The organism is Streptomyces sp. XY431, assembly GCF_001279805.1.
Classification (GTDB): domain Bacteria; phylum Actinomycetota; class Actinomycetes; order Streptomycetales; family Streptomycetaceae; genus Kitasatospora; species Kitasatospora purpeofusca.
This window is the reverse complement of the sequence record NZ_LGDO01000267.1, coordinates 1-102,735: the sequence shown is the minus strand read 5'-3', so window position 1 is coordinate 102,735 and position 102,735 is coordinate 1. Positions and strand designations below refer to the sequence as shown.

The 102,735-nt window shown below is 72.6% G+C and carries 92 protein-coding genes, 4 tRNA genes and 3 pseudogenes; 46 read left to right on the top strand and 53 right to left on the bottom strand.

Annotation, left to right across the window (positions count from 1 at the left end; translation table 11 throughout):
* Positions 1 to 111 precede the first annotated feature (111 nt).
* Positions 112 to 1,170 (bottom strand): aldo/keto reductase, encoded by a 1,059-nt coding sequence (locus ADK60_RS23420; RefSeq protein WP_053648681.1) that lies wholly within the window; start codon positions 1,168 to 1,170, stop codon positions 112 to 114.
* A 208-nt stretch (positions 1,171 to 1,378) separates the two neighbouring features.
* Here ADK60_RS23420 and ADK60_RS23415 point away from each other — a divergent pair, with 208 nt between their 5' ends.
* A complete protein-coding gene (locus ADK60_RS23415) occupies positions 1,379 to 2,389 on the top strand; it encodes an NAD(P)/FAD-dependent oxidoreductase (RefSeq protein ID WP_053648710.1) in 1,011 nt (336 codons plus the stop codon).
* A 29-nt stretch (positions 2,390 to 2,418) separates the two neighbouring features.
* Positions 2,419 to 3,348: a class I SAM-dependent methyltransferase gene (locus ADK60_RS23410; protein ID WP_053648679.1), complete on the top strand. Its 930-nt coding sequence runs from the start codon at positions 2,419 to 2,421 to the stop codon at positions 3,346 to 3,348.
* A gap of 36 nt (positions 3,349 to 3,384) precedes the next feature.
* Here ADK60_RS23410 and ADK60_RS23405 read toward each other — a convergent pair whose 3' ends face one another.
* The 3 genes from ADK60_RS23405 to ADK60_RS23395 form a co-directional block, all read right to left on the bottom strand.
* The gene (locus ADK60_RS23405; protein WP_053648677.1) at positions 3,385 to 3,777 is read right to left on the bottom strand and encodes a DUF6087 family protein; all 393 of its coding nucleotides are present in this window, start codon (positions 3,775 to 3,777) and stop codon (positions 3,385 to 3,387) included.
* A gap of 105 nt (positions 3,778 to 3,882) precedes the next feature.
* Positions 3,883 to 4,203, bottom strand: a complete 321-nt coding sequence (locus tag ADK60_RS23400) for a DMT family transporter (RefSeq protein WP_053648675.1) — start codon at positions 4,201 to 4,203, stop codon at positions 3,883 to 3,885.
* A gap of 50 nt (positions 4,204 to 4,253) precedes the next feature.
* The gene (locus ADK60_RS23395; protein WP_053648673.1) at positions 4,254 to 4,631 is read right to left on the bottom strand and encodes a DMT family transporter; all 378 of its coding nucleotides are present in this window, start codon (positions 4,629 to 4,631) and stop codon (positions 4,254 to 4,256) included.
* 115 nt (positions 4,632 to 4,746) lie between these two features.
* On the opposite strand from ADK60_RS23395, the gene ADK60_RS23390 reads away from it, so the two are divergent.
* Positions 4,747 to 5,241: a MarR family winged helix-turn-helix transcriptional regulator gene (locus ADK60_RS23390; RefSeq protein WP_502687448.1), complete on the top strand. Its 495-nt coding sequence runs from the start codon at positions 4,747 to 4,749 to the stop codon at positions 5,239 to 5,241.
* 125 nt (positions 5,242 to 5,366) lie between these two features.
* Here the strand turns inward: ADK60_RS23390 and metG are convergent, their stop codons facing one another.
* The 4 genes from metG to ADK60_RS23370 all read right to left on the bottom strand — a co-directional run bounded on the left by metG (position 5,367) and on the right by ADK60_RS23370 (position 8,731).
* Positions 5,367 to 7,097 carry a methionine--tRNA ligase gene (gene metG / locus ADK60_RS23385; protein ID WP_053648671.1) on the bottom strand — a complete coding sequence of 577 codons (1,731 nt, stop codon included), beginning with the start codon at positions 7,095 to 7,097 and terminating at the stop codon, positions 5,367 to 5,369.
* Positions 7,098 to 7,453: 356 nt separating this feature from the next.
* A complete protein-coding gene (locus ADK60_RS23380) occupies positions 7,454 to 7,645 on the bottom strand; it encodes a DUF397 domain-containing protein (RefSeq protein ID WP_030392270.1) in 192 nt (63 codons plus the stop codon).
* Positions 7,646 to 7,679: 34 nt separating this feature from the next.
* Positions 7,680 to 7,871: a DUF397 domain-containing protein gene (locus tag ADK60_RS23375; protein ID WP_053648669.1), complete on the bottom strand. Its 192-nt coding sequence runs from the start codon at positions 7,869 to 7,871 to the stop codon at positions 7,680 to 7,682.
* Between the two features lie 8 nt (positions 7,872 to 7,879).
* Positions 7,880 to 8,731, bottom strand: a complete 852-nt coding sequence (locus tag ADK60_RS23370) for a helix-turn-helix domain-containing protein (RefSeq protein WP_053648668.1) — start codon at positions 8,729 to 8,731, stop codon at positions 7,880 to 7,882.
* Between the two features lie 233 nt (positions 8,732 to 8,964).
* On the opposite strand from ADK60_RS23370, the gene ADK60_RS23365 reads away from it, so the two are divergent.
* A complete protein-coding gene (locus ADK60_RS23365; RefSeq protein ID WP_053648666.1) occupies positions 8,965 to 9,381 on the top strand; it encodes an ATP-binding protein in 417 nt (138 codons plus the stop codon).
* A 5-nt stretch (positions 9,382 to 9,386) separates the two neighbouring features.
* Positions 9,387 to 9,515, top strand: a complete 129-nt coding sequence (locus ADK60_RS47785; RefSeq protein ID WP_286163322.1) for a hypothetical protein — start codon at positions 9,387 to 9,389, stop codon at positions 9,513 to 9,515.
* Positions 9,516 to 9,518: 3 nt separating this feature from the next.
* Here ADK60_RS47785 and ADK60_RS23360 read toward each other — a convergent pair whose 3' ends face one another.
* Together ADK60_RS23360 and ADK60_RS23355 are read right to left on the bottom strand one after the other, a co-directional pair.
* Positions 9,519 to 10,121: a GNAT family N-acetyltransferase gene (locus tag ADK60_RS23360; protein WP_053648664.1), complete on the bottom strand. Its 603-nt coding sequence runs from the start codon at positions 10,119 to 10,121 to the stop codon at positions 9,519 to 9,521.
* A 137-nt stretch (positions 10,122 to 10,258) separates the two neighbouring features.
* Positions 10,259 to 11,542 carry an adenylosuccinate synthase gene (locus ADK60_RS23355; RefSeq protein WP_053648662.1) on the bottom strand — a complete coding sequence of 428 codons (1,284 nt, stop codon included), beginning with the start codon at positions 11,540 to 11,542 and terminating at the stop codon, positions 10,259 to 10,261.
* Between the two features lie 126 nt (positions 11,543 to 11,668).
* Between ADK60_RS23355 and ADK60_RS23350 the strand changes: the two genes are divergently transcribed.
* From ADK60_RS23350 to purM, 3 genes are all read left to right on the top strand, one after another.
* Entirely contained in the window at positions 11,669 to 12,631 is a 963-nt protein-coding gene (locus ADK60_RS23350) for a hypothetical protein (RefSeq protein ID WP_063783237.1), read from the top strand.
* 304 nt (positions 12,632 to 12,935) lie between these two features.
* Positions 12,936 to 14,519, top strand: coding sequence for an amidophosphoribosyltransferase (gene purF, locus ADK60_RS23345; protein WP_053648660.1), 1,584 nt, complete (start codon positions 12,936 to 12,938; stop codon positions 14,517 to 14,519).
* Positions 14,520 to 14,599: 80 nt separating this feature from the next.
* Positions 14,600 to 15,685 (top strand): phosphoribosylformylglycinamidine cyclo-ligase, encoded by a 1,086-nt coding sequence (gene purM / locus ADK60_RS23340; RefSeq protein ID WP_045941017.1) that lies wholly within the window; start codon positions 14,600 to 14,602, stop codon positions 15,683 to 15,685.
* Between the two features lie 230 nt (positions 15,686 to 15,915).
* On the opposite strand, the gene ADK60_RS23335 is transcribed toward purM, so the two are convergent.
* Positions 15,916 to 16,176: a DUF3073 domain-containing protein gene (locus tag ADK60_RS23335; protein ID WP_030392262.1), complete on the bottom strand. Its 261-nt coding sequence runs from the start codon at positions 16,174 to 16,176 to the stop codon at positions 15,916 to 15,918.
* Positions 16,177 to 16,549: 373 nt separating this feature from the next.
* The gene (locus ADK60_RS23330; RefSeq protein ID WP_233290105.1) at positions 16,550 to 17,665 is read right to left on the bottom strand and encodes a Glu/Leu/Phe/Val dehydrogenase dimerization domain-containing protein; all 1,116 of its coding nucleotides are present in this window, start codon (positions 17,663 to 17,665) and stop codon (positions 16,550 to 16,552) included.
* 287 nt (positions 17,666 to 17,952) lie between these two features.
* Here ADK60_RS23330 and ADK60_RS23325 point away from each other — a divergent pair, with 287 nt between their 5' ends.
* A complete protein-coding gene (locus tag ADK60_RS23325) occupies positions 17,953 to 18,855 on the top strand; it encodes a DUF8083 family protein (protein WP_234371223.1) in 903 nt (300 codons plus the stop codon).
* A 542-nt stretch (positions 18,856 to 19,397) separates the two neighbouring features.
* Positions 19,398 to 19,604: a developmental transcriptional regulator BldC gene (bldC, locus tag ADK60_RS23320; RefSeq protein ID WP_014137253.1), complete on the top strand. Its 207-nt coding sequence runs from the start codon at positions 19,398 to 19,400 to the stop codon at positions 19,602 to 19,604.
* 406 nt (positions 19,605 to 20,010) lie between these two features.
* Here bldC and ADK60_RS23315 read toward each other — a convergent pair.
* The 7 genes from ADK60_RS23315 to ADK60_RS23285 all read right to left on the bottom strand — a co-directional run bounded on the left by ADK60_RS23315 (position 20,011) and on the right by ADK60_RS23285 (position 29,184).
* Positions 20,011 to 20,084 (bottom strand) — tRNA-Asp (locus ADK60_RS23315).
* Positions 20,085 to 20,231: 147 nt separating this feature from the next.
* Positions 20,232 to 24,230, bottom strand: coding sequence for an ATP-dependent RNA helicase HrpA (hrpA, locus tag ADK60_RS23310; RefSeq protein WP_053648657.1), 3,999 nt, complete (start codon positions 24,228 to 24,230; stop codon positions 20,232 to 20,234).
* 208 nt (positions 24,231 to 24,438) lie between these two features.
* The gene (locus ADK60_RS23305; RefSeq protein ID WP_159400541.1) at positions 24,439 to 25,002 is read right to left on the bottom strand and encodes a hypothetical protein; all 564 of its coding nucleotides are present in this window, start codon (positions 25,000 to 25,002) and stop codon (positions 24,439 to 24,441) included.
* 112 nt (positions 25,003 to 25,114) lie between these two features.
* Positions 25,115 to 25,684 (bottom strand): hypothetical protein, encoded by a 570-nt coding sequence (locus ADK60_RS23300; protein ID WP_053648654.1) that lies wholly within the window; start codon positions 25,682 to 25,684, stop codon positions 25,115 to 25,117.
* Positions 25,685 to 25,827: 143 nt separating this feature from the next.
* Positions 25,828 to 26,613, bottom strand: a complete 786-nt coding sequence (locus ADK60_RS23295; RefSeq protein WP_045941012.1) for an alpha/beta fold hydrolase — start codon at positions 26,611 to 26,613, stop codon at positions 25,828 to 25,830.
* 58 nt (positions 26,614 to 26,671) lie between these two features.
* On the bottom strand, positions 26,672 to 28,132 hold the full coding sequence (locus ADK60_RS23290; RefSeq protein ID WP_053648652.1) for an MFS transporter: 1,461 nt from the start codon (positions 28,130 to 28,132) through the stop codon (positions 26,672 to 26,674).
* A 68-nt stretch (positions 28,133 to 28,200) separates the two neighbouring features.
* Positions 28,201 to 29,184, bottom strand: coding sequence for an NADPH:quinone reductase (locus tag ADK60_RS23285; RefSeq protein ID WP_053648650.1), 984 nt, complete (start codon positions 29,182 to 29,184; stop codon positions 28,201 to 28,203).
* A gap of 232 nt (positions 29,185 to 29,416) precedes the next feature.
* Here ADK60_RS23285 and ADK60_RS23280 point away from each other — a divergent pair, with 232 nt between their 5' ends.
* From ADK60_RS23280 to ADK60_RS23270, 3 genes are all read left to right on the top strand, one after another.
* Entirely contained in the window at positions 29,417 to 30,607 is a 1,191-nt protein-coding gene (locus ADK60_RS23280) for an acyltransferase family protein (protein WP_053648649.1), read from the top strand.
* A gap of 65 nt (positions 30,608 to 30,672) precedes the next feature.
* Positions 30,673 to 31,521 carry an NAD(P)H-binding protein gene (locus ADK60_RS23275; RefSeq protein ID WP_053648647.1) on the top strand — a complete coding sequence of 283 codons (849 nt, stop codon included), beginning with the start codon at positions 30,673 to 30,675 and terminating at the stop codon, positions 31,519 to 31,521.
* A 172-nt stretch (positions 31,522 to 31,693) separates the two neighbouring features.
* Positions 31,694 to 32,911: an IS701 family transposase gene (locus ADK60_RS23270; RefSeq protein WP_079008637.1), complete on the top strand. Its 1,218-nt coding sequence runs from the start codon at positions 31,694 to 31,696 to the stop codon at positions 32,909 to 32,911.
* A 10-nt stretch (positions 32,912 to 32,921) separates the two neighbouring features.
* Here ADK60_RS23270 and ADK60_RS23265 read toward each other — a convergent pair whose 3' ends face one another.
* Together ADK60_RS23265 and ADK60_RS23260 are read right to left on the bottom strand one after the other, a co-directional pair.
* Positions 32,922 to 34,979 (bottom strand): helix-turn-helix domain-containing protein, encoded by a 2,058-nt coding sequence (locus ADK60_RS23265; protein WP_063783236.1) that lies wholly within the window; start codon positions 34,977 to 34,979, stop codon positions 32,922 to 32,924.
* A 374-nt stretch (positions 34,980 to 35,353) separates the two neighbouring features.
* Positions 35,354 to 36,517, bottom strand: coding sequence for a transaldolase family protein (locus ADK60_RS23260; protein WP_052709205.1), 1,164 nt, complete (start codon positions 36,515 to 36,517; stop codon positions 35,354 to 35,356).
* Positions 36,518 to 36,821: 304 nt separating this feature from the next.
* Between ADK60_RS23260 and ADK60_RS23255 the strand changes: the two genes are divergently transcribed.
* The 8 genes from ADK60_RS23255 (at position 36,822) to ADK60_RS23220 (ending at position 45,491) form a co-directional block, all read left to right on the top strand.
* Positions 36,822 to 37,439, top strand: coding sequence for a flavodoxin family protein (locus ADK60_RS23255; protein WP_053648701.1), 618 nt, complete (start codon positions 36,822 to 36,824; stop codon positions 37,437 to 37,439).
* A gap of 30 nt (positions 37,440 to 37,469) precedes the next feature.
* Entirely contained in the window at positions 37,470 to 38,645 is a 1,176-nt protein-coding gene (locus ADK60_RS23250; protein WP_053648645.1) for a 3-deoxy-7-phosphoheptulonate synthase, read from the top strand.
* A gap of 191 nt (positions 38,646 to 38,836) precedes the next feature.
* A complete protein-coding gene (locus tag ADK60_RS23245) occupies positions 38,837 to 39,610 on the top strand; it encodes a 2,3-dihydro-2,3-dihydroxybenzoate dehydrogenase (protein WP_053648643.1) in 774 nt (257 codons plus the stop codon).
* The gene (locus tag ADK60_RS23240) at positions 39,603 to 41,585 is read left to right on the top strand and encodes an anthranilate synthase family protein (protein WP_199839729.1); all 1,983 of its coding nucleotides are present in this window, start codon (positions 39,603 to 39,605) and stop codon (positions 41,583 to 41,585) included. Before ADK60_RS23245 ends, ADK60_RS23240 begins: the two co-directional genes overlap by 8 nt.
* Positions 41,586 to 41,699: 114 nt before the next feature.
* Entirely contained in the window at positions 41,700 to 42,503 is an 804-nt protein-coding gene (locus ADK60_RS23235; protein WP_052709204.1) for an arylamine N-acetyltransferase family protein, read from the top strand.
* An 8-nt stretch (positions 42,504 to 42,511) separates the two neighbouring features.
* The gene (locus tag ADK60_RS23230; RefSeq protein ID WP_053648641.1) at positions 42,512 to 42,916 is read left to right on the top strand and encodes a YybH family protein; all 405 of its coding nucleotides are present in this window, start codon (positions 42,512 to 42,514) and stop codon (positions 42,914 to 42,916) included.
* Between the two features lie 17 nt (positions 42,917 to 42,933).
* Positions 42,934 to 44,046, top strand: a complete 1,113-nt coding sequence (locus ADK60_RS23225; RefSeq protein ID WP_045941001.1) for a phenylacetate--CoA ligase family protein — start codon at positions 42,934 to 42,936, stop codon at positions 44,044 to 44,046.
* 83 nt (positions 44,047 to 44,129) lie between these two features.
* Positions 44,130 to 45,491: an aldehyde dehydrogenase family protein gene (locus ADK60_RS23220; RefSeq protein WP_053648697.1), complete on the top strand. Its 1,362-nt coding sequence runs from the start codon at positions 44,130 to 44,132 to the stop codon at positions 45,489 to 45,491.
* A gap of 85 nt (positions 45,492 to 45,576) precedes the next feature.
* Here the strand turns inward: ADK60_RS23220 and ADK60_RS23215 are convergent, their stop codons facing one another.
* The 7 genes from ADK60_RS23215 to ADK60_RS23185 all read right to left on the bottom strand — a co-directional run bounded on the left by ADK60_RS23215 (position 45,577) and on the right by ADK60_RS23185 (position 53,935).
* Positions 45,577 to 46,992 (bottom strand): nitrosuccinate lyase, encoded by a 1,416-nt coding sequence (locus ADK60_RS23215; protein ID WP_045940999.1) that lies wholly within the window; start codon positions 46,990 to 46,992, stop codon positions 45,577 to 45,579.
* Positions 46,989 to 49,169, bottom strand: a complete 2,181-nt coding sequence (locus tag ADK60_RS23210; protein WP_199839731.1) for an FAD/NAD(P)-binding protein — start codon at positions 49,167 to 49,169, stop codon at positions 46,989 to 46,991. The genes ADK60_RS23215 and ADK60_RS23210 overlap by 4 nt, the downstream gene beginning before the upstream one ends.
* Positions 49,166 to 50,401, bottom strand: coding sequence for an FAD-dependent monooxygenase (locus ADK60_RS23205; protein WP_045940998.1), 1,236 nt, complete (start codon positions 50,399 to 50,401; stop codon positions 49,166 to 49,168). The genes ADK60_RS23210 and ADK60_RS23205 overlap by 4 nt, the downstream gene beginning before the upstream one ends.
* A complete protein-coding gene (locus tag ADK60_RS23200) occupies positions 50,398 to 51,978 on the bottom strand; it encodes a class I adenylate-forming enzyme family protein (RefSeq protein ID WP_053648638.1) in 1,581 nt (526 codons plus the stop codon). The genes ADK60_RS23205 and ADK60_RS23200 overlap by 4 nt, the downstream gene beginning before the upstream one ends.
* Before the next feature lie 120 nt (positions 51,979 to 52,098).
* Positions 52,099 to 52,656: an SRPBCC family protein gene (locus ADK60_RS23195; protein ID WP_053648636.1), complete on the bottom strand. Its 558-nt coding sequence runs from the start codon at positions 52,654 to 52,656 to the stop codon at positions 52,099 to 52,101.
* A 133-nt stretch (positions 52,657 to 52,789) separates the two neighbouring features.
* On the bottom strand, positions 52,790 to 53,221 hold the full coding sequence (locus ADK60_RS23190) for a GNAT family N-acetyltransferase (protein WP_045940994.1): 432 nt from the start codon (positions 53,219 to 53,221) through the stop codon (positions 52,790 to 52,792).
* Between the two features lie 15 nt (positions 53,222 to 53,236).
* A complete protein-coding gene (locus ADK60_RS23185) occupies positions 53,237 to 53,935 on the bottom strand; it encodes a TetR/AcrR family transcriptional regulator (protein WP_234371222.1) in 699 nt (232 codons plus the stop codon).
* Between the two features lie 117 nt (positions 53,936 to 54,052).
* Here ADK60_RS23185 and ADK60_RS23180 point away from each other — a divergent pair, with 117 nt between their 5' ends.
* The 4 genes from ADK60_RS23180 to ADK60_RS23165 all read left to right on the top strand — a co-directional run bounded on the left by ADK60_RS23180 (position 54,053) and on the right by ADK60_RS23165 (position 57,540).
* Positions 54,053 to 54,436, top strand: a complete 384-nt coding sequence (locus tag ADK60_RS23180; protein ID WP_045940992.1) for a VOC family protein — start codon at positions 54,053 to 54,055, stop codon at positions 54,434 to 54,436.
* 151 nt (positions 54,437 to 54,587) lie between these two features.
* Complete coding sequence (locus ADK60_RS23175; RefSeq protein ID WP_053648634.1) at positions 54,588 to 55,934, top strand: FAD-binding oxidoreductase; 1,347 nt, start codon at positions 54,588 to 54,590, stop codon at positions 55,932 to 55,934.
* A 152-nt stretch (positions 55,935 to 56,086) separates the two neighbouring features.
* A complete protein-coding gene (locus tag ADK60_RS23170; protein ID WP_053648632.1) occupies positions 56,087 to 56,608 on the top strand; it encodes a SigE family RNA polymerase sigma factor in 522 nt (173 codons plus the stop codon).
* Positions 56,605 to 57,540 carry a hypothetical protein gene (locus ADK60_RS23165; RefSeq protein WP_053648630.1) on the top strand — a complete coding sequence of 312 codons (936 nt, stop codon included), beginning with the start codon at positions 56,605 to 56,607 and terminating at the stop codon, positions 57,538 to 57,540. The genes ADK60_RS23170 and ADK60_RS23165 overlap by 4 nt, the downstream gene beginning before the upstream one ends.
* Before the next feature lie 88 nt (positions 57,541 to 57,628).
* On the opposite strand, the gene ADK60_RS23160 is transcribed toward ADK60_RS23165, so the two are convergent.
* The 3 genes from ADK60_RS23160 to ADK60_RS23150 all read right to left on the bottom strand — a co-directional run bounded on the left by ADK60_RS23160 (position 57,629) and on the right by ADK60_RS23150 (position 59,349).
* Entirely contained in the window at positions 57,629 to 58,315 is a 687-nt protein-coding gene (locus ADK60_RS23160) for a 2-phosphosulfolactate phosphatase (protein WP_053648628.1), read from the bottom strand.
* Positions 58,316 to 58,363: 48 nt separating this feature from the next.
* Positions 58,364 to 58,909: a Uma2 family endonuclease gene (locus ADK60_RS23155; RefSeq protein ID WP_045940987.1), complete on the bottom strand. Its 546-nt coding sequence runs from the start codon at positions 58,907 to 58,909 to the stop codon at positions 58,364 to 58,366.
* Positions 58,910 to 59,124: 215 nt separating this feature from the next.
* On the bottom strand, positions 59,125 to 59,349 hold the full coding sequence (locus tag ADK60_RS23150; RefSeq protein ID WP_045940986.1) for a hypothetical protein: 225 nt from the start codon (positions 59,347 to 59,349) through the stop codon (positions 59,125 to 59,127).
* A 377-nt stretch (positions 59,350 to 59,726) separates the two neighbouring features.
* On the opposite strand from ADK60_RS23150, the pseudogene ADK60_RS42295 reads away from it, so the two are divergent.
* Positions 59,727 to 59,947, top strand: a pseudogene (locus tag ADK60_RS42295) (cold-shock protein).
* 430 nt (positions 59,948 to 60,377) lie between these two features.
* On the opposite strand, the gene ADK60_RS23145 reads toward ADK60_RS42295, so the two are convergent.
* Together ADK60_RS23145 and ADK60_RS23140 are read right to left on the bottom strand one after the other, a co-directional pair.
* Positions 60,378 to 61,145: a hypothetical protein gene (locus tag ADK60_RS23145; protein ID WP_053648627.1), complete on the bottom strand. Its 768-nt coding sequence runs from the start codon at positions 61,143 to 61,145 to the stop codon at positions 60,378 to 60,380.
* A gap of 56 nt (positions 61,146 to 61,201) precedes the next feature.
* Positions 61,202 to 62,428 (bottom strand): DNA sulfur modification protein DndB, encoded by a 1,227-nt coding sequence (locus ADK60_RS23140; protein ID WP_079008636.1) that lies wholly within the window; start codon positions 62,426 to 62,428, stop codon positions 61,202 to 61,204.
* 247 nt (positions 62,429 to 62,675) lie between these two features.
* On the opposite strand from ADK60_RS23140, the gene ADK60_RS23135 reads away from it, so the two are divergent.
* Genes ADK60_RS23135 through ADK60_RS23125 form a run of 4 tightly spaced genes read left to right on the top strand, consistent with a single transcriptional unit; the run spans position 62,676 to position 71,005 of the window.
* Entirely contained in the window at positions 62,676 to 64,847 is a 2,172-nt protein-coding gene (locus ADK60_RS23135; RefSeq protein WP_053648624.1) for an N-6 DNA methylase, read from the top strand.
* A 32-nt stretch (positions 64,848 to 64,879) separates the two neighbouring features.
* Positions 64,880 to 66,514 carry a class I SAM-dependent DNA methyltransferase gene (locus ADK60_RS23130; RefSeq protein ID WP_053648622.1) on the top strand — a complete coding sequence of 545 codons (1,635 nt, stop codon included), beginning with the start codon at positions 64,880 to 64,882 and terminating at the stop codon, positions 66,512 to 66,514.
* Entirely contained in the window at positions 66,456 to 67,787 is a 1,332-nt protein-coding gene (locus ADK60_RS42290; RefSeq protein ID WP_079008635.1) for a restriction endonuclease subunit S, read from the top strand. The genes ADK60_RS23130 and ADK60_RS42290 overlap by 59 nt, the downstream gene beginning before the upstream one ends.
* Entirely contained in the window at positions 67,784 to 71,005 is a 3,222-nt protein-coding gene (locus tag ADK60_RS23125; protein WP_053648621.1) for a type I restriction endonuclease subunit R, read from the top strand. The genes ADK60_RS42290 and ADK60_RS23125 overlap by 4 nt, the downstream gene beginning before the upstream one ends.
* Before the next feature lie 38 nt (positions 71,006 to 71,043).
* Here ADK60_RS23125 and ADK60_RS48500 read toward each other — a convergent pair whose 3' ends face one another.
* The 9 genes and pseudogenes from ADK60_RS48500 to ADK60_RS23085 form a co-directional block, all read right to left on the bottom strand.
* Entirely contained in the window at positions 71,044 to 71,535 is a 492-nt protein-coding gene (locus ADK60_RS48500) for an NUDIX domain-containing protein (RefSeq protein ID WP_053648691.1), read from the bottom strand.
* Between the two features lie 237 nt (positions 71,536 to 71,772).
* Positions 71,773 to 72,363 (bottom strand): annotated as a pseudogene (locus tag ADK60_RS48495) (recombination directionality factor); the annotation flags it as partial.
* A 134-nt stretch (positions 72,364 to 72,497) separates the two neighbouring features.
* Positions 72,498 to 72,767, bottom strand: a complete 270-nt coding sequence (locus ADK60_RS23115) for a hypothetical protein (protein WP_053648619.1) — start codon at positions 72,765 to 72,767, stop codon at positions 72,498 to 72,500.
* The gene (locus tag ADK60_RS23110) at positions 72,751 to 73,806 is read right to left on the bottom strand and encodes a hypothetical protein (RefSeq protein ID WP_063783235.1); all 1,056 of its coding nucleotides are present in this window, start codon (positions 73,804 to 73,806) and stop codon (positions 72,751 to 72,753) included. Before ADK60_RS23110 ends, ADK60_RS23115 begins: the two co-directional genes overlap by 17 nt.
* On the bottom strand, positions 73,800 to 74,822 hold the full coding sequence (locus tag ADK60_RS23105) for a glycosyltransferase (RefSeq protein ID WP_053648617.1): 1,023 nt from the start codon (positions 74,820 to 74,822) through the stop codon (positions 73,800 to 73,802). The genes ADK60_RS23110 and ADK60_RS23105 overlap by 7 nt, the downstream gene beginning before the upstream one ends.
* Positions 74,823 to 76,115, bottom strand: coding sequence for a serine--tRNA ligase (gene serS, locus ADK60_RS23100; protein ID WP_053648615.1), 1,293 nt, complete (start codon positions 76,113 to 76,115; stop codon positions 74,823 to 74,825).
* A complete protein-coding gene (locus ADK60_RS23095; RefSeq protein WP_053648613.1) occupies positions 76,108 to 76,818 on the bottom strand; it encodes a histidine phosphatase family protein in 711 nt (236 codons plus the stop codon). The genes serS and ADK60_RS23095 overlap by 8 nt, the downstream gene beginning before the upstream one ends.
* On the bottom strand, positions 76,815 to 77,699 hold the full coding sequence (locus ADK60_RS23090) for an aminoglycoside phosphotransferase family protein (protein WP_053648611.1): 885 nt from the start codon (positions 77,697 to 77,699) through the stop codon (positions 76,815 to 76,817). Before ADK60_RS23090 ends, ADK60_RS23095 begins: the two co-directional genes overlap by 4 nt.
* A 74-nt stretch (positions 77,700 to 77,773) precedes the next feature.
* Complete coding sequence (locus tag ADK60_RS23085) at positions 77,774 to 79,024, bottom strand: methionine adenosyltransferase (RefSeq protein ID WP_053648609.1); 1,251 nt, start codon at positions 79,022 to 79,024, stop codon at positions 77,774 to 77,776.
* On the opposite strand from ADK60_RS23085, the gene ADK60_RS48490 reads away from it, so the two are divergent.
* The 3 genes and pseudogenes from ADK60_RS48490 to ADK60_RS48485 all read left to right on the top strand — a co-directional run.
* Entirely contained in the window at positions 78,920 to 80,626 is a 1,707-nt protein-coding gene (locus ADK60_RS48490; RefSeq protein ID WP_502687447.1) for a helix-turn-helix domain-containing protein, read from the top strand. The two genes, ADK60_RS23085 and ADK60_RS48490, sit on opposite strands and share 105 nt — an antisense overlap.
* The gene (locus ADK60_RS23075) at positions 80,623 to 81,507 is read left to right on the top strand and encodes a phosphotransferase enzyme family protein (protein ID WP_053648607.1); all 885 of its coding nucleotides are present in this window, start codon (positions 80,623 to 80,625) and stop codon (positions 81,505 to 81,507) included. The genes ADK60_RS48490 and ADK60_RS23075 overlap by 4 nt, the downstream gene beginning before the upstream one ends.
* Before the next feature lie 56 nt (positions 81,508 to 81,563).
* A pseudogene (locus ADK60_RS48485) lies at positions 81,564 to 81,746 on the top strand (DUF6928 family protein); the annotation flags it as partial.
* A gap of 95 nt (positions 81,747 to 81,841) precedes the next feature.
* On the opposite strand, the gene ADK60_RS23070 reads toward ADK60_RS48485, so the two are convergent.
* From ADK60_RS23070 to ADK60_RS23055, 4 genes are all read right to left on the bottom strand, one after another.
* Positions 81,842 to 81,915 (bottom strand) — tRNA-Phe (locus tag ADK60_RS23070).
* A gap of 27 nt (positions 81,916 to 81,942) precedes the next feature.
* A tRNA-Asp gene (locus tag ADK60_RS23065) sits at positions 81,943 to 82,016 on the bottom strand.
* 65 nt (positions 82,017 to 82,081) lie between these two features.
* A tRNA-Glu gene (locus ADK60_RS23060) sits at positions 82,082 to 82,154 on the bottom strand.
* Between the two features lie 154 nt (positions 82,155 to 82,308).
* Positions 82,309 to 82,650, bottom strand: coding sequence for a metallopeptidase family protein (locus ADK60_RS23055; protein WP_045940985.1), 342 nt, complete (start codon positions 82,648 to 82,650; stop codon positions 82,309 to 82,311).
* A gap of 80 nt (positions 82,651 to 82,730) precedes the next feature.
* Here ADK60_RS23055 and crcB (ADK60_RS23050) point away from each other — a divergent pair, with 80 nt between their 5' ends.
* The 6 genes from crcB (ADK60_RS23050) to ADK60_RS23025 all read left to right on the top strand — a co-directional run bounded on the left by crcB (ADK60_RS23050) (position 82,731) and on the right by ADK60_RS23025 (position 88,597).
* A complete protein-coding gene (gene crcB / locus ADK60_RS23050) occupies positions 82,731 to 83,210 on the top strand; it encodes a fluoride efflux transporter CrcB (RefSeq protein ID WP_502687446.1) in 480 nt (159 codons plus the stop codon).
* Positions 83,207 to 83,632 (top strand): DUF190 domain-containing protein, encoded by a 426-nt coding sequence (locus tag ADK60_RS23045; RefSeq protein ID WP_053648601.1) that lies wholly within the window; start codon positions 83,207 to 83,209, stop codon positions 83,630 to 83,632. Before crcB (ADK60_RS23050) ends, ADK60_RS23045 begins: the two co-directional genes overlap by 4 nt.
* Positions 83,629 to 84,003, top strand: coding sequence for a fluoride efflux transporter CrcB (gene crcB, locus ADK60_RS23040; RefSeq protein WP_053648599.1), 375 nt, complete (start codon positions 83,629 to 83,631; stop codon positions 84,001 to 84,003). Before ADK60_RS23045 ends, crcB (ADK60_RS23040) begins: the two co-directional genes overlap by 4 nt.
* Before the next feature lie 253 nt (positions 84,004 to 84,256).
* Positions 84,257 to 85,024, top strand: coding sequence for a hypothetical protein (locus ADK60_RS43765; protein WP_053648597.1), 768 nt, complete (start codon positions 84,257 to 84,259; stop codon positions 85,022 to 85,024).
* A gap of 209 nt (positions 85,025 to 85,233) precedes the next feature.
* Complete coding sequence (locus ADK60_RS23030) at positions 85,234 to 87,576, top strand: DEAD/DEAH box helicase (RefSeq protein ID WP_053648596.1); 2,343 nt, start codon at positions 85,234 to 85,236, stop codon at positions 87,574 to 87,576.
* Positions 87,577 to 87,754: 178 nt separating this feature from the next.
* Complete coding sequence (locus tag ADK60_RS23025; protein WP_053648594.1) at positions 87,755 to 88,597, top strand: TIGR02452 family protein; 843 nt, start codon at positions 87,755 to 87,757, stop codon at positions 88,595 to 88,597.
* A gap of 12 nt (positions 88,598 to 88,609) precedes the next feature.
* Here ADK60_RS23025 and ADK60_RS23020 read toward each other — a convergent pair whose 3' ends face one another.
* Positions 88,610 to 88,945 carry a hypothetical protein gene (locus tag ADK60_RS23020; RefSeq protein WP_053648592.1) on the bottom strand — a complete coding sequence of 112 codons (336 nt, stop codon included), beginning with the start codon at positions 88,943 to 88,945 and terminating at the stop codon, positions 88,610 to 88,612.
* A 169-nt stretch (positions 88,946 to 89,114) separates the two neighbouring features.
* The gene (locus tag ADK60_RS23015) at positions 89,115 to 90,305 is read right to left on the bottom strand and encodes a hypothetical protein (RefSeq protein ID WP_234371221.1); all 1,191 of its coding nucleotides are present in this window, start codon (positions 90,303 to 90,305) and stop codon (positions 89,115 to 89,117) included.
* Between the two features lie 193 nt (positions 90,306 to 90,498).
* Here ADK60_RS23015 and ADK60_RS23010 point away from each other — a divergent pair, with 193 nt between their 5' ends.
* Together ADK60_RS23010 and ADK60_RS23005 are read left to right on the top strand one after the other, a co-directional pair.
* A complete protein-coding gene (locus tag ADK60_RS23010; protein WP_053648587.1) occupies positions 90,499 to 91,698 on the top strand; it encodes a low temperature requirement protein A in 1,200 nt (399 codons plus the stop codon).
* A complete protein-coding gene (locus ADK60_RS23005; protein ID WP_053648584.1) occupies positions 91,695 to 92,159 on the top strand; it encodes an RICIN domain-containing protein in 465 nt (154 codons plus the stop codon). Before ADK60_RS23010 ends, ADK60_RS23005 begins: the two co-directional genes overlap by 4 nt.
* A gap of 50 nt (positions 92,160 to 92,209) precedes the next feature.
* Here ADK60_RS23005 and ADK60_RS23000 read toward each other — a convergent pair whose 3' ends face one another.
* From ADK60_RS23000 to ADK60_RS22990, 3 genes are all read right to left on the bottom strand, one after another.
* A complete protein-coding gene (locus ADK60_RS23000) occupies positions 92,210 to 92,938 on the bottom strand; it encodes a tyrosine-protein phosphatase (RefSeq protein WP_045944724.1) in 729 nt (242 codons plus the stop codon).
* Positions 92,939 to 93,067: 129 nt separating this feature from the next.
* A complete protein-coding gene (locus ADK60_RS22995) occupies positions 93,068 to 93,856 on the bottom strand; it encodes an SDR family oxidoreductase (protein ID WP_045944725.1) in 789 nt (262 codons plus the stop codon).
* Between the two features lie 10 nt (positions 93,857 to 93,866).
* A complete protein-coding gene (locus ADK60_RS22990) occupies positions 93,867 to 95,117 on the bottom strand; it encodes a DNA glycosylase AlkZ-like family protein (protein WP_053648582.1) in 1,251 nt (416 codons plus the stop codon).
* Between the two features lie 103 nt (positions 95,118 to 95,220).
* Between ADK60_RS22990 and ADK60_RS22985 the strand changes: the two genes are divergently transcribed.
* The 4 genes from ADK60_RS22985 to ADK60_RS22965 all read left to right on the top strand — a co-directional run bounded on the left by ADK60_RS22985 (position 95,221) and on the right by ADK60_RS22965 (position 99,531).
* Entirely contained in the window at positions 95,221 to 95,970 is a 750-nt protein-coding gene (locus ADK60_RS22985; protein ID WP_079008632.1) for a nucleotidyltransferase domain-containing protein, read from the top strand.
* A 297-nt stretch (positions 95,971 to 96,267) separates the two neighbouring features.
* Positions 96,268 to 97,068, top strand: coding sequence for a hypothetical protein (locus ADK60_RS45005; RefSeq protein WP_159400539.1), 801 nt, complete (start codon positions 96,268 to 96,270; stop codon positions 97,066 to 97,068).
* Positions 97,069 to 97,157: 89 nt separating this feature from the next.
* Positions 97,158 to 98,753, top strand: a complete 1,596-nt coding sequence (locus tag ADK60_RS22970; RefSeq protein ID WP_107094695.1) for an AbeC-like domain-containing protein — start codon at positions 97,158 to 97,160, stop codon at positions 98,751 to 98,753.
* A 76-nt stretch (positions 98,754 to 98,829) separates the two neighbouring features.
* Positions 98,830 to 99,531, top strand: coding sequence for a TIR domain-containing protein (locus ADK60_RS22965; protein WP_053648576.1), 702 nt, complete (start codon positions 98,830 to 98,832; stop codon positions 99,529 to 99,531).
* A 103-nt stretch (positions 99,532 to 99,634) separates the two neighbouring features.
* Here ADK60_RS22965 and ADK60_RS22960 read toward each other — a convergent pair whose 3' ends face one another.
* Positions 99,635 to 100,522 carry a macro domain-containing protein gene (locus ADK60_RS22960; RefSeq protein ID WP_053648574.1) on the bottom strand — a complete coding sequence of 296 codons (888 nt, stop codon included), beginning with the start codon at positions 100,520 to 100,522 and terminating at the stop codon, positions 99,635 to 99,637.
* A 107-nt stretch (positions 100,523 to 100,629) separates the two neighbouring features.
* Between ADK60_RS22960 and ADK60_RS22955 the strand changes: the two genes are divergently transcribed.
* A complete protein-coding gene (locus ADK60_RS22955; protein WP_079008631.1) occupies positions 100,630 to 101,982 on the top strand; it encodes an AfsR/SARP family transcriptional regulator in 1,353 nt (450 codons plus the stop codon).
* A gap of 292 nt (positions 101,983 to 102,274) precedes the next feature.
* On the opposite strand, the gene ADK60_RS43760 is transcribed toward ADK60_RS22955, so the two are convergent.
* A partial coding sequence (locus ADK60_RS43760; protein ID WP_159400538.1) for an LPXTG cell wall anchor domain-containing protein occupies positions 102,275 to 102,735 on the bottom strand: 461 nt, incomplete at its 5' end.

Here is a 102,735-nt window from a genome sequence, read left to right as displayed (position 1 = left end):
GGGGGCGGACACCCCCCCCGGGGGGGTCGCCCTCCCGGGCGGGTCCCCGGGCCCCCCCCCCCCGCTCAGCCCCCCCGCCGCCCACCCCCCGGCCGCCCAGCCGCCCGCCGCTCAGTCGGCCGCCCGGCGGTCGGTCTCCGGCCTCCGGCGGAGGGCCGGTTCGGTGAGCGCGCGCGGCTGCCAGACCCCGTCCGGGTGGTAGACGTTGGTGCCGGGCGGGACGATCGCGTCGATCCGGTCCAGGGTGGCGTCGTCGAGGACGAGGTCGGCGCCCTTGAGGGCCGCGTCCAGCTGGGCCCGGGTGCGCGGGCCGATGATCACCGAGGTCACCGCCGGGTGCGCGAGCGGGAAGGCCAGGGCGAGTTCGGGCAGGGTGCGGCCGAGGCCCTCGGCGACGGCGGTCAGCTCCTCGACGGCGTCCAGCTTGGCCTGGTTCACCGGCAGCGCCGGGTCGAACCTGGCCGGCATCAGGGCGGCGCGACCGGTGGCCATGTCGATCGGCCGGTCCTTGCGGTAGCGGCCGGTGAGGAAGCCGGAGGCGAGCGGCGACCAGGTCAGCGCGCCCATGCCGAGCCGCCGCACGGTCGGCAGGACGTCCCGCTCGATGCCGCGCGCGAGCAGCGAGTACGGCGGCTGCTCGGTCCGGAACCTCGGCAGACCGCGCCGCTCCGCGACGTGGTGGGCCTCGACGAGCTCCTCGGCGGGGAAGGTCGAGCAGCCGAAGGCGAGGATCTTGCCGGCCCGCACCAGGTCGCCGAGCACGGCGAGGGTCTCCTCGATGTCCGTGCCGGGGTCCGGCCGGTGCACCTGGTAGAGGTCGATCCGGTCGGTGCGCAGCCGCCGCAGGCTCTCCTCGACCTCGCGGACGATCCACCGGCGGGAGTTGCCGCTCCGGTTGCGGCCCTCGCCCATCGGGAAGTGCACCTTGGTGGCGAGCACGACGTCGTCGCGGTCGCCGCGGGCCTGCAGCGCCTTGCCGACGATCTCCTCGGACTCGCCCTTCGAGTACATGTCGGCGGTGTCGACGAAGTTGATGCCCGCATCGAGCGCGGCGTGGATGATCCCGGCGCAGTCGTCGTGGTCGGGGTTGCCGATGGCGCCGAACATCATGGTGCCGAGGCAGTAGGTACTGACCTCGATGCCGGTGCCGCCGAGGACGCGGTAGCGCATGGTGGTTCCTCCTGGTTCAGCGGTCGCGGTCGCGGGGGGTCCGCGCCGAGGTCCGGGGTGCCGAGTCGGCCGTGCCGACCTTAGGAGTTGGAGTGCGCTCGAACGCAAGGGGCGCTTCACTCCGCAGGGCAGGCGGTGTTGCTGAAACAGCAACGAAAGTTGCCTCCCCGACGGTGGTCGGCGCAGCCTGGCGGTGGAGGTGATCGCGATGAGCGACACACACAGCGACGTGCGCGTCCGGGCCGCCGAGGGCGGCTACGACGTGGTGGTGGTCGGCGGTGGCGCCGCCGGGCTGAGTACGGCCCTGATCCTGGCCCGGGCCTGCCGCCGGGTGGCCGTGGTCGACGCGGGGCAGCCGCGCAACGCCCCGGCCGCCCACATGCGGGGCTTCCTCTCCCGGGACGGCACGGCCCCGGCGGCGCTGCTGGCGGCGGGCCGGGCCGAGCTGAGGGACTACGGGGTGGATCTGCTCGACGGCCGGGTGGACCGGATCGTGCCGGTGCCGGGTGCCGCTGAGCCCGCCTTCGAGGTCCAACTGGCCGGCGGCCAGGCCCTGCGGGCCCGCCGGGCGGTGGTCGCCACCGGCCTGCGCGACGGGCTCCCCGACCTGCCCGGCCTGGCCGCACGCTGGGGCCGCGACGTCCTGCACTGCCCCTACTGCCACGGCTACGAGGTCCGCGACCGGCCGCTCGGCGTGCTCGGCACCGCCCCGGGCGCGGTCGGGCAGGCACTGCTGCTCCGCCAGTGGTCGGCGGACGTGGTCCTCCTCGCGCACACCCTGGAGCTCTCCGCGGACGACCGGGCCCGGCTCGGCGCCCGGGGCGTCCGGGTCGTCGAGGGCGAGGTCGTGCGGGTGGCCGTCGTGGACGACCGGCTGCGCGGCGTCGAACTTGCGGACGGCTCGGCCGTGCCGCGCGAGGCGCTGTTCCTCTTCCCGCACCTGGCGCCCCGGGACGCCCCACTGTTCGGCCTGGACTGCGACCGGGACGCGCAGGGCTGGGTCGGCACCGACCGGGCGGGCCGCACCAGCGTGCCCGGGGTGTGGGCGGTGGGCAATGTCGCCGACCCGCGCGCCCAGGTGATCACCGCCGCCGGGGCCGGGGCCGCGGCCGCCTTCGCGCTCAACCACGACCTGGTGGACGAGGACACCGAGCGTGCGCTCGCCGCCGTCACCGCTCCGCTCACCACCGCTGTCCCCACCGCCGCACCGGCGCGGTGACCACCCACCTCGAAGGAACGGAGTACCCGATGACCGGGCACACCCACCAGCACGGCCAGCAGCACGGGCACCAGAACGCTCACCAGCACGGCCACGACCACGGCCACCAGCACGGCCACGACGGCGACTTCGACTGGGACGCCCTCGCCGTCCACCTGGAGCGCGAGGCCGAGCTCCAGTCCCCGGCCGTCACCGAGGCCGCGCACTGGCTGCGCGGACTGCTCGACGGCACCCCCGTCCGGCGGGTGCTCGACGTGGGCAGCGGTCCCGGGGTGATCGCCGGACTGCTCGCGGACGCCTTCCCGGCCGCCGAGGTGGTGGCGGTCGACCAGTCGGCCGCCCTGCTGGAGCGGGCCCGGATCCGTTCGGTCGGGCGCCTCGGCACCCGACGGGCCGACCTGCCGGGCGACTTCGGCACCCTGGGCAGCGCCGAGCTGATCTGGTCCGGCAACGCGATCCACCATCTCGGCGACCAGCAGGCCGCGTTGACCGCCCTGGCCGGGACGCTGCGCCCCGGCGGCCTGCTGGCCGTCGCCGAGCGCGGGCTGCCCGCCCGCTACCTCCCGCGCGACCTCGGTCTCGGCCGTCCCGGTCTCCAGGCCCGACTGGACGCGGCGCACGAGGAGGTGTTCGCGCAGATGCGCGAGGCCACGCCCGGCGCGGTCGCGGTGGTGGAGGACTGGCCGGCCATGCTGGCCGGGGCCGGGCTCGTGCCGAGCGGCAGCCGGACCTTCCTGGTCGACCGTCCGGCCCCGCTGGACACCGCGGCCCGCGAGTTCCTGCACGTCCAGCTCTCCCGCCGGCGCGAGCAGTTGGACACCCGGCTGGAGGCGGACGACCGGGCGGTCCTGGACGCGCTGCTGGACCGGGAGGCGCCCACCGGCATCCTGGCCCGGCCGGACGCCTTCTACCTCACCGCGATCACCGTCCACACCGCCCGGGCGGCCGCCGAGCAGTAGGGCGCGTCGGGGCCGCCGGTGGACACCGGCGGGGGCTCACCGGTCGGGCTTGCGGTGCCGTCCGGTGCCCTTCCGCAGCAGCGGCACCGGAGTGTCCGCCTGCGGGAACACCGGCCCAGGCGTGGACTCCGGCCCCGGCGGGAACACCGGCCCCGGCGCGGACTCCGCCCCCGGCGCCTCCTCCGGCCCGGGGCGGACGATCAACGGGTAGGCCTCGGCGTAGTTCTCGGCCACCGCGACCGGCTGCCAGGCATGGCCGTCCCACTCGACCACGAGACGCGGCACGTCCTGGAAGAGGTGCGCCGCACGCCGGGGGCCGGGGGCGAGGGTGAACGCGTCCCTGGTCCCCGGCGCCCGGCGGCGGCGCGCCCGCTCGGCGTACCACTCGGCCAGTGGCTGGTCGGCCGGTGGCCCCTCCTCGGCGTCCATCGTCCGCGCCTCCCTCGGGAATCGGTCGGGGACGGCCAGTCTTGCCGATCCGTCCCCGACCGGGCGATTCCACGATCGGGTGAAAACGCCCCGGGTGACGGTGGCTCAGAGTCCGGAGGAGAGCTTGAGGGTGACCGCGCCGGCGATGATCGCGGCGAAGGAGACCAGCTTGGGCAGGGTGATCCGCTCCTTGAAGATCAGCGCGCCGAACAGCACCGTGCCGATCGAGCCGAGCCCCGTCCAGATCGTGTAGCCGACGCTCACGTCCAGGGTGCGCAGGGCGAGGCTCAGGGTGTAGATGCCGCCCGCGGCGGCGGTCAGGGTGAGTACGGAGGGCCAGAGGCGGGTGAAGCCCTTGGTGGCGTTGGTGCCGAGGGCGAAGACGATCTCGAAGACGACGGCGACTGCCAGGTAGGCCCAGGCCATGACGGTTCAACTCCTTGATGGGGATGCCGGTGCGGAGGGTCGGTCGGGATTCAGGCGGCGGCGGACGCGGACGCGGGCCCGGTGGTCGGCGCGGAGGCGCCGCGGCTGCTCAGCCGGTCCGCGAGCTTGAGGCCGAGCACCCCGCCGATGATGAGGACGAAGGCGAGCGCCTTCCCGGCGTTCATCTCCTCGTCGAAGATCAGCGTGCCGAGGACGACCGTGCCGACCGAGCCGATGCCGGTCCACACGGTGTAGCCGACGCCGACGTCGAGGGTGCGCAGCGCGAGGCTGAGGAAGAAGATCCCGCCGGCGGCCGCGGCGGCCGTCAGCAGGGACGGGCCCAGTTCGGTGAAGCCGTGGGTGGCGTTGGTGGCGAGGGCGAAGACGACCTCGAAGACGGCGGCGACGAGCAGGTGGATCCAGGCCATGGGACGAGCCCCCCGAGTAGTTGTTGCATGTATGTGCAAACACTTTCTGCTGGGCAAGAGCATGCATGTACAAGTAAGCTGTGTCAACCACCCAGCCCGGCAAGGGAGGACCCCCGTGCCCACCACCCCCGACGCCACCCCGTCCGCGGCCAGTCCGCCCGAGGCCCCGTCCGACGCTCCCGACGGCGCGGCCGACGCCCGGATGTGGAACCGGCTCACCGCGCTGCACGCCCAGGTCGAGGGCCGGCTCGCCACCGTCCTGCAACGGCGGCACGGCCTCGGGCTCTCCGAGTACCGCGCCCTCGGTCTGCTCGCCGAGGCGCCCAAGTCCGAGCTGCGGATGCAGGAGCTCGCCACCGGTCTCGGCCTCAACCAGAGCTCCGTGACCCGGCTGGTCGCCCGCCTCGCCGCCGCCGGGTTCACCTACCGGGACCTCTGTCCGGACGACAAGCGCGGCGTCTACACCGTGCTCACCGACGCCGGCCGGACCCGCCACCGGGAGGCCCGCGCCACCTACGAGGAGGCCCTCACCGGCGCCCTCGACGAGGCCGCCGTCGAAGCCCCCGAACTGGCCCCGCTGCTCGGCGCCGCGCGCAGCGCCCTGGGCTGAACCCGCGCCGGCGCCGGCCTCCGCCGCCCTCGCCGCCCTCGCCGCCCCGGAAACGCGGCTCGGCCGCCTCCCCCGCGAACGGGAGGGACGGCCGAGCGGTCGTGCCCTGCGCTACTGCTCCCCGCTCACTCCCCGCCGCCGAAGCGGGCGGACCAGGCGGCCAGGTCCTCGTCCGTGATCTTCGCGAACAGCACCGGCGGCACGGTGAACGGCGTCCCCGCCGGCACCGCGTCCAGCGCCCGGGCCCCGGCCGCGTCCACCCAGTCGAGGGTGCGCGCCGGAGCGTCGGCCGGCAGCGCGAACGCCTCGCGCATCGCCTGCGCCGCCGTCGGGATGAACGGCTCGGAGACCACCGCGTACAGGTGGATCAGGTTCATCGCCGTGCGCAGCGTCAGCGCCGCCGCCTCCGGGTCGGTCTTCACCTGGAGCCAGGGCGCCTTCTCGTCCAGGTAGGCGTTGCCCGCGCTCCACAGCGCGCGCAGACTCTGCGTCGCCTTGCGGAAGTTGAGCGCCTCCAGCTGGGTCTCGTAGTCGGCCAGCAGCTCCGCGATCTGCGCGCCCAGCCGCTCCTCGGCCTCGCCCGCGGCGTGCCCGGCGGGCACCTCGTCGCCGAACCGCTTGCGGCTGAACGACAGCACCCGGTTGACGAAGTTGCCGAGGGTGTCGGCGAGGTCCTTGTTGACCACGGAGGCGAAGAGGTCCCAGGTGAAGCTGGAGTCGTCCGACTCGGGCGCGTGCGCCATCAGGAAGTAGCGCCAGTAGTCGGCCGGCAGCAGCTCCAGCGCGACGTCGGTGAAGATGCCCCGCTTCTGGCTGGTGGAGAACTTCCCGCCGTAGTACGTCAGCCAGTTGAAGGCCTTGACGTAGTCGACCTTCTTCCACGGCCGGCGCGAGCCGAGGATCGTCGCCGGGAACATCACGGTGTGGAAGGGGACGTTGTCCTTGGCCATGAACTCGGTGTAGCGGACGGTCTCGTCGGCCTCGTACCACCAGGACTTCCAGTCCCGCAGCTCGCCGGCCGGAGCCGCGTCCGACCACTCCTTGGTCGCGCCGATGTACTCGATCGGGGCGTCGAACCAGACGTAGAAGACCTTGCCCGAGGCCGCCAGCTCCGGCCACACATCGGCCGGCACCGGCACGCCCCACTCCAGGTCGCGGGTGATCGCCCGGTCCTGGAGGCCCTCGGTCAGCCACTTGCGGGCGATCGAGGAGGCGAGCACCGGCCACTCGTCGGCGTGCGCGGCGACCCAGTCCTCCACCTGCCCGGTCAGCTTCGACTGGAGCAGGAACAGGTGCGTGGTCTCCCGCACCTCCAGGTCGGCGCTGCCGCTGATCGCCGAGCGCGGCTCCAGCAGGTCGGTCGGGTCCAGCACCCGGGTGCAGTTCTCGCACTGGTCGCCGCGCGCCTTGTCGTAGCCGCAGTGCGGGCAGGTGCCGACGATGTAGCGGTCCGGCAGGAAGCGGCCGTCGGTGTTGGAGTACACCTGGCGGATCGCCCGCTCCTCGATGAAGCCGTTGGCGTGCAGCTCGCGCGCGATCTCCTGGGTGATCTCCCGGTTCTGCGGCGAGGAGCTGCGGCCGAAGTAGTCGAACGACAGCCGGAAGCCGTCGTACACGGCCTTCTGCTGCTCGTGCGCCCGCGCGCAGAACTCGGCCACCGGCAGCCCGGCCTCCTGCGCGGCCAGCTCGGCCGGCGTGCCGTGCTCGTCGGTCGCGCAGATGTAGAGAACCTCGTGCCCGCGCCGGCGCAGGTACCGCGAGTAGACGTCCGCAGGCAGCATGGACCCGACCATGTTGCCCAGGTGCTTGATCCCGTTGATGTACGGAAGGGCGCTGGTGATCAGGTGCCGAGCCATCCTCGGATGCTCCGATTTCTCCCGCACGCACCCCTGTCCCGGAGTGCCGTGACAGGCGCAGGCTCTGGGACGGCAACGGGAACCGGGCACAGTCGCCGACTCCCGGTCGGCCGGCCAGAGCGACGTTCCACTGTGGGCTGCGCAATCCTATCCAAGCCACCCCCGTCCCTTCGCTCCCATTTCCCCGGCGCCCCCAAGCTCCCCGCCCGCGCAGGAAGTCGGCCCCTCCGACTTCCTGCGCAGCCGTTGGTCCCTACCGGGGCAGCGGTTCACGGCCAACGTCCGCCGGGTCCGTGATGTCACGCCCCCGTTGCCCCCTCGCGGCTCGCGAGGGGGCAACGGGAGGAGGGGGGTTGCTAGGCGACGAAGTGGTCGAACTCGCCGGCCTTCACGCCGAGGACGAAGGCGGCCCACTTGCGGGGGGTGGTGCGGACGATGATGGCGTCGTTCTTGGGGTCGCGGAGTTCGACCATGCCGTTGACGGTGCGGATTTCGAGGGCGTCCTCGCCCTCGCCGCCGGGGGCGGCCTTCTGCCAGGTGGTGTCCATGGGGGTCGGGCTCCTTAGGGGTCGGCCGGTGGGGTCAGGCGTGGGTGAAGTGGTCGAACTCGCCGCGCTTGACGCCTTCGAGCCAGAGCGCGAACTTCGTGGGGGTGGTGACGACGATCGATTCGGGGGCGTCGGACTCGCGGATCTCGATGTGGCCGCCGGCGGTGCGTACTTCGACGCACTGGTTGCTGTTGCCGCTTATCGAGGACTTCTGCCAGTCGGTCATCGGGATTGCTAGCCTTTCAGGTCCGTCATGATGCGCCGGATGAAGTCGCTGGACTCCTCGGGGCCGAGGGCGAGGGAGTCGGACTCGGCGATCATGGCGCGGTAGGCCGCCAAGTCCGCTTCGGAGTCGATGAACTGCGGCCCCTGGGTCAGGTCGATCTGAACGGTGTCCAGCTCGGGAACCGGTCCCCGGGCGAGGAAGAGGTCTTCGCCCGAGCCGGGATAGGTGTCGACGCTGAAGGGGATCGCGCGGAGGGTGACCCCGGGGCGCTCGGCATCGTCGAGCAGGCTGGCGAGCTGTTCCCGGAGGACCGAGGGGCCACCGAACTGCATCCGTAGGGCGGCCTCGTGTATGAACGCCGTGAACGGCCGCCCGGCAGAAAGGACTTGTTGACGTTCGGTGCGGAAGGCGGTCCGTACGTCGGCGTCGTGGCGCGGCAGCGGCGGCCGCAGGCGGGCGAACATCGCGGCGGCGTAGCGACTGGTCTGGAGCAGGCCCGGGACCGAGGTCGTGTTCAGTACGAGGAGCGATTCGGCGTGGTGTTCGAGCTCGGCGATGTCGAGCATTCCGGCGGGGAGCCGGCCTCGGAAGTGGTGCCACCAGTGCTTTCCGCGGTCCTGTGTCATCAGGGTCAGGGCCTCGATGAGCGGTGGATCGGCGCACTTGCAGGCCGATGCCCAGGAGCGGAGGCGGTCGGCGCTGATACCCGACTTCCCGTTCTCCATCTGGGAGATCTTGGGGACGTCGGTGCCCAGCTCCGCCGCCATGGCCTTGGGGGTCAGGCCCGCGTGTTCGCGCAGCCTGCGCAGTTCCGAGCCGAGGCGCTGCTGGCGCACGCTGGGGGACAGGCGTGGTGGCATGCGTGCCTCTCCTCGGTGGGTGCTTTCGGTGCAGTTTGCCGCGCCGTGGACAGCGGGTCCACAGAGTAGCTCGATTGGGTGAAGTGCTCCATAAGTAGTAGCAACAATTGCCCCGTGAACCCTAGTGTCGTCGGCGCAGGGCAGCCTGACGTCCCGCCAGGAACTCCGGAGCCACGGGTGGCGGGCCTGCGCGGGTAGCCGATCTCATCCCTCAACTGGACTGGAGACAGTCGATGTTGCTTCCACTCCTGCGCCCCCTCGACGCCGACCCCGACCGCGAGTTTCGGGTCGACCTCTTCCCGCCCGCGAGCCTCCAAACGGTGGGCGCGGTGCGGCGGCTGCTGCGCGACCTGCTGGTCACAGCCGGTGCCGACCCCGACGCGGCGTGCCTGATCCTCTCCGAACTCCTCGCGAACGCCCTGCTCCACGGCGCCGGAGCACCCACCGTCTCCCTCGAACTCCGGTGCGGGCGCCTCTACATCGCCGTCGCCGACGGATCGACCGCCGCGCCCGTCAGACCCGAGCCGGATGTGGCTCGAACGTGCGGGCGGGGGCTTGACCTCGTCGCCGCTTTGGCCGATGACTGGGGTGTGGAACTCATCGGGGTGTGCGGCAAGGCGGTCTGGGCCGTGGCGGCGGTCGATCGCTGATGGCCGTGGTGTTGCTGACGGGCCTGTTGGTGTCGGTGGTCTTCGTCGGGGTGGTGGCGCAGATCATCGCGACCCGTCAGCCGAGGGAACGACGCTCCGGCGGAGCGGACTTGGCGCCGCAGAAGGACAAGTAGCGCTCAGCCGGCGGCGAGCCGCTGCTCCAGCCGACCCCGCGCGGCCGGCCACTCCTCGCGCAGCATCGAGAAGTACGCGGTGTCCCGCCACACGCCGGTAGCGCGCCGCTTCTCGCGCCGGTGGACACCCTCGAACTGCGCGCCCAGCCGCTGGATCGCGTTGCGCGAGCGGTCGTTGAGCGCGTCGGTCTTCCAGAACACCCGGCCCATGCCCAGGTCGTCGAAGGCGTGGGTGAGCAGCAGCAGCTTCGACTCGGTGTTGACGGCGGTGCGCCACACGGACCGCGCGTACCAGGTGCCGCCGATCTCGACGAGCTCGTCCTCCGCGTGGAACGCGTAGTAGCCGGTGATGCCGACGGCCCGCCCGCTCGCGAGCTCGATCACGGCGAACTTCACGGCGTTCCCGGCCGCCACCTCGCCGAGGCGGATGTCCAGCATCGCGCCCAACTCCTCCTCCGACGTGGGCGCGCTGAACGGGACCCAGCGCCACACCTCGGGGTCCGGGCCGACGGCGGCCCACAGGTCGGACAGGTGGCGCCGCTCCAGCGGCTCCAGTCGGACGTGGCGGCCGGTGAGGGTGGTGGGGGCGGGAAGCTTCGCGGTCATGATCGAAAAGGTAGCCCGTGACTGCACTAGATGCAATGGATATCTGCCTTAGTGCAAAACCGGAAGGGCAAGAGCAGGGCCCCGCGGGAGAACCCGCGGGGCCCTGCACAGGAAGCCGTGAGGCCCAGCCGTGAGGCCTAGATGAACGAGTTGATCTGGATCGTCTCGTACCGGCCCGGGCCGACGCCGATGGCGGAGATCGGGGCGCCCGACATCTCCTCCAGCGCCTTCACGTACGCCTGGGCGTTCTTCGGCAGCTCGGCGAAGGTCTTCGCCCCGCTGATGTCCTCGGTCCAGCCCGGCAGCGTCTCGTAGATCGGCTTCGCGTGGTGGAAGTCCGACTGGTTGTACGGCAGCTCCTCGACCCGGCGGCCGTCGATCTCGTACGCGACGCAGACCGGGATCTGCTCCCAGCCGGTCAGCACGTCCAGCTTGGTGAGGAAGAAGTCGGTGAGGCCGTTGACCCGGGTCGCGTAGCGGGCGATCACCGCGTCGAACCAGCCGCAGCGGCGGTCACGGCCGGTGGTGACACCGCGCTCGCCACCGATCCGGCGCAGCGCCTCGCCGTCCGCGTCGAGCAGCTCGGTCGGGAACGGGCCGGAGCCGACGCGGGTGGTGTAGGCCTTGAGGATGCCGATGACCCGGTCGATCTTGGTGGGACCGATGCCGGAACCGGTGCAGGCGCCGCCCGAGGTCGGGTTGCTGGAGGTGACGAACGGGTACGTGCCGTGGTCGACGTCCAGCAGGGTGCCCTGGCCGCCCTCCAGCAGGACGACCTTGCCGGCCTTCAGCGCCTCGTCCAGGACCAGGGTGGTGTCGGCCAGGAACGGCTTGATCTTGTCCGCGTAGCCCAGGTACTCCTCCAGCACCAGGTCGGCGGGGATCGCGCGGCGGTTGTAGAGCTTGACCAGGAGCTGGTTCTTGTCGTGCAGCGCCGCTTCGATCTTCTGCTGGAGGATCGACTCGTCGAAGAGGTCCTGCACCCGGATGCCGACGCGGTTGATCTTGTCCGCGTAGGTCGGGCCGATGCCGCGGCCGGTGGTGCCGATCCGGCGCTTGCCGAGGAAGCGCTCGGTGACCTTGTCCAGGGTGCGGTGGTACGGCGTGATCAGGTGGGCGTTGCCCGAGATCAGCAGCTTGGAGGTGTCGATGCCGCGCTCGTTGAGCCCGCTGAGCTCGGAGAGCAGCACGCCCGGGTCGATCACGACGCCGTTGCCGATGACCGGCGTCACGTTCGGGCTGAGGATGCCGGAAGGCAGGAGGTGCAGCGCGTACTTCTGGTCGCCGATGACCACCGTGTGACCGGCGTTGTTGCCGCCCTGGTAGCGAACGACGTAGTCGACGGAGCCGCCGAGGAGGTCGGTCGCCTTCCCCTTGCCCTCGTCTCCCCACTGAGCGCCAACGAGCACGAGTGCCGGCACAGGCGTACACCCCTTCCGGTTGGGGCATCCTGCGTAGGCCGCAGTCTGCCCCGAGATAGACGAAGCCCCTGGCGCAATAGCGCAAGGGGCTCTTGCACCGAGAGATTACCTGAGGAAGGACCGGTTGTGTCGTCCCTGTCCACGCCCGCAACCGGCGGCCCGGAGCCGCTTCTCCTGCTCCTCGACCCGGCGGCCCGGCAGTCCGACGGGGAGTCGGTGCGGATCGCGAAGGACGTTCTCTCCGGTGGGACGGACGTCAAGGTGGCCTGTCCGGAGACGCCTTCCGAGCTCGATCGGGTGCTTTCGCACCGGGGCCGGAGGCGACCGGTGGTGATCGGTTCCGACCTCGCGCTGCAGCGGGTGCTCCAGGCGCTGTACCGCCAACGTGAGCTGGGCGCCGACCCGGTGGGCCTGGTGCCGGTCGGCCGGCCGGAGGAGCTGGCGGCGGCCCGGGCGCTCGGGGTGCCGGGCGCGCCGGTCGCGGCGGCGCGCGCGGTGCTGACCGGGGCGGCCCGGAAGCTGGACCTGCTGGTGGACGACGGCGGCGGGGTGGCGCTCGGCGGGGTGCGGATCTCGGGCGGCGGGGCGCGGCGTCCGGTGGGGCGTCCGGGCGGATGGCGTTCGCTATGGGCGAAACTGGCTGCGGCCGAGCAGGCGACCGCACTCACCCTGGAACGGACCGGTGCGGGCGCGGGACCGGAGGACACCGGTGGGACCGGCGGGGGCACCCGCCCGGGCCGGACCGGGCCGTCCGGTCGGTCGGAGCGGATCGAGCCGGCCCGGGGCGCGCACAGCGCCCGGCTGCGGGTCGAGGCCGACGGCCGACTGCTCGCCGACGTCCACCGGCCGGTCCGGGTGGTCCAGGTGACGCTGCCCTCCGGCGCGGCCGCGGGCGAGGGCGTGATGGAGATCGTGGTCCGCGCCCCCGGCGCCCTGCTGCGCGCCCGGGCGGCCAGCATCTCGGTGGCGGGCCGGGGCTTCGGCTACGAGGCGGACGGGCACCCGGTCGGCCCGGTGCGGGCCCGCACCTGGACGGTCCACGCCGGGTGCTGGGGCCTGCTGCTGCCGGTCACCCAGGACGCCCCCTAGCTGTCCCTGAGTCACCCCCGGGCGGTCCCCGGGCCGCCCCTGGGCCGTCCGGGCGGCGCGCGGCCCCGGGTGAGCAGGCTCACGTTGGGCGAACGGCGGACCAACGCCGGGCGAAGCCCCCGTCGCCCGCGGAACACGCCAACGGGCGCGAACCGCAAGGGCAACCGCGTCGCCGCCGAATCGGGGACCGCCGAAATCCGGGTCGGGTAAGGGGTTTTGTCTACGCGCGTTACCCGGAGCGGCCCGCGCAACAGCGGCCGCCCGGGGTCGGGAAGGCCGGGCCGACTGTCCTAGACTCGAAGGCGTGCCACGTGGTGACGGAAGACTCAACCACGATCTTCTTCCCGGTGAGAAAGGCCCCCAGGACGCTTGCGGCGTCTTCGGTGTCTGGGCTCCCGGCGAGGAGGTCGCCAAGCTCACGTTCTTCGGCCTTTACGCCCTGCAGCACCGCGGTCAGGAATCCGCGGGAATCGCAGTGAGCAATGGCTCCCAGATTCTCGTCTTCAAGGACATGGGACTTGTCTCCCAGGTCTTCGACGAGGCCTCCCTGGGGTCGTTGCACGGGCATATCGCCGTCGGACACGCCCGCTACTCGACCACCGGTTCCTCGGTCTGGGAGAACGCCCAGCCGACCTTCCGGGCGACCGTGCACGGCTCCCTGGCCCTCGGTCACAACGGAAACCTGGTGAACACCGCCGAACTGGCGGCCATGGTCGCCGAACTCCCCGGCGAGGAGCACGTCTCCCGCTCCGGGCGGTCGGCCGCGACCAATGACACCGACCTGGTGACCGCGCTGCTCGCCGGCCACCCGGAGCTCTCCATCGAGGAGACGGCCAAGGTCGTCCTGCCCAAGGTCAAGGGCGCGTTCTCGCTCGTCTTCATGGACGAGAACACGCTCTACGCCGCCCGCGACCCGCAGGGCATCCGCCCGCTGGTGCTGGGCCGGCTGGAGCGCGGCTGGGTGGTCGCCTCCGAGACGGCGGCGCTGGACATCTGCGGCGCCTCCTTCATCCGCGAGGTCGAGCCCGGCGAGCTCATCGCCATCGACGAGAACGGCATGCGGACCTCCCGGTTCGCCGAGGCCAAGCCCAAGGGCTGCGTCTTCGAGTACGTCTACCTCGCCCGCCCGGACACCTCCATCGCCGGCCGCAACGTGCACCTCTCCCGGGTGGAGATGGGCCGTCGCCTGGCGAAGGAAGCCCCGGTCGAGGCCGACCTGGTGATAGCGACGCCCGAGTCCGGGACCCCGGCCGCGATCGGCTACGCCGAGGCCAGCGGGATCCCGTACGGCTCCGGCCTGGTGAAGAACGCCTACGTGGGCCGCACCTTCATCCAGCCCAGCCAGACCATCCGCCAGCTCGGCATCCGGCTGAAGCTGAACCCGCTGCGCGAGGTCATCCAGGGCAAGCGCCTGGTCGTCGTGGACGACTCGATCGTCCGCGGCAACACCCAGCGCGCGCTGGTGAAGATGCTCCGCGAGGCGGGCGCGGCCGAGGTCCACATCCGGATCTCCTCCCCGCCGGTCAAGTGGCCGTGCTTCTTCGGCATCGACTTCGCGACCCGCGCGGAGCTGATCGCCAACGGCATGACCATCGAGGAGATCGGCCGCACCCTCGGCGCGGACTCGCTCTCCTACATCTCGATCGACGGCATGATCGAGGCCACCAAGCAGCCGAAGGACCGGCTCTGCCGGGCCTGCTTCGACGGCGAGTACCCGATGGAGCTGCCCGACCCGGCGCTGCTCGGCAAGCTCCTGCTGGAGGCCGAGATCAAGGGCGGCCAGCAGGCCCCCGCGGTCCGCGGCAAGCCGACCAGCGGCAGCGACCTGGACGGCGTCCAGTCGCTGCTCGGCGGGGCGGGCGCGGCCGACGCGCTGCGCCGCCCGTAAGAACCCTCGGTGGGGTCCCGCGATCCGGGGCCCCACCGCTGTTCCGTCCCCCACCACAGACCCGAAAGGGCCGCACAGCAGTGACTACCGACCAGAACGGTGCCACCTACGCCGCCGCCGGCGTCGACATCGAGGCGGGCGACCGCGCCGTCGAGCTCATGAAGCAGTGGGTGAAGAAGGCCAACCGCCCCGAGGTGGTCGGCGGTCTCGGCGGCTTCGCCGGCCTCTTCGACGTCTCCGCCTTCAAGAACTACGAGCGGCCGCTGCTGGCCTCGGCCACCGACGGGGTGGGGACCAAGGTGGCCATCGCGGCCGCCATGGACAAGCACGACACCATCGGCCACGACCTGGTCGGCATGGTCGTCGACGACATCGTGGTCTGCGGCGCCGAGCCGCTGTTCATGACCGACTACATCTGCGTCGGCAAGGTCGTCCCGGAGCGGGTCGCCGCGATCGTCAAGGGCATCGCCGAGGGCTGCGCCCTGGCCGGCTGCGCCCTGGTCGGCGGCGAGACCGCCGAGCACCCGGGCCTGCTCGGGCCGGACGAGTACGACGTCGCGGGCGCCGGCACCGGTGTGGTCGAGGCGGACGCGCTGCTGGGCGCCGAGCGCGTCCGGGCCGGTGACGTGGTGATCGCGATGGCCGCCTCCGGTCTGCACTCCAACGGCTACTCGCTGGTCCGCCACGTGCTGCTGAACCAGGCCGGCTGGAAGCTGGACCGCAAGGTCGAGGAGTTCGGCCGCACCCTCGGCGAGGAGCTGCTGGAGCCGACCCGGATCTACTCGCTGGACTGCCTGGCGCTGATCCGGGCCGCCGAGGTGCACGCCTTCTCGCACGTCACCGGTGGCGGCCTGGCGGCCAACCTGGCCCGGGTGATCCCGGCCGGGCTGCACGCCCGCCTGGACCGCGGCACCTGGACCCCGCTGCCGGTCTTCCGGACCGTCGCCGAGGTCGGCAAGGTGGCCACCCTGGAGATCGAGAAGACGCTCAACATGGGCGTCGGCATGGTCGCGGTCGTCCCGGCGCACTCGGTGGACACCGTGCTGTCGGTCCTGGAGGACCGGGGCGTGGAGTCCTGGGTGCTGGGCGACATCGTCGACCGCACCGCCGAGCACGCGGACGGCGCGGCCCTCTACAACGCCTACGAGGGCTTCGTGGCCGGCTGAGCACCTGGACGTGAACGCGGAAGGCCCCGTCGGCAGCGAGCCGGCGGGGCCTTCGTGCATGGTCCTGCGCGGGGCCTTCGAGCGAGGCCCCGGGCTCCGGGCGAGGTCTCCGGGCGGGGCCGCCCGGGTGCGGGCGCAGGGCCGCCGAACGGGAGCCCCGGGGCGCGCGGGAACGCCGAAAGACCGGCCTGGTGCACTGGGCACCTGGCCGGTCCGGTCAGACTGGGAGACTACGCGCGACGGCGGGCCTGGGAAGGCCCGGTACCCGACTCGGCGTCGTCGTCCTCGTCGTCATCGGCGTAACGAGCCGCGTACTCCGCGTAGGGATCGTCGTCCTCCTCGTCCTCCTCGATCGGCTCCGGCTCGATCGGGGAGGTGGAGGGCGATACGCCCAGCTCGCTGGAGAGACGATTGGCGTCGAACCCGCCGCTGTTGTACTTCAGCTCGCGGGCGACCTTCGTCTGCTTGGCCTTGGCCCGGCCGCGCCCCATGGGTCGACCCCCTCAACGATGGGGCTCACGGCCCCGAGTCTGACACGTGTTCATGATCAAGAGCGGCCTGCCCGAATGGGGAGGACCGTCCCTTGGAGCATTAACGGTACCTGTTTCTGCCGCTGGACGGTACGTCGTCAGTGTGACGTGGCGCGCACCGGCCGCACCCGCGACCAGGTCGTCCCAGGTCAGGGGAGGTATTGCGGCTTTCTGCACGCTGTCCGGAGGTGTCTCGGGTCCGTTGTTCCCGGACCGATTATCCCCCCTAGGGGGGCTTCGGATCACCCGATCGGAGGCAGAATCGAGAATCCGGTTCCACATTGTGATGCGCGGGGGACGGCGCTCGGCCGTCCCCCGCGCACACCGGTCCGGATCAGCCCCGGCGGGCAGCCGGCAGCAGCACCGAGCGCAGCGCGCTGATCTCGCGCATCCGCTTCTCCGCGAGACGGTCGGCCGCGACGGCCGGCGGCACGCCGTCGGCGGCGGCCCGGGTGAAGATCTCCAGGGTGGTGTCGAAGATCTTCGTCGCCTTGTTCTTGGCGCGCTCGAAGTTGAAGCCGTCGATCTCGTCGGCGACCTGGATGACACCGCCGGAGTTCACCAGGTAGTCCGGGGCGTAGAGCAGACCGCGGTCGGCGAGGTCCTTCTCGACGCCCGGGTGGGCCAGCTGGTTGTTGGCGGCGCCGCAGACGACGGAGGTGCCGAACTCGCCCAGCGCGGCCACGGTGTCGTCGGTCAGGGCGCCACCGAGCGCGCAGGGGGCGTAGACGTCCAGCTTGGCCTGGAGCAGCGCGGCGGTGTCGGCGACGACCTCCACCTCCGGGTGGGCCGCCCGCACGCGGTTGACGGCGGCCTCGAAGGGGTCGGTGACGACCACGACGGCGCCGTCCGCGACCAGGTGGCCGACGAGGTAGTGGCCGACCTTGCCGACGCCGGCGACGCCCACGCGCTTGCCGCGCAGGGTCGGCTGGCCCCAGCGGGCCTGGGCGGAGGCGCGCATGCCCTGGAAGACGCCGAAGGCGGTCAGGATGGAGGAGTCCCCGGCGCCGCCGTTCTCGGGCGAGCGGCCGGTCACGAACTCGGTCTCGCGCGCCACGACGTCCATGTCCTGGACGTAGGTGCCCACGTCGCAGGCGGTGATGTAGCGGCCGCGCAGCGACTCGACGAAGCGGCCGTAGGCGCGGAGCATCGCCTCGTTCTTGACCTTGTTCGGGTCGCCGATGATGACGGCCTTGCCGCCGCCGAGGTCGAGGCCGGCGAGCGCGTTCTTGTAGGACATGCCGCGGGACAGGTTGAGCGCGTCCTCCAGCGCCGCCTCCTCGGAGGCGTAGGGGAAGAACCGGGTCCCGCCGAGGGCCGGGCCGAGGGCGGTGGAGTGGATGGCGATGATCGCCTTCAGTCCGGAGGAGCGGTCGTGGCAGAGCACGACCTGCTCGTGGCCGTCGCCGGTGGCGCCGTCCTGGGAGTTGCCGAAGATCCTGCCGAGCACGCCGGGTGCGGAGTGCGTGGTGGCGGCGGTCTGTACGTCGGTCACTGTGGTGACTCCAGTATTCGAGGCCCGCTGCGGTGGTGCGGGCGCCTAAGGCGAAGCGTAGTCGCGCGGGCCCCGCCGGTCCGCCCCCTTGGCGAAGCTCGGCACCACTGTCCGAATGCTGGGACGGCAGGGCCGCCATCAGCCTGTTCGCGCACTGCGGGTGCGTCCGCGAACGGGCCGTCACCGGACCGGTCCGACCGACTGCTCCCGGGCGGCGGGGGGTGCGTGGGACGATGCAGGACGTGACCGTCGTCCGTACTTCCGTGCTGCCGCCCTACGCCGCGCACCTGCGGGTCTACGAGCCGCTGGCCGCCTACCCGGAGCCCGAGCGGGCGCGCTGGCAGGCCTACGCGGCGGAGCACGGTCCCGACGCGCCCGAGGCGGACCGCTCGGTGGCCGCGGCGGCCCTGGCGGAGCAGCGCTCGGCCCTGGCCGAGCTGATCGGCCGGACCCCGCGGGCCCTGCCGGACCGGGAGGCCGAGCGGGCCTTCGTCCGGCTGGTGGACGGGGTGCTGTACGTCTGCCCCTGGGCGACCAGGCTGCGCACCTGGCAGGCGCTGGAGGAGCTGCGGGCGGGGGCGCCGGTGGCGCTGCTGGACACCGCGCTGCCGCCGGCCACCCGGGAGGTGGCGGAGGCGGACCGGGAGCGCTGGCGGGCCGAGCACCCGGACGCCCGGCCGTGGATCCTCACCAGCCGCTGGGAGGTGCCGGTCCGGTGGTTCCTCCCGTTCGGGGACGAGGATCGATGCTTCGTTCCCGCAGAGAGGGGGGAGAAGGGGGAGGAAGGGGAACGGGGGGACGGGGCGTCACTGTTCTATCTGACGCCCATGGCGCAGGCGCGCCGCCGGGTGGCCCGGGCGTACCGGGCGCTGCGCGAGGCGGTGCCGGAAGGGGAGCTGGTGCGGGGGGCGGAGCAGGTCGGGCGGTGGCTGGAGGAGTTCCATCCGCGGTCGCTGGTGGAACTGGACTACGGGGGGCTGGTGCATCTGCTGGGGCCGGAGCGGCTGTTGGCGGACCGTTCGGCGGGGGAGCTGGAGGACGGGCTGCGGGCGCTGCGGGCGGGGGACGCGGCGGAGGCACTGCGCGCGTACGAGGCGCTGACCGTGCGCTGGCGGCGGGTGCTGGCGCTGCGCCACGCCAACTGAGCGGCCGGGGCCGGTGGGAGGGCCGGGCCGAGGCGGCGTCATCGCTGGCCGGTGGGGGTGTCGGTGGTACTTGTAAGACTGGAAGAGTCCTACGGCCCGAGCCGCATGACCAAGGTCCTGGTTCGGGTCAATACCTACCGAACGTGACACTACTCACCGTTGACGCGAACTTACCCCTATGTGCAAAAATGGGACAACCAGCCCAACTTCACGCGAGCGTGCCCACTTTTGGGTGGTTCTGGAGTCGATGCGCGCTTTGCGGGAAAACGGCGGGTCTGGTCCGCTCGTAACCGAATGTCACTATAAGGTGACTGCCCGTTATGGGGTGGTCCATCGCCATCCGTCGGCCTTGAACCCGTGAGGGGTCAATTTTGGCGGTTTGGTCGATAGGGCTGGACGGATGGTGTAGTTGTAGACACCAGGACAAGCCGTTCGTCCTATAACCGACTCGGCCCGTCTATGCCATTTCGGGCATCGCGGGCCAAGGTGCAGAATTTGAAGGATAGAACCGCCCTGGTTCGGTTCTCCCGAGGAGGCCGCTCATGACCGCTCGTACCCCCGATGCCGAACCTCTGCTGACGCCGGCAGAGGTCGCCACCATGTTCCGTGTGGATCCCAAGACCGTGACGCGCTGGGCCAAGGCCGGCAAGCTCACGTCCATCCGCACGCTGGGCGGGCACCGCCGATACCGTGAGGCGGAGGTGCGCGCCCTGCTGGCCGGTATTCCGGCCCAGCGAACCGAGGCCTGACAGAGCCTCGCTCAAGGCTCTTCGAAAGGGGCTGCTTACCGGACTCCGCCGGGTCCGGTAAGCAGCCCCTTTTTCTGTCCCCGCGTACTTCTTCTACAGCTCTGTCGTACCGGCCGCACTGTCGCCGGATCGGCTGTCGTCCTCGCGCGATCCACCGGAATGTTGAACTCCGGATAACGATTCGATGGTGGGGAGGTGGGGGGGATTTACTGTGAATAGCAGTACAATTTTACATATTAAATTAGCGGGTTCGGGGAAGGGTGTCCGAACGGTCGGTTCCCGGAAGGGGTGCGTGACGACCGTCACGCGGGCGTTCACTTGTGATCCGGCTGACTCCGGGATAGAGGAGTGGCCGGTGAAACGCGAGAGGCCCGGAACCAAACGGTTCCGGGCCTCTCGGCTGAGGCGATCCTGACGGGACTTGAACCCGCGACCTCCACCTTGACAGGGTGGCGAGCTAACCAACTGCTCCACAGGACCAGAGTGTTTCCTGATCTTGTTCGCTTCGCTTGCCGCGCTGCGAACAAGACAGACTGTAGCCCATGCGGGGCCCCCAGGTCGAACCGGCTCCCGGGCGCCCCCTCCGGCCCGTCCGCAGCTCAGGCGGGCCGGAGGGAGGGCGAGGGGTCAGAGCGCGGCCCTGGCCGCCTCCATGGCCTTCAGGATCCGCTTCTCGGACACCGGCGACGGGGTGCCCAGCGACTGGGCGAAGAAGCTGACCCGCAGCTCCTCGATCATCCAGCGGATCGCCAGCACCTCGGCCGAGGGCTGCCGCCCGGCCGGCACCGCCGCCAGCAGCTCCCCGTAGGCCTGCTGGACCTGCTGCACCTTCAGCAACTGCTGGGCGTCCCGCTGCGGATGGTTGGGCAGCGCCTCCAGCCGGCGGTCCACCGCCAGCAGATAGCGCTTGAGGTCCGGCAGCCGCTGCCAGCCGGTCGCCGTGACGAAGCCCGGGTGCACCAGCGAGGCCAGGTGCAGCCGGATGTCGTTCACCGCGTTCAGCAGCACCGGGCTGCTCACCGACTTCAGCCGGGTGGTCGCCTTGTGGAAGGCGATCAGCGCCGTCGCCGTCTTCAGCGTGGTGTCCGCCGAGAGGTCGTACAGGTCCGCCCTGACCTTGTCCCGCAGCGCCGCGAACGCCGCCTCGTCCCAGGCCGGTCCGCCGGCCCTGGCCATCAGCCGGTCCGCCGCACAGGCCACCACGTCCTCGAACAGGGCCGGGACCGAGCCGTGCGGGTTGTACGACAGCGCCAGCTTGGCCTGGTTGCCCAGCCGGCCCTGGATCGACTTCGCGGGCGAGGTGGTGGAGAGCATCAGCAGCCGCCGGGTGCCCTCCCACATCGCCCGCTGCTGCGCCTCCGGGGTGTCGAACAGCTTCACGCCGACCGACTCGCCCTCGTCCACCAGCGCCGGGTAGGCGCGCAGCGAGTGGCCCCGGGAACGCTGCTCGAAGGTCCGCTGGAGCACCGGCAGCCCGGCCGGCCAGGCGGTCAGCCCGGACTGCTCGATGCCCCGGCCGGAGGCGGCCGAGGAGAGCGTCTCCTTCAGCTTCGGCTTCAGCCGCAGCCGCAGCTCCTCCAGGTCCTTGGACTCGGCGAGCTTCTTGCGCCCGTCCACCACCCGGAAGGTCACCTTGAGGTGCTCCGGGACCCGCTCCTCGTCCCAGGCCTCCGGAGGCACGGTGACCGCCGTCAGGCGCTTCAGGATGTGCTCCAGGGCCGGCAGCAGCGGCTCCTGGCGCTCCTGGTGGTTCCTCAGCTCGCGGATCGCCGCGCGGGCGAAGTCCGGGGCGGGGACGAAGTTGCGCCGCACCGCCTTCGGCAGCGACTTGATCCAGGCCGTCACCAGCTCCTCGCGCAGGCCCGGGATCTGCCAGTCGAAGCCCTCCGCGGTGACCTGGTTGAGCACCGGCAGCGGGATGTGGACGGTCACGCCGTCCGCGTCGCTGCCCGGCTCGAACTGGTAGGTGAGGACGAACCGCAGCTTGCCCTGCACCCAGTGGTCCGGGTAGTCGGCCTCGGTGACGCCGCCCGCGGCGTCGTTGATCAGCATCGACTTCTCGAAGTTGAGCAGGTCGGGCTGCTCGTGCCGGGTCTTCTTCCACCAGGCGTCGAAGTGCCGGGTGGAGACGATGTCCTCGGGCAGCCGGCCGTCGTAGAACTCGAACAGGGTCTGGTCGTCGACCATGATGTCCCGGCGGCGGGCCCGGTTCTCCAGCTCCTCGACCTCGCCGAGCAGCTTGCGGTTCTCCGCGAAGAAGCGGTGGTGGGTCTCCCAGTCGCCCTCGACCAGGGCGTTGCGGATGAACAGCTCGCGGCAGAGCTCCGGGTCGATCCGGCCGTAGTTGACCTTCCGCGCGGCGACGACCGGCACCCCGTAGAGGGTGACCTTCTCGAACGCCAGGACGGCCCCGGACTTCTTCTCCCAGTGCGGCTCGCTGTAGCTGCGCTTCACCAGGTGCGCGGCCAGCGGCTCGACCCACTCGGGTTCGATCTTCGCGTTGATCCGGGCCCAGAGCCGGGAGGTCTCCACCAGCTCGGCCGACATCACCCAGCGCGGCGGCTTCTTGAACAGGCCGGAGCCGGGGAAGACCGCGAACCGGGCGCCCCGGGCGCCGCCGTACTCCCGCTTCTCCACGTCGAACAGGCCGATGTGCGAGAGCAGGCCGGCCAGCAGGGACTGGTGGATCCGGTCCGCGTCCGGCTCGGCGTCCTCGTGGGCCTCCTCGATGGTGACGCCGAGCTGCTTGGCGACCGTGCGCAGCTGGGAGTAGATGTCCTGCCACTCCCGTATCCGCAGGTAGTTGAGGAACTCGGCCTTGCACATCCGGCGGAACGCGGAGGAGGAGAGCTCGCGCTGCTGCTCGCGCACGTAGCGCCACATGGCGAGGAAGGCGAGGAAGTCGGAGCTCTCGGAGCTGAACCGGCGGTGCCGCTCGTCGGCGGCCTGGCGCTTCTCGGCGGGGCGCTCGCGCGGGTCCTGGATGGAGAGCGCGGCGGCGATCACCATGACGTCCCGCACACAGCCGTTCCGGTCCGCCTCCAGCACCATCCGGGCCATCCGCGGGTCCACCGGGAGCTGGGCCAGTTTGCGGCCGAGCGGGGTGAGCCGCTTGCGGAGGTCCTTCTCGGCCGGGTCGAGCGCGCCCAGTTCGTGCAGGAGGCTGATGCCGTCCTTGATGTTGCGCGAGTCCGGCGGGTCCAGGAACGGGAAGGCGGCGATGTCGCCGAGGCCGGCGGCGGTCATCTGGAGGATGACCGAGGCCAGGTTGGTGCGCAGGATCTCGGCGTCCGTGAACTCGGGGCGGGAGAGGAAGTCCTCCTCCGAGTAGAGCCGGATGCAGATGCCGTCCGAGGTACGGCCGCAACGGCCCTTGCGCTGGTTGGCGCTGGCCTGGCTGATCGCCTCGATCGGCAGCCGCTGGACCTTGGTGCGGTGGCTGTAGCGGGAGATCCGGGCGCTGCCCGGGTCGATCACGTACTTGATGCCGGGGACGGTGAGGCTGGTCTCGGCGACGTTGGTGGCCAGCACGATCCGGCGGGAGGAGGAGCGCTGGAACACCTTGTGCTGCTCGGCCGAGCTCAGCCGGGCGTAGAGCGGCAGGACCTCGGTGTGCTTCAGCCTGAGCTTGTCGAGCGCGTCCGCGGTGTCCCGGATCTCGCGCTCGCCGGAGAGGAAGACCAGGATGTCGCCCGGCCCCTCGGCCTGGAGCTCCTCGGCGGCGTCGCAGATCGCCTGGATCTGGTCGCGGTCGCGGTCGACCTCGTCGGTGTCGCCGTCCTCGTCCTCGTCCACGATCGGGCGGTAGCGGACCTCGACCGGATAGGTGCGGCCGGAGACCTCGACGATCGGGGCGTCCCCGAAGTGCCGGGCGAACCGCTCGGGGTCGATGGTCGCCGAGGTGATGATCACCTTGAGGTCGGGGCGGCGGGGCAGCAGCTGCTTGAGGTAGCCGAGCAGGAAGTCGATGTTGAGGCTGCGCTCGTGCGCCTCATCGATGATCAGGGTGTCGTACTGGCGGAGCTCGCGGTCGGTCTGGACCTCCGCGAGCAGGATGCCGTCGGTCATCAGCTTGACCAGGGTGTCCGGGCCGACCTGGTCGGTGAACCTGACCTTCCAGCCGACCGCCTCGCCGAGCGGGCTGTCCAGTTCCTCGGCGACCCGCTCGGCCACCGTGAGGGCGGCGATCCGGCGGGGCTGGGTGTGGCCGATCAGACCGCGCACGCCGCGGCCCAGCTCCAGGCAGATCTTGGGGATCTGGGTGGTCTTGCCGGAGCCGGTCTCACCGGCCACGATCACCACCTGGTGGTCGCGGACGGCGGCGAGGATCTCGTCCTTCTTCTGGCTGACCGGGAGCTCGGCGGGGTACCGGATCGCCGGCACCGCGTTCCGCCGCCGCTCGACCAGCAGCTCGGCCTTGTCGATGTCGGAGGCGATCTCGGCGGCGATCTGCGCGCGGGCCTCGTCCTTGCGGACCCGGCGGGCGCCGTCCAGCCGGCGGCCGATCCGGACCTGGTCGCGCAGGGTCAGCTCGGGCAGGCGCGCGGCCAGCTCGCCGATGCCGGGCGCCTCGCTCCGGGCGGGCTCGGCGGCGGACTGGACTGCGGGAGAACTCACGGCGGGCATCCCTCTAGGTTCGCAAGGAGGGGCGGCGGAGCGCACCTCGGTTTTCGAGCGCCTCCAGTGTCACAGGGGACGGCCGTCCGCTGCCAACGGCGGTCCGGCACGCCGTGGGAACCGTCCGGATCGGGGCGGTCGCGGTGGGTGAGGGGGCCGGTCGCCGCGGCTGCCGGAGGACGGCGGCTACTGGAAGACGACTGCCGGAGGACGGCGGCTACCGGAGGACGATCACGGCGCCGACGGCGGCGATGACCAGCGAGGCGAGGACGGCGGCCACGGTCACGGTGATCCGGTCCCGGAACTGCCGGACGGGCTCGACCCGGGCCGAGGCGTCGGTGTTCAGCTCCCACCAGTTGCGGACCCGGTGGTACTGCTCGTCGAAGTCCGGGGACGGGTACAGGTCGCTGTGCAGCAGCCCCGGCAGCGCCCGGCGCCGCCCGCCGGCGACGAACATCCGCACCTGGGAGCTGGCGCTGCCCTGGGACTCGACCGTGCGGACGTCGATCCAGCGGATCCGGGCCCAGGGGTAGGTGCGGCCGCGCCCGAAGCCCCAGCAGATGGTGATGCCCTGGGGGCCGACCCGGCTCCAGCTGCGGACCGTGATCCACAGGCCCAGGCCGGAGAGCGCCAGCGTGCCGCCGGCGAGCCAGAGGAAGCCCACCGTGCCGAGCCCGTGCGCGGCGGCGAACCCCTGGGCGACCAGCAGCACGAGCAGGACCGCCAGGTGCGACCAGGACGGGCGGTAGCGGTCCCGCCCCCGGAATATCAGTTCGTCCACGGCGGGCACCCTACGCCCCGGGTGATCCGGCGTCACCACCGGCTTTCCGGTCCAGGTGCTGTGCCCGGGCGGCGCGGTGGGAGGAGCGGGCGGGGGTGCGGCAGGGGCGCGGCTACCAGTAGTGGAGGACGAGCGCCGGGAGGGCGGTGCCTGCCGCGAGGAGCGCGACCAGGGCGACCGACTGGGAGGTCGGCAGGTCGAGGAACTTCTTCGGGGGCCGCACCCGGTCGGCGGGGTCGGTGCTGAGCTCCCACCAGTTGCGCACCCGCCGCGCGTCGGCGTCGAAGCCGGGGGAGGGGTGGGTGCGGTCCTGGACCAGGCCGCTCAGGAAGCGGCTGCGCCCGTCGGCGAAGTGGACCTGGAGCGTGCGGAACTCCCCGAAGCGGCGGTCCGTCCCGTACACCTCCAGCCACCGGATCTCGTGCCAGGGGTAGGTGCGGCCGCGCCGGGCGAGGGGCCGGTGGAAGGTGATCCCGGAGGGGCCCACCGTGCTCCACCGTCCGCGGAGCAGCAGGGAGGGGAGGGCGAGCACGGCGGTCCCGCCGACCGCCCAGGCGAGACCCGCCGCCCCGAAGTCGTGCACGATCCGGGCGCCGGCCGCGGCCGCGGCGACCCCGACCAGGGCGGCGAAGTGCCAGGACCAGCGGAAACGGTCCTTGCTGCGGAAGGTCAGTTCGTCCACGTCCGCCACCCTACGCCCCGGGTGATGAGGTGTCAGCACCCGGGGTGGGAGGGGGATTCGGGGGGCGCCGAGGCGACTTTGCAAAGTCCTGAGATGACTTTGCAAAGTGCGCAAGAACTTTGCAAAGTCACCTCGGGCAACCCCTAGCCCTCCTGGAGGACGAACTCGCGGACCAGCCGGGACCACTCGGCGCCCTGCTCGTAGACGACCACGTGGCCGCTGTCGATCTCCGCGTAGGTGCTGCCGGCGATGGCGTCGGCCAGCTCCCGGGAGAGCCCGACCGGGACGGTGGCGTCCTGGGTGCAGCCGATCACCAGGGTGCGGGCGGTGATCCGGGGCAGCAGCGGGCGGATGTCGGCGCTCAGGTTGAGGTCGATGTGGCGCAGCGCGCCCTCGGTGGGCTCGTTGCCCTTGATGATGCCCTCGAGCGCGTCGGGCTCCAGCGAGTTCAGGTGGTCGCGGCTGAACGCGGTCAGGGTGCCGAACCGGCCGAAGGCCTCGGCGTCGCCGCTGATGGCGCGCCAGGTGGTCATGTGGTTGCGCAGGTAGGCGTCGTCCGGGTGGCTCCAGCCGGCGGTGAGCACCAGGCTGCGGACCAGCTCCGGGCGGAGCGCCGCGAGGGTCGCGGCGACCACCGAGCCGAGCGAGAAGCCGACCACGTCGGCCGGGCCGTCGCCGGCCGCCTCGATCACGGCGGCGATCTGCTCGGCCAGCAGCTCGGGGGTCAGCTCGCGGCCGTCGTCCTCGGTGTCCCCGCAGCCGGCGAAGTCCGGCAGCAGGACGGTGCGGCTGTCGGTGAAGTCACCGGTGAGGTGGCCGAAGGTGCCCGCGGCGCCGAAGCCGGTGCCGTGCACGAAGACCAGGGGCGGGTGGCCGGAGCCCTCCACGGTGTAGGAGACACGGGCGCTGGGGCTGGCGGCGAAGGGCATGGCGGGATTCTCCTCGGGAGTGGGGAAGGGTCGGGGGAGGTGCGGGGGAGCGTCGGGGTCAGGCGAGGCTCTTGGCGGAGGCGTTCTCGGCGGCCGCCCCGGCCCGGCTGGGGGCGCGCTCGAAGCCGAGCGCGACCAGGACGAGTGCGACGATGCCGCCGGTGGCGACCAGGACGGCGGTGCGCAGGCCGTCGGTGGTGGCGGAGCGGAGGGCCTCGCCGGTCAGGCCGTCGGTGCCGGCGTTGGCGATCGCCACCAGGATGCCGAGGCCCACCGCGCTGCCGACCTGCTGGCCGGTGGAGACGATGCCGGAGGCGATGCCCTGCTCGTAGGGGTGCACGCCGGTCGCGGAGGCGGAGAACATCGTGGTGAAGATGACGCCCTGGCAGAGGCTCAGCACGATCAGGCCGGGCAGAAGTGCGACGTACGTGCCGTCCGGCGCCATGGTCAGCGCGGTCGCGGCGGTGCCGAGCGCGCCGAACAGGTAGGAGGCGATCAGGGTGTTGCGGGCGCCGAACCGGGTGGCGAGCCGGCCGCCCAGCATCGAGCCGACGAAGCCGCAGACCATCGGGACCAGGAAGGCGACGCCGGTGCGCAGCGCGCTGTACTCGTGCACGGTCTGGAAGTAGACGGTCAGGAAGTACAGCAGGGTGCCGAAGCTGGCCATGAACAGGAAGGTGGTCAGCACGCCGGTGGACAGGTTGCGGTTGCGGAACAGCCGCAGCGGCATCAGCGGGTCGGCGGTCCGGGACTCGATCGCCACGAAGGCGGCGAGCAGGCCGAGGCCGAGCACGGCGGTGGTGAGCACCGTCGGCGAGGTCCAGCCGGAGGCCGGGCCCTGGACCAGGGTGAAGACCACCAGGGTGGCCCCGGCGGTGGCGGTCAGCGCGCCGGGCAGGTCGAAGGAGCGGGACCCGTCGCGCGGTCCGTCGGCGCCGATCAGCCGGGGGGCGAGCAGGGCGGCGCCGCCCGCCAGCGGCACGTTGACGTAGAACACCGCCTCCCAGCCGAAGGCCTGGGTGAGCACCCCGCCGGCCAGCGAGCCGATGATCATGCCGCTGGCGCCGGCGGCGGCCCAGACCGAGAGCGCCCGGTTGCGTTCGCGGCCCTCGGTGAAGCTGAGCACCACCAGGGCGAGGGTGGCGGGGAACAGGAAGGCGCCGCCGAGGCCCTGGAGGGCGCGGGCCGCGATCAGCAGGCCGGGCGTGTTGGCCAGGCCGCCGAGCAGCGAGGAGCCGGCGTACAGCAGCAGGCCGAGGACGAACATCCGGCGGCGGCCGAACAGGTCGGAGGCGCGGCCGCCGAAGAGCAGGAAGCCGCCGAAGGCGACCGCGTAGGCGCTGACCACCCACTGCAGGTTCTGGGCGGAGAAGTCGAGGCCGCTGCCGATCTCCGGGAGCGCCACGTAGACGATGTTGTAGTCGATCGAGACGATCAACTGGGCGAACGCCAGCAGGGCCAGCAGGAGGCCCGAACGGCGTGGCCCGGCGGCCTGCTCGGCACCGGCGGACGGGGACATGGGGAGCCTTTCGGGGGCGTCGGGGAGGCGGACGGGGGACGGGGCGGCGAAGCGGTGGCGGTCGGCGGCTACCGGCCGGGTGTCGTCAGGACCACCCGGCGGCCGTTCAACTCGCCCTTCTCCAGCCGCTGGTGGGTCTCGGCGGCGGCGCTCAGCGGCCGGACCTCCAGGGCCCGGGGCCGCAGCCGGCCGGCCGCGAGCAGCCGGTTGACGGTGGCCGCCGCGTCCGCGAGTTCGGCGCCGGAGGCGTGCGAGATGACGAACCCGCGGATCGAGCCGTCCTTCATGTAGAGCTGTCCGGCGGGCAGTTCGGGGCGGGAGCGGGCGCCGGCGAGCAGCACGATCCGGCCGCGCGGGGCGAGCAGGTCGACGGCGGTGGTGAGGTCGTTGGTGCCGGAGGTGTCGAGGTGGAGGTCGACGCCGCCGGGGGAGGCGGCGCGGACCAGGTCGGGCAGGTCGGGGGCGCGGTAGTCGAGCACCTCGGTGGCACCGAGGGCCCGGCAGTGCTCCGCGTCGGCGGGCCGCGCGGTGGCGACCACCCGGGCGCCGGCCTCGGCGGCCAGCACGATCAGGGCGCCGCCGACGTTGCCGCCGCCGCCTCCGACCAGCACGGTCTCGCCGGTGCGCAGCCCGCCGTGGGTGAACAGGGCGAGGTACGCGGTGGCGGCGGGGTGGACCACGGCGACGGCCGTCGTCGGGTCCACGCCCGGGGGCAGGTGGTAGAGCCGGTCGGCCGGGACGGCGGCCCGTTCGGCGGCCGCGCCCTGCCGGCCGTCGTGGCCGAGGCTGTTGGTCCAGACGCGGTCACCGGGGGCGAAGCGGGGGGCGCCGGGGCCGGCCCGGACCACCGTGCCCACGAGGTCCCGGCCGATCACGAACGGGAAGGGCAGGGGGGTCCGGAAGAGCCCCGAGCGGACGAAGGTGTCGACCGGGTTGACCGATACGGCGGCCACGTCGACCAGGACATCGGTGGGCCCGGGGACCGGCTCGGGCACCTCGCCGTAGCGGATGTCCGACGCCGGTCCGAGCCTCGGGATGAACGCTGCACGCATGGGGCCGATCCTGCGGGAGGTGCGGACGGGCGGCGGCGGATCGCGGCATCGTTCGTCAACTCCCTGGTCTCGGGCGGAAAGCCGGCCGGGGACGGGGTGTCCCCCGACCTGACATAGATGCTACACCGATCGGTGCAATCTCTCATCTGCACGGAGTAGTTTACTTGGCCTCCGGGTCGGGACGGCCTGCTACTGCTCCGACCCACCGCTCGACACCCAAGGACGGAACCACATGGCCACCGACCGACTCCTCGCCCAGCCGGGACCGAGACCCGCCGGCGGGAGCGGAGCGCGGACGACGCAGCCCTCCGCCAGTCGTCTGCCGTCCCTGACCGGCCTGCGCTTCCCCGCCGCCCTTGCGGTCTTCGCGTACCACGCCGCCCTGCCGATCCCGACCCTGCGGTTCTTCGCCGACGACAGCACCGAGTTCCGCTTCGTCGACCTCGCCGACCAGGCCGGCGGCCTCGGGGTGGCGTTCTTCTTCGTGCTCAGCGGCTTCGTGCTCACCTGGTCGGCCCGCCCGGGCGACACCGCCACCGGCTTCTGGCGGCGCCGGCTGGTCAAGATCGTCCCCAACTACGTGGTCGCCTGGGCGCTGGCCATGATCTTCTTCGCGGGCTCCTACACCCCGGTCCGCACGGCCGTCCTCAACCTGCTGATGCTGCAGGTCTGGATACCCGACTTCAACACCTACTTCAGCGTCGACCCGCCCAGCTGGTCGCTCGGCGCCGAGCTGGTCTTCTACCTCTCCTTCCCGCTGCTGCACCGGGCGCTGCGGCGGATCCGGCCGGAGCGGCTGTTCCTCTGGATCGGCGGCACCGTCGCCGCCATCGTCGCCACCCCGGCGCTGGCCTACCTGGTGCTGCCCGACACCCCGGGCGTCCCCGGCGGCTACGACTCCTCGGTGGTGCAGTACTGGTTCTCCTACGTGCTCCCGCCGGTGCGGCTGCTGGACTTCGCGCTCGGCATCCTGGTCGCCCTCGCGGTGCGCTCCGGGCGCTGGCGGGACATCGGCATGGTGTGGTCCGGCCTGCTCCTGGTGGCCGGCTACGTGGCCACCCGCTGGGTGCCCTACCTGTACGCCCAGCGGGTCACCACCGTGGTGCCGATCGCGCTGCTGGTCGCGTCCGCCGCGATCGCCGACCGGGACGGCCGGTTCACGCCATTCCGCAACCGGGCGATGACCTGGCTCGGGGAGATCTCCTTCGCCTTCTACCTGCTGCACTTCGTCGTGCTGACCGAGATGCGCGACCTGCTCGGCACCAAGCTGTACACGACCCCCGAGGGCATCGGCCTGCTGCTGCTCGCGATCGGGGTCACCGTGCTGCTCTCCTGGATCCTGTACCGGCTGGTCGAGGCACCGATCACGAAGCGGTTCTCCTCGCCGCGCCGCAGGCCGGCCGGCCCGAGTCCCACCTCCTGACTCCCGCCTCCCACCACCCGACCCCTGACATCCCGACCCTGACATCCCGAAATGGAGCCGTACCCATGGGCAAGATCCTCGTCACCGGGGCGACCGGCCAGGTCGGCGCCGAGGTGCTGGCGCAGCTGCTGGCGGCCGGCGCCGACGTCCGGGCCGGCGCCCGGACCCCGGAGAAGCTGGCACCGCCCGCCCCGGTCGACACCGCGGCGCTCGACCTCACCGACCCGGACACCTACGGCCCGGCGCTGGCGGGCGTCGACAAGGTGTTCCTCTACGCGGTGCCGCAGGGCACGGCCGGCTTCCTCGCCGCGGCGCGGGAGGCGGGCGTGCGGCACGTGGTGGTGCTCTCCTCGCAGACCGTGGTGGACGCCTTCCCGGTGCAGAAGCCGATCGTGGAGATGCACCGCGCGGTCGAGGACGCCGTCCTCGCCTCCGGGATCGCGTACACCTTCCTGCGGCCGCACAACTTCGCCACCAACATCCTGATGTGGGGCTGGCCGGAGTCGATCCGGGCCGAGGGGCGGATCCGCTTCCCGTACCCCGAGTCGCACAGCGACGCGATCCACGAGAAGGACATCGCCGCGGTCGCGGTGGCGGTGCTCACCGGCGAGGGCCACGAGAACCGGGCGTACTTCATCAGCGGCCCCCGGTCGATCACCCAGCGCGAGCAGCTCGCCGACCTGGCCGAGGCGCTCGGGCGGCCGCTGGAGTTCGAGGAGCTGACCGACGCCGAGGCGCGCGAGGCCCTCGCCCCGATCGTCCCGATCTGGGTGATGGACGCGGTGGTCGGCTACTGGGCCGGCTCCGACGGCGTCCCGACCGAGGTGTCCGACACGGTGGAGCAGCTCACCGGCCGCCCCGCCCGGACCTTCGCCGAGTGGGCCCGCGACCACGTGGCCGACTTCACCGCCTGACCGGGCACCGGGCCCGGCACACCGGAATCCGGACCCGCCGCACCGGCGGGCGGGACTCCGGTGGCCGGGCCACCACCGTCCGCGCCGGACGGGTGGGCCGCGCACCTTAGCGGAGCGGGGCGCGCACCCTAGCGTGAGCACGGCGCAGTCATCCGCCATTCGAGGGGAACCGATGAGCGGCCCGGCCACGACCCGAACCCTGCCGACGGACCCCCAGGCTCCGCCGGAGGACGCGCAGTTGCTCGACGCCTCGCACGAGGTGCTGCTCAAGGAGCTGTGCGGCGTGCTGTTCGCCTCGCTGCCGCGCAGCGACCAGCGGCGCAAGGGCGCCCAGTACCTGCGCGGGCTGCTGGGCGCACGCGGACGCAAGTCGATCCGCAACATCGCCACGGTGGTCGGCGGCCCGGCCGCCGAGCAGAGCCTGCACCACTTCATCACCAGCTCCACCTGGGACTGGGGCCCGGTCCGCCAGGCGCTGGCCCAGCACCTCGCCCGGATCGCCCCGCCGCAGGCCTACGTGCTGCGGCCGATGGTCGTCCCCAAGGCCGGCGACCACTCGGTGGGGGTGGACCGCCGCTTCATACCGGCCCTCGGCCAGGTGCTCAACGCCCAGCAGGCGGTGGGCGTCTGGGCCGCCTCGGAGAGCTTCAGCGGCCCGGTCAACTGGCGGCTGCACCTGCCGCGGACCTGGCTGGAGGACGCGCCGCGGCGCAGCCAGGCGCTGATCCCCGACGAGGTCGACGCGGAGAGCCTCGGCGACTGCGCCCTGGAGGCGGTGCTCGGCCTGCCGGCCCGCTGGGGGCTGCCGGTGCGCCCGGTGGTCGCGGACGCCAGGGACGCCGACGGGCTGCGGCTGGTGCGCCGGATGCGGGGCGAGCGGCTGCCGATGCTGGCCCGGATCGGCGGCTCGTTCCCGCTGCGGCCGGTCGCGCCGCTGCCCGGCCACCCGGCCGGACCGGGGCCCGCCTGCCAACTGCTCACCGCGGCCCGGGAACTGCGCCGGCCGGTGGTCTGGTCCGACCCGTCCGGCGAACTGCGCGGCGGACTGGTCGCCGCCGTCCGGGTGCGTCCGGCCGGGCCCGGCGGCGCCCGCCAGGGCCGGGGCCGGCGCGGCGGCGGGGAGCTGCTGCTGCTCGGGATGGGCGCGGCCGGCGGGCGCTGGCCGGCCGAGCTGTGGCTCACCGACCTGGTGGACCTGCCGGTGGCCGCGCTGGTGCGGCTGGCCCGGCTGGCCGACCGGGTGGACCTGGACTTCACCAGGACCGCCGACCGGGTCGGGGTACGGGACTTCGCGGGCCGCTCGTTCGGCGGCTGGCACCGGCACATCACCCTGGCCTCGGCGGCGCACGCGGTCGCGGTGCTGGCCCGCGGCGACGACCGGCTGTACTGAGGTGGCGGGTTCAGTTGGCGGGGCCGGTCCGGTCCGGTCGGTCGGTCGGGCTGCCCGCCGGACCGCCCGGCCGGTCGCCCGTCGGGTCGCCCGTCGCGTCCCCGGGACGGCCGGGCTCGGCGCGGGCCCCCCGGTCGAGCAGGGTGCGGCGCACCCGGCTGAGCCTGAGCGCGAGCTGGATCTCGAAGGAGCGCTCGGGCTTCAGCCAGTCCGGGCCGAGCAGTTCGCCGATCCGCTCCAGCCGGCGCGCCACCGTGTTGGGGTGGACGTGCAGCCGCTGGGCGGCGTGGGTCGGGCTGTTGCCGGTGTCGAACCAGGCCTGGAGGGTGCGGGTCAGCTCGGTCAGCCGCTGCCGGTCGTAGTCGAGCACCGGGCCGACCGCCGACTCGATGAACCCCTCGACATCGTGGTTGTCGGCCAGCAGGACGCCCACGAAGCCGAGTTCGCGCGCCGAGGCGGCGCGGCCGACCGCGCCCAGCGAGGTCATCGCGTCCAGGCAGCGCAGCGCCTCCTGGTAGCCGTGGAAGACCGAGGTCGGATCGCTGACCGGCCCGGCCGCGCCGACCGTCACCGGCAGGCCGAGCAGCGGGGTGAGCTCCTCGGCGACCGCGCGGGCGGCCCGGCCCGGGTCGCTGCCGGGCAGCAGCAGCACCGCCCGGCCGTTGTGGACCCGTTTGAGGCCGCTCATCCGGTGGGCGTACAGCCCGGCCCAGGTCGCGGTCCTGCCCTGGGCCTCGCCCTCGGGCCGGGCGACCACCAGGACGTGCGCGGCGGACAGGTCGATGCCGAGCCGGCGGGCCCGGACGTCGAGCTGGCGGGGCGGGCGCTGCGGGCTGCTCAGCAGTTCGTCGAGCAGTTCGTCGCCGACGTGGCGGACCGGGACGGCCGAGCGCTGCCCCTCCAGCAGCAGGGCGACCGCGACCGCCTGGGCGATGCTCTGGCAGAACTCCGCGGCCAGGTCGGCCCGTCGGCCGGTCGGCCGGGCGAGCAGGGTGCCCAGATCGGTGGAGCCGGCCCGCACCGGGGCCGCCCACAGCGGTCCGGCCAGCCGGACCGGGCGGCCGGCCGCGTGGGTGTCGACGGCGGTGGCGACCACGGTCGGCCCGTCGAGTTCGGGAAGTTCGCCGGTCGAGGCCAGTACGGTGCCGTCGCTCGCGTACACCCGCAGGCCGAGGTCGAGCCGGCGGCCGGCGTCGCGGACCAGGGCGTGCGGGTCGCGGCCGGAGAGCGCCAGGTCGACCAGGGCGCGGTGGGCCTCGGCGAGTTCGGCGACCGGGTCGGCCGCGCCGGCCGGGGCCGCCGGGTCGCCGGGCCGGGCCGGGGCCGCCGCGGCGGGGGAGGTCCGGGCGGCGCGCTCCAGCAGCCGGGCCTTCTCGATCGCCACCCCGGCGAGGTCGCCGAGCGCGGCCATCAGCGAGATCTCGTCGGTGGTGAAGTAGCGCACCGCGCGTTCGGCGACGTACAGGGTGCCGAACGGGCGGGCGCGGTGGCCGAGCGGGACGGCCATCACGGCGCGCAGCCCCTCGGCGCGGATCGCCGCGTCGACCACCGGGCTGCGCCGGATCCGCTCGTCCACGAGGAAGTCCGGGGTCCAGAACGGTCCCGGGTCGGCCGGGACGCCGCCGCCCAGGCCGAAGCCCTCGGGGACGGCCAGGCCGACCCGCAGCGAGCCGCTCGGGCCGTCGGTGGTGCGGATCCGGACCGGTCCGGGGGCGCTGTCGCCGCCGGCCGGCTCGGCGGTGGTGAGGCAGGAGAGGTCGGCGCCCAGCAGCAGCCGGGCCCGGCGGGTGATCACCCGCAGCAGGCTGTCGAGTTCGTAGGGCAGGGCCAGGTCGCGGGCGGTGTCGGCGAGCGCGGCCAGCCCGGCCTCGCGGCGGCGCCGCTGCTGGGACCGGGAGCGGATGGACAGGCCGAGCTGCTCGATCCGGCAGATCGCCTCCCGCTCCGGGGCGGACTCGCAGCTGCGCCGGGCCTGCTCGACCAGCTCCGCCAGTTGGGCGGCCGGAGCCTCGCTGGCCAGCAGTTCCAGGACGCTGAACGCGATTGAGTCGGCGGACCGTCGCGTCATGACCTTCCCTCCCCCTGGGGCGTGTCGTGTGGATCGGCCCTGGTCCGCGACGCTCCCCCGGCCGTCGGCCGGGAGGTACCCCCCAGGGCACGCGCGCCCCGGCCCTGCGGCCGGGAGGTGCCCCCATCGCAGCGGCTCCGCCCCCAGCCCGGTGGCCGGGAGGTGCCGCTACCTCCGCCTTGCGGTGCACGCACCCCGACGCCGCGGCCTCGTCCGGGCTGGATCCACAAGACGCGCCCGGACCCCGTGAACGGAAGGAGTGCGTGACGGCCTGCAATCCGGAAGGTATGCGGGGGCGGTTGTTCCCGTCAAGAACAGGTCCGGGCCGTCCGGGCGGGGCCCGTGGTACCCGAGTGACTGATCATCAGGATGATTCAGCGGAAGGGAAGTCGGGCCGGTTCCTGATCGCCGGGCCGGGCGGCCGGGCGTCCCTCGACGGCGGTGTGCAGGCGCAGCCAGTGGTCGACCAGCAGCGGCACGCTCTGCTCCTCCAGCCGCCGGGCGACGGCGCCGTAGTCGATGCCGAGCCGGCCCAGTCGGTCCAGCACCGCCCGGGCCGCCTCGTACTGGCCGAGCAGGGTGTCGCCCTCCAGCCGGAGCTTGCGGACCGCCTCGTCCAGCACCGGCCTGGTCATCGCGTGCGCGGTGCCCCAGGAGACCAGCCCGGCCACGTACCGGGCCTGGGCGGCGGCCCCGCCCAGCGCCGAGTCGGTCCACAGCAGCCGCTGCGGGCGGGCCCCGGAGGCGCGCAGGGTGCGCCAGCGGCCGTCGCCGAGCCGCTCCTCGTACGCCCGGTACATCAGCCGGGCCGCCGCCTGGGCGGTGAGGCCGCGCAGCGCGGCGGCGTCCGGGCCGGCGGTCGCGGCCAGCCGCCGGTCGATCTCCCGGTCCACCCGGCCGACCGGGAGCGAGGCCACCGAGGCGATCGCGGCCAGCGGGAGGCCGGCCGCGAGCGCCTGCTCCAGGCCGTCGAAGTAGGCGTCCACCACCTGCCCGTAGCGCCGCACCGAGTACAGCCCGGTGGCGTGCACGCCGAGTCCGCGGCCGACGCAGTCGCGGATCGCGGTGAGGCCGGCGGCGGTGGCCGGGATCTTGACCAGCAGGTTGGGCCGGTCCACCGCGCGGGCCAGTTCGACGGCCTCGGCGACGGTCGCGGCGGCATCGTGCGCCAGCCGGGGGTCCAGGTCGGCCGAGACCAGGCCGTCGTGGCCGTGGGTGGCGCGGTGGACGCCGAGGAACTCCTCGCAGACCAGCCGCAGGTCGTGCACGGTGGCGGCCCAGACCGAGCCCTCCGGGGAGACGTGGTGCTCCGCCAGTCGGGCCAACTGCTCGGCGTAGACGGGGTCGTGGCGCAGCGGTCCGGTCAGCAGGGCGGGGTTGGTGGTGGCGCCGCGCAGACCGGTGCGGTCGATCAGCCGGCCGAGCAGGCCCGAGGTGACCAGGCCGCGGTTGATCCCGTCCAGCCAGGGCGAGACACCCTCGGCGATCAGCGGCCGCAGGTCTCCGGTTCTGGGGTCGGCGGCCGGCGGTTTCTTCACTGCGGGATCACTGCTCCTCGGCTCTGTGACGGACCGAAAACGGTGCCGTGGCCGAGGATAGGCAGCAATTCGTGCCCGGAAAAGTGAGTGCCCCGGTCAATGTCAGGTCGGCCCCGGGTCAATGCCGGGCCGGGCGGGGGTCAATGCCGGGCATGGTCTTTGCGGGGCGTCCGGAGAAGTGGCCGCCGAGTATTTGATGGAGTGCGGCCCCACCTGACGTAGTGCCGGGAACTCCGTTGGCCGGTCGGCCGTCCACGGTCAACGATCAGTGGAACGCGCCCACGTCACCGAGGAGTTCGCCGCTGTGACCACCATTGCCGTCATCTATTGGTCCTCCACCGGAAATGTCGCCCGGCTGGCCGGGGCGGCGGCCGACGCCGCCGGCAAGGCGGGCGCCGAGGTGCGGCTGCGCCGGATCGCCGACCTGCCGGACGACACCTATGTACCGGGCACCGAGGAGGCCGCGCGGGAGCTGCGGGACCGCACCGCGGACGTCCCGGTGGCCTCGCTCGACGACCTGGCCTGGGCGGACGGCATCCTGATCGGCACCCCGGTGCGGTTCGGCCTGCCGGCCGCGCCGGTGCTGCGGTTCGTCGACGCGACGGCGCCGCTGTCGATCCCCGGCGGGCTGGCCGACAAGGCGGTGTCCGCGTTCACCTCGGGTTCCGCGCCGCACGGCGGCCACGAGACGGCGATCCTCGCGCTGCACAACGCCTTCTGCCACTGGGGCTCGCTGATCCTGGCCACCGGCTCCACCGACCCGGTGCTGTTCCGTCCGCAGAACGGCAATCCGTACGGGGCCAGCGCGGTCTCCCGGAACGTGCCGGGCCAGGTGCACGAGGAGAACATCGCCGCCGTGGAGTTCCAGGCCCGCCGGGTGGTCCGGGTGGCCGGACTGCTCGGCGGCCTCGCCGACCAGTAGGGGCCCCGCCGGTCCGGGAGGGAGACGTCAGTGGACCACCTGCTCCTGGGACAGCTCGCCGACCGCCCCGCCGGGCAGCAGCCGGACTGGCCCGATCCGTTCGAACTCGCCACTGCCAAGAAGGAGTTGGCCGACCGTCCGCCGCTGGTCGCGGCCGCCGACGTGCACCGGCTGCGGGCCCTGCTAGGCCGGGTCGCGCGGGGGGAGGCGCACGTCCTCCAGGCCGGCGACTGCGCCGAGGACCCGCAGGAGTGCACCGCCGGCGACACCGCCCGCAAGGCCGCGCTGCTCGACCTGCTGGCCGGGCGGCTGAAGCTCACCACCCACCGCCCGGTGCTCCGGATCGGCCGGATCGCCGGCCAGTTCGCCAAGCCCCGCTCCAGCCCCACCGAGCTCTGCGACGGCGTCGAACTCCCGGTCTACCGGGGGCACCTGGTCAACGGCCCGGAACCCGACCCGGTCCTCCGCACCCCCGATCCGCGCCGGCTGGCGGCGGGCTACGAGGCGTCCCGCCGGGTGCTGGACCACCTGTCCCGGCTCGCCCCCGGTGACCCGTCCGTCGCCTGTCCGCCGGTGTGGACCAGCCACGAGGCGCTGCTGCTGGACTACGAGCTGCCGCTGCTCCGCCGGGACACGCGGGGCCGCCCGCTGCTCGCCTCCACGCACTTCCCGTGGATCGGCGAGCGGACCAGGGACCCGGACGGCGCGCACGTCGCCCTGCTGGCCTCGGTGGTCAACCCGGTCGGCTGCAAGGTCGGTCCGACCACCACCCCGGCGGAACTGCTGCGGCTGTGCGCCCTGCTCGACCCCGGCCGGGAACCCGGCCGGCTCACCCTGATCGCCCGGCTCGGCGCCGACCGCGCCGCCGAGGTCCTCCCGGGGCTGGTCAGGGCGGTGCACGCGGCCGGCCACCCGGTGGTCTGGCTCAGCGATCCGATGCACGGCAACACCGTCGCCGGGCCGGACGGGCTCAAGACCCGGCTGGTGCCGGACCTGGTCCGGGAGGTCGAGGCGTTCCAGCGGGCGGTCCGGGCGGAGGGCGCCGCCGCCGGGGGCCTGCACCTGGAGACCACCCCCGACGACGTGACCGAGTGCGCCGACGACGCGGCCGGGCTGGCCCGGGTCGGCGACAAGTACACGAGCCTGTGCGACCCGCGGCTCAACCCGGGCCAGGCGGTCGCGGTGGTGTCCGCCTGGCGCGCCTGAGCGCCGGGCGCGCGGCCGGTGCCGCGCACGCCCTGCACGCCCTGCACTGCCCGCACGTCCCGTACTCACCGCACTGCCTGCACTGCCTGTACTGCCTGCACTGCCTGCTCCATCCCGTTCCGACCCGTGCACCACCCCCAACCCACCCGCGGCCCGAGCTGTTGGTCCGCGTCCCCCAGGGAGGTCCGCACATGAGAAACAAGGTGACACTGGTCACCGGCGCGGCGGGCGGCATCGGCGCCGCCGTGGTCCGGCTGCTGGCCGTTCGCGGCGCGCTGGTCGCGGCCGTGGACCGGGACGCCGACCGCCTCGCCGAGCTCACCGGCAAGCTGGCCGCCGAGGGCCTCACGGTGGCGGCCGTCCCCGCCGACGTCACCGACAGCGCCTCGGTCGAGGCCGCCGTCGACACCGCCGAGCGGGAGCTCGGCCCGATCGACCACCTGGTCAACAACGCCGGTGTGCTGCGGCTCGGCGAGGTCCGCGACCTCACCGACGAGGACTGGCGGACCACCTTCGCGATCAACGCGGAGGGCGTCTTCCGGGTCTCCCGGGCGGTGGTGCACCGGATGATCCCGCGCCGGCGGGGCGCGATCGTCACGGTCGCCTCCAACGCGGGCCTCACCCCGCGCGCCGAGATGGCCGCCTACGCGGCCTCCAAGGCGGCGGCGACCCACTTCACCAAGAGCCTCGGCCTGGAGGTCGCCCGCTACGGGATCCGCTGCAACGTGGTCGCGCCCGGCTCCACCGACACCCCGATGCTCAGCGCGATGTGGGCCGACGGCGTGGACGGCCGGGCCGCCACCGTCGCCGGGGTGCCGTCGGCCTTCAAGGTCGGCATCCCGCTCGGCAAGCTGGCCCGGCCCGAGGACGTCGCGTACGCCGTCGCCTTCCTGCTGTCCGACGAGGCGGGCCACATCACCCTGCACGACCTCACGGTGGACGGGGGTGCCGGGCTCGGTGCGTGACGCGACCCCTTCCCCGCTGGACCGGGTGCTGGCCGCCCGGCCGCCCGCGTTCGCGCTGCTGCACCGGCCCGAGGCCACCGGCCCGGGGGTGGTCGAGCTGCTGCTCGGCGAGGTGTCGGCGCCGGCCACGCTGGCCGACCTGCCGCTGGCCGACCTTCCGGTGGCGGACCCGCCCCCCGGCGGCGAGCAGCACGAGCTGCTCGTCCTGGTCCCCTACCGGCAGATCGCCGAGCGCGGCTTCGAGGCGCCGGACGACGGCACCCCGCTGCTCGCGCTGACCGTCGCCGAGCAGTCGGAGCTGCCGCTCGCCGAGCTGCTCGACCGCCTCCCGGACGGCCCGGTCGACCTGACCGGCGGCGCCTTCGACATCGGCGACGAGGAGTACGCGCAGACCGTCCGCCGGGTGCTCGCCGAGGAGATCGGGGAGGGCACGGGCGCCAACTTCGTGCTCAGGCGCTCCTTCGTCGCCTCCGTCGGCGGGAACACCACCACCGCTGCGCTCACCCTGTTCCGCCGGCTGCTCCAGCGGGAGACCGGCGCCTACTGGACCTTCCTGGTGCACACCGGGGAGCGGACCCTGGTCGGCGCCACGCCCGAGCGGCACATCAGCGTGCACGGCGGGCGGGCGGTGATGAACCCGATCAGCGGCACCTACCGCTACCCGGAGCAGGGCCCGGAGCTGGACGGGCTGCTGGAGTTCCTGGCGGACCGCAAGGAGACCGACGAGCTCTGCATGGTGCTCGACGAGGAGCTCAAGATGATGGCCCGGATCTGCCCGGGCGGCGGCCGGGTGGTCGGCCCGTACCTCAAGGAGATGGCCCGGCTCGCGCACACCGAGTACTTCATCGAGGGCCGGACCCACCGGGACCCGCGCGAGGTGCTGCGCGAGACGCTGTTCGCGCCCACGGTCACCGGCAGCCCGCTGGAGTCCGCCGCCCGGGTGATCGCCAAGTACGAGCCCGGGGGCCGGGGTTACTACAGCGGAGTGGCCGCACTGATCGGCCGGGACGCGGTCGGCGGGCGCTCCCTGGACTCCGGGATCCTGATCCGCACCGCCGACATCGACCCGGCCACCGGCCGGCTGGGGATCGGGGTGGGGGCGACCCTGGTGCGGCACTCGGACCCGCGCTCCGAGGTGGCCGAGACGGGCGCCAAGGCGGCCGGGCTGCTCGCCGCCGGCGGGGCCGGGCCGGCCGGGCCGTTCACCCCGGCGGACGGCCGCCGGGGCGGGTTCGCCGCGCACCCCGAGGTGCGGGCGGCGCTGGCCGGGCGCAACCAGGACCTGTCCGGCTTCTGGCTTGCCGAGGTGTCCGGGCGGGCCCGTCCGCGCCCCGAACTGGCCGGCCTGCGGGTGCTGGTGGTGGACGCCGAGGACACCTTCACCGCGATGATCGGCCACCAGCTTCGGGCGCTCGGCCTGGAGGTCGGGGTGCGCCGGTTCGACGAGCCGTACTCGCACGAGGGGGCCGACCTGGTGGTGCTCGGGCCCGGGCCCGGCGACCCGCGCGACACCTCCCATCCGAAGATCGCCCATCTCCGTACGGCGGCCCGGGAGTTGCTGGCCGCGCGACGGCCGTTCCTGGCGGTCTGCCTGAGCCACCAGGTGCTCTCCGCCGAGCTGGGCCTGCCGCTGGTCCGCCGGGCGGTGCCCAACCAGGGGGTGCAGCGCGCGGTCGACCTGTTCGGCGCCGCCGAGCGGGTCGGCTTCTACAACACCTTCGCCGCGGTGTGGGACGCCTGCCCGGGTGGGCCGGGGCAGTTCGAGGCCCCCGGCGGCGGCGCGGTCCGGGTGGCCGGGGACGCCGCGACCGGCGAGGTGCACGCGCTGCGCGGGCCGGGCTTCGCCTCGGTGCAGTTCCACGCCGAGTCGGTGCTCACCCTCGGCGGCGTCCGGATCACCGGTGATCTGATCGCTCACGCGCTCGGATTGCCGGACCCCGTTCGAATAGCGCCCGAGGCTCCCGAATTCCCCTGACGGGTTGTACACGTCCCACAACCGTTCCATCCGAAAAAGCATTACCGGAGCCGGAAAACCCCGACCGGATCACCGGATCACCGATCACCGGAACACCGACCAGAGGAGATCACCGTGCTGGACGACGCCATGGTGGACGCGTACCTCGCCCGGATCGGCGCCGAACGGCCCGAGCGGGCCGACCTCGCCGCGCTCACCCACCTCCAGGAACGGCAGGTGCTGTCCGTGCCGTTCGAGAACCTCGGCTACCACCTCGACGAGCCCATCCACATGGACGAGCAGGTCCTCGACAAGATCGTCCGGCAGCGCCGGGGCGGCGGCTGCTACGAGGTCAACCCGGCCCTCTCGTTCCTGCTCACCGCCCTCGGCTACCAGGTGGAGATCCTCCCCGGCCGGGTCCACCGCCCCGGCGGCACCCTCGGCGCGGCCCTGTGCCACCTCGCCCTGCGGGTCACCGTCGACGGCGAGCAGTGGCTGGTCGACACCGGCTTCGGCCGCAACAGCCGGCACCCGCTGCGGCTGGCCTCGCGCGAGGTCCAGCAGGACCCGGACGGCGAGTACCGGCTGGCCGACGTCGAGGGCGGCGGCTTCGACGTGTTCCTCAACGGCAAGCCGCTGTACCGGCTGGAGGACCGCCCGGTGCGGATCGAGGACTTCCGCCCGACCCTCTGGTGGTACCGCACCGCGCCCGAATCCCCGTTCCTGCAGGACGTGTTCTGCTCGCTGCGGACCGAGGACGGCCGGATCACCCTCAAGGGCAACCAGCTCTCCACGGTGGCCGGCGGCGAGCGCGGCAGCCAGGAGTTCGGCACCGACGCCGCCGTCCTGGAGGCGTACAAGACCTACTTCGGGTTCAGCCTCGACCGGCTGCCCGACCAGCCGTCCGGCGGGGTCACCGCCGCCGTCCAGACGGGATGAGCCCCGCCATGACCACCACCGGACCCGGCCCGGACGCCGGCCTCCCGCCCACCGACCCGGCCCAGCTGCCCCTGGTCTTCGCCGCGGCCTTCAACGCCGGCGACGCGCAGGCCGTGGAGCGGCTCTTCGAGCCCGGCGCGGTCTTCGTCAACGCGCCCGGCGAGGTGGTGACCGGCGACGAGCGGCGCGCCGCCACCGGCCGGTTCCTCGCCTTCGGCCTGCCGATCCGGATCGAGGTCCGGCAGTGCTACGTGGCCGGCGACCTCGCGCTGCTGATCGGGGACTACCTGATCGAGGGCGAGGGCCCGGACGGTCCGCTCCGCGACGAGGGCACGGCCACCGACGTCGCCCGGCGCGGCGCGGACGGCCGCTGGCGCTACGCGATCGACAACCCGCCCGGCACCGCCCGCTGACCCGAGGAAGGACCGCTGTGCCTGCTGCAGCCAACCCCGCCGCCGATCCGCTGCTGGACCTGCCGTTCGACGCCGTGCCGGACCCCGACGAGTACCTGCGCGCCGCGATGCGCTGGCACTTCTCGCCGGAGACCGGCTCGCCGTTCTGGCTGGCCCGGGCCGCGGGCCTCGGCTTCGACCCGCTCACCGAGGTCCGCACCCACGCCGACCTCGCCAAGTTCCCCAACCTCGCCGGCGAGCTGCGCACCGCCCGGGTCGAGGACCTGATCCCGCGCGGCTACGGCGACCGCCCCGAGGTGGTCGGCGTCTACGAGAGCGGCGGCACCACCGGCGCGCCCAAGCGGATCGTGCTGCTGCGCGACTGGCTGGACCGGCTGCTCGGCTGGTCCAGCGCCCAGCTCGACGGCCACGGCGTGCCGCAGGGCGTCAACTGGCTGGTGGTCGCCCCCACCGGCCCGCACATGGTCGGCGACGTGATCAAGGCCCAGACCGCCTACCGCGGCGGCCTGTCCTTCACCGTCGACCTCGACCCGCGCTGGGTGAAGCGGCTGATCTCCGACGGCAAGGGCGCCGAGGCCGGCGCGTACGCCGAGCACATCGTCGACCAGGTCGCGTACCTGCTGGAGACCCAGGACATCGGCGTGCTGATGTGCACCCCGCCGGTGCTGGAGCGGATCGCCCGCCGGGACGGCCTGGCCAAGCTGGTGGGCGAGAAGATCCGGGCGATCAACTGGGTCGGCACCCAGATGGACCCGGACACCCGCCACCTCTACCGCACCGAGGTCTTCCCGAACGCCGTGCTCTACAGCGGCTACGGCTCGACCATGATCCTCGGCAACGCCAGCGAGCGGCACGGGCTGACCGACGACGACCCCTGCGTCTACGACCCCTACTCGCCGTACATGAGCTTCGGCGTGATCGACCCGGAGACCGGGCGGACGGTGGAGTACGGCGAGCGCGGGCAGGTGGTCATGCACCACGTGTCCAAGAGCCTGCTGATGCCCAACAACCTGGAGCGCGACCACGGCACCCGGATCGCCGCGCTGCCCGGGCACCTCGGCGACGCGGTGGCGGACATCGCTCCGGTCCAGGAGTTCGACAACGAGACCGTGATCGAGGGGGTGTACTGATGACGCAGCCCGAACAGCAGCCCGAACAGCAGCCCGAACAGCAGCCCGAACAGCAGCCCGAACAGCCCGCGCAGCAGCCCGCCCTGCTCCAGTTGGACGCGCTCGGCCCCGGCGAGCCGTTCCGGGCCCGGCGCCGCACCGAGGTGGCCGAGGTCACCGGCGCGCCGTTCGCCGAACTCAGCCTCGTCCCCAAGCTGTTCGTCACCCGGGCGATGCGCGCCCTGCACGCGGCCGAGTCGCTGCCGGCCGAGGAGCGCTTCGCCGCGCTGGCCCGGGCCGGCCGGATCTTCACCTCGGAGACCATCGACGGCCTGGACTTCCCGTCCTACGAGCGCGCCGTCGCCCGGGTCTCCGGGGTGCCGATCACGGTCGTCCGGGACGCCACCCGGGCCATCGCCGACTCGGCCGAGAAGGCCGGCTGGTCCGCCTACCGGGCCCGGCCGGCCGGCGCGGTCAGCGACTGGCGGGACGGCGCCACCCTCGACGGCAGCGCCGTCTGGACCAGGCGCGGCGAGGTCTTCGCCGTCCACGCGGCCGGCAACCACCCCGGCCCGCACGGGCTCTGGCTGGAGGCGCTGGCACTCGGCTACCGGGTCGCCGTCCGCCCCTCCCGCCGCGAGCCGCTCACCCCGCACCGGCTGGTCACCGCGCTGCGGCTGGCGGGCTTCGCCGCCGACCAGGTGATGCTGCTGCCCACCGACCACGAGGCCGCGGACGAGATCCTGGCCGGCGCCGACCTGGGCATGGTCTACGGCGGCGACGAGGTGGTCCGCAAGTACGCGGGCAGCACCGTGCTGCCGCAGGGCCCCGGCCGGTCCAAGATCCTGGTCACCCGGGACACCGACTGGCGCGAGCACCTGGACACCATCGTCGACTCGATCGCCCACCAGGGCGGCGTGGCCTGTATCAACGCCACCGCCGTCCTGGTCGAGGGCGACCCGGCGCCGCTGGCCCGGGCGATCGCGGAGCGGCTGGCCGGGATCCCGAGCCTGCCGCCGGAGGACGAGAAGGCGGTGCTCTCGGTCCAGCCGGTGGCCGAGGCCCGGGCGATCGAGGCCTATCTGCTGCGCCGGGCGGCCGGCACCAGGGCCTGGCTCGGCGGGGACGGCGTGGTGGCCGAACTCGGCGACGGCAGCGCGGTGCTGCGCCCGGCCGTGCACCAGCTGGACCGGCCGGACGCCGAGCAGACCGGTGTCGAACTCGCCTTCCCCTGCGTCTGGGTGGCGCCGTGGACGCCGGAGGCGGGGGTGGCGCCGCTGCGGAACTCGCTGGTGCTGACCGCGCTCACCGGGGACGATGCGCTGTTCGACCGGCTGCTCCGGGAGCCGAGCATCAGCAACGTCTACCGGGGCGACCATCCGACGTACTGGATCCGGCCCGGGGTGCCGCACGACGGCTACCTGGGGGAGTTCCTGATGCGGACCAAGACGGTCATCCGGGGCTGAACCGGGCGGGGACCTCGTGGGCCGGTGCCCGCGAGGTCCCCGCGCCGTTCGCCCGGCGGCCGCTCAGTGGCAGCTCAGGGGCCGCTCAGTCGCGCAGCGCCCGGTCCACCAGGGCGCCGGCCATGCCGGTGTACCCGGCCGGGTCGCACAGCTCCGCGATCTCCGCGGAGGTGAAGTGCCCCTCCAGCCCGCCCTGTTCGGCCAGCACCTCGGCCAGCGGCCGGCCCTCCCGGTCGGCGGTCAGCGAGGCCTCGGTGAGCAGCTGCCGGGCCACCGCCTTGCCGAGCTTCGGCGCCAGCCGGGCGGCGATCCGCTCGGAGACCAGCTGTCCGCCGGTGAGCCCCAGATTGGCCCGCATCCGCTCCGGCCGGACCAGCAGCCCCTCGGCCAGCTCCACCGAGGTGTGCGCGGCGCCGCCGGCCAGCCGCAGGCACTCGCGCAGCAGCAGCCACTCGGCGTGCCAGGCGCCGCCCGAGCGCTCGTCCTCGGTGACCAGGCACTGGGTCAGTCCGGCCGCGAGCACCGGGACCTGGAGGGCGGCGCTGCGCAGCAGGGTGGCCAGCACCGGGTTGCGCTTGTGCGGCATCGCGGAGGAGGCGCCGCGTCCGGCCACCGCCGGTTCGACCACCTCGCCGACCTCGGTGCGGGTCAGTGACTGCACGTCCACCGCGATCTTGCCGAGCGCGCCGGCGGTGAAGGCCAGCGCGGCGGCCAGGTCGGCCATCGGGGTGCGCAGCGCGTGCCAGGGCAGTACCGGCCGGGCGAGTCCGGTCTCGGCGGCGAAGGCGTCCAGCAGCCGGTCCAGGTAGGCGCCGGCGTCCACCTCCGGGTCCGGGCCGTCCAGCCGGGCGTACTCCAGGTAGCCGGCCAGGGTGCCGGCGGCGCCGCCCAGCGCGACCGGCAGCCCGTCCGCGAGGACGGCGGCGAGCCGGCGGTCGGCGTCCAGCACCAGTCGGCGCCAGCCGGCCGCCTTGAGGCCGAAGGTGGTGGGCACCGCGTGCAGGGCGAGGGTGCGCCCGGCCAGCACGGTGTCCCGGTGCTCGGCGGCCAGGCCGGCGAGCGCGTGGGCGGTGCGGCCGAGGTCGGCGCGGATCAGGGCCAGCGCCCGGGCGGCGACCAGCATGGCGCCGGTGTCCAGGATGTCCTGGCTGGTCGAGCCGCGGTGCACGTACTCGGCGGCGGCCGGGTCCTCGGCGGCGACCGCCAGGGTCAGCGCCTGGACCAGGCCGACCACCGGATTGGCGGTCTCCCGGCAGGCCAGGGCCAGCTCCCGGACGTCGAACCGCTCGGCCCGGGCGGCCCGGGTGATCGCGGCGGCCGCGGCGGGCGGCACCGTGCCCAGACCGGCCTGGGCACGGGCCAGCGCCGCTTCGGCGTCCAGCATGGCCTGGAGCCAGGCGCGGTCGGTCACGGCCGCCTCGACCGGGGTGCCGGCCCGGACGGGGGAGAGCAGTCCGGTGTCGGGCTCCGCCGGGGCCGGCGGGCTGGGGTGTGCGGTCATACGACGACGCCTCTCGGTTCGGACTCGGCTGACCCGGCGGACTCTACGGAGCCGGTGGACACCCTCGACCCGGTGGATGCCACGGAGCCGGCCGAGGCCGGGCCCGGGCCGGGGGCGGCAGCCGGGCCGGGGGCGGCGGTCGGCCACTCGGGGGCCGGGGAGAGCGCCAGCACCGCCCGGGCGATGGCGTCGGAGTCGCCGAGGGTCACCGAGTCGACGCCGGGCCGGATGCCCGCCGCGGTGACCCAGTGCACCGACTCGGTCGGCACCCCGTACGCGAAGCGGCGCGGGTGCGCCCGGCCGCGGCCGTCCAGCAGCCGGTAGGGCCGCTCGGTGACGGCGAGGCCGCCGGTCGGGTAGCCCGTCCCGGCGGGGCCGGGGATCCGGTAGGCGGCGCACTGCTCGGTGTCCAGCAGGTGCCGCAGCAGCGGGTCGTCGGTGCGCCGCAGGTCGGGTTCCGGGAGCCGGGCCTCGACCAGGACCGAGGCCCGGACCGGCGGGCCCGGTACGGCGGTCGAGTGCGCGGCGAAGGCCGGGTCGACGGGGTCGATCCGGATCTCGGTGCCGGGGCCGAGGAGTTCCACCACCCCGGCCTCGATCAGCGCGATCAGCTGCTCGATCCGCTCCACCGGCGGTCCGATGGAGAGGAAGGCGTTCAGCGGGGTGTACCAGCCGTCGAGGTCGTCCCGGTAGGAGTCGCCCGCGATGCCGCTGTGGTCGACCGCCATCCGGATCTCGTTGCGCAGGTCGCGCAGCACGTCCAGGGCGGCCTTGAGCGGGCCGCTGAGGTTCCCGGCCCTGGCCTCGGCGACGTCGTGGCGCAGGTGGTCGAGCAGCCAGTCGCGGAAGTCCGCGCGGTCGGTGAACTCCCGTCCGGCGTAGGGGCGGGAGAGCCGGTCCCAGCTCCAGCGGTCGGCCTCGGGGATGCCGTGGTCGTCGAGTACGGCGGCCGGGTCGTCGGCGGTCAGGAAGCGGTCGGTGAACGCCTCGCGTTCGGCGCCGCGGGCCCGGGCGGTGAGCAGCGCGCCGTAGTAGACGGCCTCCACCTCGCGGGAGACCAGCGGCCAGAGGTCGGTGGCGAACCGCACCGGCCCGCCCCGGCGGGTGCGTTCCCGCAGCTCGGCGACCACCTCGGCGGTGAGCAGCCGGGGCAGGTGGCGGCCGTACGCGCCCTTCTCGTTCTCGCCGCGCGCGTGGTACGGGATGCCGCGCCGCGAGGTGGCGTACAGCCGGGGCTCGGCGCCGGAGGGCCGGTACACCAGGCCGCCGTCCGCCGGCTCGAACCGGCCGCCCCGGCCGAGGGTGAACAGCGCCATGTGGTCGAAGAAGTTGAGGCCGAGGCCGCGCAGCAGCACGGTCTGGCCCGGGCGCGCGGTGACGTGGACGTCGGCGGGGTTGGCGGGGGTGATGTAGTCGAGGTGGTGGATCCTGGCCAGGCTGGCGGTGCGGGCCTCGCGCGGGGTGGGCCGGGCGGGGAGGTGGCCCTGGGCGAGCACGATGGCGTCCAGCCGGTTCAGCCGGGTGCCGTCCTCCAGCCGGACGCCCTGCGGGCCGCCGGGGAAGCCGTGCGCGTCGGCCATCGCGACCGCCCGGGAGCGGTGCACCCGGACGGTCACGGTCGGCGGGGCGGCGGCGACCACGGCCCGGAAGGCGGCGTGCAGGTAGTGGCCGTAGAAGGCGCGGGTCGGGTAGGTGTTCGGCCCGAGGGCGGCGGCCTCGGCCAGGGCCGCCCCGTCGGGGCCGTCCGGCTGCCGGCCGGTGCCGCCCGGTTCGTGGCGGCCCGGTTCGTGCGCGGGCGGCTCGTGGCGGCCCGGTTCGTGCCCGCCCCGGCCCGCCGCCTGCCCCGCCGGTCGGCCCGCCGGCCGGTCGGGACTGCCCTCGGAGGCAAGCGACTTCGCCCATTCGTACAGGCTGGGGCCGGGTTCGACGGGTCCGTCGATCCGGACGCTGTCGTCGGTGTACACGGTGATCTGGGAGGCCACCGTGTTCATCAGGAGGTGTCGGGACTGGTCGGTGCGCCAGACCCGGCCCGCGCCGGGGGGTGCCGGGTCCACCACGTGCACGGTGACGGTGGCCCCGGAGGGGCTGGACCGTTCGTTCGCGCAGAGTCGTTCCAGCACCGATAGACCGCGAGGACCCGCGCCGATGACGCAGATCTGGAGGTGACTGTCGATCATGCCCACGGCTCGAAATCGTAGTTGTGATCATCCGATGATGAAAAGGTCTTGACGCCGTGCATCCAGGCCACCCGCTCGTGCAACTCGCCCTCGGAGAGCGCTCCGAGCAGCCGGTTCCTGACCCGCGCGGCCTCGCCCGCGGGGTGCCAGAGTCGGATCGATTCCCGCGCGGCACGCTGCACCGCCGCCGTACGAGCCTGCCGTTCGGAGGCGAACCTGGCAAGGGTGTCCGCGAGTTCAGTGGTCTCGACCATCAACTCGCCCAGCAGCACGGCATCCTCCAGCGCCTGGCAGGCCCCCTGCGCCGCGTAGTGCAGCATCGGATGCGCGGCGTCGCCGAGCAGCACCACCCGGCCGTCCGTCCACCGCCGCACCGGGTCCCGGTCCACCAGCACCCAGGAGCGCCAGCCCTCGCCGAGCGCCAGCAGCCGCCGGGCGTTCGGCGCGGTCAGACCGGCCAGCTGCTCCCCGACCAGCTCCTCGTCCACCGCCACCCCGGCGAGCGCCTCGGTGGCGCCGTTGTCCCGGGAGGCGGCCAGGTTGAGGAACGCCCCGCCGGCGATCGGGTAGTGGACGAAGTGGCAGTGCGGGCCGGTCCACCAGGTCACCGAGGTGGGCAGCCGCAGTTCCTCGGGGACCAGCTCCATCGGGACCACCGCCCGGTAGACGGTGATCCCGGAGATCCGCGGCTCGCCGTCGCCGACCAGCTGGGCGCGGACCGCCGAATGGATGCCGTCCGCCCCGACCAGTACGTCGCCGCGCACCGAGCCGCCGTCCGCCAGCAGCGCGGTGGCGCCCCCGGCGTCCTGCCGGTAGCCGGTGACGGCGGTCGCGGCGCGCAGCTCGATCCGCGGCTCGGCCCGGCAGGCGCGCAGCAGCAGCCCGTGCAGCTCGGCCCGGTGCACCACCACGTACGGGTTGCCGAACCGCTGCCGGTACCGCTCGGTGAGGGTCAGGCTGGTGACGTGCTCGCCGGTCACGCCGTCCATGAAGCGCAGTTCGGCCATGTGCACCCCGGCCGCCCGGACGGCGTCGCCGAGGCCCAGCCGCTCCAGCGCGAGGATGCCGTTCGGCGCGATCTGGATGCCCGCCCCGATCTCGGCGAACTCCGGCGCCCGCTCCAGGACCACGGCCCGGTGGCCGGCCCGGGCGAGGGCCAGCGCGGCGGCCAGCCCGCCGATCCCGCCGCCGGCCACCAGGACGGTGGCCGGGCCGTCGTGGCGCGCGGTCACCGGACCGGCCCGTCGTCCTCGGCGGCCGCCAGCCGGCGGGCCAGTTCCAGCCGCTTGATCTTGGTGGTGGCGGTGGCCGGGAGCTCGCCCAGCCGCCACTGCACCGGATCGGCCATCGGCGGCAGGCCCGCCGCGGCGGCCCGCCAGGCGGCCGGTTCCACCGGCAGGTCGTCCTTGGTGCAGATCACCGGCACCGCCCGGCCGTCCGCGCCGGGGACGATCACCACCTCGGCGAGCTGGGGGAGGCGGGCGAACAGCGCGTCCTCGGCGGCCAGGGTGGAGCCGAAGCCCTCGATCAGGTCGACCTCGCGGTCCAGCAGGTGCACACAGCCCCAGCGGGTGCGGTAGCCGACGTCGCCCATCCGCCACCAGCCGTCCTCGACCTGCTGGTCGTACCGGGCCTGCTCGCCGAGGTAGGTGACGATCCGGCCGTCACTGCGGACCTCGATGTACCCGGGGTTGTCCGCCGACGGGGGCCGGCCGTCGCGGCTCACCACCCGGACGTCGGTGAAGCCGGGGAAGGGCATGCCCACGCAGCGGCCGTCCGCGTCCGCGCCGCGCCGCCGGGAGAACGAGCGCACCACCGCCGGGCCGACCTCGCTCTGCCCGTACAGCTGGCCGAAGACCGGCGCGGTGCGGGCGGAGGCGGCGAGCATGGTCCGCACGGTGCGGGGGTGGATCGCGTCGAAGGTCGAGGAGAACAGCTTGACGTTGGCCAGCGGGCGGCGCGGGTCCTCGGCGAGTTCCTCCCACTCCATGAAGGAGTTGGGGTGGGCCTCCAGGATCCCGGGGCGCAGCCGGGCGAACAGCTCGGCCACGTGCCCAGGCTCCGAGTGGGCCAGCACCAGGATCGGGAAGCCGCGGAACAGCGAGATCGCCAGCGCGGTGATCAGCCGGGAGTGGACGAAGGAGACATGGATGGCGATGGTCTCCCGGCTCGGGACCACCGGCCGCAGCACGAGCGCCTGCGGCCGGTAGCGGGCCTCCAGGGTGCGGCCGGTGTGCACGGCCAGCTTGGGCGTGCCGGTGGTGCCGGAGGTGTGGGTGATCAGCGTCGGGTGGTCCGGCGGCGCGGTGACCGGCGCGACCCGGGGCGAGCCGGCCAAGGCGGCCAGCTCGACCGCCCCGGGGTGGCTGCCGGAGGCCAGCAGGACGGTGGCGGCCAGCTCGAAGACCTCGGCGGGCAGGTCCTTGGCGAGCTTGACCGCGTCGGTGACCAGGAACGGCTCGTCGGTGCGGCGGACCAGCTCGGCGACGGTCCCGCCGTCCAGCTGGGGCGAGAGCAGCACCGGGACGGCGCCGATCCGGGCCGTGGCACAGGCGAGCAGGGTGATGTCGAAGCTGTTCGACTTGTGGACCACCACCCGGCGGCCCGGCCGGACCCCGGCGGCCCACAGCCGGGAGGCGTGGTCGTCGACCAGGTCGGCGAGCTCGGCGACGGTGGACCGCCGGCCCAGCTCGGGGGCGATGTCGAGGTCGTGGTCGAGGATCACCACGTTCGCGCCGTTCCGGACGGCGGCCCGCTCGAAGAGCGTGCCCAGTCGGATTCCCCGGTTGGCAATGCGCTGAAGGAGCACCGTTCCGCCCTCTCGTGGGATTAGGGTCGCTGTGCTTTCAGGGGTTCCGTCCCGGGGCTGTGCCGCCGGGACGCTGTGCCAGGAGCCTTTTTCGGAATCTCTTCCAGGGGGGGACCGGGTTCAGCGGTCCTTCTCGACGACCCGCTTGATCCGCTCCAGGGTCACCCCGAGGTCGGCCGCGACCTTCTCGCCCCACTCGGCGAAGAAGCGGCGCTTCGCGTCCTCGTCCATCCCGGCGGTGATGCCGCGGATCCCCTCGGTGGCGGCGCCCATCCGGAAGTGGTGCACCAGCACGCTGTGGTCGGCGTCCGGGTCCGCGCCGGGGGCCACGTCGAAGGCCCAGACGCTGTCCTGGGCGCGCCCGCCGGTGTCCCGCATGGCCCAGCGGAAGGTCCGGCCGGGCTCGGCCGCGACCACCTCGGCGTGGGTGTACCAGGTGCCGCGGACCACCGGCGCCCAGGCGACCACGTCCGGGCTGCGCAGGTTCTCGCCGCGGAACACCGAACCGACCTCGGCGGGCGCGCCGGAGATCCAGCTGCCGCCCTGGCATTCCGGGCTCCACTCGCCGCAGCGCGGGAGGTCGCTGATCACCGAATAGATCTCGTCGGGGGTGGCGGAAATCCGGATCTCGGCCCGGGAACGGAAAAGCGGGGCGTTTTCTGCGCTGTTTTCTCCCATGGCCGGAATCCTGGGCGGCGGCCCGCGTGAGGGTCAAAGGCGTACCGACGGGTCCGTCAAGTCCGGCCGTGGACCTGACACATCGCGCCCGGAACCGGTTCGGGGGCCACCGGCCGGATGTTAGAGACGTGTCCTACAGCTCGAGGCCGAAGTGCAGCGCGGTGACCGCCATCCGGTGTGCGTGGTAGAACCGGTGCGCGCCGTGGTTGGCCGTCCCGGAGTCCAGTTCGATCCGGACGCAGCCGGCCGCCGCGGCCCGCTCCCTGAGCACCGCGAACAGCCGCCCGCCGACCCCGGCCGAGCGGGCCGACGGCGCGGTCACCAGGTCGTCGACGAAGAACAGCCGCCCCCGGCTGGTGGCCAGCACCCGGTGGGCGGCCACCGCCAGGCAGCGCCCCCGCCCGTCGTACGCGGCGGTGAACACCAGCCCCTGGGCGTGCGCCTCGGCCGCGAAGGCGGCGAAGCCGGCCGCCCCGAGCGCCGGACGCAGCGCCAGCAGCAGCGGTGCGACGTCCCGCAGCAGCGCGGGCCCGTCCGGCCCGACGTCCACGAAGGTGAGTTCCATCGCCGGTGACCGCCCCTAGCCGGGTGCGCCGTACACCGCGAGGAACGCCGCCACGCCGTGCTCGACGACCTCGGAGATCCGCTCGGCCCGCATCGGCAGCGCGCCGTAGAAGGTGGGCTGGGCGACGGCGAGGAAGGTCAGCAGGTTGAGCATCCGGGCGGCCTCCGCCGGGTCCGGCACCACCAGCAGCCCGCGCTCGGCGAACTCGGCCATCCAGTGCGTCAGGACCCGGTGGGTCTCCCGGGGCCCGGCCTCCTGCCAGGCCTCCAGCACCGCCGGGCGGATGTGCAGCGCCTCGGCCTCGATGGTGCGGACCAGCGCCCAGTGCTCGGCGAAGGTGGTGAGCGAGTCGACCCGCTCCAGGCCGAAGTCGACGAGGTCGGTGCGCAGATCGACGATCTTCCGCAGATGGCGGTCGGCGATCTTCGCCTGGGTGGCGGCCACCGCGGTGGCGCCCTCCAGGATCACCGACCGGAACAGCTGCTCCTTGTCGGCGAAGTGGTTGTAGATGGTCCGCTTGGAGACGCCGGCCTCGGCGGCGATGGCGTCCACGCTGGTGCGGGTGAAGCCCTCGCGGCCGAACACGGTGCGCGCCGCGCGGGCGATCGCCACCCGCTTCTCCGGCATGCCGCGGCGCGCGGTGGCCGGGGCGGCATCCGCGCCGGCGGGTCTCGCGTCCGGGGTGGTCGCGTCCGGGGCGGTCTGTTCGGTCACGGGGAAATCCTCCTTGCAGTGCACTACATCGTGTAGTTTACGACATGCTTGACGTGAAGCGGACTTCAAGTCCTACGCTCGTCGGTACGTCCGGAAGTCCCAGGAGGGAAGCGTTCCATGGCCGTTCAGCTGAACCACACGATCGTCCCGGCACGGGACGACGAGGAGACCGCGCGCTTCCTGACCGAGATCCTCGGTCTGGCCGCCCCCGTGCGCAGCGAGCCCTTCCTGGTCGTCCGGCTCGCCAACGACGTCGCGATGGACGTCATGCGGATCGACGGGCCGGTCCCCACCGGGCACTACGCCTTTCTGGTCGGGGACGAGGAGTTCGACGAGATCCTCGGCCGGGTCCAGGACCGCGGGATCACCTACTGGGCCGACCCGTTCCACCGCCACGCCGGTCGCGTCAACGACTGGTTCGGCGGCCGCGGCGCCTACTTCGAGGACCCGAACGGCCACAACCTGGAGATCATGACCCGCGCCTCCGGCGCCAGCCGCTAGGGCGCCCACGACTGCCCGGCCGCGGCCCCGGGGGGAGGCCGCGGCCGGGCCCCGCACTCGTGACCGTCCGTCAGAACCCGTTCGTCGGCGACCTGACAGAGATCGGATACGGACGGGATTGCTCCGCCCCCGCGCGGGTTAGCCTCCCGGCATGATCGAGACCAAGGGGCCGGTGCACCGGCCGGGAGACGACGAGTACGACGCCCGACGGACCGGCTACAACCTCGCGCTGGACCACCGCCCGGCGCTGGTGGTGTCCGCCGCCGACACCGCCGATGTGATCGCCGCCGTCCGGTACGCCGCCGAGCACGGCCTCGCCGTCGCCGTCCGTGCCACCGGCCACGGCATCTCCGTCCCCACCGACGGCCAACTGGTGATCGACACCGCCGCGCTGGACGAGGTCACCGTCGACCCGGTCGCCCGGACCGCCACCGTCGGGGCCGGCGTCCGCTGGCGCCAGGTGATCGACGCCGCCGCACCGCACGGCCTCGCCCCGCTGAGCGGCTCCAACCCCGACGTCGGCGCGGTCGGCTACACCCTCGGCGGCGGCATCGGCCTGCTCGGCCGCGCCCACGGCTTCGCCGCCGACCACGTCCGCCGGCTGGAGGTCGTCACCGCCGACGGCCGACTGCTCGGGACCGGCCCCGGGACCGAACCCGACCTGTTCTGGGCCCTGCGCGGCGGCAAGGACAACTTCGGCATCGTCACCGCGATGGAGATCGACCTCGTCCCCTGCGCCGGCCTCTACGGCGGCGGCCTCTACTACCCCGCCGAATCCGCCGCCGCCGCGCTGCACGGCTGGGCCGAGTGGAGCCGGACCGTCCCCGAGGAACTCGCCACCTCCGCCCAGCTGATCCGCTACCCCGACCTCGACGCCGTGCCGGAGCCGATCCGCGGCCGCTACGCCGTCGTCCTGCGGGTCGCCTGGAGCGGCCCGGCCGAGCAGGGCGAGGAATGGGTCCGGCCGCTGCGCGCCTTCGGCACCCCGCTCCTCGACACCGTCCGCGAGCTGCCCTTCACCGAGGCCGGCACGATCCACCACGAGCCGCCGTTCGCGCACCCCGCGTACGACCGCAACACCGCCCTGCGCGAGTTCACCGGCGCGACGGCGGACGCCGTACTGGAACTCGCCGGACCGGACGCCGACAGCCCGCTGATCGTCGAGCTCCGGCTCCAGGGAGGCGCCTACTCGCGCGAGCCCGCCGTCCCGAACGCCGTCGGCGGCCGGGACGCCGGCTACCTGGCCTTCTCCACCAGCATGATCGGCCCGGTCGCGCTGGACGGACTGCGCACCGCGCACGCCGCCCTGCACGAGCGGCTGCGCCCGTGGTCCACCGGCGGCGCGCTCGCCAACTTCTTCGGCCTGGACGACGCCGACCCGGCCGTCGTGCGCACCGCCTACCCGGAGCCCGTGCACCGGCGGCTCACCGAGCTCAAGGCGGTGTACGACCCGGGGAACCTCTTCCGGCTCAACTTCAACATCCCGCCCGCCGGCTGACCCGCCCGCTCCTCCGGTCTTCCGACCTTCTAACCTTCCAGTCTCCTGACCTCCTCGTCTGCCCGTTCGGACTGCCCTCGCGGACCACTCCGCGGACCGCCCCGGCAACGGTTCGCGGCCGGCGCGGGCTCTGGGTGGACGAGGAGGTACTCATGGGAGCCAAGAAGGCCGAGCGGGACGCCGATTTCAACGCGTTCGTGACCGGTGCCTGGCCACGTCTGATGCGAACGGCGTTCCTGCTGACCGGGGACCGCTACCTCGCCGAGGACGTGGTGCAGACCGCACTGGAGCGGACCTACGCCGCCTGGGGGAGGGTCACCAAGGCCGACGAGCCGTACGCCTACGTGCGCCGGATCGTCATCAACGAGCATGCCCGCCGCTTCCGGCGCCGCGTCCCGGAGCAGCTGGTCAACGCCGTGCCGGAACGCACCGGCCCGGACGGCTTCGCCCGCCTGGACGAGCGGGCCGCCCTGCTGGAGGCCCTCGGCACCCTGCCGCCGGGCCAGCGGCAGGCGGTGGTCCTGCGCTACTGGGAGGACCTGAGCGAGTCCCAGGCCGCCGCCGCCATGGGCTGTTCGGTGGGCACGGTCAAGAGCCAGGCGTCGAAGGGCATCGCCAAGCTGCGCGAGCTCTCCTCACTCATCACCATGACGAGCATCGGAGGTGCGGCATGAACCGCGACGAGGCGCAGGCGACCGAGGTGGCGGGCGGCGAGGAGGTGGCCCGGGCACTGGCCGGGCTGGTGGAGACGATGGAGACCGGCCCGGCGCCGTACCAGGCGGTGCTGGCCGGCGGCCGGCGGCGGGTGGTGCGGCGGCGGACGTCCATGGGCGGGGCGCTTGCGCTGGCCCTGGTCGCCGCCCTCGGCGGAGTGGCGGCGGTGAACGGCGGGGCCGGCGGACCGGGCGGCGGCACGACGGCCGTGACGTCGGGCGCGGACGTGTCGACCGTGCTGGCCCCGGCCGCCGGAGGGCCCGCCGCGACCCCGGGCGCCCCCCGCGACCCGCTCGTCCCGACCCGGATCCAGGTGCTCGCCGGCACCAAGGACGGCAAGCCCTGGAGCGTCTGGGCGGCCCTGTGGCCGGCCCCCGGCAAGGAGGGGATCCGCGAGCAGGCCCGGCTGATCTGGCAGGAGGACGCCGACGCCGGCTCCCCCTGGCCCGCGCCCACCGAGGAGTACATCACCCGGTACGGGACGCCGGACGCGGACCACGTGGTCTTCTACTACATCCAGGACGGCAAGCGGCTCGCGCGCTCCGACGAGACCTTCGTCGCGCCGCCCGGGAGCCCGGTGGGCTTCTACTACGCGGACCGCTCGGTCTCAGGCAACTTCGACCACTTCTGGTTCGGCGCCCAGGCCAAGAGCGGCGCCGCGGACCCGCTGTACACCGTCCCCAAGGTGGACATCGGCCTGGTGCCCCCGGGCGTCGCCCGGGCCGTGATCGAGTGGGCCGACGGCGTCACCGCCGAGCCCGCCATCCTGTCCCTCGGCGACTCCGAGGCCCGCTGGATCGGCGCCGCCAAGCGCGGCGTCCCGGCCGAACTCCGGCTCTACGCGGCCGACGGCTCGCTGATCGACACCAAGAAGAAGTGGGCGGAGAACTGACCGCCCACTGACCCCGGTCCGACCCGGCGGGCCGCCCCGAGGAGTTCACTCCTCGGGGCCCGCCGCGCCGTCGCTCGGAGGGTGCGGTTCAGGGCGTCGAGGGCATGGCGACCGGCCGCAGCACCGTCAGCGAGTCCTCCTGGGCCGCCACCATGGCGAAGGAGAACCGGTCGAGTTCGAGGCAGAGCGCGACGTCGTCGGGATGGGCCCCCTCACGCACCCCCTGCGCCAACTCGCCGGCGGCCCGCGACCCGGCGGCCCGGCGGAGGTACGGGTCCGCGGCCGTCCCCTCCCCGGCGGCCCTCCCGGCGATGTACTGGGCGCACGCCAGGTCCTCCTCGGCCCGCCCGTCCTCGCCGGTGACCACATAGGTGACGCTCCCGCACCCCCGGTCCCGCAGCAGCCGCGCCGTCGCCCCCGCCACCACGAAGCCGGCACACAGCACCAGCGGGGCGTCCTTCACCGCGAGCGCGCCGACCGTCCCGGCGGTGGTCTTCTGCACCACCGTCCGCCCGCCGAGGTCCACACCCCGCAGCAGTCCCGGCGAGTTGACGGCGTCGAACCCGGGCGCCGCCGCCCCGTCCTTGAGCGCCACCCACCCCGGCTGCCGGGCCTTCAGCGCCAGCGCCTCGTCCAGCGACCCGGCGAGAACGATCTTCTCGGCCCCCCGCTCGAAGGCCCAGGCCGCCACGGTGAACGCACGCATGACATCGACCACGACCGCGACGGCCGGAACCTCGGCCACCTCGTCGATCCCGAGAAAACTGGAGTCCATGCCCGCCATGATCGCGGGTCCCGCCTCCCCCGCCCACCCCTTTTCGGGTCAGTACGGCAGCAGGTCACCCGTGGCCAGGTCGAAGCCGAACGGCTCGGGGATGTGCAGGGTCTCGCCGAACTCGATGTCCTCGCGGCGGTGGTACTTCGTGCCGTCGGGCCGGCTGAACAGGGTGACCGTCTTCTGCCGGGCGTCGACCAGCAGGTAGAGCGGGATGCCCATCAACGGGTAGTCGCGGACCTTCCCCACCCAGTCGTTCTCCGGGTTCGAGGGGGAGACCAGCTCGACGGCGACGGCGGCGAGCTCGGCCGGGACCTGGTTGGCCGAGGTCTCCAGGGCCTCCCCGGGCAGGTAGGTCAGATCCGGGTTGCGGCTCTTGCCGACGGCGGGCGAGACCAGATCGGTGTTCTCGCTCGGCAGCAGTTCGGCCGGGGCGTGCCGGTCGAACTGGCGGCGGACCAGCAACAGGTTCCGCTGGTGGATGCCCGAGGGGCTGACCATCATCACGATGGTGTCGCCCGAGATCTCGACCTTGAAGCCGTCGGGCAGGCTCCGGCGGGCTTCGTCGAGGAGGGCGAAGTGCTCCGGGTTCATGCGCGCGGTCTCCTGGGTCTGCCGGGCAACACGTCTCAGCGTAGTCCGCCACCGGGCCCGGACATGCGGAAGGCCCGGAGAGCGGGCTCTCCGGGGCGGGGCGGCGTCGACACCGGCGTCAACCGGCGCCGCACGTCCTCATGCTTCTGATGGGCGGAGTCGAGCGCTGTCCGCCCTCGCGCCGGTCGGCGTGCGAGTCGACCGGGCGCCAGGGGTCACAGCCGGAAGAGCTTGGCGAAGGGTGCAGTGATCCGCTCCGTTCGTGAGCCGAAGTCGACCAGGACGGCGAGCTCGCCCTCGACACCGATGGCGCGGCCGAGGCCGTACTCGTCGTGCGTCACCCGGTCTCCGACAGCGAATTGCTTGGGCGGCGGCGGGGCCGGAGCCCGACGGAAGGGGCTGGTGGGGAGGTGGCGCCGGGGCGCGGCTGAATTCGTCATCCTGGCCAGTATGCGCCTGATTTCGGCGGAGCGGGCGGCTTGATCCGCCGGATATTTTGGATCTTGGCCGACGGGAGGGCACGAGGGCGCCCGCCCCCGGTGCGCGGGGGCCCCGCCGACGGGGGCGACCGCCCGGCGCCGCCGCAGGTCGGAGCCACGCCGGCGAACTGGCCAGGGAGAACTCCCCCGTTGGGGTGCGGACCCTGCTACAGTCGTGATAGTTGCAGTTGTGGTTCCCATGAACTTTGTGTGCGCCTGCTGGTTCTGACCGCAGGCGTATTTTGTTACCCGGCCATTTCCCCGGGTGGGTCATCATCGCGGCGACGCGAAACTCACGACCTGTGAGTTTCGGACGTCCCATTCGAAGGATATTTTTAATGGCTAACGGCACTGTGAAGTGGTTCAACGCGGAAAAGGGCTTCGGCTTCATCGAGCAGGAGGGTGGCGGTCCGGACGTGTTCGCCCACTACTCGAACACGCCCACTACTCGAACATCAACGCCAACGGCTTCCGTGAGCTGCTCGAGGGCCAGAAGGTCGAGTTCGACGTCACGCAGGGCCAGAAGGGCCCGCAGGCGGAGAACATTCGCCCGCTCTAGTACTTCCCGCTGACCGGCTCTGCCGCTCGGCCCCGGCCCGTACCGCGCATGCGCGGTGCGGGCCTTTCGGTTTTCCACGGGCATCGGCCTGCGGCCTCAGGGCCCGTCGGCGGTGGTGCGAGGGGCCGGCCGTCCGTTGTGTCCGTCGGTTGTGCCCGCCGGTGTCGAACGAATCGAACGACACGAAAAGGCCCCCGCAGCGAATTCGCTGCGGGGGCCTTCTGTTGGTGGCCAGGGCCGGGGTCGAACCGGCGACCTTCCGCTTTTCAGGCCAAGCCAGGGCGTCGGAATGCCCCAGTTCGGGTACTTCTGCCGTCCACAGAAGGCTGCCGTCGGGCGCCATCGTTCGGGCCGGTTGGCGTCAGCACTGGCGTCAACCGGGGGCCAGCCCGAGGTCTGGTGGCCGATAGGAGGGAGGCTCGGGGCGCCTCTACGAGTCCTTCTGCGAAAACAGCCAGGTCTCGAAGCCGGACAGGAACTCACCCATCGCCCCGAGCGATGACGGGTCTGCCTCGTACTGGATCGACAGATTGACCTCGTACAGCTTGTACGCGGGCCGTGCGTCGCGCGCTGCTGCAGCGGCGGCTGCCAGTGCACGGACCGCGTCGTCGCGCCGGCCGGTCTCGACTGACTCGATGAGCTCGGGCCAGAGGTTGTCTCCGATGTGGTCGAAGAGCTCCATCAGGTGCAGGCCGGCCTTGTGAGCACGGTTACGGATAGCCTCCTGCTTTGCGCTCCAGTGGTCCTCGGCCCATCGGTCGTCCTGCTCGTCCGGCTCCGACCAGTCGGCCATCTCCTTCTGGAACTGGCGATCGAGGTCCTCCTGGGTCAGCCGCGGGTGCTCGAAGGTAGGCGTTTCCCCAGCCCTGAACAGCTCGATCGGCACCGTGAGGTCGGGGGTGGGCTCGCCCTCCAGGAGCGCGGTCAGCAGCAAGACCGCGTCGATCTTGGGAAGGATCTCCGCACCATCCACGAGGCCCCCAAGGGTTCCGACCGCCTGCTCGACAGCCGAGTAGTCGTGCTCGGCGATCTGGTTGTCAAGGTCGAAATGGAGGTCGAGGATTGCGCTGCCGATGCTGCGAAGTTCGTCCAGATGGTCGGCGATCTCGGTCTCGACACGCTCGACGGTCCGCCGAAGCTCGCGACCCTCGGCGGCCTGCTCCTCAAGCGCCGCTACCGCGTCGGTGATCTCACTCACGCTGTCCCCCCTTGTCCCGGTACGGTCCGACTCAACTGTCCGGAGTGGTAACTCTATTACCATCCACGGACCTTGAGGCCGTACTCGGTGTCCGGGTGCAGCAGGGCGTCGGCGACCCGGCCGCCGGCGTCCTTGGCACCGCCTCCGAAGTTCAGGACGCCGGAGGCATTCGCGCTGGCGGCGATGCCGTCCCAGAAACGGGCGTCGCGTTCCCAGCGCACGGAATCCAGCAGGCTGGTCAGCTGGTCCTCGGTGAGCCGCTGACCGGAGGAGGCCCAGCTGGTGGCCTGGTGAGCGGCGACGCCGAGGCCGGCCAGGACGGCCGGGGCGGAAATGGCGCTGCGGGCGGCGAAGTGCGGGTAGAGGCGGGCGATGAGCCGCGAGAGCAGCGGGACGAGCTGCTGCTCGATGTGATCAGTGGTGACGCCCTCGGGCAGGGTGTCCTCGTGCACGGTTGCGGACGACAGCCCGAGCCCGCGCCGCCCGTGCAGGGTGGTGATCACCAGCGCCCGGAGGGCGGAGAGGGTCACCACCTCGGGGTCGGTCTTCGTCAGCTGCCGCTTGCGGGCCTGCACGAGCTTGGCGAAAGGCACGATCTTCTCGTTGTGCTCGATCTTGACGGTGCCCGCGATGCGGTGGGCGAGCTGGGTGCCGATGTCGCGCTGGTCCATGGACATGGCCAGGTTCTTGGCGACGGGGACGCCCTCGACGTTGCGGTCGTAGAAGATCTGCCGGGCGTCCTCGACGCTCAGGCCGAAGTACATCTCGAACGGCACCCGGACAGCGCTCAGCTTCTGGTAGGTGGTTCCGAAGCGCTCCGGGTTGTCGTACAGCTCGTGCCATGCGGTGACCTGGGTCTCGCCGTCGATGGCAACGACGGGGGATCCCGGGAGGACGGTGACGGTACGGATGCCACTGCCGGGCACGAGCTCCTCGCTCACGGTTCCGGGGTGTCCGTCCAGCCACAGGGTGATGGGCGGGGTCGACCACGCGCAGCCGTGGTCACCGTTGACCCCGGAAGCGATGTAGGAGGCGTACGAGACGACGTTCCGGCCCTTCTGGGACGCCTTCAGCATCCGCTGGACCAGTGCGCGCACCTCGGCGTGCCGGCGAAGGGTACCGGAGGCGTACTTCAGGGCCCGCGTGTCCTCCTCGGCCTTCGGGGAGGGCACGAGCTGCAGGAGGGTCGGCAGTGCCATCGTTCCGATCACCGCGTCCGGGCGGAAGGGGGTCACGGTCAGCTGGGTGCCCTCAACGGTGGCGGTCGGCATGGTCAGGCTCATGGGGCGGCTTCCTCTCGGTGCGACAGGCGGTGGGGGCACGGCGGCGGTCCGCGGTGCTGGTCCGAACGACGAGTGGTGCGATCCGAGAGTGACGGTGCCAGCCCGCCTCAAGCCACCATTTGATTGATAACCGGGGTTATCAGTTAACCAACGACGACCATCGGCGGTGGCGTCCTAGAGTTGCCGCATCAGCGAACGGCTCTACTCGAGGCCGCTTCGTGACCAGCTGAGAGAGGAGATCAGCGCCATGTCCGCCGAGTCGTTAACGCCTGGCACCGCGAGGGTGAATGGCGGTGTGCTGCTGGTCTCCATGGCCGAGATCGCGGAACTGGCACAGGTCAAGCGGCCCGTGGTCTCCACCTGGCGCCGGAGATACGCCGACTTCCCCGATCCTGCTGCCCCAAACGCCGGCCACCCCCTGTTCGATGGTCAGCAGGTGGTCGAGTGGCTCATCGCCACCGGACTGGGCAACACCAGGCCGGGTCAGCTGCGAGCGGAGGCCGTCCTCCACGGCATCGCCGCCCAGGCCGACCGAACCGACCCCCTGCGCACCATCGAGACCCTCGGCGCTCTGCTGTGTCTGCGCCACCTGGACGAGCGGCCGGTCGCCGACGAAGCGACGGTGAGCACGCCCGAGGAAGCCCGCACTGCCCTCCTACGCCGGGCCGAGCGTATGGACCCGGAGGATGAGTTCGTTCTTCGCGAGCTGCGGACGGCCGACGCCGACGTAGTCCCGCTCGCCCACCTCGCCGAAGCCATCGTGGAGGCCGCCTACGGAGAGCGAGGAGCGCACGAGTGGCTGCTTGCCTCACGCTCCCGTCTCCGCCTGCCCGCGCTGACCGCCGATGCCTTGACCGCCGAACTCCAGAGTCTCCTCGTCGATCTCACCGACCTGCGAGGCCGCCTCGACCGACAAGGCTCGGTCACGCTTGCCGATCCGCATGCCCGCGCGGGTGACCTACTCGTTGCCCAAATCCGCGAGGCCGATACGCCCGACGCCATCACGGCCATGGCGGCCGACCCGGACGAGCGGCTGGCCCGTATCGCCCGGCGCCGCCTGCTGCTGGCCGGCATCGACGAGTTCTCTCTCGACGTCCAGGTCGGTCAGGCTCTCGCGGAGAGCTTCGCGGACCCTGACCTGATCGTCACCCAGCTTCCCTTCCAGCCCGGCGAAGACCGTTCGGTGCTCGCCGCTCTGGAGGGCATCGAGCGCGTCGCCGACCTGCTCGGTCCCGGTTGTACTGCCCTTGTTCTCGGCCCGGCTGACGCACTCGTCGACGCTCTGCCCGGCACAGCGGAGTCGCAGCTGCGCTCTGCCCTGCTGCGAAGCAAGGTCGTGGAGGCTGTGGTCGCCCTGCCCGGCGGCGTGCTGCCCTACCGGCCTGGCTACCGAGCGGCGCTGTGGGTGCTCACCCGCGGCCAGGTCTCGACGGCGGAGGGCAACGTGTTGCTCGCTGATATCAGTGCCGAGCCCCTCACCGAGGCGGTACGCATGCGGCTGGCCGAGGACATCCTTCTGTGGCGTGCCGAAGGCTTCCGTGCCCTCGACGGCCACGACCCTCGCTACGGTCGCGCGGTGCGCGTCGCCGAGCTGGACCATGCCTTCGGTGGCCCACTCACCCCGCCGGGTCCGCCTGCCTCTCAGATCCTGGCCCTTGCCGTCAGGGAGCGTCCCGCCCTCATCGCCGAGGCCGAGGGCCGCCTGGAGCGCGCTGCCAAGACAGGCCGATCGTACGACGACGAGTACGGCCCCTACCGGGGCGGCGTCGTTCGCCGCACCGGACCGCGTCCCCGCCGCACTACCCTCGGCGCGTTGATCGCCGAGGACCGGGTCACCAAGATCAAGGGCCACCGCCTTGACCAGCGGCACCTGAGCGGAGGCGGCCAAGGCGGCCACCACACCGTGCTCGGCCCCGAGGAGGTCATCGGACGAAGTGCTGTCGGGGCCCGGCGCATCGACCGGCTGGTTCTGGCGACGGCGTACGAGCACGTCGCGCTCACCGAACCAGGTGATCTCGTCTACACACTGTCGCCCGAACTCGGCCTGCTCATCGACCATGACGGGTTCAGCGTTGCCGCCTTCCCGGCGCGGGTGCTGCGCGTCAATCCGGACGCTGAACGCCAGCTGAAACCGCGCGTGCTGGCAGCCCTACTTGGAGTAGCCCGAGGTGCCGGCCGTAGCCCCAGCGCCGTACGCCCTGCCCACCGCATCGAGGACTACGAGCTCCCCGATCTCGACCGCGACGACGTGGATCGCTTCGATGCGTTACTAGCTGAGATCGAGCGCCGAGAGCGGATGCTGCGGACACAGGCTGATGCGCTCGCCGAGGCGCGGCGACTGACTGTCGCGGGCCTGGCCGACGGCACCCTCACCTTTGGTGATACGCGGCCCTTACCCCCGCGCTCCCTGCCAGACTGACCAATCGAACCACAGACCAGGAAGAAGGAACGATGCCCCCGCGCAAGCGAGCCACCACAGCCCAGGGCGAACTGCCTGGTGTCTCCAGCACCAAGGAGATCCAGGACATCCTGTGGAAGGCCGCGGATAAGCTCCGCGGCTCCATGGACGCCGCCCAGTACAAGGAGTTCGTCCTGGGCCTGGTGTTCCTGAAGTACGTCTCGGATGCTTTCGCTGAGCGGCGAGCGGAACTTGCTGCCGACCCGGAGCTGGCGGAGATCCCCGAGCACCGGCGGGCTGCATTCCTGGAGGAGAAGGACGAATACACCGAGAAGAACGTCTTCTGGGTGCCGCCCACTGCCCGCTGGGACCACATCGCTGAGAACGCGACCAGCGCGGAGGGCGGCGTCGGTAAGCTCCTCGACGACGCCATGGACGAGGTCATGAAGGCCAACAAGGCCCTCACCGGCGTCCTCCCGAAGATCTTCAACCGCGACAACGTCGACCGGAAGCGCCTGAAGGAGCTCGTTGACCTCATCAGCGATGCCCGCTTCACCGGGCACGGCGATCGCCCGGCACAGGACGTGCTCGGCGAGGTCTACGAGTATTTTTTGGAGAAGTTCGCCAGGGCTGAGGGCAAGCGCGCCGGCGAGTTCTACACCCCCGCGAGCGTGGTGCGGCTGCTCGTCGAGGTGCTGGAGCCGTACGAGGGGCGGGTCTACGACCCGGCCTGCGGCTCGGGCGGCATGTTCGTCCAGGCGGAGAAGTTCGTGCTGCGGCACCGAGGACGCGACCACAGCCACGACATCGCCGTGTACGGCCAGGAGGCCAATGAGCGCACGTGGCGCCTGGCCAAGATGAACCTCGCTATCCATGGCATCGACCCCAAGGGCGTCGGTGACCGTTGGGCCGACACGTTCGCCGACGACAAACTGCCCGACCTCAAGGCCGACTTCATCATGGCCAACCCTCCGTTTAACATGTCCGACTGGGCACGTAGGACGGATGACCCGCGTTGGACGTACGGCGTCCCCCCGCAGTCCAACGCCAACTACGCCTGGCTTCAGCACATCGCGTCGAAGCTTGGGGACCGCGGCAGCGCCGGCGTTGTCCTGTCGAACGGCTCCATGTCGTCCAAGCAGTCCGGCGAGGGCGAGATTCGCGCCGCGCTCGTCGAGGCTGACCTGGTCGCCTGCATGATTGCCCTTCCAGGCAACCTGTTCCGTACGACGGCCATCCCGGCATGCCTGTGGTTCCTGACCAAGGACAAGACCCCGCAGGGCGCAAAGGCCCTGGCCGACCGACGCGGCGAGGTGCTGTTCATTGATGCCCGGGCGATGGGCACCATGATCGACCGGACCGAACGGATCCTCACCGCTGAGGACCTGGAGAAGATCTCCGACACCTACCACGCATGGCGAGGCACCGAGTCGGCGAACAAGAAGGGCCTTGCGTACGAGGACGCCCCTGGCTTCTGCTGCAGCGCCACGCTGCAGGAGATCGCCAAGCATGACCACGTGCTCACGCCGGGGCGGTATGTCGGAGCGGCGGAAGCAGAGGAGGACCCGGACGCCGAACCGGTCGAGGCGCGCATTGCACGCCTGACGAAGGAGCTCTTCGCGCACCTCGATGAGTCGGCGCGGCTCGACGCGGTGGTGCGCGAGCAGCTGGGGAGGATCGATGGCTAGGAATCAGACCACCACTGGCGGTCGGGAGGCTACTACCGGAGTCATTCCCGGCCGCTGGGCGCTAAGCGTTGGGAATCCTGGGACTCCCACGGAACCAGGCTTTTGCTGGACCAGCCTCTCCGAACTTGCCCGGCTCGAAAGTGGACATACCCCTAGCCGCAGCAAGCCAGAATATTGGAATGGTGACATTCCTTGGGTGGGCATTAAAGACGCAACCGGGAACCACGGTCGAGTTATCTGTTCAACTCTCCAGAGCATTACGGGTGAGGGGGTCGCCAACTCTTCCGCTCGAGTGCTTCCGGCAGGAACAGTATGTTTGTCCCGCACTGCTTCGGTCGGATATGTCGTCACTATGGGCGTCCCCATGGCAACGAGTCAAGACTTCGTGAATTGGGTGTGCGGTCCGGGGCTTTCTTCAAGGTATCTGCACTATATTCTGATGTCTGAGCAGGAATCAGTGCGGCGTTTCGCGCATGGCACTACTCACCAAACTGTCTATTACCCCGAAGCGAAAGCTTTTCATGTCTGCATTCCCGAACGAAAGGAGCAGGACTCTATCGTCGCCGTGCTCGGGGCGCTGGACGACAAGATCGCCGTTAATGAGCACATCGCCGCCACCGTAGATTCCCTTGTCGGCTCAATGTACGAGAAGACTCTGTCTGCAGGCGGAGGCTCGGAGGAGGTTCTTCTCGGCGAGATCGCAACCATCAATGCGAACTCAACTAAGCAGCTGCATGAAGGGGTCCTCCGATACGTCGATATTTCCAGTGTAGGGGTCGGATCCTATGAATGGCCGGACCTAATTAGTTGGGATGAGGCGCCTGGGCGGGCGCGTCGAAAGGCGTCTGTGGGTGACACGATTTGGTCGACTGTGCGCCCTAGTCGTCGCTCTCACGCTCTCGTGCTCGATGGCGATCCTGAGCTTGTCTTCTCTACGGGGCTTGCGGTATTGGGTCCTAAATCGGTCGGGCCAGCCCTGCTGTACGAAGTGACAAGAACTGCCGAATTCCAGTCCTATCTGGAGAGCGTCGCCGAGGGGAGCGCCTACCCGGCAGTGCGGGCAGATCGTTTCGCAAGTGCTCCAGTCTTGCTGCCACCGAAGGACGTGCGCGAGGAATTCGAAAGGTCGGCAATGAATCTTCGCCATCGAGCGCACCAGGCGGCGGTAGAGTCCCGAACTCTCGCCGTCTTGCGCGACACCCTGCTCCCTCAGCTCATGTCTGGCATGTTGCGCGTCCACGACGCGGAGCAGATTGTGGAGGACGCCGTATGACCACCGATAGCGCCAAGCACGACGAGAAGATGACGGAATCCACCTGGGAAATCCTGGCTATGGACGAGCTCGCCGAGCTCGCCTGGCAGTCCTTGTCAGGCAAGGACATTGCCCCCGGTTCCGTGCACCGCAAGGACTGGGACGACCTGATCCTGCACGATGAGCTCAAGGCGGCGATCGAGCGCCTGAACCCGGACCTTCCGCACACCGCTGTCCGCGAGGCGCTCCGCATCGCGACCGATCCCGCGTCCCGTGAGGCGTACCCGGAGAACAAGCAGGCGCACACCCACCTCACCTCCGGTATCCGCCTCACGTACACCGACGCCTTCGGGGCCGAGCAGGCGCCCACCGTACGCGTGGTCGACTTCAACTCCCCGGATGCGAACACGTACCACGCCGTCAACCAGGTCACCCTCATGGACGGCGACCACCACCGCCGCTTCGACGTTGTCCTCTTCGTCAACGGCCTCCCGCTCGCAGTGATCGAGCTGAAGAGCGCCGCGGCCGAGCACGCGACGCTCAAGGACGCACACGCGCAGCTGCAGACGTATGTCGCAGAGTTCCCGATCGCGTTCCGCTACAACGTCTTCTGTCTCGTCTCGGACGGGATTACCGCCAAGTACGGCACGGTCTTCACCCCGTACGAGCACTTCGCACCATGGAACGTGGACGAGGAAGGCGACCGCGTCGACACCAATGCACCCGACTACGACGGCATCGAGGCGCTGAGCCTCGCGCTCCACGGGCTGTTTGCCCAGACCCGTTTCCTCTCCCTCACCGCCAACTTCGTCAACTTCACGTCCACCGGAAAGCGGATCGCCAAGCCGCACCAGTACTTCGCGGTCACCAAGGCCGTGGACGCCGTCGTCAAGGCGTCCCGCAGCCACGGGCAGGCCGGGGTGGTCTGGCACACCCAGGGCGCCGGCAAGTCCGAGGAGATGGTGGAGACCTCCGCTCTGGTCTCCCGTCACCCCGCCCTGAACAACCCGACCATCGTCGTGATCACCGACCGCAACGACCTCGACGACCAGCTCTACGACACGTTCCAGGACAGCCAGATGCTCCTGGGGCAGGCCCCCCTCCAGGTCACCACCCGAGAAGAGCTGCGCACCGAACTGCTCAACCGCCGCACCGGTGGAATCGTCTTCACCACCCTGCAGAAATTCGGCCTGACCCAGGAGGAGAAGGCCACCGGCGCAGCCCACCCGCTGCTGTCCGAGCGCCGCAACATCCTGGTCATCGTCGACGAGGCGCACCGCTCGCACTACGACAGCCTCGACGGATACGCTCGCCACCTGCGCGACGCGCTCCCGTACGCCACGCTGATCGCCTTCACCGGCACCCCGATCTCGAAGGCCGAGGCCGACACCCGGGCCGTCTTCGGCGAGTACATCGACATCTACGACCTCAAGCGGGCCGTGGACGACGACGCGACCGTCCGCGTCTACCACGAACCGCGGGTCATCGACGTGTCGCTCCCGCCGGGCATCGACCCGGACGCCATCGACGAGCAGGCCAACGCCCTTACCGAGGGTATGGACGATGCCGAGCGCCGCCGCGCCGTGCAGTACGCGGCAACCATGAACACTGTCTATGGCGCACCCGACCGCATAGCTACCCTCGCCGACGACTTGGTCTCCCACTGGGATCAGCGCTGCGAGCTGATGAAGCCACAGATCGGCGGGCCGGGCAAGGCGATGATCGTGTGCGCCACCCGGGAGATCTGCGTTCGGCTGTACGACGCGCTGGCGGAACTCCGCCCGCAGTGGGCGAGCGACGATGTCGACAAGGGCGTCATGAAGATCGTCTTCCACGGCGACCGAACCGACCCCGAGCACCTGCGCAAGCACGCCCTGCGCAAGTCCCAGCAGAAGGTCGTCCAGGCTCGTGCGAAGAACCCCGACGACGAACTCGAACTGCTCATCGTCCATTCGATGCTGCTCACCGGCTACGACGCGCCGCCCATCCACACCATCTACATGGACCGGCCCATGCGCGGAGCCAACCTGATGCAGGCCCTGGCTCGCGTCAACCGCCGCTTCCGCGGCAAGCAGGACGGCCTTCTCGTCGGGTATGCACCGCTCACCGACAACCTCACCAAGGCGCTGACCGAGTACTCGCCCAGCGACCAGCAGGACAAGACCCTCGGCGCCGACATCGAGCGCGCCATCACCGAGGTGAAGAACGAACTCGCCACCATCAAGGGCCTGCTGGCGGGAACCCACTGGAAGGAGCTGCTCGCCGACACTGCCCACCCCAAGCCGCGCACGCGCGCTCTGCGGCTAGTCTCCAACTACTTGCGCGACCCGCTTACTTCCGGCAACAAGGTCGACCCTGGCGTCAAGCCGCTCTCCACCCGCTTCAAGGAGAGCGCCGCCCGACTGGAGCGCTTCTACCGGCTGTGCTCGATGAGCCGCGATATCACCGAGCGCTGCGCGGACCTCGAGGACTGGCGCCGCGACATCGCGTTCTTCACCGAGGTGCGGGCCTGGATGGTCAAGCTCGACGCCGCCGACCGCGAGGCTACCGGCCAGCCGCTGACCGCGGAGGTCCGGCTGTACCTCGAACAGCTCGCCGCCTCCGTCGTCGACGCCGACGACATCACCGACCTGTACGCCGAGGCCGGCATCGGCAGGCTCGACATCACCCGCCTGAACGAGGCACAGCTGCGGAAGCTGGAGAACTCCGAGACCCCGCACCTGGTTGCCGAGGCCCTGCGCCGCATGATCCAGCAGAAGATGCGCGAGGTGACCAAGCACAACATCGTTCGCCATGAGAGCTTCTCCGAGCGCCTGAACGACCTGATGAAGCGCTACATGCTCCAGCAGCTCACCAGTGCCCAGGTGATCGCCGAACTCGCTGCCATGGCCCAGGAGGTGTCCGCCGAGGCCCGCCGCGGTGAGCGCTTCGACCCGCCCCTCAATCACGCTGAGCTCGCCTTTTACGACGCCGTCGCCCATCGCGACATGGCCGAGCTCATGGCAGGCGGCGACGAGACGCTGGCGGAGATCGCCCGTGCCCTGGTCGCCGACATCCGCAAGAACCTGTCCGTCGACTGGCTCTCCCGCGAACCGGTCCGTGCCAAGCTCCGCAGTCGTATCCGCCGGGTCCTCGCGAAGTTCGACTACCCGCCGGAGGAGGAGCGCGAGGCTGTCGACCTCGTCCTCAAGCAGATGGAGACCTTCGCCCAGGAATGGGCTCCCAAGGCCAAGGAGTGAAGCACTACCCCTTGTAGCAAACGGTTATGGCGCGGCCCCTATGGACGGGCCGCGCCATGCTCCAGGTAGACGGTTGCGGACTGCGCCCTGGCGTCGCAGGCGGCGTGGACGCGGCGGGCGAGGCGCGGGATGAGGAGTTCGTCGAGCTGGTCGGTGGCGTGGAAGGCGTACTCGCCGATCTCCACCTGGTCGACGGAGATGCGGTCGAGTTCGTCGGTGGGGAGGACGCCGCCGTCGAAGATGAAGAGGAGCTTGTCACCCTCGGTGGGGTGGGGTGCCCAGTCGGCGACGAGCAATCGGCCGATCGGCGGGGTGATGCCGAGCTCCTCCTTGACCTCTCGGGCCGCGCCCTCGGTCGGGGTCTCGCCGGGGTGGAGGTAGCCGCCCGGGATCTCCCAGCCCGGCTTGTACGTGGGCTTCACCAGGAGCACTCGGTCAGCCTCGTCGAAGAACAGCACGCCGGCGGCGGTGCGTGGCTGCGCAACGGCCTCGGGTGCGTCAAGGGTGCACGTGGGTTCGGCGCCACTCACGGATTCGGGTTCCCTCGCGTTGGGGCGCAGGCTTCGACGCGCTTCCGCAGGCTCCGGGCGGCCAGGCCGCGGGAGCGATCTGGATGACCGGGCGGCCGGGCCCACCGACTCGGGTGGCGAAGGCGACGACAGTCTGGTGGGTCTCACTACGGCGCGAGGAGGAGGCGTCGCCGGATCACCCAGTACGCGGACCACCGGTTTCCGGTAGCGAACGGCTACACCGGACGCGGTGGTGAGTTCCACCAGCTCAAGTGCGAGGTCGCACATCGTGGGGCCGTCGGTCTCGGTCAGGGCACGCTGAAAGTCGGCAACCGTCTTGGCCAGCTCCCAGGAGCTGCTCACGAAGCGGAAGAGCCCGAGGGCCGGCTTCTCGGCGAGCTTGAAGTCGATGCCGATGCTGGGCACGGGGCCGCGACCGGACTTCGCCGCCAGCCTCCGTTCCTCGATGCTTTCTGGACACCCGCACGGCTTGCCGGTATCCGCCTCCGGTGCCAGCAGCCGGGCGCCGTCGCAGTCGTGGAGTACCTTGCCCTTGTAGCCGAAGAGCAGCATGCGGGCCTGGACCGCGGATGGTCCTTCAACGATGATCCGCACTGTGTCGTAGTCGGTCAGCACCTCCAAGGAATCCTCGGCTGTCGTCTCCCACTCCACGGGCTCGCCGCCAAGCAGGCTCGCGACACCTGCGGCAACGTCCGGGGAAGCCATCGTCACGCGCCATGCGTCCAATGCCTGCGGTCGGTTGTCCACCAGCCGCCCCGCCCGAAAGCGGCCGACGTATTCCGACTGACTCTTTGAGCCGCGGTCGGAATCCTGTTCTCTGCCTGCCACAGTCAGCAGCTCCTTCTCGGGTAAGCGGCGACCCGTCAGGTTGGGCGCCGAACCTCCCAGCCCGTGATGAGCCTATGCCGGGTAAGGGCAGCCCTGGCGCGGTGCGCTGGCGGGCCTCGGCCGCGTGCCCCTCCTCACATGCAGGCTGCTGCCCGTCTCGTGGCGTCGGCCCACGCACCGGCGAGTTGGGCGCGGAGGTGGGCCTGGCGGGCGTGGTGGTGCTGCCGCTCCAGCCGCCAGGCGCAGAGGTGACACGCCGCGAGTGTGACGGTCTCGCCTTCGACGGTGAGTGTGCCCAACTCGGCGACTAGGGTGACTTCCTCGCACTTGAAGCAGAATCCGGTCGTCCAGGCGAAGCGGAGTCGGAACTCGGCGGGCGGGTTCCGGTTACGTCGGGGCTTCACGTTCTGTCGCTCCAGCTCGACCGATGTACGGGGACGTGGCGGAGGTGACGTCGCGGCGGTGGATCTCGCGCTCGATGACGAAGGCGACCTCGGGCCACGGCAGGGCCATCGGTGAGGTGAGGCTCCAGAATCCGTGGCTTGCCCGGACCAGGGCGCTGACTCCGAGCGGTGCGGCGTCGGCGGGGACGGCAGAAAGGATTCGGCGGAGTACACCGCCGGCCCCTCGGGCCGCAGGGGTGATGCCGTTACCGACCAGCAGCGTCGCGGTTCGAACGGCGTCGAGCACGTCGGTAGCCACACCGGACGTCGCGAAGCGGCCGAAGGCCAGCTCCCACCATGGGCGGCGGGTGCGGGCCCAGACCAGGCGCTCAAGGCCGGAGCCCAGGTCCACCGCCATGCAGCTGGGATCCGCAGCGTTCCAGAGCAGGACGATGTCACCGATGGGAAGGTCCAGGTGCCGGAAGTGCACCGTGAGGCCGCAGACTTCGCGGCGTTGCCAGACGGCGTTGCGGCCATGGATGGTGAGGTGTCTGGCGTGGAGGCCGATGCCGGACAGCAGTGTGAGCCAGTGGTCGAAGATCCCGGTGAACTCGGCTGTCCGAGTGACGGGTTCGATGCGCGAGACGTTGACGAACGAGGTGAGGAACCCCTCCCTCAGGGCGCCGACGTGGTCCCGCTCGCCGGTCAGTCGGACGACCGGCTGGGGCAAGTAGCCCCGGCGGAAGACGTATGGCTTGCCGTCCTTGAGGAGGGGGTCGACTGCCTGGACAGCGGAGATCGTCAACTCGGTGTCCCGGCCCCACCGCATGGGCAGCGGTCTCGCGCGGGCGACGCCTGCCGCACGGAAGCCGCTCTCCAACTGATTCAGCAGACCGGCCCACTGGAGCAGTCGACTGGCCGGCCGGTACGGCGTCCCCCAGTCGCGGTGGCGGATCTCGAAGCGGCCGTTGGCGTCGTGCTCGATCTCCCACTGCGTGCCGAGCCCGAGGCGGTCGCTCAGGAGATCGAGCGGCCTCGACGGTGGGTCCGCGGTCAGCACGGCCTGGTCGCCAGAGCTCGGAAGTGTCGCTCGGGGTCGAACCGGCTCAGCCCGATGTCCTGCACGGTCGGCGCGTCCAGTTCCAGGCACCGCTCGATCGCAGTGGCAAGCGCCAGGGCCGCGTCCTCGTCGTCGTGCTCAGGATCGACCCTGGCGATGGCTCCGGTGCTCTCGCACAGAGCCGCCTCCGCGCAGGTGCCGTTTCGCCAGCAGAGCGCGGCGACGGGCGTGCCGGCACGCAGGGACTCCCCGAACACGGCGGCGCCGGCCTCCACGTAGCTTCGCGAGCAGGTGTAGACGTAGACCGAGGCGTCGGAGAAGGCGGCCGTTTTGGCCGCCCCTCCGACTTCGCCGACCCAGCTGACGTGATCAGCCGCGAAGAGTGCCTGGTGACGTCGCACGTAGTCGTTGTCGAAGACCGGTCCGACGATGCGTATCCGCCGGCCGAGCAGTTGGGCCGCGCGTACCGCGAGGTGCGGCGCCTTCTCCTCGTCGATCCGGCCGAGCCAGACGAGGTCGCGGCCGGGCCGGGCGGGAGGTTCGGCTTCACCGAGCCCGAGGTGGACCGCGTGCTCCAGCACCGGCGTGTGGGCGGCGTACAGCCCTGCCATCTCGGGCGAGTAGCAGTACAGCCGGGAGCGCTTCGCGTCGAAGGCGTCGGCGGCGTGCCGGAAGACCGGCGAGTGCTGGAAGGTCGCGACGTCGCAGTCGAGATCGGCCCAGACCCGACGCCACCCGGGGAGCGATGGGTACTCGTGTCCGACCACGAGCAGGTCGTAGCCGGTGGAACGCAGGTCACGAGTTTGCCGGGTACCCGGCTGGAGGTCTTCGAGGCGGATCGGACGGGTGGTCCAGTCCGCTCCGAGGTCGGTCCTCCAGCCGGGGCCGAGGAGGTGTACGTCGGCGCCTGCGGCTCGGGCGCCTTCCGCCACTGCCCAGAGCCAGCGTTCGATCCCGCCGTAGCCGACGGGCGGGAAGGTGTAGCTGCTGGGGAAGTCGCAGATGCCGACTAACACTTATGCCTCCGTTGTTCCGTCCGCCGAGATCCGGCGGAATCCGAGGTAGGGCACCAGGGCCTCAGGCAGGACGATGGAGCCGTCCTGCTGCTGGCACTGTTCGAGAAGGGCGGCCAGGGTGCGGCCGATGGGCAGTCCGGAGCCGTTGAGGGTGGCGACGGGCTTGGTCTTGCCGTGCTCGTCACGGGTGCGGATGCCCGCGCGGCGGGCCTGGAAGGAGCCGCAGTCCGAGACGGAGGAGATTTCGCGGTAGGTCTGCTGGCTGGGCAGCCAGACCTCGATGTCGTAGGTGATCTGGGCGGAGAAGCCGAGGTCGCCGGCGGCGAGCTGGACGACCCGGTAGGCCAGTCCCAGCTCCTTGAGGCAGGCTTCGGCGTGGCTGAGCATCTTCTCCAGCTGAGCCTGGGAGTCCTCGGGGTCGCAGATGCGGACCATCTCGACCTTGGAGAACTGGTGCTGGCGCAGGATGCCGCGGGTGTCCCGGCCGTAGGAGCCGGCCTCCGAGCGGAAGCACGGAGTGTGCGCGGTGAGGGCCAGGGGGAGTTCGGCGGGCGGGATGATCTCGTCGGCGTAGAGGTTGGTGAGCGGGACCTCGGCGGTCGGGATCAGGAAGAGCTCGCGGTCCCCCATGCCGGTGGCGAAGAGGTCCTCCTCGAACTTCGGGAGCTGGCCGGTGCCGGTCATGGTCTGCCGGGTGACGAGGTACGGGACGGCGTGCTCGACGTAGCCGTGCCGCTTGGTGTGCAGGTCCAGGAAGAGCGTCGCCAGGGCACGCTCGATGGCGGCGCCGGCACCGCGCGAGACGCTGAACCGGGAACCGGAGAGCTTGCTGGCACGGGCGAAGTCGAGGATGCCGAGGGCCTCGCCGAGGTCCACATGGTCCTTCGGTTCGAAGGAGAAGGACGGCGGCGCGCCGACGCGACGGATCTCGACGGCGTGCTCGTCCGAGTCGCCCTCGGGGGTGCTGTCGAGCGGCAGGTTGGGAATGGTCAGCAGGAAGTCGCGCAACTCCTGCTGCACTTGCTCCTGCTCCGTCTCGGCCGACCGGATCTCTTCCTTGAGCTCGCGGGCTCGGTCCTTCAACGTCTCGGTGTCGCCGCCCTGGCGAGCCGCCTGCTGGACCCCCTGGGCTACCCGCTTCGACTCGGCCCGCAGCTCGTCCACACGAGTGATGAGCTGGGATCGGCTGGACTGAAGAGACTCCAACGCAGAGAGATCCAGGGTGTAGCCGCGGCGGGCGAGGCGGCGGACCGCCTCGGAGCCCATCTCGATGAGGGCGCGGGGATCATGCATGGGAGTTCGTCTCCTCCAGCTGGACAGGTGGTCCATCGAAGGTAGCAAGCGTGCGCTGGTCTTCTGGCCGCGATGACCATCCGCCCGCAGTGGCGGTCTCCTGTTCCTCCGCATTCAGGATTTCGAGCAGGGCCGTGATCAGGTCTTCGAGTTCGCCGTCCTCGATCCTGACCAGGTACAGGCAGGGCACCTCGTCGAAGAAGATCGGCATGGCCCGCCCGGGGGCGTCGCGCGAGGTCGGTCTGTGCCACCGCAGCACGGAGGCCAGCAGGCCATGCGCGACGACAGCCCGAGGCGACGGCAACTGGAGTGCGCTCCGGAGGCCGGCAAGCATTCTGCAGACGGCTTCGCGTTGGGACTCGGCGGCCCCGGGCGGGTTCTCCCATGGTCCGGCGGAGACGAGCCAGCGCGCGTACTCAGTGAAGAGGCCGCCTTCGAACTGCCCGTAGTCGACTTCGTTCAGGGCGGGCTCGACCCTGACGGGCTGATCGGCATCGCCCATCAGCAGGCGTGCCGTCTCACCCGTCCGGGCGAACGCCGAGGTGAGCCAGATCTTCGGTTGAACGGCAGTGATCACGCCGCTACCGGTCCGGCAGGCGACGCGTCCTGCCGGATCCAGCGGAAGATCGACAGTCGGGTCGCCGTTGACCCGGCGAGCCGCGCTGTACTGGGTACTGGAATGGCGGAGGAGGTAGGTGGTCACGTCTGGCCGTCCTTCTCCGGCACCGCAGTGAGATCGAGGTCGCCGGCCAGCCCCGCGATCACCCGCTCCATCACGGAGACGCGGTGGTCCCCCATCTCGCGGTAGTAGAGGAGCCCGTCCACGCAAAGTGCGAGGCTCCAGTGGCGTAGCCGCCGAGGATCGAGGCCGGCGGTGGTGACGGCGATCTCGAAGCGGTCCCGTGTGTCCGTGCCCAGGTTGTAGTAGACGGTCCAGAACGCCCAGTCGAAGACCTCGTCGCCGACCATCGGCAGGGGGTCCGCCAGGACCGGGTTCCGGCGGTCGTCGAAGAGGACGTTCTCGCGGTAGACGTCCGCGTGGAGGACCGACGCCCGTGCCGCGTCCGGGTGCAGTCCGGTGACCAAGTGCTCGCCGAGCCTCGCCCAGTCGACCTCCAAGTGGGGGCGTTGTTCCGCCAGACGTCGGTGCACTCGTGGGACCAACTCGCATTCGAGGAAGTCGTGGAGGCTGGGAAGTGCTGCGGCGGCAGTGTTCGCGCCCCGGCCGAGGCGATGCAGTTGCCGCAGAGCGGTGGCCACCGCCTCGTACTCGTGCGTCTTCGGCCCGGCGGATCCGCCGGGTACGGCGGCCACCATCTCCAGGGCTGCGACGCCGAGGTCGTCAGCGTGCTCGAGCACCCTGACGGCCGGCCCGGTCGCCCAGATCCCCAGTGCGATCACCTCGTTGCGGTAGCGGCTGTGGTCGGGCCATGCCTTCAACAGGACCTCGCGCCCGGTGGTTCGCTCACGCGCCACCATCAACAGGGAGGCGTGGCCGGCGTCGTGGTAGCTGTCGGGGGTCAACTGCCAGCGGCGTGCGGCTTCGTTGAAGACCTCAGGGGCGCGGGCCAGCCACCCGTGCACCCCCGGACCGTAGTGCTCCCGGAGCCGCCGCCAAGCGCTGCGCGGGGGCAGGAGCGTGGGCGATTCGGTGGGCATCAGCTGAGCCGGACGCCGCGGTGGACCAGCTCTGCGGTGAGCTCCGGGAAGCCCCCGAGGGCCAGGGCGACCTGGGCCTGTACCTTCTCGATCTCCGGGTCCTCGGCCGCGAGCCGGACCAGGACCTTCCAGGGCTGGTCGAGTCGCTGGCCGGTCGCGCTGACCAGGTGCACCTCGGCGTAGCTGCCGGTCTCGTCGTACAGGCGCTGGGCGAGGCGAGTGGCTGCGAGGTTGTAGAGCTTCCCGACGTGGTAGACGGGGTTCTTGCCGCTGGCCCCTTCCAGGTTCATCGGGCGGAGCGGCGTGATGAGACCGTTGACCCGGTTGCCGCGGCCGACGACGCCCTCGTCGCCCGACTCGATGGAGCTGCCGGTGTAGGTCAGGTAGAGCTCGTCCTTCTCGGGGACGTCACGGGCGTTGAGGAGGAAGGTGATCTCGACACCGGGGAGGTGCTGCTCGGCGAACCGGGCGCACTCGGCCAGGACCTCCTCCTTGTTGGCGAGGTACGAGGCCCGGTCGGGCACGTGCTCGGACTTCTGCGGGACGCACAGGATGGCCTCGGCCTTGGCGCCGTCGAAGTGCCCCATCAGCTTCACGTCGGATCCGCACCAGGGGTTCGCCCGGCTGAACTCGCTGACTCCGGACAGGTGGTTGACGAGCGCGTGGGAGAACTGCTCGAACGGGGCCATCGGGGCCCAGCCGGTGCCGAGCGAGGTGTCGTTGGCGATCAGGGTGTGGCGCTCGCGCAGGTCGTCCACCGAGCGGGGCGCGAACCAGCGCGACCGGTCGGTGCCGCTCTCGTCGGTGACCACCGCGCCGGGGCTGGGGTTGCTGGTGATGTTGAAGACCAGGTCGAGGTGGCCGGCGAGCTCGGGCAGCCGGTCGTGGAAGAAGGCCAGGACGGCCTGCTCGACCAACTCCCGCACCGGGATGTCCTCGCCGCCGCAGGCGTACGCGGCCCGGCCGTTGACCAGGACCTTCACCGGAGCCGTCATCCGGCCGGCGCCGTAGCGGACCTCGCAGGAGCCGCCGAGCAGGGCGAGCTTGTCGAAGTTGTGGTGGAGCACGGCGCCGAAGCGGTCGAGCGTGTAGCGGCTGTACGCGCGGGAGAGCTCCTCGGCCAGGTGGTCGGCGAGGGTGTCGGGGTGGCCGAGTCCCTTGCGTTCCAGCAGGACAAGGTCGGTGGGGAGCGGACGCCCGGTCTCGATGGTGATGCTGCTGTGCTCCACGGTCGTGCTGACTCGCTGCATGGCGATCTCCTCTTCCGTCGGTCCGGCTACGGCGGCAGCCCGCGGGGGCGTTCGGCGCGTAGTTGTGCCGAACACCTGCACGTCAGGCTCGTAGCGGTGTGTAATGGGCGCTTAGCGCTCGGAAACATTCAGCCCTGCCGGGGAACCGCTCGACCAGTACCGGCATTCGGACAGCGACCGCTGTCCACAAGAGACGCCCTGGGGGATCAAGTGCCGCGACCACTCAAGCCTCTGGACCCCACCCGGTCTGCGGCCCACTGGTTCGGCGCGGAACTTCAGTACTGGCGGAAGCTCAGGGGGCTGAGCCAGGACAGGCTCGGGCAGTTGGTCCACCTGAGTGGGGACCTGATCAGCAAGATCGAGCGGGCGGAACGGCCCTGCAAGCTCCACCACGCCCAGGCGTTAGACGCGGTCTTGGACACCGGCGGAGTGCTCGCGCGAAGCGTCGTGCTGGCCGCGGCTGAATTGGACAACCGCTCAGAGGTAATGGACAAACGGCGCAACGGGCCCGCCAAGCCTCCCCGAAGGGAGGTGCTCGGGGGCACGCTGGAAATGCCACCGCCAGCCCCCGAGTGGAATGAGTCCGACCCCGTGGAACGACGCAGCTTCCTTGCCGTGACGAGTGCAGCTCTCGCCGCCGGCCCTCTGGCCCAGCTCCTGACCTCCAACCCAGCCGCCGCGGTACCCACAGTGGTCCGGCCTGCCGACGTCGAGCAGATCCGCACCGCAGCGACCACACTGCGCAGCTGGGACAACCTCTACGGCGGCGCCGGCGTCGTCCGTGACACGGCGCTCGCCCAACTGCGCTGGGCAGCTGGTCTCCTGAAGAGTCGATGCCCCGCTCCGTTGCGGGCTGAACTGTTCGGAGCTGTCAGCCGCCTGGCGACCGTGGTCGGCGCCTCGGCCTTCGACGCCTTCGCCCACGAAGACGCCCGCCGGCTCTTTGCCTTCGCCACCTCGTGCGCCGAGGAAGTGGACAACTGGCCGCTACGCGCCATCTCCTACAACCTCCGCTCCCGCCAGGCCATCTGGTGTGGGGACCCCGACGCCGGTCTCACCTTCGCCGAGCTCGGCCTGGCCCGCGCCGACCGCCTCTCCCCCGCGGAGCAGTCCATGCTCCACAACGCTCGTGCGCGGGCCCTGGCGAAGATGGGGCGTGCCCAGCAGACCCTGGCCGCGATCGGCGCGTCCGACGACTCGTTCGCCTCGATCGCCCCGGCCGCTGAAGGGCCGTGGATGGCGTATTACGACGGCGCCCAGCACCACGGCGACACCGGCCACGCCCTGTTCGACCTCGCCCTCGCCGGCCATCCGCCGCAGGAAGCCCTCCGGCGACTCCAGGCAGCGGTCGACGGCCACGGCGACGGATTCGCCAGATCCCGCGCGTTCTCCCGAACCAAGCTCGCCACGCTCCAGATGGCTGCCGGTGACCCTGAGCAGGCGTTGGCCGAGGGCCGGAGTGCCCTCGCGGAGGTCAGCGACCTCCGCTCGCTGCGTGCCAACCACGAGCTGGCTGAACTCGGCCGGGTCGCCCATCGCCACCGCAACCTCGGCGACATCCGGGACCTGCGGGAACAGATCGCCGCTACGGTGGCAGCGTGAGCAACATCGAGGACTCCCACTCCCTACTGCTCAAGGCGTGCGCGACGGTGGGCCTGTCCGCAGCGGGAGCCGAACCGATCCGGATCGGGGAGAACGCGCTGTGGCGATTGCCGCTGGGGATCGTGGCTCGCATCAGCCGCCCCGGGCAGTCGGCTGCCGCCGGGCGCGAACTGGCGGTCGCACGCTGGCTGCGCGACTGCGGGGTTCCTGCGGTTCGCCCGCTCGAGCACCTGCGGGAACCAGTGGAGGTAGACAACAACCCCGTGACCTTCTGGCACGAGCTGCCCCAGCACCGGCCAGGAACCGCTGCCGACATCGCGCCGCTCCTGCGGCGGGTCCACGAGCTCGCCATTCCTGACTTCCCGTTGGGCCGGCTCGACCCGTTCGTTCGGCTGGCCGCCAGGATCGACGGGGCCGCCACCCTCGACGACACACAGCGGCAGTGGCTGCGGGACCGCTTGGCAGAGCTCCAAGCAGCGTGGCTGAGCCTCCCGCCAGGCCTGCCTGCGAGCGTCATTCACGGCGATGCATGGGGCGGCAACGTGGCCGTCACACCGACCACCACCTACCTGCTCGACTTCGAACGAACCTCCCTCGGGCCTCCCGAGTGGGACCTCACCGCTACCGCGGTCGGCTACGGCACCTTCGGCACCGTTTCGGACAGCGAGTACACCGCCTTCTGCGAGGCGTACGGCGCCGACGTGATGACCTGGGACGGCTACCCGGTGCTGCGGAGTATCCGTGAGCTCCGGGTCACCTGCTTCGCGCTCCAACACGCGGCAGCTGATCCGGCTCGACACCGGGCGGAAGCTCATTACCGTCTCTCCTGCCTGCAAGGGCAGAACGGTCCACGCCCGTGGGGTTGGACAGCTGTCAGCTGAGATGTCGATGAGAGAGACGAGCTCGGCCGCTATGCCTGCACCCGTGGACTGCGGAGGTGGGGGCTGCCTCGGAGTCGACCGGGTGCGAGCTCGGCGATGCGACTTGCCCGCCGGACGGGACCGCTTACCTCAGCGGCTTTCCCGGAGTCGACATCGTCTGCGACCGCCACTGGGTTGGCGACTACCCTTCGCGACTTCCGCAGCCCCTGATCGACGCGAGCGCGGGACGCCGACTGGCCGTGCACTGGGCCGTTGGCGTAAGCGCTGGCGTCAAAGGCACGAAAATGCCCTCGAAGCGATCCGCTTCGAGGGCATTATGCCTGGTCAGGCTATGTGGCCAGGGCCGGGGTCGAACCGGCGACCTTCCGCTTTTCAGGCGGACGCTCGTACCAACTGAGCTACCTGGCCGTACTGCACCGTCTCTTGCGAGACGAGCGATCCCGACGGGACTTGAACCCGCGACCTCCACCTTGACAGGGTGGCGAGCTAACCAACTGCTCCACGGGACCTAAAGGTGGCGAACCACCCAGGTCTTACTGGGTCTTGCTTCACTGCACTGTACTACGGTACTGCGTGCCCCCAACGGGATTCGAACCCGTGCTACCGCCTTGAAAGGGCGGCGTCCTGGGCCACTAGACGATGAGGGCTTGCGGCCTGTCCCGCCGTTTCCGGCGTTCGGGGACGTCGAGAAGCATATGGGATGTCGGGCCGATCGCCAAAACGGGTTTCGGCCAGGTGGGCGGGCGGGTCGTCCGGGCGGGTTCCGGGCGGGCCGGCGGGGCTGGCTCCGGGGGTGGGGCTTCAGGACCAGCCGAGCTCGTCGAGCTCGTGGTCGTCGAAGCCGAAGTGGTGGGCGACCTCGTGGATCACCGTGGTGCGGACCTCCTCGACGACCTGCTCGCGGTCCTCGCACAGGCGCAGGGTCGGACCCCGGTAGACGGTGATCCGGTCGGGGAGGACGCCCGCGTACCACTCGCCGCGCTCGGTGAGCGGGGTGCCCTCGTAGAGGCCGAGGAGTTCCGGGTCGGCCGGGTCGGGCTCGTCCTCGACGAAGACGGCGACGTTGTCCATCATCGCGGCGAGCTTCGGCGGGATCAGGTCGAGCGCATCCGCGACCAGTACCTCGAACTCTTCCGGGGTCATCTCCACCGGATCATTGTCGGGTCTGCGGTGACGGTGTGCCAGGCGGTCGGCGCCGCTCTTCGCCGGTGTTTGATGGGGCCGTGGCGACTTCGGAGGACTTGGTGGCGGACGGTGCCGCGCCCGGCCCGGCGGCGCGGCGGCGCCCGCCGGTGCTCCGCGGGCAGGGGCCGGCGGTGGCGGTGGTCGCGGCCGGCGGGGCCCTGGGGGCGCTGGCCAGGTACGGGGCGGGGCTGCTGTGGCCGACCGGCCCGTCGGCCTTCCCGTGGACGACCCTGCTGGTGAACGTGGTGGGGTGCGCCGTGATCGGGGTCTTCCTGGTGGTGATCACCGAGGGGCGTCCGGCCCACCCGCTGCTGCGGCCGTTCTTCGGGACCGGTGTGCTGGGCGGGTTCACGACCTTCTCGACGTACGCGGTGGACTTCCGCCGGCTGGTGGCGGAGGGGCGGCCCGGCCCGGCCACGGGGTACCTGGCGCTGACGCTGCTGGCGGCGCTGGCGGCGGTCTGGGCGGCCGCCGCGGTGACGCGCGGGCTGCTGCGGCGGACCGGGGTGCGGGCATGACGGCCGGGGCTACTGCCGGGGCGGCTCGGGAGGGCGCCCGGCTGGGCGGTCCGGCGCTGCGGCTGACCGTGCTGGTCGGTGAGAACGACCGCCGGCACCACCGCCCGCTGTACAGCGAGATCGTGCACCGGGCGCGGGCCGCCGGGCTGGCCGGGGCGAGCGTGTTCCGGGGGATCGAGGGCTTCGGCGCGTCCTCGCTGGTGCACACGGCGCGGCTGCTGTCGCTGAGTGAGGACCTGCCGGTGGCGGTGGTGATCGTGGACACCGAGGAGCGGGTGCGGGCCTTCCTGCCCGAGCTGGAAGGGCTGCGGCCGGCGGGGCTGGTGACCCTGGAGCGGTGCGAGGTGCTCCGGTACGCGGGGCCCGACGGCGCCGGCGGGCCCGTTGCCGACGGGCCCGGCCCGGGGGAGGGCGGGGCGTGAACTGGCTGCTGGTGGTGCTCGGCGCGACGGTCGGCGCGCCGCTGCGGTACCTGACCGACCGGGCCGTGCAGTCCCGGCACGATTCGGTCTTCCCCTGGGGGACCTTTGCCGTGAACGTGGCCGGCTGCCTGGTCCTCGGGCTGGTGACCGGGGCGGTGGCGGCCGGTGCCGCCTCCTCGCAGGTCCAACTGCTGCTGGGGACGGGGCTGTGCGGCGCGCTGACCACGTACTCGACGTTCTCGTACGAGACGCTGCGGCTGGTCGAGGGCGGGGCGGGGCGGTACGCCCTGGCGAACGTCCTGGGCAGCGTCGCGGCGGGCCTGGGGGCGGTGTACGCGGGAGCCGGGCTGGCCGGGGCCCTCTGGGGCTGAACCGGCTCGGTGCCCCGCCCCCGCCTCCGCCCCGCCCCCGCCCCCGCCCCCGTCCCCGTCCGCCGGTCCGCCGTCGAACGCCCGAGCGGTCGAACCCCCGGGCGAACGGGGCCCGCCCGGCGCTCGTTCGAGTGCTCCCGGTGCGTCCACCCGTGTCCGTGCGCCGGGGGCGCGCGTTGGGCACCCGCAAGGGTGGCCGTGCGCGCGTGGTGGGCGGCCCGGGCGGGGCGGGAGAGGGAGCTCGGTGGCGGCGATGCGTGCGATGCGTGCGGTGGCGGAGCGGGAGACGGCGGTGGACCGAGGCGGACCGGTGCGGACCGGAGTGGTCCGGGCGGTGGCGGCCCTGGCGGTGGCCGGGCTGGGGCTGACCGGGTGCATGTCGGTCGGGCCGGGCGCGGACGAGAAGCACCGGACGGTGCCGGTCGGCCAGGCCGGGACGCCGACCAGGCCGGGGCCGACCGCCTCGGCCTCGCCCAGCGGCGGCGGACACCAGGGCGGCGCGGTCGGGCGGTCGGAGCGGACGGGGGGCGCGCAGGCCCAGAACGCCTCGGCCGGCGGCATGAACGCGGCCCCCGGGGAGCCGGCCGTCGGCGCGAACGGCGCGGCGGGCGCCGGGGGCGGGAACGGCGCGGGCGGCGTCAACGGCGCGCCCGCCGTCGCGGAACCCGTACCGGCGGCGGCCCCCGGTGAGCCCGCGCCCGGCGCGAGCGGCACCGCCGGGGGCGCGAGCGCCAGCCCCGCACCTCGTCCGGGCGGCACCGCCGCCGCGGGAGGGGCGGCCGGGGGCACGGCGGGCACGGGCGCCGCCGCCGGCGGCACCGGCCACCCCACGGGCGGCACGGGGGCCACCACGGGCACCGGCGGAGCCACGGCTTCCGCCCCGGCGGCCAGCCCGTCCGGCCACCCGACCTCGCCGGAGCCCGGCCACACCACACCCGCGCCGACCGCCACCCCGGCCCCGGAGCCGACGGTCGCCCCCAGTACCACGGCGGCTCCCAGTGCCGGACCGGTCGCCCACTGAAGGGACTTGAATCACAGCCTGGCCTCGGCATTTGCCTCCGATCCCCAGGCTCGTCTATGGTGGTAGATCGTTCGTTTGATTCATTTGTCTGGCGCCCTACACCCATCTGGCGCCCTTGGCGCGTTCCGGCGATCCGTGGCTGACCGCATAGAGGCGGTTGTGAAACAGAACCCCGGACTTTGGCGCGTGCCACTTCCGGAAGGTTTTGCATGTCTCTCGTTGACGACGCCCGCTTCGCCATGCCCGCGAGCGAGTCCGCCGCCGATGTCACCACCACCGCCCCCGAGGCCGACGCCGAGCTGATCGCCGCCGTCGACGCCGTCGAGGACACCACCGCCGAGGTCGTCGAGGACGACGCCGCCGAGGCCGACGACACCACCGACGCCACCGAGGGCGAGGACGAGGCCGCCGAGGCCGAGCCGACCCTCACCTTCGGCGACCTGGGCCTGCCGGACGACATCGTCCGCGCCCTCGCCAAGCGCGGCGTCACCACCCCGTTCCCGATCCAGGCCGCGACCATCCCGGACGCCCTGGCCGGCAAGGACGTGCTGGGCCGCGGCCGCACCGGCTCCGGCAAGACCCTCAGCTTCGGCCTGCCGCTGCTGACCCGCCTCGCCGCCGGCGAGCGCACCCGCGCCAAGTCGCCGCGCGGTCTGATCCTCGTCCCGACCCGCGAGCTGGCCATGCAGGTCGCCGACGCCCTGGAGCCCTTCGGCTCGGTGCTCGGCCTGCGCCTCAAGGTCGTCTGCGGCGGTACCTCGATGTCGAACCAGATCTACGCGCTGGAGCGCGGCGTCGACGTCCTGGTGGCCACCCCCGGCCGTCTGCGTGACCTGATCAACCGCGGTTCCGCCAAGCTCGACGACGTCCAGGTCGCCGTGCTCGACGAGGCCGACCAGATGGCCGACATGGGCTTCCTGCCCGAGGTCACCGAGATCCTCGACCAGGTCCCGGCCGGCGGCCAGCGCCTGCTGTTCTCCGCCACCCTGGAGAACGAGATCGACACCCTGGTCAAGCGCTACCTGAACAACCCGGTCACCCACGAGGTCGACCCGTCGGCCGGCGCCGTGACCACCATGACCCACCACATCCTCGTGGTGAAGCCCAAGGACAAGGCGCCGATCACCAACGCGATCGCCGCCCGCAAGGGCCGCACGATCATCTTCGTCCGCACCCAGATGGGCGCCGACCGCGTCGCCGAGCAGCTGCTCGAGGCCGGTGTGAAGGCCGACGCGCTGCACGGCGGCATGACCCAGGGCGCCCGCACCCGGGTGCTCGGCGACTTCAAGGACGGCTACGTCAACGTCGTCGTCGCGACCGACGTCGCCGCGCGCGGCATCCACGTCGACGGCATCGACCTGGTGCTGAACGTCGACCCGGCCGGCGACCACAAGGACTACCTGCACCGCTCCGGCCGCACCGCCCGGGCCGGCCGTTCCGGCACCGTCGTCACCCTGGTGCTGCCGCACCAGCGCCGCGGCGTCTTCCGCCTGATGGAGGACGCGGGCGTCGACGCCGGCCGCCACATCCTCGACCACGCCTTCGACGCCGAGGTGGCCCGGATCACCGGTGCCCGCTCGCTGGTCGAGGTCCAGGCCGAGAGCGCGGCGAACATCGCCGGCGCCGCCGAGCGCGAGATCGCCGACATGACCCGTCAGCTGGAGCGCGCGCAGCGCCGCGCCACCGAGCTGCGCGAGGAGGCCGACCGGCTGGCCTCGCGGGCCGCGCGTGAGCGGGCCGAGCTGGGCATCGTGGACGAGGCCCCGGCCGCCGAGGGCGAGGAGACCGCTGCCGCGACCGTGACCGAGCCGGCGGCCGCCGCCGAGCCGACCGAGGAGCGCACCCCGGCGTACCGCGAGGCGCGCACCGAGCGCCCGTCGTTCAACCGCGACCGTGACCGCGGCGAGCGCGGCGGTTCCGGCCGTGACCGTGACGACCGCGGTGGCCGTTCCTTCGGCGACCGTGACCGCGGCGAGCGCGGTGGCTTCAACCGTGACCGTGACGACCGCGGTGGCCGTTCCTTCGGCGACCGTGACCGTGGCCAGGGTGGCGGCTTCAACCGTGACCGTGACGACCGTGGTGGCCGTTCCTTCGGTGACCGTGACCGCGGTCAGGGCGGCGGCTTCAACCGCGGCGGCGGCTTCAACCGTGACGACCGTCCGGCCCGTTCCTTCGGTGACCGTGACCGTGGCCAGGGTGGCGGCTTCAACCGTGACCGTGACGACCGTGGCGGCCGTTCCTTCGGCGACCGTGACCGCGGTCAGGGTGGCGGCTTCAACCGTGACCGCGGCGACGACCGCGGCGGCCGCTCCTTCGGCGACCGTCCGGCCCGTTCCTTCGGCGACCGTCCGGCCTTCGGCCGTGACCGCGACGAGCGTGGCGGCAGCAACAACCGTCCGTTCGCCCGCCGCGACGACCACCGCTCCGGTGGCCGTCCGCAGTCCGGCGGCGGCTTCAACCGTGACCGCGGCGACGAGCGCGGTGGCCGCTCCTCCGGTGGCTACAACGCCGGCTTCAACCGCGACGACCGCAAGCCGCGCTGGAAGAACTGACGCCGGCCTGCGCTGACCCGCGCACCGCACAGCACCACGGCCACGGGCCCGCTCCGCATCGTCGGAGCGGGCCCGTGGCCGTTCGGCGTTCCCGTGCGTCGGAGTCCCCGCGACCGTTGTTCTACTGCTGAGAATAACCAGTGGCGCGGTGCGTGCCCCGTCGCCTACGGTCGGTCGCATGAGCAGCAGACTGCGTGATGTGGCGGCGGTGAACGAGGGCATCGCCGAGCGGGGGAGCTACCGCGCGTCCGGGGGCGAACCCGTGGATCTGGCCGAGCGCCTGGCGGCGGCCAGGGCCGGGACGGTGTCGTACGACCCGGCCGGTCTCGACGCACTGGTCGCGGCCGGCGGCCCGGGGCCGACGGCGGGGTCCGGCACCGTCGAGGTCACGGCCGAGGGCAGCGTCCAGGCGGCCCGCCGGTTGTTCGAGGCGGGGGCGGGGCCGGTCGGGGTGCTGAACTTCGCGTCCGCGCGGAACCCCGGCGGCGGCTATCTGCGCGGAGCCCGGGCCCAGGAGGAGGACCTCTGCCGCAGCGCCCTCCTCTACACCTGCCTGGTGGAGGCGCCGGACTACTACGAGGCGCACCGCGCCTCCGGCGACCTCCGGTACAGCCACCGGGTGATCGTCTCGCCCGGGGTGCCGGTGGTCCGGGGCGAGGACGGCGGGCTGCTGGCGCGGCCGTACCCGGTGACCTTCCTGACCTCGCCCGCGCCCAACGCCGGCCAGCTCGCCCTGCGGGCCGAGGGCGCCGGGGTGGACGTCCGGGGCGTGCTCGCCGAGCGGGCCGAGCGGGTGCTCGCGGCGGCGGCCCGGCACGGGATCCGCGCGCTGGTGCTGGGGGCGTGGGGCTGCGGGGTGTTCCGCAACGACCCGGCCGAGGTCGCGGAGGCTTTCGAGCTGGCGCTGGCCCGGTACGGGGCGGCCTTCGACCGGGTGGTCTTCGCGGTCTGGGACCGGACGCCGGTCTCGCCGAACCGGGCCGCGTTCGAGGCCCGGTTCGGCGGCGGGGGAGAGGGGTGAGGGCGGTGCCGCTCAGCCCTTCCGGGTGACAAGCACCGTGGTGGCGGCCGAGGCGGCGGTGACCACCCCGGTGACGGCGAGGACGGCGGGCCAGGCGCCGATCCTCTTCGCCAGCGGGTGCGAGCCGCCGAAGGCCACCACGTAGAGCCCGGTCAGGGCGGCCGCGGCGGGCGCGCCCGAGCGGCGGTGCCACTGTGCGGCGGCGCCCGCGCCGGCCACGGCCAGGACGGCGCCGCCGAGCTGCCGCTTGCCGCTCCACCGGGCGACGCCGTAGCCGCCGACCAGACCGCCCGCCGCCGTCAGCGCGGCGGGTGCGGTGGCCGTGAGTGCGTTCGGGATCCTCGCCATCGTCGGTTCCACTCCTCGACTCCAGGCGGATCCGGTGCGGATCCGCGGCGGATTCCTCGGAACTCCGGGGCGCCCGGCCCCGGACTCCCCGGAGCTCCGACCCTAACCCGGCACCCCCCGGCGGCCCGCCGGTCGGTCGCCGGGAGCCCCGATCGGGCCGCCGGCCCCGCTACCGCACCGCCTGCTCGAAGGGGAGCGCGGGCGCGGCCGCCGCCAGCCGGGCCGCCGCCTCGGCCGGCTCCAGCACCCGCTCCAGCCGCAGGTCACCGGGCACCTGCTCGACGAACCGCCCGGCGGCCCAGCTCCGTTCGTAGGGCTGCGGGTCCAGGACGAGCGTCCGCACGCCGTCCACCACCGGGATGTCCTCCGGCATGCCCTCGTTCCAGATCCATCCGCCGTCCGGCGCCACCAGGTTGAACGCGCCCGTCGCGATGAACCGGCGACCGTCCAGCCCCCGGGTGCGGCTGAGCGCGACCACCTCGGGGTCCGGCCGGGTGCCCGGCAGGTGGCCGCCGCCGACCAGGACCTCGATCAGCAGAGTGTGCAGCTGGAAGTTGTCGGTCAGGCCGTCCATCCGGAGCAGGTAGCCGGTGCCGCTCGCGCGGTGCAGGACGAGCAGCGGTTCGTCGTCGAGGGTGGCGGCCAGGTACCGCAGGCCCTTGAGGTCGTGCCGGTCGGACCGCTCGCGGTACCGGTCGATCAGCTCGGTGAGGACGCCGCCCACGCCGGAGTCGCGGGCCGATCGCCGTACGGCGGCGTGCGTGCAGAGCGCGAACGCGGCCTGCTGCCACAGCTGGAGCGTCCACCAGCCGGCCACGGCCCGGTGGGCGTGCCACCCGTCCGTCCGCCCGGGCTCGGTGATCCGCGCACGGGCACGGCCGGGGTCCTCCCGGTCCGGATCCGGCAGAGCCTCCTCGTCCCCGTCCGCGCTTCTCCCCGAGCGTCGGTCCGCGTCCGCCCCGGTCTCCGCCCACCGCTCGATCAGCAGCAGGGCGCCGCTCAGGGCCTCGCGCAGCCCGGCGAGGACGCCGTCGGCGCAGGCCACCGGGTCGGCTCCGCGCTCCACACAGGCGCCGACCATCATTGCCAGGTGGGCCCGGGGGAACAGCGGGGTGCCCGGGAGCAGCGCGGCCAGCCGGGGGCCGACGGCCGCCGATTCCGCCTCCCCGGCGGGGCCGAGCAGCCCGCCCAGCCGGCGCAGTGCCGCGTCGAAGCGCTCACCACCGCCGTCCGGATCCTCCGTCAGGCCGGTCACGGCGGCCTCCAGGGCGGCCACCGCCCCGAGGAGAGCGGACTGCTGACTGTCCGACGGCCCGGTGGGGCGGCCGTCCTGCGGCGCGGAATGAGGGTCGAACACCATTCGCGGCAGCATAGGCGCCCGGTGTCCCCCGGCCTCGCCCGGGTCACCGCTGCCCTGGTCGGCCCCGCCTCGCCCCCGTCCCCGTCCACCGGTGGCCGGACGGCGTCCGGCCGGTGTCGGCCGGGCGGCGGATCGCCGATCGACTGGCGGAAACCCCGGCGGGAACGGGCCGTCGTCCCCCATACTCGCGCGGGTGATCGCGACCAGTACCTCCGCCGCCGGTGGAGCCCCTGCCCCCGCCCCCGTTCTCCTCGACGCCACCGCCGAGCCCTCGCTCCGGGCGGCGCCGCTGGAGCTCTTCCTCGATCTCGTCTTCGTCTTCACGGTCACCCAGCTGACCGGCAGTCTGGCCCACCACCTCACCCCGGGCGGCTTCACCCAGGTGCTGGTGATGCTGGCGGTGATCTGGTGGATGTACGACGCCTTCATCTGGCTGACCAACGCCATGCCGCCGAGCACCCACGGCCGGCGCTGCCTGCTGATGCTCGCGATGGCCGGCTTCCTGGTGATCTCGCTCTCCGTGCCGCACGCCTTCGAGGGCAGCGGCGTCGCCTTCGGCTGGGCGTACCTGCTGGTGGTGGCCGTGCACACGGGCATGTTCGCGATGTCGGGGGTGGCGCTGGGCCCGGTGCTCCGGATGGGCGGGCTCAACCTGCTCAACACCGGGCTGGTGGTGGCCGGGGGCTACTTCACCGGTTCGGTCCAGCTGAGCTTCTGGGCGGCCGCCTTCGCCCTGCAGTTCGCGATACCGCGGCTGGTCGACCTGCCCAGCTTCCAACTGCGCGCGGACCACTTCGTCGAGCGGCACGGTCTGGTGGTGATCATCGCGTTCGGCGAGTCGGTGATCGCGATCGGCGTCGGCGCGGGCACCGCCGAGCTGAGCGCCCCCCTGGTCGGCGTCGCCCTGCTGAGCCTGGCCGTCTGCGTGGGGCTCTGGTGGGCGTACTTCGGGCACGACGACGACGCCCGCGCCGAGCACCACATGGCCGCGCTGCCCTCCGACCGGCGCAACCGGCTCGCCGTCAGTGTCTACAACCTGGGCCACTACGGGCTGCTGCTCGGGGTGCTGCTGTTCGCCGCCGGGGTGAAGTCGGCGGTCGCGCACCCGGGGGCGCCGATCACCGCCGCCCAGGCGGCCGCCCTGGCCGGCGGAGTGGCGGTCTTCCTGGTCGTCAACACCGCCGTCCGCCGCACCTTCGCCCTCGGACCCAACCTGCCGCGGCTGCTGGCCGCCGCCGCGGTCGCGGCCGGCACGCTGCTCGGCACCACGGTCTCGGCCCTGGCGGAGGTCGCCGCGGTGGTGCTGGCCCTGGCCGCGGCCTTCGGCTGGGAGCAGCTGACCTCGGCGCGGCGGGCCGCACTGTCGGTGCCCGGTGGGACACTCCACGGGTGACCGAGCACAAGATCACCGACGGCCGCTACCGGATCCGGAACGTCGCGACCGGCCTGCTGCTGGAGGTTCCCGGGGGCAGCCGCCGCAGCGGCGTCAAAGTCCTGCTCGCCCCCGAGGACGGCTCGGACGCCCAGCTGTGGTGGCTGACCGCCGTCCACCCGGGCGGCGCGCTGTTCCACCTCGAGAACGTCGCCGGCGGCAAGCGGCTGGACGTCACCGGGGCCGCGACCGACAACGGCGTGCCCGTCCAGCAGTGGTCCGCCAACGCCTTCGGCGCGCAGGAGTGGCTGGTCGAGCACCACCTCGACGCCCCCGGCACCTGCACCCTCACCAGCTTCATCAGCGGCAAGGCCCTCACCGCCCCGTCGGCCCCGTCCGACCCGGCCGGCCCGCCCGCCCCCGTCCACCAGTGGGAGGACACCGACTCCCCGACCCAGTGGTGGCGCCTGGAACGCCAGTAGGCCCCGGCCGGCCGCGTCGCCGCGTGCCGTCCGGGGCCGAAGGACACTCCCTACGCGGAGAGGTTGGCCCGGAGGGCGGCGAGGTCCTCGTCGGTGCTGCCGTGGGCGAGCAGGTAGGCGGGGACGGAGCCGTGGTGGTCCCGGATCCAGGCGAAGGAGGAGGCGAGCAGATCCTCCGAGATCGGGCGGGAGACCCGCTCGGCACCGGACTCGTCGATGTACGGGGCCGGGCCGTCCAGCAGGCCCAGGCCGGTGTTGGAGAGCATGTAGTCGGCGGTGATGTCGTCCTCGGAGGCGCCCAGCAGGGTCTGGACGATCGCGATGGTGAGACCGGTACGGTCCTTGCCGACGGCGCAGTGGACGACGGCCGGCAGAGCGCCCGGGGTGCCGAGCCGGCGGATCGCGGCGACCAGTGACGGGCCGGCCGTGGAGGCCATGAACGGGTACAGCTCCTCCTGGCCCGCCGGCCACGGCCGGTCGGTGTCCTCCCGGTCCGCGGGCAGGGTGGGAAGGCTGAGCGCCTCGTGGTCGAGGCCGTGCCGCAGGTCCGGCCAGACCTCCAGCTCGACCGGGCTGCGCAGGTCGATCACGGTGCGCAGGCCCAGCGCCTTCAGCCGCTGGGCGCCCTCCGGGGCGAGGGTGTGGAAGGAGCCGGAGCGGAACAGCACGCCCCGGCGGAGCGCACCGACGCCCCCGGCGTCGCGGAAGTTGCGCACTCCGGGGATGTCGATGAAGGAGGACGGCAGGTCGGCTTCACGGTCCGGCAGGTCGTCGGTCATGGCCCCACCGTAAGGTCGCGGACCGCGCCAGGGGAAGGAATCCCCCATTCCGCCGGACCCGCGACCGCCTGTGCCACCGACCGCCAGCGCCCGCCTGCCCGCGCCCGCCCGCGGCACCGACCGCCCGGGTCAGCGCCCGCCGGCGATGTCCAGGAAGGCGCCCGTGGTGTACGAGGAGGCCGGCGACAGCAGGAAGAGGATCGCCTCCGCGACCTCCTCCGGCTGCCCGCCGCGCTTCATCGGCAGGTTGGGCGCGACCCGGTCGACCCGCCCGGGCTCCCCGCCCAGCGCGTGGATGCCGGTGTGGATCAGGCCGGGGCGGACGGCGTTGACCCGGATGCCCTCGTCGGCGACCTCCAGGGCCAGCCCCCGGGTCATCGAGTCGACCGCCCCCTTCGCCGCCGCGTAGTCCACGTACTCGTTGGGCGCGCCCAGCCGGGAGGCCGCCGAGGAGACGTTGACGATCGCACCGCCCTGCCCGCCGTGCCGGGTGGACATCCGGCGGACGGCCTGCGCGGCGCACAGGAACGGGCCGGTGATGTTGGCGGCCCAGATCCGGTTGAGCCGCTCCTCGTCGATGTCCTCCAGTCGGCCCTGCTGCTCCAGCGTCCCGGCGTTGTTCACCAGCCCGGTGAGCGGCCCGAGTTCGGCGTCGACGGTGGCGAACAGCCGGGCCACCTCGGCACTGCGGGTGACATCGGCGCGGACGGCGAGCGCGACCCCGCCCTCGGCCCGGACGGCGTCCACCACCGAGGCCGCGGCGGCCTCGTCCGAGCGGTAGTTGACGCAGACCCGGTAGCCCCGCCGCCCGGCCAGCAGGGCGGTCGCGGCGCCGATGCCGCGACCGGCGCCGGTGATCAGCAGCACGCCGGACGGGTCGGACCGGTGCGGCTGGGCGAACTCGTTCGAAGTCGACATGGTTCGTACTCTATGCCGACCCCCGGTGCGCCGACCGGAACACCTGTTCGCCCGAACTCGCCCGCAACGCCGCAATCTTCGGCACCCTGCTCTTCGGCGAGTCGAGGCTGAAGCCGCGCGCGTCCCCCAGCTCCGCCCGGACGAACTCCTCCGTCCGGGCCACCGCCGACCGCAGCTCGGCGTTCGACGGCACGAAGGACAGGTGGACGATCTCGGCGCGCTCGGTGTCGTACTCCCAGAAGCCGACGATCCGCCCCCGGTCCAGCACGATGTGCGTCTGCGGGTCGGCCTCGGTGCCGAAGCTCCGCCCGGCCCGGCCGGCCGGCAGCGGACGGTCCGCGTCGGCCGGGTCGACCAGCCGGGCCAGCTCGCGGTGCAGCAGATGGATGCCGTCGATCCCGGCCAGCAGCGTGTAGTACGGCTCGGCCGGCACCGTGAAGTCGGCGAAGGCGTCCACGAGTTCGGGCAGCATCAACAGCTCCGAACCGGGCACCGCCGGCACCGCGCCCGCTTCCGCGAACGCCTGCCGGGCGGTGGCGGCGCCGAAACCGGAGAACCACCGGAAGTGCTTCAGCGAGGCCGGTCCGGCCCAGGCCAGGTAGCGCCGGGCCAGGTCCGCCGTACCGCCGCCGACCGGCTGGTCCCATCGCGCGTAGCCGTACCGCTGCTGGTCCAGGCGGCCGTTGGCCGGTACCCGGCGCAGCTGCCCGCGCGACTGCATCAGCCCGAGGGCCAGCGGCAGGGTGGTGGACAGTCCGCGCTTGCGCCCCGGCTCGCCCAGCGACCGGACGGCCTCGCCGACCGCCACCCGGATCGCCGCCGGGTCCAGCGGCCCCGGTGCTTCGGCGAGCGCGCGGTCCACCGCCAGGCAGAGCCGCTCCACCTCGCCCGCGGTCACCCCCAGATGCTTCGTGGCCGCCGCCACCTCGCCCTCGGGCACCGCCGCGCCGGCTGCCAGGGCGAGCGCGAAGTCCTCGGCCGGGACGATGTAGGTGCAGCCGCGCGCGGCGGGCAGCTCGTGCACCTCCAGTCGGGCCACCGCCGCGTCCACGGCCGCCCGGCCCAGCCCGGCCCGGGCGAACAGGCCCAGATAGGGCGCCGCCCCGCCCACCGACCTGGCCCACCCGGTGGCCGCCAGCACCTCGCCGGCCGATGCCTCCGGGTGCGCGCCGTCCAGCCACTGCCGGTGCGACCACCAGGCCCGCAGCTTCGCCGTGCCGATCCCCGTCCCCGCCGCCGGACCGCCGTTCGCCCTCGCCATGCGGCCCAGTATCGGCCCGCGGGCCCCCTCGGCCCCGGAATTCGCTGGCCCGGCGCGGCCCGACCCGGCAGACTCCTGCGGACCGGCCGACGAGAGGAGCCCGATGAGCACCCGGCCCACCTCCCCGACCACCACATGGCCCACCACCCGGCCCAGCTCCCCGCCCGGCACCGTCCTGCTGTCCGGCATCGTCGGCTCGACCGCGTACGGACTGGCGCACGCCGGCTCCGACATCGACCGGCTCGGCCTGTTCGCCGCCCCGACCGAGGGCTTCCACGGCCTGCACCGCCCCGCGGAGTCGCACGTCTCCACCAAGCCGGACCGCACTCTGCACGAGGCCGCCAAGTGGTGCCGCCTCGCGCTCAGCTGCAATCCCACCGCCACGGAGCTGGTCTGGCTGCCCGACGAGCTCTACGAGGTGCGCGGCCCGCTCGGCGAGGAGCTGATAGCGATCCGCCGCTCCTTCCTGAGCGCCCGGGGTGTCCGCAACGCCTATCTCGGTTACGCCACCCAGCAGTTCCGCAAGCTGCTGACCCGCGACACCTCCGACCCGGCCACCCGGGCCCGGGCCGCCAAGCACGCCCGGCACCTGGTCCGGCTGCTCGAACAGGCCGTCCACCTGCACGAGGCCGGCCACAACCAGGTCCGGCTGCCCGATCCGGAGCGCGTCCGCGACCTCGGCGAGCGGATCGCCGACGACCCCGCCCACGCCGAACGCCTGCTCGCCGCCGCCACCGACCGCCTGGACCTCCCCGGCGTCCTCCCGGACCAGCCCGACGAGCGCCCCGCCGAAGCCTGGCTGCACCGCGTCCGCGCCACCCACTGGACACCCGCACCGGACTCCGCCGAGTAGCACCGCGCGCCCTGGGGGCCCGGGTCGGCACAGGCCGGCGTGGGCCCCTTCGTCGTGCGCGGTGCTACTCGGTGGAGCCGGCTGCCGCACCCGTCACCGGGTCCACCAGCGCATCGGAAGCGGATCGGAAGAGCTCCGGTTGTGGCCGCGGAAGCAAGGGTCCTGGTCGGATCGACCCGGGGGCGGTGACCGGTGGGTCCGCGAGCCCGGGGCCGAGGGCAGGACGGCCTGGGCGCACGGCCGGACGCGCCGGGTCCCGCACCCCGATCCGTCGGTGACCCGCACAGGAGGTCCGCGTTGAACGACAGAATCCCGGAGCCGCCGGTCCCGGCGGAGGCACGGATCCGGGTGCCGGGGGCGGCCCGGCCGGTTCACCCGCCGCCGTCGCTGCTGCCCCCGCCCGGGAACGTCCGCACGGGGGTGCTGTCCGTCGCGGGGGGTTCGCTGGCGGTGCTCGTGCTGCTGCTCGGGCTGGGCGGCGGCATCTCGTTCGGGACGGACGACGGGGGCGGCATCGACGGGAGCCGGCTCACCGGTGGCCTGGGCAGGGGTTCCGGGGGGTGGGACGAGCCGCCGCCGACGCCCTCGCGGACGGTTCCCACGCCCACGCCCACGCCCACCCGCACCCGCACACCCTCGGCCACGCCCACGATCACCCGGACGCCCTCGGTCTCGGTCTCGCCGTCGTCGTCCTGGTTCGGCGGGTCACCGTCACCTTCGCGATCCGGTTCCGCGACGGCGACAACGACGGCGACAACGACAACGACGGCGACAGCTTCAGCGACCGCGACGGCCACGCCGACCGGCCCCGCCCGACCCGACGCGGTGCTGAGCGACTACTTCGCGGCCGTCAACACCGGTGCCTACCGCACGGCTTGGCAGCTCGGCGGGCGCAACCTCGCCGGCGACTACGACACCTTCGTCGCCGGCTTCAACGAGACCACCTCCACCACGGTGACCGTGCTCTCGGTCGACGGTGCCGCGGTCACCGCGACGCTGGAGGCCCGGCAGACGGACGGCACGGTCCGGCGCTTCCGCGGCGTCTACACCGTCACCGACGGCGCCATCGCCAAGGCCACCGTCACCCGGACGGGATGACGGTGGGTCGGCACGGGCGCGAGGACGCCCCGGCGCCCACCGGCCGCGGCAGGACCGGCCCCCTCCACGACAGGAGCTCTGAACGACGGATGACCATCCACGGCGTCTCCCTCGCCGCGCCGCCGCCCCCGCCCCCGGGCCAGGACGGGCCCACCGGTCCTCCGGGGGTGGACGCCCGCAGCCGGGCCACCCGGCTGCTCGCGGCGGGCACCTACCTCTCCCCGGACTACCGCCGCGCGGTGATCAGGGAACTGCTGACCAACCGGGCCCGGGCGGTCGCGCCCTCGTTCGGCTACGACGCCGTTCCGGTGCTCGCGCACGCGCTCGCGGCCCGAGCGCTGCAGCGCAACGCCTGGGTGTACCTCGGGGTCGGGGCCGCCCTCCTGTTCGTCCTCGCCGGCGCCGGCGTGATCGGCGTCTTCTCCTTCCTCCTGCTCGTCCTCTGGCTGTGCTGGTCGGCCGACTACCTGCGGCGGGTGGCCACCCTGCACACCCTGATCACCAGGCTCAAGGACCGCGGGCCGGGCGGCGGGCCGGGCGGCTTCGACGGCGGCCGTCCGTCGGCCGCCCTCCTCGACGAGGAGCTCGTCGGGAAGATCGACCGCGAGCAGTCGGCCCGGGACGGCCTCGCCTACTTCGGCGGCTACCGGCCGTTCGTCGGGGCGGGTGGACGGCTGCGCCGGTGGTCGAACGCGCAGTTGCTGCTCGGCGCCCCGGAGGACGGGGAGGACCTGGCGGAACTGGTCGCCCGGCTCGCCGGCCGGACGGAGCCGGACGGACCCCAGAAGCCCCTCGGCCCGGTCGCCACCAGGCGCCGGCCCGTCGTACCGTTCGACGTCGCGGAGCTGGCCGCCTTCGTCCAGCGCCACATCGCCGCCGAACTGCGGGACGAGGCACGGGAGTCCGAGCGGATCGCGACGCTCACCGTGGAACGCCGCAGCTACGCCCGGGCGGTCACCGTGCACGACCGGTCCGCGGGAACGGGCTGGACCCCGCTGCCCGCGATCGACGCGGAAGGGGGCGACCACTGGGCGGAGGGCTACGGCGCGTCCCGCGAGTACCTGTGCGCCCGGATCGGTTCCTGGGAGGAGGAGTTGGTCACCTCCGTGTTCGTGGGCTTCGACATCCGCGGCAACACCCTGCACACCGAGTTCCACAGCCATGTGCTGACCCCGGTGATCTCCGAGTTCCACCTGGTCGACCGGTTGCCGGAGCGGCTGGACGGGCGGCTGCTGCTGCGGGCGGCCTGGGACTCCCTGCGCCACGTGCTGGGCAGGTCCTGGCAGGTCCTGCTGCCCCTGGGCCCGCTGCTCTCGGGATTCGCCCGGCTGCGGCGGCACTACCGGGAGGGCCGGCGCTTCGAGGTCGAGCTCGTCGGGGTCGCGGACAGCAGCGAGTTCCGCCTCGGCCGGTACGCGACGCTCGCGGTGAACCGCGGCGCGCGCACCAGCATCCGCGAACTGGCCTGCAGCAACGCCTACCACCACTACTTCCAGGAGTCGGACGCCGACAAGTACACCCGGATCGTGGAGCGCCGACTGCTGCACCTCGTCGAGCGCTTCCTGCGCGAGCACCAGGTCGACCTGGCGGACCACCGGCGGAACCAGACCACCGTCCTGGCCGGCAACCACTTCGGCACCGGTGACATCGACTTCTCGCGCGACAAGCAGGTCAACCACAACTGATCCCCGCACCGCCGCCACCGGGCCGGCCGCGACGACGGCCGCCGCACCAAGACCGAGGACAAGGACATCCGACCCCATGACGGACCAGGAAGCGGACCGCGGAGCGGCCGTGTACGGCAACCACTTCGGCACCGGGAACATCGACTTCTCCACCGGCAAGACCGTCAACCGCGGCGGCCCCCGGCAGGCCACCGAGGGGGCGACGGGCGCGCAGGCGCCGGTCGGGCCCGAGCGGAGCCGCAATGTGTTCGTGGTCCACGGCCGCGACGAGCAGGTCCGGCGCGAGATGTTCGGGCTGCTGCGCAGACTGGGACTGAACCCCCTGGAGTGGGAGCACCTGGTCGGGGCGACCGGCCTGGCCTCCCCGTTCATCGGCGAGGTGGTGGCCCACGCGCCCTCGGTGGCCGGGGCCGCGCTCGTCCTGCTCACCCCGGACGACGTCGCCGTGCTCCACGACGACCTGAAGGGGCCCGCCGAGCCGCCGCACGAGCGGGCACCCTCCGGTCAGCCGCGCCAGAACGTGCTGATCGAACTGGGCATGGTGCTGATGGCCTATCCGGAGCGGACCGTGATGGTCGAGTTCGGGGACGTCCGGCCGGCCTCCGACCTGGCGGGCCGCAACGTGATCCGGTTCACCGCGGACGGGAACCCCACCTTCGCGCTGCGGAAGGTGGCGCAGCGGCTGGAGGTGGCCGGCTGTCCGGTGGACGACCGGGGCAACGACTGGCTGGACACCGAGCCGTTCCGGGACCTCGGGGCCTACCGCCGCAGGGGCTGACCCGGCGCGGGACGGACCGGCCCGGCCGCGGTGCGCCACCGCGGCCGGGCCGTCGCCGGTCGCCGCCGTCGCCGGTTGCCGCCGTTTCCCACCGCCGTCACCGTCACCGGCCGGCCAGGCCCTCGGCCATGCTGCGCAGGAACGCCCGGACTTCCGGCACGGAGACGTTCGCCAGGTCCGCCGGGCGCAGGACAACCCGCAGCTCCCGGCAGACCGCGCCCTCCCGGGACCGTGCGACGAACGACATCAGGATCAGCCGCAGCAGGCTGTCCTGGTCCAGGTAGTCCATCCTCGCCAGCCCGGACCCCACCAGCGGCATCGCCACGGAGTCGGTCCGGGCCCGCCGGTCGACGGCGTCCCAGAGCCGGTTGAGGCCGAACCAGAGGTCCTCCACACCGGAGGACGCCACCAGGTCGCGGCCGAGCCTGCTGTAGGCGGTGGCGAAGACCAGCCGGGGCGGGGTGCCGAGGACGGCCACGGTGCCGAGCGGGTAGCGGTCGAGTTTGCCGAGCGGCTTGTCCGCCCTGAGCTCGCGGGACTGCGGGACGACCGGGGCCAGGGCGGCGGCGAGTTCGGCGTCCAGCCGGTCGAGGTCCCCGTCGTAGCGCCGCCGCAGCAACTGGGCCTGCACACTGTCCTCGTGGATCAGCCGCCCGTCCGCCGGAGCGGTGTCGAAGGTGTCGCAGAAGCCGACCACGAGGTGGCCCGGAGCGGCGAAGAGGTCACCGGCCTCCACCACCACCGTGGTGTCGGGCCGTCGGAACTCCTGGCGCACCACCGGGACCGGACGCGTCAGGTACGCGCCCCAGAGCACGCAGAGCCCGGCCGAGCCCGCGGTCACCCAGCCGGGCGCGGGCAGGCCGTGGGGGAAGAGCGGTCCGGCGAGCTGGCCCGCCACCGCCACCCCGCCGAAGGCGGTCGCGGTGTTGCGCAGGAATGCGGACGCGGTGCGCCGGGACACCCGCACAGTGCCCGGCAGTCGGCGGATCATACAACACGCCGATCATCAACCGGCTTGTGCGGCACGGTGGTTGCTATCCTGCTCGATGCTTCGCGGGAGGCGGCTCCCGGCCGGGGCCGAGGCAGGTGGGGGTTCCGATGACGGGTGTCCGGGTGAGCGTGCTGGGGCCGGTGCGGGTGGAGTCCGACGGGGTGCCGGTCCGGCTCACCCCGCTGACCAGGCGGTTGCTGGTCCGGCTGGTGGCGGCGGACGGCGAGGCGGTGCCGGTCCACCGGCTGCGCCGGGACGTCTGGGGCCGGCAGGCCGACCTCCCGGGCCAAGGCGCGCGGGGCCGCAACGAGGTGCACAAGAGGGTGGTCGAACTGCGGCGCGCGTTCGGCGGCGGCGACCCGGTGTCCGGCGCGCGGCTCCTGCGCACCGAGCAGCTGTCGACCGCACGCGGCTCGGAAACCGCCTACCGGCTCAGCCTCGCGTCGGCGGAGCTCGACTGCGCCCGCTTCACCGAACTGGTCAACGAGTCCTTCCGGGTCGGACCGGCGATGGCGGCCTGGCACCTGGAGGAGGCGCTGGGCATGGTCCGGGGCCGACCGCTGGCCGAGGCCGCCGGCGAGGAGTTCGCCGAACCGCTGATCCGCCGGCTGACCGGCCTCCAGGACACCGCCCGCCGGGAGCTGATCTCCTGCCGGGTCAGACTCGGCCGGCCGGAGCTCGCGCTGCCGGTCGCCGAGGCGGCGGTCCGGGAACGTCCGGACGACCCGTCCTGGGTCTCCGAACTCGGCCGGCTGCGCACCAGGCTGCGCGGCCGCTGGGACGACGAACTGCTGCGCGCCGCACTGCCCGACCGGGCGGTCGAGGTCGTGGTGGTCTGCGGCGACCTCTTCGACCAGGAGGACGCCAACCTGGTGGCGGGCTTCACCGACACCTTCGACACCGAGATCGACCAGGACGTCGTGATCAGCCGGTCGAGCATCCAGGGGCAGCTCGTGGAACGGCTGTTCGACGGCCGTAGTGAGCAGCTGGACGCCGAGTTGGATCGGGCCCTGCGGCCGGTGTCGGTGGTCGAGCGGGAGCGGAGCCGGGACAAGCCCCGCGGGCGCCGGCTGCGCTATCCGATCGGGACGACGGTGGCGGTGCCGCACGGCCGCCGGCAGGTCTTCGCGACCGCGTACTCGCGGCTGGGCAACGACATGGTGGCCCGGTCGCGTCCGGAGCACCTCGCGTCGGCCCTGGACCGGCTCTGGGAGGCGGTCGCCCTGCACGGGCGCTACCGCCCGGTCGCGGTGCCGATGCTCGGCTCCGGCCTCGCGCGGATCGTGGACCTCGACCGGGGCCGGCTCGCCAGGATGATCGTGGAGTCCTTCGTCCGGGCCTGTGCGGACGGCAACCCGGTCGCGCCCGAGCTGCGGCTCGTCGTGCACCCGGACGATCTGCGCCGCACGGACCTGTTGGAGCTGGAGCGCTTCCTGCGGGACCCGTACGGACGGGGCTGACGACCGGGCCGGTACGGCGGCGTTCCGCGGCCTGCGCCTTCGCATGCTGCTCCTCCCGCCGCGGTGGTGGACGGGAGCGGACCTCGCCGTCCCCCGCGCGGTCGCGGTCCGCCCCGCCTCCGGGTGACAGCACACCAGTCCGGCCGCTTCCGGGGAAAGACGCCGCCGCTTCCGGTCCGCTTCCGACCGGTGCCCCGTCACCGTTCCGGTCGCGGGGCGGACGCGCCAGTGGCGCCGCCCGGGGGGCGACGCCACTGGTGCCGGTACTGCTCTTCAGTTGTTCACCGGTGGATCAGCTGTGCCGTCCCGGGCGGCGGTAGGCGACCAGGCACAGGAGCAGACCGCCGAGGACGGCGAGCCCTCCGAGTGCCGCGATCAGGCCGTCGGCGGCGGAGCTACCGGTGTTCGGCAGCGGCTCGCCGGTCGGCTTGTGGTGGGTCGGCTTGTGGGTCGGCTCGTGGGTCGGGCTGGGGACCGTGGACGCGGTGGTCGTGGTCGTGGCGGACGGGGACGAGGACGTCGGGGACGCGGTCGGCGACGGCGAGGCGGTCGGCGACGGCGAGGACGTCGGCGAGGGCGAAGACGTCGGGCTGGGCGACGAGGTGGGCGACGGCGAGGACGTCGGGCTCGGCGACGGCGACGGGGACGAGGTCTGGAGGACGACGCCCATGTCGAGGTCGAGGTTGCGCTGTCCTCCGGAGACGGTGACGGACTGGGTCACACCGGTGGTCGGGTCGGCGTCGGAGTCCTTGG

Coding starts and splice junctions, on each gene's coding strand:
- ADK60_RS23125 (WP_053648621.1), top strand. CDS start 67,784: ATGACCACCGATAGCGCCAAGCACGACGAGAAGATGACGGAATCCACC.
- ADK60_RS22970 (WP_107094695.1), top strand. CDS start 97,158: ATGACCATCCACGGCGTCTCCCTCGCCGCGCCGCCGCCCCCGCCCCCG.
- metG (WP_053648671.1), bottom strand. CDS start 7,097: ATGGCTCGGCACCTGATCACCAGCGCCCTTCCGTACATCAACGGGATC.
- ADK60_RS23190 (WP_045940994.1), bottom strand. CDS start 53,221: ATGGAACTCACCTTCGTGGACGTCGGGCCGGACGGGCCCGCGCTGCTG.
- ADK60_RS23055 (WP_045940985.1), bottom strand. CDS start 82,650: ATGACCCCGGAAGAGTTCGAGGTACTGGTCGCGGATGCGCTCGACCTG.
- ADK60_RS23130 (WP_053648622.1), top strand. CDS start 64,880: ATGCCCCCGCGCAAGCGAGCCACCACAGCCCAGGGCGAACTGCCTGGT.
- ADK60_RS22990 (WP_053648582.1), bottom strand. CDS start 95,117: ATGGCGAGGGCGAACGGCGGTCCGGCGGCGGGGACGGGGATCGGCACG.
- ADK60_RS43765 (WP_053648597.1), top strand. CDS start 84,257: ATGCGTGCGATGCGTGCGGTGGCGGAGCGGGAGACGGCGGTGGACCGA.
- bldC (WP_014137253.1), top strand. CDS start 19,398: ATGACCGCTCGTACCCCCGATGCCGAACCTCTGCTGACGCCGGCAGAG.
- ADK60_RS22995 (WP_045944725.1), bottom strand. CDS start 93,856: ATGTCGACTTCGAACGAGTTCGCCCAGCCGCACCGGTCCGACCCGTCC.
- ADK60_RS23395 (WP_053648673.1), bottom strand. CDS start 4,631: ATGGCCTGGATCCACCTGCTCGTCGCCGCCGTCTTCGAGGTCGTCTTC.
- ADK60_RS23015 (WP_234371221.1), bottom strand. CDS start 90,305: ATGGTGTTCGACCCTCATTCCGCGCCGCAGGACGGCCGCCCCACCGGG.
- ADK60_RS22965 (WP_053648576.1), top strand. CDS start 98,830: ATGACGGACCAGGAAGCGGACCGCGGAGCGGCCGTGTACGGCAACCAC.
- ADK60_RS23025 (WP_053648594.1), top strand. CDS start 87,755: ATGAGCAGCAGACTGCGTGATGTGGCGGCGGTGAACGAGGGCATCGCC.
- ADK60_RS23360 (WP_053648664.1), bottom strand. CDS start 10,121: ATGACCGCGAAGCTTCCCGCCCCCACCACCCTCACCGGCCGCCACGTC.
- ADK60_RS23400 (WP_053648675.1), bottom strand. CDS start 4,203: ATGGCCTGGGCCTACCTGGCAGTCGCCGTCGTCTTCGAGATCGTCTTC.
- ADK60_RS23270 (WP_079008637.1), top strand. CDS start 31,694: ATGAGCGGCCCGGCCACGACCCGAACCCTGCCGACGGACCCCCAGGCT.
- ADK60_RS23195 (WP_053648636.1), bottom strand. CDS start 52,656: ATGGGAGAAAACAGCGCAGAAAACGCCCCGCTTTTCCGTTCCCGGGCC.
- ADK60_RS23140 (WP_079008636.1), bottom strand. CDS start 62,428: ATGAGCCTGACCATGCCGACCGCCACCGTTGAGGGCACCCAGCTGACC.
- ADK60_RS23380 (WP_030392270.1), bottom strand. CDS start 7,645: ATGGACACCACCTGGCAGAAGGCCGCCCCCGGCGGCGAGGGCGAGGAC.
- ADK60_RS23155 (WP_045940987.1), bottom strand. CDS start 58,909: ATGAACCCGGAGCACTTCGCCCTCCTCGACGAAGCCCGCCGGAGCCTG.
- ADK60_RS23020 (WP_053648592.1), bottom strand. CDS start 88,945: ATGGCGAGGATCCCGAACGCACTCACGGCCACCGCACCCGCCGCGCTG.
- ADK60_RS23170 (WP_053648632.1), top strand. CDS start 56,087: ATGGGAGCCAAGAAGGCCGAGCGGGACGCCGATTTCAACGCGTTCGTG.
- ADK60_RS23000 (WP_045944724.1), bottom strand. CDS start 92,938: ATGACCGACGACCTGCCGGACCGTGAAGCCGACCTGCCGTCCTCCTTC.
- ADK60_RS23410 (WP_053648679.1), top strand. CDS start 2,419: ATGACCGGGCACACCCACCAGCACGGCCAGCAGCACGGGCACCAGAAC.
- hrpA (WP_053648657.1), bottom strand. CDS start 24,230: ATGCCCGCCGTGAGTTCTCCCGCAGTCCAGTCCGCCGCCGAGCCCGCC.
- serS (WP_053648615.1), bottom strand. CDS start 76,115: ATGCATGATCCCCGCGCCCTCATCGAGATGGGCTCCGAGGCGGTCCGC.
- ADK60_RS23180 (WP_045940992.1), top strand. CDS start 54,053: ATGGCCGTTCAGCTGAACCACACGATCGTCCCGGCACGGGACGACGAG.
- ADK60_RS23045 (WP_053648601.1), top strand. CDS start 83,207: ATGACGGCCGGGGCTACTGCCGGGGCGGCTCGGGAGGGCGCCCGGCTG.
- ADK60_RS23335 (WP_030392262.1), bottom strand. CDS start 16,176: ATGGGGCGCGGCCGGGCCAAGGCCAAGCAGACGAAGGTCGCCCGCGAG.
- ADK60_RS23295 (WP_045941012.1), bottom strand. CDS start 26,613: ATGCCCTTCGCCGCCAGCCCCAGCGCCCGTGTCTCCTACACCGTGGAG.
- ADK60_RS22955 (WP_079008631.1), top strand. CDS start 100,630: ATGACGGGTGTCCGGGTGAGCGTGCTGGGGCCGGTGCGGGTGGAGTCC.
- ADK60_RS23280 (WP_053648649.1), top strand. CDS start 29,417: ATGGCCACCGACCGACTCCTCGCCCAGCCGGGACCGAGACCCGCCGGC.
- ADK60_RS23215 (WP_045940999.1), bottom strand. CDS start 46,992: ATGACCGCACACCCCAGCCCGCCGGCCCCGGCGGAGCCCGACACCGGA.
- ADK60_RS23265 (WP_063783236.1), bottom strand. CDS start 34,979: ATGACGCGACGGTCCGCCGACTCAATCGCGTTCAGCGTCCTGGAACTG.
- ADK60_RS23030 (WP_053648596.1), top strand. CDS start 85,234: ATGTCTCTCGTTGACGACGCCCGCTTCGCCATGCCCGCGAGCGAGTCC.
- ADK60_RS23415 (WP_053648710.1), top strand. CDS start 1,379: ATGAGCGACACACACAGCGACGTGCGCGTCCGGGCCGCCGAGGGCGGC.
- ADK60_RS22960 (WP_053648574.1), bottom strand. CDS start 100,522: ATGATCCGCCGACTGCCGGGCACTGTGCGGGTGTCCCGGCGCACCGCG.
- ADK60_RS42290 (WP_079008635.1), top strand. CDS start 66,456: ATGAGTCGGCGCGGCTCGACGCGGTGGTGCGCGAGCAGCTGGGGAGGA.
- ADK60_RS23085 (WP_053648609.1), bottom strand. CDS start 79,024: ATGCAGCGAGTCAGCACGACCGTGGAGCACAGCAGCATCACCATCGAG.
- ADK60_RS23365 (WP_053648666.1), top strand. CDS start 8,965: ATGTTGCTTCCACTCCTGCGCCCCCTCGACGCCGACCCCGACCGCGAG.
- ADK60_RS23230 (WP_053648641.1), top strand. CDS start 42,512: ATGACCACCACCGGACCCGGCCCGGACGCCGGCCTCCCGCCCACCGAC.
- ADK60_RS23375 (WP_053648669.1), bottom strand. CDS start 7,871: ATGACCGACTGGCAGAAGTCCTCGATAAGCGGCAACAGCAACCAGTGC.
- ADK60_RS23290 (WP_053648652.1), bottom strand. CDS start 28,132: ATGTCCCCGTCCGCCGGTGCCGAGCAGGCCGCCGGGCCACGCCGTTCG.
- ADK60_RS23210 (WP_199839731.1), bottom strand. CDS start 49,169: ATGATCGACAGTCACCTCCAGATCTGCGTCATCGGCGCGGGTCCTCGC.
- ADK60_RS23150 (WP_045940986.1), bottom strand. CDS start 59,349: ATGACGAATTCAGCCGCGCCCCGGCGCCACCTCCCCACCAGCCCCTTC.
- ADK60_RS23420 (WP_053648681.1), bottom strand. CDS start 1,170: ATGCGCTACCGCGTCCTCGGCGGCACCGGCATCGAGGTCAGTACCTAC.
- ADK60_RS23165 (WP_053648630.1), top strand. CDS start 56,605: ATGAACCGCGACGAGGCGCAGGCGACCGAGGTGGCGGGCGGCGAGGAG.
- ADK60_RS23245 (WP_053648643.1), top strand. CDS start 38,837: ATGAGAAACAAGGTGACACTGGTCACCGGCGCGGCGGGCGGCATCGGC.
- ADK60_RS23160 (WP_053648628.1), bottom strand. CDS start 58,315: ATGGACTCCAGTTTTCTCGGGATCGACGAGGTGGCCGAGGTTCCGGCC.
- ADK60_RS22985 (WP_079008632.1), top strand. CDS start 95,221: ATGAGCACCCGGCCCACCTCCCCGACCACCACATGGCCCACCACCCGG.
- ADK60_RS23175 (WP_053648634.1), top strand. CDS start 54,588: ATGATCGAGACCAAGGGGCCGGTGCACCGGCCGGGAGACGACGAGTAC.
- ADK60_RS23135 (WP_053648624.1), top strand. CDS start 62,676: ATGTCCGCCGAGTCGTTAACGCCTGGCACCGCGAGGGTGAATGGCGGT.
- ADK60_RS23405 (WP_053648677.1), bottom strand. CDS start 3,777: ATGGACGCCGAGGAGGGGCCACCGGCCGACCAGCCACTGGCCGAGTGG.
- ADK60_RS23370 (WP_053648668.1), bottom strand. CDS start 8,731: ATGCCACCACGCCTGTCCCCCAGCGTGCGCCAGCAGCGCCTCGGCTCG.
- ADK60_RS23285 (WP_053648650.1), bottom strand. CDS start 29,184: ATGCGTGCAGCGTTCATCCCGAGGCTCGGACCGGCGTCGGACATCCGC.
- ADK60_RS23275 (WP_053648647.1), top strand. CDS start 30,673: ATGGGCAAGATCCTCGTCACCGGGGCGACCGGCCAGGTCGGCGCCGAG.